60 protein-coding genes and 1 rRNA gene (1 of these 61 running past the window's edge) are annotated in these 81,607 nt (G+C 73.3%); 45 read left to right on the top strand and 16 right to left on the bottom strand.

The features are described 5' to 3' along the window. Both rrf and AB0P03_RS22240 read left to right on the top strand, forming a co-directional pair. A 5S ribosomal RNA gene (gene rrf / locus AB0P03_RS22245) occupies positions 1-87 on the top strand; the annotation flags it as partial. Between the two features lie 98 nt (positions 88-185). Continuing rightward, positions 186-1,031, top strand: a complete 846-nt coding sequence (locus AB0P03_RS22240) for a phosphatase PAP2 family protein (protein WP_363630373.1) — start codon at positions 186-188, stop codon at positions 1,029-1,031. On the opposite strand, the gene AB0P03_RS22235 is transcribed toward AB0P03_RS22240, so the two are convergent. Together AB0P03_RS22235 and AB0P03_RS22230 are read right to left on the bottom strand one after the other, a co-directional pair. Further along, positions 1,024-1,587: a GPR1/FUN34/YaaH family transporter gene (locus AB0P03_RS22235; RefSeq protein WP_363584619.1), complete on the bottom strand. Its 564-nt coding sequence runs from the start codon at positions 1,585-1,587 to the stop codon at positions 1,024-1,026. The two genes, AB0P03_RS22240 and AB0P03_RS22235, sit on opposite strands and share 8 nt — an antisense overlap. 304 nt (positions 1,588-1,891) lie before the next feature. Continuing rightward, on the bottom strand, positions 1,892-4,453 hold the full coding sequence (locus AB0P03_RS22230; RefSeq protein WP_363630371.1) for a SpoIIE family protein phosphatase: 2,562 nt from the start codon (positions 4,451-4,453) through the stop codon (positions 1,892-1,894). A 507-nt stretch (positions 4,454-4,960) separates the two neighbouring features. On the opposite strand from AB0P03_RS22230, the gene AB0P03_RS22225 reads away from it, so the two are divergent. From AB0P03_RS22225 to AB0P03_RS22185, 9 genes are all read left to right on the top strand, one after another. After that, complete coding sequence (locus AB0P03_RS22225) at positions 4,961-9,532, top strand: HAMP domain-containing protein (RefSeq protein ID WP_363584615.1); 4,572 nt, start codon at positions 4,961-4,963, stop codon at positions 9,530-9,532. A 294-nt stretch (positions 9,533-9,826) separates the two neighbouring features. After that, positions 9,827-10,465, top strand: a complete 639-nt coding sequence (locus AB0P03_RS22220) for a response regulator (RefSeq protein WP_063351395.1) — start codon at positions 9,827-9,829, stop codon at positions 10,463-10,465. A gap of 146 nt (positions 10,466-10,611) precedes the next feature. Then, on the top strand, positions 10,612-13,299 hold the full coding sequence (locus tag AB0P03_RS22215; RefSeq protein ID WP_363630369.1) for a DNA translocase FtsK: 2,688 nt from the start codon (positions 10,612-10,614) through the stop codon (positions 13,297-13,299). Between the two features lie 263 nt (positions 13,300-13,562). Beyond that, positions 13,563-14,426, top strand: a complete 864-nt coding sequence (locus tag AB0P03_RS22210; RefSeq protein ID WP_363584611.1) for a helix-turn-helix domain-containing protein — start codon at positions 13,563-13,565, stop codon at positions 14,424-14,426. A 117-nt stretch (positions 14,427-14,543) separates the two neighbouring features. Then, positions 14,544-16,037 (top strand): 30S ribosomal protein S12 methylthiotransferase RimO, encoded by a 1,494-nt coding sequence (rimO, locus tag AB0P03_RS22205; protein ID WP_363623162.1) that lies wholly within the window; start codon positions 14,544-14,546, stop codon positions 16,035-16,037. Next, on the top strand, positions 16,034-16,672 hold the full coding sequence (gene pgsA, locus AB0P03_RS22200) for a CDP-diacylglycerol--glycerol-3-phosphate 3-phosphatidyltransferase (RefSeq protein ID WP_363374405.1): 639 nt from the start codon (positions 16,034-16,036) through the stop codon (positions 16,670-16,672). Before rimO ends, pgsA begins: the two co-directional genes overlap by 4 nt. 17 nt (positions 16,673-16,689) lie before the next feature. Beyond that, a complete protein-coding gene (locus AB0P03_RS22195; protein WP_363630367.1) occupies positions 16,690-17,181 on the top strand; it encodes a CinA family protein in 492 nt (163 codons plus the stop codon). 381 nt (positions 17,182-17,562) lie between these two features. Beyond that, positions 17,563-17,931, top strand: a complete 369-nt coding sequence (locus AB0P03_RS22190) for a helix-turn-helix transcriptional regulator (protein ID WP_030290911.1) — start codon at positions 17,563-17,565, stop codon at positions 17,929-17,931. 55 nt (positions 17,932-17,986) lie between these two features. Beyond that, positions 17,987-18,271 carry a hypothetical protein gene (locus AB0P03_RS22185; protein ID WP_363630365.1) on the top strand — a complete coding sequence of 95 codons (285 nt, stop codon included), beginning with the start codon at positions 17,987-17,989 and terminating at the stop codon, positions 18,269-18,271. 77 nt (positions 18,272-18,348) lie between these two features. On the opposite strand, the gene AB0P03_RS22180 is transcribed toward AB0P03_RS22185, so the two are convergent. Beyond that, the gene (locus tag AB0P03_RS22180) at positions 18,349-23,100 is read right to left on the bottom strand and encodes an ATP-dependent helicase (RefSeq protein ID WP_363630363.1); all 4,752 of its coding nucleotides are present in this window, start codon (positions 23,098-23,100) and stop codon (positions 18,349-18,351) included. A gap of 172 nt (positions 23,101-23,272) precedes the next feature. Here AB0P03_RS22180 and AB0P03_RS22175 point away from each other — a divergent pair, with 172 nt between their 5' ends. The 7 genes from AB0P03_RS22175 to rny all read left to right on the top strand — a co-directional run bounded on the left by AB0P03_RS22175 (position 23,273) and on the right by rny (position 31,056). After that, on the top strand, positions 23,273-24,865 hold the full coding sequence (locus tag AB0P03_RS22175) for a S8 family serine peptidase (protein ID WP_363630362.1): 1,593 nt from the start codon (positions 23,273-23,275) through the stop codon (positions 24,863-24,865). A gap of 53 nt (positions 24,866-24,918) precedes the next feature. Then, positions 24,919-25,509: a GNAT family N-acetyltransferase gene (locus tag AB0P03_RS22170; RefSeq protein ID WP_363584599.1), complete on the top strand. Its 591-nt coding sequence runs from the start codon at positions 24,919-24,921 to the stop codon at positions 25,507-25,509. Then, positions 25,506-25,700 carry a DUF3046 domain-containing protein gene (locus AB0P03_RS22165; protein ID WP_363584597.1) on the top strand — a complete coding sequence of 65 codons (195 nt, stop codon included), beginning with the start codon at positions 25,506-25,508 and terminating at the stop codon, positions 25,698-25,700. Before AB0P03_RS22170 ends, AB0P03_RS22165 begins: the two co-directional genes overlap by 4 nt. Positions 25,701-25,907: 207 nt before the next feature. Continuing rightward, the gene (locus AB0P03_RS22160) at positions 25,908-27,041 is read left to right on the top strand and encodes an AI-2E family transporter (RefSeq protein ID WP_363584633.1); all 1,134 of its coding nucleotides are present in this window, start codon (positions 25,908-25,910) and stop codon (positions 27,039-27,041) included. A 177-nt stretch (positions 27,042-27,218) separates the two neighbouring features. Continuing rightward, complete coding sequence (gene recA, locus AB0P03_RS22155; RefSeq protein WP_363630360.1) at positions 27,219-28,337, top strand: recombinase RecA; 1,119 nt, start codon at positions 27,219-27,221, stop codon at positions 28,335-28,337. Positions 28,338-28,677: 340 nt separating this feature from the next. After that, on the top strand, positions 28,678-29,430 hold the full coding sequence (gene recX, locus AB0P03_RS22150) for a recombination regulator RecX (protein WP_363630383.1): 753 nt from the start codon (positions 28,678-28,680) through the stop codon (positions 29,428-29,430). A 156-nt stretch (positions 29,431-29,586) separates the two neighbouring features. Next, positions 29,587-31,056: a ribonuclease Y gene (gene rny / locus AB0P03_RS22145; RefSeq protein WP_363630359.1), complete on the top strand. Its 1,470-nt coding sequence runs from the start codon at positions 29,587-29,589 to the stop codon at positions 31,054-31,056. Positions 31,057-31,114: 58 nt separating this feature from the next. Here rny and AB0P03_RS22140 read toward each other — a convergent pair whose 3' ends face one another. The 5 genes from AB0P03_RS22140 to AB0P03_RS22120 form a co-directional block, all read right to left on the bottom strand. Continuing rightward, positions 31,115-32,863, bottom strand: a complete 1,749-nt coding sequence (locus tag AB0P03_RS22140; protein WP_363584591.1) for an FAD-dependent monooxygenase — start codon at positions 32,861-32,863, stop codon at positions 31,115-31,117. Between the two features lie 122 nt (positions 32,864-32,985). Further along, positions 32,986-33,837, bottom strand: coding sequence for an amino acid ABC transporter permease (locus AB0P03_RS22135; protein ID WP_363584589.1), 852 nt, complete (start codon positions 33,835-33,837; stop codon positions 32,986-32,988). Then, positions 33,834-34,484 carry an amino acid ABC transporter permease gene (locus AB0P03_RS22130; RefSeq protein ID WP_363623182.1) on the bottom strand — a complete coding sequence of 217 codons (651 nt, stop codon included), beginning with the start codon at positions 34,482-34,484 and terminating at the stop codon, positions 33,834-33,836. Before AB0P03_RS22130 ends, AB0P03_RS22135 begins: the two co-directional genes overlap by 4 nt. A 56-nt stretch (positions 34,485-34,540) precedes the next feature. Further along, on the bottom strand, positions 34,541-35,443 hold the full coding sequence (locus AB0P03_RS22125; protein WP_363623184.1) for a glutamate ABC transporter substrate-binding protein: 903 nt from the start codon (positions 35,441-35,443) through the stop codon (positions 34,541-34,543). A 120-nt stretch (positions 35,444-35,563) separates the two neighbouring features. Beyond that, positions 35,564-36,337 (bottom strand): amino acid ABC transporter ATP-binding protein, encoded by a 774-nt coding sequence (locus tag AB0P03_RS22120; protein WP_363584583.1) that lies wholly within the window; start codon positions 36,335-36,337, stop codon positions 35,564-35,566. 371 nt (positions 36,338-36,708) lie between these two features. Here AB0P03_RS22120 and AB0P03_RS22115 point away from each other — a divergent pair, with 371 nt between their 5' ends. Next, entirely contained in the window at positions 36,709-37,464 is a 756-nt protein-coding gene (locus AB0P03_RS22115; protein WP_350880177.1) for a response regulator transcription factor, read from the top strand. Between the two features lie 6 nt (positions 37,465-37,470). Beyond that, the gene (locus AB0P03_RS22110) at positions 37,471-38,904 is read left to right on the top strand and encodes a HAMP domain-containing sensor histidine kinase (protein ID WP_363630357.1); all 1,434 of its coding nucleotides are present in this window, start codon (positions 37,471-37,473) and stop codon (positions 38,902-38,904) included. Positions 38,905-39,006: 102 nt separating this feature from the next. On the opposite strand, the gene AB0P03_RS22105 is transcribed toward AB0P03_RS22110, so the two are convergent. Then, positions 39,007-40,026, bottom strand: coding sequence for a TAXI family TRAP transporter solute-binding subunit (locus tag AB0P03_RS22105; RefSeq protein WP_363584579.1), 1,020 nt, complete (start codon positions 40,024-40,026; stop codon positions 39,007-39,009). A gap of 85 nt (positions 40,027-40,111) precedes the next feature. Here AB0P03_RS22105 and miaB point away from each other — a divergent pair, with 85 nt between their 5' ends. Further along, positions 40,112-41,614, top strand: coding sequence for a tRNA (N6-isopentenyl adenosine(37)-C2)-methylthiotransferase MiaB (miaB, locus tag AB0P03_RS22100; protein ID WP_363584577.1), 1,503 nt, complete (start codon positions 40,112-40,114; stop codon positions 41,612-41,614). A gap of 117 nt (positions 41,615-41,731) precedes the next feature. Continuing rightward, positions 41,732-42,430 (top strand): class III extradiol dioxygenase subunit B-like domain-containing protein, encoded by a 699-nt coding sequence (locus tag AB0P03_RS22095; RefSeq protein ID WP_363630356.1) that lies wholly within the window; start codon positions 41,732-41,734, stop codon positions 42,428-42,430. A gap of 15 nt (positions 42,431-42,445) precedes the next feature. Here the strand turns inward: AB0P03_RS22095 and AB0P03_RS22090 are convergent, their stop codons facing one another. Beyond that, on the bottom strand, positions 42,446-42,709 hold the full coding sequence (locus AB0P03_RS22090; RefSeq protein WP_363584573.1) for an antitoxin: 264 nt from the start codon (positions 42,707-42,709) through the stop codon (positions 42,446-42,448). A 188-nt stretch (positions 42,710-42,897) separates the two neighbouring features. Between AB0P03_RS22090 and miaA the strand changes: the two genes are divergently transcribed. From miaA to hflX, 5 genes are all read left to right on the top strand, one after another. Further along, complete coding sequence (gene miaA / locus AB0P03_RS22085) at positions 42,898-43,863, top strand: tRNA (adenosine(37)-N6)-dimethylallyltransferase MiaA (protein WP_363584571.1); 966 nt, start codon at positions 42,898-42,900, stop codon at positions 43,861-43,863. Positions 43,864-44,089: 226 nt separating this feature from the next. Beyond that, entirely contained in the window at positions 44,090-44,590 is a 501-nt protein-coding gene (locus AB0P03_RS22080) for a hypothetical protein (protein ID WP_363374361.1), read from the top strand. 97 nt (positions 44,591-44,687) lie between these two features. Further along, positions 44,688-45,599, top strand: a complete 912-nt coding sequence (gene dapF, locus AB0P03_RS22075; RefSeq protein WP_363584569.1) for a diaminopimelate epimerase — start codon at positions 44,688-44,690, stop codon at positions 45,597-45,599. 197 nt (positions 45,600-45,796) lie between these two features. Further along, positions 45,797-48,136, top strand: coding sequence for an HD domain-containing protein (locus tag AB0P03_RS22070; RefSeq protein WP_363630354.1), 2,340 nt, complete (start codon positions 45,797-45,799; stop codon positions 48,134-48,136). 104 nt (positions 48,137-48,240) lie between these two features. Beyond that, on the top strand, positions 48,241-49,743 hold the full coding sequence (hflX, locus tag AB0P03_RS22065) for a GTPase HflX (protein ID WP_363584565.1): 1,503 nt from the start codon (positions 48,241-48,243) through the stop codon (positions 49,741-49,743). A gap of 149 nt (positions 49,744-49,892) precedes the next feature. On the opposite strand, the gene AB0P03_RS22060 is transcribed toward hflX, so the two are convergent. Both AB0P03_RS22060 and AB0P03_RS22055 read right to left on the bottom strand, forming a co-directional pair. After that, a complete protein-coding gene (locus AB0P03_RS22060; RefSeq protein WP_363584563.1) occupies positions 49,893-51,017 on the bottom strand; it encodes a hypothetical protein in 1,125 nt (374 codons plus the stop codon). Between the two features lie 67 nt (positions 51,018-51,084). Next, complete coding sequence (locus AB0P03_RS22055) at positions 51,085-52,257, bottom strand: hypothetical protein (RefSeq protein WP_363630352.1); 1,173 nt, start codon at positions 52,255-52,257, stop codon at positions 51,085-51,087. Between the two features lie 334 nt (positions 52,258-52,591). Between AB0P03_RS22055 and AB0P03_RS22050 the strand changes: the two genes are divergently transcribed. From AB0P03_RS22050 to AB0P03_RS22030, 5 genes are read left to right on the top strand one after another with little or no spacing between them, the layout of a single operon-like run. Continuing rightward, positions 52,592-54,388, top strand: a complete 1,797-nt coding sequence (locus AB0P03_RS22050; protein ID WP_363630351.1) for an IucA/IucC family protein — start codon at positions 52,592-52,594, stop codon at positions 54,386-54,388. After that, on the top strand, positions 54,385-54,954 hold the full coding sequence (locus tag AB0P03_RS22045) for a GNAT family N-acetyltransferase (protein ID WP_363630350.1): 570 nt from the start codon (positions 54,385-54,387) through the stop codon (positions 54,952-54,954). Before AB0P03_RS22050 ends, AB0P03_RS22045 begins: the two co-directional genes overlap by 4 nt. A 9-nt stretch (positions 54,955-54,963) precedes the next feature. After that, positions 54,964-56,403 carry a SidA/IucD/PvdA family monooxygenase gene (locus tag AB0P03_RS22040; RefSeq protein ID WP_363630348.1) on the top strand — a complete coding sequence of 480 codons (1,440 nt, stop codon included), beginning with the start codon at positions 54,964-54,966 and terminating at the stop codon, positions 56,401-56,403. A 7-nt stretch (positions 56,404-56,410) separates the two neighbouring features. Further along, the gene (locus AB0P03_RS22035) at positions 56,411-58,204 is read left to right on the top strand and encodes an IucA/IucC family siderophore biosynthesis protein (RefSeq protein ID WP_363630381.1); all 1,794 of its coding nucleotides are present in this window, start codon (positions 56,411-56,413) and stop codon (positions 58,202-58,204) included. Between the two features lie 12 nt (positions 58,205-58,216). Beyond that, complete coding sequence (locus AB0P03_RS22030) at positions 58,217-60,358, top strand: ATP-dependent DNA helicase (RefSeq protein WP_363630347.1); 2,142 nt, start codon at positions 58,217-58,219, stop codon at positions 60,356-60,358. Positions 60,359-60,488: 130 nt separating this feature from the next. Here AB0P03_RS22030 and lexA read toward each other — a convergent pair whose 3' ends face one another. Then, positions 60,489-61,370: a transcriptional repressor LexA gene (lexA, locus tag AB0P03_RS22025; RefSeq protein WP_363630345.1), complete on the bottom strand. Its 882-nt coding sequence runs from the start codon at positions 61,368-61,370 to the stop codon at positions 60,489-60,491. 356 nt (positions 61,371-61,726) lie between these two features. Between lexA and nrdR the strand changes: the two genes are divergently transcribed. The 9 genes from nrdR to AB0P03_RS21980 all read left to right on the top strand — a co-directional run bounded on the left by nrdR (position 61,727) and on the right by AB0P03_RS21980 (position 72,910). Next, complete coding sequence (nrdR, locus tag AB0P03_RS22020; protein WP_063349343.1) at positions 61,727-62,224, top strand: transcriptional regulator NrdR; 498 nt, start codon at positions 61,727-61,729, stop codon at positions 62,222-62,224. 203 nt (positions 62,225-62,427) lie between these two features. Next, on the top strand, positions 62,428-65,313 hold the full coding sequence (locus AB0P03_RS22015) for a vitamin B12-dependent ribonucleotide reductase (RefSeq protein ID WP_363584551.1): 2,886 nt from the start codon (positions 62,428-62,430) through the stop codon (positions 65,311-65,313). A 173-nt stretch (positions 65,314-65,486) separates the two neighbouring features. Next, positions 65,487-66,251: an NAD(P)H-binding protein gene (locus tag AB0P03_RS22010; RefSeq protein WP_363630344.1), complete on the top strand. Its 765-nt coding sequence runs from the start codon at positions 65,487-65,489 to the stop codon at positions 66,249-66,251. Between the two features lie 48 nt (positions 66,252-66,299). Continuing rightward, positions 66,300-66,536: an RNA polymerase subunit sigma-70 gene (locus AB0P03_RS22005; RefSeq protein ID WP_363584548.1), complete on the top strand. Its 237-nt coding sequence runs from the start codon at positions 66,300-66,302 to the stop codon at positions 66,534-66,536. A gap of 3 nt (positions 66,537-66,539) precedes the next feature. Further along, entirely contained in the window at positions 66,540-67,103 is a 564-nt protein-coding gene (locus tag AB0P03_RS22000) for a Clp protease N-terminal domain-containing protein (RefSeq protein ID WP_363584546.1), read from the top strand. A gap of 419 nt (positions 67,104-67,522) precedes the next feature. Continuing rightward, the gene (locus AB0P03_RS21995; protein WP_363630342.1) at positions 67,523-68,926 is read left to right on the top strand and encodes an ABC transporter substrate-binding protein; all 1,404 of its coding nucleotides are present in this window, start codon (positions 67,523-67,525) and stop codon (positions 68,924-68,926) included. A gap of 209 nt (positions 68,927-69,135) precedes the next feature. After that, complete coding sequence (locus AB0P03_RS21990; RefSeq protein ID WP_363630341.1) at positions 69,136-70,158, top strand: sugar ABC transporter permease; 1,023 nt, start codon at positions 69,136-69,138, stop codon at positions 70,156-70,158. Beyond that, the gene (locus AB0P03_RS21985) at positions 70,155-71,102 is read left to right on the top strand and encodes a carbohydrate ABC transporter permease (protein ID WP_350880131.1); all 948 of its coding nucleotides are present in this window, start codon (positions 70,155-70,157) and stop codon (positions 71,100-71,102) included. The genes AB0P03_RS21990 and AB0P03_RS21985 overlap by 4 nt, the downstream gene beginning before the upstream one ends. A 296-nt stretch (positions 71,103-71,398) precedes the next feature. Further along, on the top strand, positions 71,399-72,910 hold the full coding sequence (locus AB0P03_RS21980; RefSeq protein WP_363630339.1) for a DUF4173 domain-containing protein: 1,512 nt from the start codon (positions 71,399-71,401) through the stop codon (positions 72,908-72,910). A gap of 142 nt (positions 72,911-73,052) precedes the next feature. On the opposite strand, the gene AB0P03_RS21975 is transcribed toward AB0P03_RS21980, so the two are convergent. Beyond that, positions 73,053-74,594, bottom strand: a complete 1,542-nt coding sequence (locus AB0P03_RS21975) for an MFS transporter (RefSeq protein ID WP_363584627.1) — start codon at positions 74,592-74,594, stop codon at positions 73,053-73,055. 372 nt (positions 74,595-74,966) lie between these two features. Between AB0P03_RS21975 and AB0P03_RS21970 the strand changes: the two genes are divergently transcribed. The 3 genes from AB0P03_RS21970 (at position 74,967) to AB0P03_RS21960 (ending at position 77,119) form a co-directional block, all read left to right on the top strand. Continuing rightward, positions 74,967-75,518 (top strand): TetR/AcrR family transcriptional regulator, encoded by a 552-nt coding sequence (locus AB0P03_RS21970; protein ID WP_363584536.1) that lies wholly within the window; start codon positions 74,967-74,969, stop codon positions 75,516-75,518. A 125-nt stretch (positions 75,519-75,643) separates the two neighbouring features. After that, positions 75,644-76,342 carry a ribonuclease HII gene (locus AB0P03_RS21965; protein ID WP_363584534.1) on the top strand — a complete coding sequence of 233 codons (699 nt, stop codon included), beginning with the start codon at positions 75,644-75,646 and terminating at the stop codon, positions 76,340-76,342. A gap of 99 nt (positions 76,343-76,441) precedes the next feature. Further along, positions 76,442-77,119, top strand: a complete 678-nt coding sequence (locus AB0P03_RS21960) for a hypothetical protein (RefSeq protein WP_363584532.1) — start codon at positions 76,442-76,444, stop codon at positions 77,117-77,119. A gap of 255 nt (positions 77,120-77,374) precedes the next feature. On the opposite strand, the gene AB0P03_RS21955 is transcribed toward AB0P03_RS21960, so the two are convergent. Together AB0P03_RS21955 and AB0P03_RS21950 are read right to left on the bottom strand one after the other, a co-directional pair. Then, entirely contained in the window at positions 77,375-78,073 is a 699-nt protein-coding gene (locus AB0P03_RS21955) for a hypothetical protein (RefSeq protein ID WP_363630337.1), read from the bottom strand. A 359-nt stretch (positions 78,074-78,432) separates the two neighbouring features. After that, the gene (locus tag AB0P03_RS21950; RefSeq protein ID WP_363630335.1) at positions 78,433-80,628 is read right to left on the bottom strand and encodes a RecQ family ATP-dependent DNA helicase; all 2,196 of its coding nucleotides are present in this window, start codon (positions 80,626-80,628) and stop codon (positions 78,433-78,435) included. A gap of 228 nt (positions 80,629-80,856) precedes the next feature. Here AB0P03_RS21950 and AB0P03_RS21945 point away from each other — a divergent pair, with 228 nt between their 5' ends. Then, positions 80,857-81,607: the 5' end (the start) of a DUF4192 domain-containing protein gene (locus AB0P03_RS21945; protein ID WP_363630333.1), read on the top strand. 827 nt of this gene lie beyond the right edge of the window; only the first 751 of its 1,578 coding nucleotides appear in the window; it begins with the start codon at positions 80,857-80,859; its stop codon lies off the right edge, out of view.

Here is an 81,607-nt window from a genome sequence, read left to right as displayed (position 1 = left end):
GGTTACATTCCGAACCCGGAAGCTAAGCCTTTCAGCGCCGATGGTACTGCAGGGGGGACCCTGTGGGAGAGTAGGACGCCGCCGAACAATCATTCCGAAAAGACCCCCTCCCGTCCGGGAGGGGGTCTTTTTGCGTTAACCTCTGCCAACACACGAACCAGAGTTTGTCGGAGAGGCGCGATCCGTTGCAGAACCTGACCCTTACCTGGCAGTCCGCCGGGGGCGCCGCGGTCGCTCTCTACGGCGGGGCGTACGCCGCCGCCAGGGTCCGGAAGCCGTCCTTGTCGGCGCTGTTGCGGGAGGCCGGCACGCTGCTGGCACTGTTCGCGCTCTGGCAGCTGGTGGGTCACCTCTCGGTGATGAGCGGGGACCACGCGCTGGACCGGGCGGATTGGATCCACCGCACCGAGTCGGCGATCGGTCTACCGGACGAGGCGTCCTGGCAGGCGGCCGTCACGCCGTACCCGGTGCTGGTGAGGCTCGCGAACTACTACTACGCGGCGATGCACTTCGCGGTGATGCTGGCGGTGCTGCTCTGGGTGTTCGTGCGGCACCGGGAGCGGTACGCGTGGGTGCGGAACACGGTGGTGATCACCACGGCGGTCTGTCTGCTGGTGCAGTTCATCCCGGTGGCGCCGCCCCGGATGCTGCCGCAGCACGGGTTCGTCGACGTGGCCGCCGAGTACGGGCAGTCGGTGTACGGGGGCGCGGTGGGCGGTGTGGTGGTGGCCGACCAGCTGTCGGCGATGCCCTCGGTGCACGTCGCGTGGTGCGTGCTGGCGGCGGTCGCGGTGGTGCGGGTCTCGCGGAGCCCGCTGCGGTGGGCGATGGTGCTGCACCCGGTGCTGACCGTCGCGGTGGTCGTGGTGACCGCGAACCACTTCTGGGCGGACGGCATCGTCGCCGTCGTGATCCTGCTGTTCGCGTACGCCGCCCAGGCCCTGGTGGCACGTCGCCGGGGTCGGGCCTCCGTCGACACGGAGGCCCGACCCCGGCGTGCCGCGGCGGATCAGCCGCAGCGGGTCACTTGACGGGCAGGGCGATCCTGCCCCAGGAGCCGTTGCTGAGCGCGGAGGTGGCCCAGTACCAGGCGGTGAGCCCGGAGACGGCCGCGATCCAGCCGGCGAACTTGGCGAGGCCGCTGTAGCCGCCGAAGGCGGCGATGGCGTTCAGCAGCAGGGACAGCGTCAGCAGGCCGTAGACGGCGCGGCTGAACAGGCCCGCGCCCCAGCTGGCGGCGGTCAGGGTGAGGGCGAGCAGGGCCCAGAGCAGGAGGAACAGGCCGGCGGCGTTCTTGCCCGCCCCGCCGGCCGCCGACCAGGTCGCCCAGAAGGCGCCGAGGCTGGTGAAGGCCGTTCCGGTGAAGCCCTCGCCGCCGCGGAGCTGCCACAGGCCCGCGATGAAGAGGGTGACTCCGCCGACCAAGTGGGCGAGGTGTGCCGCGTCCCCGACCCCGGTGCCGCTCAGGACGCCGGTGGAGAGCAGGCCGTAGGCGAGCAGTGTGAGGCCGAGTGCGAGGTAGCCGAGGTTACCCGCGTCGGCTCCGGTGGAGCGGGCGTTCGTTGCCCCGGTAGCTTCGTTGCTCACCGGAGGCTCCTTTCACTTTGGGCGCGCGCAGGGCGCAGTCAACGCAGTGGTGTGGTCCGATGAGGTGGATGCGCGCGACCGCGCCGAGGGCGCACGGCTGGAGCGTGCGCGGGCTGCGGTCAGAAGTGATGGGCCGGCGGAAGAGCCGCCGGTCGTGTCCCCGCCGGGGGATTCCCCGGTGAGATCGGTGTACCCGGCCGTACTCGCTTGTACCCTTGTGAATATAACAATTTGTGACGATGTCAGTTGTGGAACGCTCAGGGCCGACCGGGACGCCGGGGGCTGACCGAGAGACGGCGTCGGCTCACGAGGTGCGCTGGGTCGGCACCCGCAGGGTCAGGATGGCCATGTCGTCGGACGGCGGTTCCGGGGCGAAGCGCTCGACGGCGCGCTGCACCCGCATCGCGACCGCCCCGGCGGTCAGGCCGGTACAGCCCGTGAGCACCTCGGCGAGGCCGTCGTCGCCCAGCATCCGGCTGCCCTCGCGGCGTTCGGTGACGCCGTCGGTGACGCACAGCAGGACCTCGCCGGGGGAGAGCACCAGGCGCTCGGCGGTGAGGTCGAGGTCCTCCATGACGCCGAGCAGCGGCTGCGGGGTGGCGGCCCGGTCGACCTGGCCGTCGGTGCGCAGCCGGAGCGGCAGCGGGTGGCCGGCGCAGACCAGGGACAGCTCGGTGCTGCCGTCCGGGCGGGGCGTCAGCTCGCCGTAGAGCAGGGTGAGGAAGCGGCTGCGCGAACCCTCGTCCAGGATGGCCGCGTTGAGGCGGCGGAGCACCTGCGGTGCGTCCAGGCCCTCGCGGGCGAGCAGGCGCAGCGAGTGCCGGGCGAGGCCGGTGACCGAGGCGGCCTCGGGGCCGGTGCCGCAGACATCGCCGATCGCGAAGCCGTAGGTGCCCTCGCGAATGGTGAACAGGTCGTAGAAGTCGCCGCCGACCTCGTTGCCCTCGCCGGCGGCCTGGTAGTAGACGTCGACCTCGACGCCCGGGATCTCGGGCAGGTCCGGCGGGAGCAGGCTGCGTTGCAGGGCCTGGCTGGTGGCGGTGCGCTCGGAGTAGAGGCGGGAGTTGTCGAGTGCGAGGGCGGCCCGGCGGGAGAGGTCCTCGGCGAGTTCGAGGATCTCCTGGCGGAACCGGACGCCGGCCGGGACGCCGAGCGCGAGCAGCCCGATGACCCGGTTGCGGGCGGTCAGCGGCAGGACGACGGTCTCGCCGAGTAGTCCGGCGAGTTCGGGGCTGTCGGTGAGGCCGCCGGCGGCGGCGGTCTCGGCGGGCGCCGACCAGAAGCGGACGCCGTGGGTCGGGCCGGCGTCGGGGGCCGGGGTCTTGTCGAGCAGGTCGCGCAGCGGGTCGATCCGGTCCTCGTCCTCGTGCAGGACGAAGGCGAGGCCGGCCGCGGCGCGGTGGTCGCCCTTGGTGTAGACGGCGCACCAGGAGGCGAGGGTGGGGACGGCCATCTGGGCCATCAGGGCGAGGGTCTGCTCGTGTTCGAGGGTGCCGGCGAGCAGGTCGGAGGCCTCGACGAGGAAGGACAGCGAGCCCCGGCGGAGTCGTTCGAGCTCGGTCAGCCGGGTGTTCTCGACGGCGAGGGCGACCCGGTCGGCGGCGAACTGCAGCCGCAGGGCGTCCTCGTTGTCGTAGCGGCCGGGCGCGGCGGTGGCGATGCCGAGCGAGCCGATCAGCCGGCCCTCGACCTTGAGCGGGACGGTGACCAGGGAACGCATGCCGCTGCCGGTGAGCAGGGGCAGGCCGGTCGGGCGGGCGGTGAGGTCCTCGTGGACGGAGGGCAGCCGGGCGGAGTCGTAGCGGCTGCCGGTGTCGACCGGGAAGCGGGTGTGCCGGCGGTGTCCGGAGGTGAAGCCGGTGGCGGCGCGGACCTCGAACTCGGTCTCGTCGTCGGTGGTCAGCAGCAGGTACGCGGCGTCGGCGTCGAGCAGGTCGCGGGCGCGTTCGACGGTGCGCTGGAGCAGGGTGTCGAGGTCGTCGGTGGCGACCGGGCCGGCCAGCAGGTCGAGTCGGGGGCCGGTCGGGTCGGAGCGCTCGCCGGGCAGGGCTCGGGCGGGGGAGCGGAGCACCGCGCGGTCGGGTTCGAGGACGAGCAGGCAGAGGGTGGAGGGGACGCCCTCGGTGTCGCGCACGCGGACCTGGACGCCGTACACCTCGACCTCGTGGCCGTCCGCGCGGCGGACGGCGTAGCCGCCCTCCCAGCGGGCCAGTCGCAGGGTGTCGGCGAGGCCGAGGCCGCGGCCGGCGGACTGCGGCCAGACGGCGAGGTCGGCCCAGGGGCGGCCGAGGACGGTGGTGGCGGGGTACTGGAAGAGCGCCTCGGCGTCCGGGTTCCAGGCGAGGACGCGGCCGTCCTCGTCGAGCTGGACGACGGCGACGTGCACCGGGCCGGGGCCGCTGGGCAGGTCGCTGCCGGGGGTCGCGGGGACGGCGTAGCGGGTGCCGGCCACGGGGGCGGGCAGGGCGAGCCGGAACCAGACGGTCTTGCGCCCGGCCGCGTACTCGACGCCCCAGCGCTCGGCGAGGGCGGAGCACATCAGCAGGCCGCGGCCGCCCTCGCCGTCGGGGTCGGCGTAGCGGTCGGAGGAGGTGACGGGGCCGTCGCCGAGGGAGGGCAGGCCGCGTTCGGGGTGGTGGTCGGTGACTTCGATCCGGACGGTGCCCTCCTCGCGCAGGCAGCACACCTCGGCGGCGGTGCCGGCGTGGACGACGGCGTTGGTGACCAGTTCGCTGACCAGGACGACGGCGTCGTCGACGACCTCGGGCAGACCCCAGCCGAGCAGCGCGTCCCGTACGAAGCCCCGGGCGGCGGCTGCGGACCGGCCGTCGGGGGCGAAGGTGGCGGCTGCGCGCGCGGTGACCACGTTGCCACTTCTCCTCTGCTGCTCTGGCCTTGACTGTCCGGGGCGTGGCGCCGACTCCCGGTGCGTGCCGCCGGGGTGGCGGCGCTGGGTCGGGTCATGGCCCGGTGCAGCGCTCCACCCTACTTTCCGCTTGGTTCCCCGTGGGGGCGGGGCGTTGAAACAGGCACCTGAGAGTGATTCTGCCCACCTGTTTCGGACGGTCGGCTACCAACCGGGCGCAACCGGCCGTATACCCGGCGCCGGTGCTGCCAGACTGGGGGGTCCGCGACGGCCGGTCGGAGCAGTACGGTCGATGCGGGTGCCGGTGTGCCGCGTGGGGCGCCGGTACGCAGCCCGACCGGGCCGGTGCCCCGGTGCGTGCCGTACCGGCACGGACGGTCACCGGAAAGTTCACGATGTGGGAGGGGCCCGTTGAGTTCGGCCACCAAGGACGCAACCGGTACGACGCCGCCCGTTCCGCGCGGTGGGCGGTCCGGGACCGCGCCGCGGAACGCGGCCGGCCGGCGAGTGAGCCACAACCGGGGGGCGGAGCCGGCCGAACTGCGGAAGCTGTTGGCCGCGCTGACCGCGATGCGGGACGGCAACTTCCGCCGCCGGCTGACGGTTCCGGGGGACGGGCCGCTGGCGGAGATCGCCGCGGTGTTCAACGAGGTCGCCGAGCGCAATCAGCACCTGACCGGAGAACTGGCCCGGGTGCGGCGGGCGGTGGGCCGCGAGGGCCGGCTGAACGAGCGGCTGGAGACCGGCGCGGGCGAGGGCGCCTGGATGGCGGCCGTCGACAACTGCAACGCGCTGATCGACGATCTGGCCCGTCCGATGGCCGAGGTGGGCCGGGTGCTCTCGTCGATCGCCGAGGGCGACCTGGACCAGAAGATGGAGCTGCGCTCGCTGCACAGCAACGGGGTGAGCCACCCGCTGCGCGGCGAGTACCTCAAGATCGGCCGGACCGTCAACGGGCTGGTGGACCAGCTCTCGGAGTTCACCGACGAGGTGACCCGGGTGGCCCGCGAGGTGGGTACCGAGGGCAAGCTGGGCGGCCAGGCCAAGGTCCGCAGTGTGTCCGGCAGTTGGAAGGACCTGGCGGATTCGGTCAACACCATGGCCGGCCGGCTGACCGCGCAGGTGCGCAACATCGCCCAGGTGACCACCGCGGTGGCCAAGGGCGACCTGTCCCGCAAGGTCACCGTCGAGGTGGCCGGCGAGATGCTGGAGCTGAAGAACACCGTCAACACGATGGTGGACCAGCTGAACGGGTTCGCCGCCCAGGTCACCGGGGTGGCCAGGGACGTGGGCACCGAGGGCCGGCTCGGCGGCCAGGCGCAGGTGCCGGGCGTGGCCGGGGTCTGGCGGGACCTGACCGACTCGGTGAACTTCATGGCCGACAACCTGACCGGCCAGGTGCGCAACATCGCCCAGGTGACCACGGCGGTGGCGCGCGGGGACCTCTCGCAGAAGATCGAGGTGGACGCGCGCGGCGAGATGCTGGAGCTGAAGAACACCATCAACACGATGGTCGACCAGCTCTCCGGCTTCGCCGAACAGGTGACCAGGGTGGCCCGCCAGGTGGGCACCGAGGGGCGGCTCGGTGGCCAGGCGCAGGTGCCCGGGGCGGCCGGGGTGTGGCGCGACCTGACCGACAACGTCAACTTCATGGCGAACAACCTCACCGATCAGGTGCGCAACATCGCGCAGGTGACGACCGCGGTCGCCAAGGGCGACCTGTCGCAGAAGATCCAGGTGGACGCGCGCGGGGAGATCCTGGAGCTGAAGAACACCATCAACACGATGGTGGACCAGCTGGGCGCCTTCGCCGACGAGGTCACCAGGGTGGCCCGGGACGTCGGCACCGAGGGCATCCTCGGCGGTCAGGCGAGCGTGCCCGGGGTGTCCGGGACGTGGAAGGACCTGACCAACAGCGTCAACCTGATGGCCAACAACCTGACCAGCCAGGTCCGCAACATCGCCGAGGTGACCACGGCGGTGGCGCGCGGCGACGTGTCGAAGAAGATCACCGTCGACGCCCGGGGCGAGATCCTGGAGCTGGTGACGACCGTCAACACCATGGTCGACCAGCTGTCGGCGTTCGCCGACGAGGTGACCCGGGTCGCCCGCGAGGTGGGCACCGAGGGGATCCTGGGCGGCCAGGCGCGGGTGCGCGGGGTGTCGGGGATCTGGAAGGACCTGACCGACAACGTCAACTTCATGGCCTCCAACCTGACCGGGCAGGTCCGCAACATCGCCGAGGTCGCCACCGCGGTGGCCCGCGGCGACCTGTCCAAGAAGATCACCATCGAGGCGCAGGGCGAGGTCGCCGCCCTCGCCGGGACCTTGAACACCATGGTCGACCAGCTCTCCTCCTTCGCGGTGGAGGTGACCAGGGTGGCCCGCGAGGTCGGCACCGACGGCACCCTGGGCGGTCAGGCGAGCGTGCCGGGCGTGGCCGGCATCTGGAAGGACCTGACCGACAACGTCAACCTGATGGCCAACAACCTCACCGGCCAGGTCCGCAACATCGCGCTGGTGATCACGGCGGTGGCCCGCGGCGACCTCTCGCAGAAGATCGACGTCGACGCGCGCGGCGAGATCCTCCAGCTCAAGACCAGCATCAACACCATGGTCGACCAGCTGTCGGCGTTCGCCGACGAGGTCACCCGGGTCGCCCGCGAGGTGGGCACCGACGGGCGGCTCGGCGGTCAGGCCCGGGTACCCGGCGTGGACGGCACCTGGCAGGACCTCACCGAATCGGTGAACGAACTGGCCAACAACCTGACCCGGCAGGTGCGCGCGATCGCCCAGGTCGCCACCGCCGTGACCAGGGGCGACCTGAGCCTGCGGATCGACGTGGACGCCGCGGGGGAGCTCGACGAGCTCAAGGACAACATCAACCAGATGATCGCCAACCTGCGCGAGACCACCCGCACCAACCAGGAGCAGGACTGGCTCAAGACCAACCTGGCGCGGATCTCCGGCCTGCTCCAGGGCCGCCGGGACCTGGAGGCCGTCGCCTCGCTGATCATGACCGAGCTGACCCCGGTGGTCTCCGCCCAGCACGGCGCCTTCTTCCTCGCCCAGCCGGCCGGCCGCACCGCCGAGCTGATCACCGAGGACGACGACGAGAACGACACCGTCCTGCGGCTGATCGGCAGTTACGGCTACCAGCGGCGCGCGATGCCGACCACCTTCCGGCCCGGCGAGTCGCTGATCGGGCAGGCCGCGGTGGAGAAGCGGGCGATCATCCTCAAGGAGGCGCCGCCCGGATACCTCAAGATCGCCTCCGGCCTCGGCGAGGCCTCGCCGGCCCACATCGTGGTGCTGCCGGTGCTGTTCGAGGGCCGGCTGCTGGGCGTGATCGAGCTGGCCACCTTCAGCTCCTTCACCACCGTCGCGCTGGACTTCCTCAACCAGATCGCCGACCTGATCGGCGTCACCGTCAACACCATCAGCGTCAACACCAAGACCGAGGGCCTGCTGCTGGAGTCCCAGCGGCTCACCGCCGAACTCTCGATGCGATCCGCCGAGTTGGAGGCGCGCCAGGAGGAACTGGAGCGCACCAACGAGGAGTTGCAGGAGAAGGCCGAGCAACTCGCCCAGCAGAACCGCGACATCGAGATCAAGAACAGCGAGATCGAGGAGGCCCGGCAGGTCCTGGAGGAGCGCGCCGAGCAGCTCGCCCTGGCCTCCCGGTACAAGAGCGAGTTCCTCGCCAACATGTCGCACGAGCTGCGCACCCCGCTCAACTCGCTGCTGATCCTGGCCAAGCTGCTCTCCGACAACAACGAGGGCAACCTCTCGCCCAAGCAGGTCGAGTTCGCCGACACCATCCACGGCGCCGGATCCGACCTGCTCCAGCTGATCAACGACATCCTCGACCTCTCCAAGGTCGAGGCCGGCAAGATGGACGTCCGCCCGGCCCGGATCGCCCTGGTCCAGCTGGTCGACTACGTCGAGGCCACCTTCCAGCCGGTCGCGCTGGACAAGAACCTGGACTTCGCCGTCCGGGTCTCGCCCGCCCTGCCGGTCACCCTGCACACCGACGAGCAGCGGCTCCAGCAGGTGCTGCGCAACCTGATCTCCAACGCCGTCAAGTTCACCGACGCCGGCGCGGTCGACTTCTCGATCTCCCCGGCCGGCGCGGAGGTCCCGCAGCACGTGCGCGAGCGGCTGCTGGAGTCCGGCTCGATCAAGGACCCGGACGACGAACTGATCGCCTTCGCGGTCTCCGACACCGGCATCGGCATCCCCGGCAACAAGCTGCGGGAGATCTTCGAGGCGTTCAAGCAGGCCGACGGCACCACCAGCCGCAAGTACGGCGGCACCGGGCTCGGCCTGTCGATCAGCCGCGAGATCGCGCGGCTGCTGGGCGGCGAGATCCACGCCGAGAGCGAGCTGGGCAAGGGCTCCACGTTCACGCTCTACCTGCCGCTGCGCACCGAGGCCCCGGACCCGACCCAGGTCGAGCGCCCGGTCGTGTCGAGCGTCCCGGCGCTGCGCGCCTCCGTCGGCGTGACCCCGATCGGGGTGCCCGTGCCGGTCGGCGAGAACCCGGCCGACCACTGGGCCCAGGAGGTCCGCGAGCTGGCCGAGGAGCGCCGCCGCGGCGCGGTGGAGCGCCGGCGCAGCGCCTCCCTGGAAGCCGCCGCCGGGACCCGCCCGGTGGAGCCCGCGCCGCCCCGCCCCAGCCGCAGCGACGTGCGTTTCGACGGCCAGCAGGTGCTGATCGTGGACGACGACGTCCGCAACGTGTTCGCCCTCACCAGCGTGCTGGAACAGCACGGCCTGACCGTCCTGTACGCCGAGAACGGGCGCGAGGGCATCGAGATGCTGGAGCAGCACGAGAACGTGGCGCTGGTCCTGATGGACATCATGATGCCGGAGATGGACGGCTACGCGACCACCGAGGCGATCCGCCGGATGCCCCAGTTCGCCGGCCTGCCGATCATCGCGCTGACCGCCAAGGCGATGAAGGGCGACCGCGAGAAGTCGCTGGAGGCGGGCGCCACCGACCACATCACCAAGCCGGTGGAGACCGACCACCTGCTGGCGGTGATGCGCGAGTGGCTGCGGGCGGACCGCGCGTAGCGCCAGGGGAGGGCGCGAACTCCGGGGCGGGCTCCGGAGTTCGCGCCGTCCGGTGGGCCGGTTTGCTGGCGGTCGGGCCCGGGAACCGGGTAGGGTCACCGATCGTTGCGAACAGTGACCGGACGGCGACACATTGCTGAGCGTGCGCCGGAGCACTGGGCGCGCGCCGCTCCGGATCGGGTCACGACGGAGCGATGTGCCGGGCGAGGGGGTGCGGCTAGCATGACCGGGGTAGCGGTGGGCAGTACGCGAGTGCCATCACCGGGCGGCAGGCAGGCGACAGGAGGGCGAGCCCTGATGCAGAAGGCGAAGATCCTCCTGGTCGACGACCGACCGGAGAACCTGCTGGCGCTGGAGGCGATCCTCTCCGCGCTGGACCAGACGCTGGTGCGCGCCGTCTCCGGCGAGGAGGCGCTCAAGGCGCTGCTCACCGACGACTTCGCGGTGATCCTGCTGGACGTCCAGATGCCCGGGATGGACGGCTTCGAGACGGCCGCCCACATCAAGCGCCGCGAGCGCACCCGGGACATCCCGATCATCTTCCTGACCGCGATCAACCACGGCCCGCACCACACCTTCCGCGGCTACGCGGCCGGCGCCGTGGACTACATCTCCAAGCCGTTCGACCCGTGGGTGCTGCGCGCCAAGGTCTCGGTCTTCGTCGACCTGTACGTGAAGAACTGCCAGCTGAAGGAGCAGGCCGCGCTGCTGCGGCTGCAACTGGAGGCGGGCGGCGGCGAGCCGCCCCTCGGCGGGGCGCTGCTGGGCGAGCTGTCCGCGCGGCTGGCGGCGGTCGAGGAGCAGGCGGAGGCGCTGGGCAAGCAGTTGGACGGCGTCGAGGACGCCGGGGTGGCGGCCACCGCGGCGCACCTGGAGCGCAAGCTGGCGGGGCTGCGCCGGGCCCTGGACGCGCTCCGGCCGGGAACCGCGTAACCGATCGTCGGGGTTCACTCCTGCGGGTGAATTTCCGACGCGGCCGGGTGAAACCGGGTCAGCGTGACGGTGTGTCTGCGACACGTCCCCGAGCCCCGGCTCGGGCACATGTGCACTGGTGGCCCACCCCGGTAGGCTGCTGACCCATGGCCACTCGTACGCCCGGAAGCGCGGCACGCAACCCGAGTCCGGGACCGTCCAAGAAGGCCGCGGCGAAGGCCCCGGGCAAGCCGCCCGCGAAGAAGGCGGCGGCCAAGAAGGCGGCCCCGGCGAAGAGGGCGGCGGCCAAACCGGCCCCGCCGTCCCCGCCGCCGCCCAAGCCGATACTCTTCCGGGCCGTCCGGGCCGTCTGGCTCGGCGTGGCGAACAGCATCGCCGCGATCTTCCGGGGCTTCGGCGACGGGGCCAAGAACCTCCACCCCGCCCACCGCAAGGACGGGCTGGGCCTGCTGCTGTTCGCACTCGCGCTGGTGACTGCCGCCGGCACCTGGTTCAGCCCGCAGGGCTGGCTGGGCGAGGCGGCCACCGCCGTGGTGTCCGGGCTGTTCGGGCGGCTCGACGTGCTGGTGCCGTTCCTGCTGGCCGGGATCGCGGTCCGGCTCTGGCGCCACCCGGAGCTGCCGGAGGCCAACGGCCGGATCATGATCGGCCTGAGCGCGCTGCTGGTCGGCGTCCTCGGCCTGGTGCACATCGGCTGCGGCGCGCCCATGATGGGCAGCGGCGCCTCGCGGATACGGGCGGCCGGCGGGATCATCGGCTGGGCCGTGTCCACCCCGATGATGGCCGCCGCCGGGCCGGCGCTGGCCGTGCCGCTGCTCCTGCTGCTGTCCTTCTTCGGCCTGCTGGTGGTCACCGCCACCCCGGTCAACCGCATCCCCGAGCGGCTGCGGTCGGCCGGCGTGCGGCTCGGCGTGGTGGAGCCCGGGCCGGAGGACGAGCTGCGCGAGGGGCGTACGCCGGAGCGCGACCTGTCCACCGAGCCGCCCGAGGACGCGGACCCCTCCGCGCTGCCGTTCACCGTGGGCAGCGAGGACCCGGGCGACGAGGTGGCCGCCCGCCGTCGGCGCCGCCGCCGCAAGCCGGCGGACGACGAGGACCAGCCCGATGCCGTCCGGGTGTCCCTGGACAAGGAGCCGCTGGACCCGTACGCCACCCGCGACCTCGCCGCCGGCGCCGCCGCCGACCTGGACGGGGCACTCGTCTACGGCGTGCCCGCCTCCTCGGCGGTGGCGAACATGATGCACCAGGTGCAGGACCGCACCGCCCCGCCGGAGGAGGCCGCCGTCCCGGCCGCCCGCAGCGCGGGCCCGGGCGCGCCCGAGGAGCACGGCCCGGCGCCGGTGCGGATGGAGCAGCTCCAGCTGGCCGGCGACGTCACCTACGCGCTGCCCCCGCTCGACCTGCTGGAGCGCGGCGGCCCGGCCAAGGCCCGCAGCGCCCTCAACGACGAGGTGGTGGCCCAGCTCAGCAGCACCTTCACCGAGTTCAAGGTGGACGCCAGGGTCACCGGTTTCACCCGGGGCCCGACGGTGACCCGCTACGAGGTCGAGCTCGGCCCGGCCGTCAAGGTGGAGCGGATCACCGCGCTCGCCAAGAACATCGCGTACGCGGTGGCCAGCGCCGACGTGCGGATCATCAGCCCGATCCCGGGCAAGTCCGCGGTCGGCATCGAGATCCCCAACCGGGACCGCGAGATGGTCAACCTCGGCGACCTGCTGCGCTCGCGCACGGCCGCCGAGGACACCCACCCGATGGTCGTCGGCATGGGCAAGGACGTCGAGGGCCAGACCGTGATGGCCAACCTCGCCAAGATGCCGCACATCCTGGTGGCCGGCGCGACCGGCGCGGGCAAGTCGTCCTGCATCAACTGCCTGATCACCTCGATCCTGGCCCGGGCCACCCCGGACGAGGTGCGGATGGTGCTGGTCGACCCCAAGCGGGTCGAACTGACCGCGTACGAGGGCATCCCGCACCTGATCACGCCGATCATCACCAACCCGAAGAAGGCCGCCGAGGCCCTCCAGTGGGTGGTCCGCGAGATGGACCTGCGCTACGACGACCTCGCGGCGTTCGGCTTCCGGCACGTGGACGACTTCAACGCGGCGGTGAAGGCCGGCACGGTCACCCCGCCGCCGGGCAGCGAGCGCGAGCTGACCCCGTACCCGTACCTGCTGGTGATCGTCGACGAGCTGGCCGACCTGATGATGGTGGCGCCGCGCGACGTCGAGGACTCGGTGGTCCGGATCACCCAGCTGGCCCGTGCGGCCGGCATCCACCTGGTGCTGGCCACCCAGCGGCCCTCGGTGGACGTGGTCACCGGTCTGATCAAGGCCAACGTGCCGTCCCGGCTGGCCTTCGCGACCTCCGCGATGGCCGACTCCCGGGTCATCCTGGACCAGCCCGGCGCGGAGAAGCTGATCGGCAAGGGCGACGCGCTGTTCCTGCCGATGGGCGCCGGCAAGCCGATCCGCCTCCAGGGCGCGTTCGTCACCGAGGCGGAGATCGCCGCGGTGGTGCAGCACTGCAAGGACCAGCTGACCGCCGTCTACCGGGACGACGTGACGGTCGGCGGCGGGGCCAAGAAGGAGATCGACGAGGAGATCGGCGACGACCTGGACCTGCTGATCCAGGCGGCCGAGTTGGTGGTCTCCACCCAGTTCGGCTCGACCTCGATGCTCCAGCGCAAGCTCCGGGTCGGCTTCGCCAAGGCGGGGCGGCTGATGGACCTGATGGAGTCGCGCGGGATCGTCGGGCCGAGCGAGGGTTCCAAGGCCCGCGACGTCCTGGTGAAGCCGGACGAGCTGGACGGGGTGCTGGTCGGCCTGCGCGGTTGACGACCCGCGCCCGCGGCGAGTGTTCACTCGTTCGGAGGAGGGTAGGCGCGTGCAGGGGAACCGAACGTCCGTACGCCGCGTCACAGGCCGGAAAGCGAACCCCCCGGGTTCCCCGTGCGGGCCCGCTGACGGCCGTTCAGCGGGGTGCCGGGCCCCCGTCGGGGCGGGCGCGCGCATTCGGGCCTGTTCCGCTTGAGAAACGATCCGCCCGCGCCCCTAGACTGTTCCCCAGCAGGTGGCCATCCGCTCGAAAGGCGTGCCCCGTGACCATCGGCAAGTCCCCCGACCGCGAGAACGCCCCGTCGTCCGTCGAGTCGACCGACGACGCGGTGCAGGCGGCCGATGCCCCGAGCATCGGCCGGGTGCTGTCCACCGCCCGGATCGAGGCCGGGCTCACGGTGGACCAGGTGAGTACGGCGACCCGGGTCCGGGTGCCGATCGTCCATGCCATCGAGGAGGACGACTTCGGCCGCTGCGGCGGCGACTTCTACGCCCGCGGGCACATCCGCGCGATCGCCCGCGAGGTCGGCGTCGACGGCGAGGCCCTGATCGCCCGGTACGACGCCGCGCACGGCGGCTCGCCCGCCTCCAAGCGGCCGACCCAGCTGATCGACAGCGGCCCGATCAAGGTGCCCGGCCGCGGCCGGCCGAACTGGGCGGCGGCCATGGTCGCCGCGATCGTCGTGGTGGTCGTCCTGATCGGCTTCAACCTGGTCAGCGGCAAGGACGGCCACACCGGCACCGGCTCCGCCAGCGCGCCGCTGCCCAGCGGCTCCGGCACCGGCTCGGTCGCCTCCGTGCCCTCGCCCACCGTGCAGCCGCCGGCGCCCGTGCCGAGTGCGGCCGCGATCGCCGCCGTCCCGGCCGACAAGGTCACCGTGAAGCTGGTCGCCGAGGGCAGCACCAGCTGGGTGTCCGCGGTGGACGGCAGCGGGAAGTCGCTGTTCCAGAACAACATCAGCGACGGCCAGGACCAGACCTTCACCGACGCCAAGCAGATCAAGCTGGTGCTCGGAAACGGCGGGGCCGTGCACGCGTACGTCAACGGCAAGGACCTCGGCCTCCTCGGCAAGGACGGCCAGGTGGTGCACGTCACGTACACCCCCGGCGATCCGCAGGCGGGCTGACCACAGGCCTGCGGAGGCCCTGGAGAGCGGCCCTGCGGCCTGGCGAAGATCTGGTAATCCGAGGCGCGCGGCCTCCGGGGCGAACGGCACCGGAGGCCGCGCGTTAATCTTGGCCCTATGCCTGAACGCCGTACTGTCGCCCTTGTCACGCTCGGATGTGCCCGCAACGAGGTGGACTCCGAGGAACTCGCCGGGCGACTGGAAGCCGACGGCTGGTTGCTCGTCGACGACGCCGCCGAAGCGGACGTCGCCGTCGTCAACACCTGCGGCTTCGTCGAGGCCGCCAAGAAGGACTCCGTGGACGCCCTGCTGGAGGCCAACGACCTCAAGGGGCACGGCCGCACCCAGGCCGTCGTCGCGGTCGGCTGCATGGCCGAGCGGTACGGCAAGGAGCTCGCCGACGCCCTGCCCGAGGCCGACGGCGTGCTCGGCTTCGACGACTACTCCGACATCTCCGACCGCCTCCAGACCATCCTCTCCGGCGGCCACCACGCCCCGCACCTCCCGCGCGACCGCCGCAAGCTGCTGCCGATCAGCCCGGCCGAGCGGCAGTCCGCCGCCGAGGCCGTCGCGCTGCCCGGCCACGGCGCCGCCGAGACCCCGGCAGAGCCGATCGCCGACCTGCCCGAGGGCCTCGCCCCGGCCTCCGGCCCGCGCACCCTGCGCAAGCGGCTCGACGACAACCCGGTCGCCTCGGTCAAGCTCGCCTCCGGTTGCGACCGGCGGTGCTCCTTCTGCGCCATCCCGGCGTTCCGCGGCTCCTTCATCTCCCGCCGCCCCTCCGACGTGCTGCACGAGGCCCAGTGGCTGGCCGAGCAGGGCGTGCGCGAGGTCGTCCTGGTGAGCGAGAACAACACCTCGTACGGCAAGGACCTCGGCGACATCCGGCTGCTGGAGACGCTGCTCGGCGAGATCTCCGCGATCGAGGGCGTCGAGCGGGTCCGGGTCTCCTACCTGCAGCCCGCCGAGATGCGCCCCGGGCTGATCGACGCGATGACCGGGACCACGGACGTGGTGCCCTACTTCGACCTGTCCTTCCAGCACTCGGCGCCCGCCGTGCTGCGCCGGATGCGCCGCTTCGGCTCCACCGACCAGTTCCTGGACCTGCTGAAGACCATCCGCGACCGGGCCCCGCAGGCCGGCGCCCGGTCCAACTTCATCGTCGGCTTCCCCGGCGAGACCGAGGCGGACTTCGCCGAGCTGGAGCGCTTCGTCACGCACGCCGGGCTGGACGCGATCGGCGTCTTCGGCTACTCCGACGAGGACGGCACCGAGGCCGCGACCTACGACGGCAAGCTGTCCGAGGACGTGATCGCCGACCGGCTGAACCGGCTCAGCCGGCTGGCCGAGGAGATGACCGCCCAGCGGGCCGAGCAGCGCGTCGGCACCGAGGTCGAGGTCCTGATCGAGTCCATCGAGGACGGCGTGGTCGAGGGCCGGGCCGCCCACCAGGCCCCCGAGACCGACGGCCTGACCACCCTCACCGGCGTCGAGGACCCGCAGATCGGCCAGTTCCACCGGGCCAAGGTGGTCGCCAGCGAGGGCGTCGACCTGATCGCCGAGGCGCTGGAGCCGGTCCGGGTCCGTCAGGCCCCGGGAGCCGGGGAATGACCAAGGGGCCCGGCGCCCCGGCCGCGGCCCATCCGGGCAGACCGCCGGCCGCGGTGCCGCCGGCGCCGGCTGTCTGGAACATCGCCAACATGCTCACGATGCTCCGGCTGCTGCTGGTGCCGGTCTTCGTGTCGCTGCTGTTCGCCGACGGCGGGCACGACCCCAAGTGGCGCTCGGTCGCCTGGGCGTCGTTCGCCATCGCGATGATCACCGACCTGTTCGACGGCGAGCTGGCCCGGCGCAAGGGCCTGGTCACCGACTTCGGGAAGATCGCCGACCCGATCGCCGACAAGGCGATCATGGGCTCGGCGCTGATCGGCCTCTCGCTGCTCGGCGACCTGCCCTGGTGGGTCACCGCGGTGATCCTGGCCCGCGAACTCGGCATCACCCTGATGCGTTTCTGGGTGATCCGCTACGGCGTCATCCCGGCCAGCCGGGGCGGCAAGATCAAGACGCTGACCCAGGGCATCGCGGTCGGCATGTACGTGCTGGAGCTGACCGGCTGGCTGGCCACCGCCCGGGCCGTGCTGATGGCCCTGGCGGTACTGCTGACCATCGGCACCGCGCTGGACTACGTCGGACAGGCGCTGCGCATGCGCCGCGAGGGACTGGCCGCGGAGCGCGCGGGCCGGTGAGTGACGGGGGAGACCGGGTGACGGACCACGAGCTGGCGGTACGGGCGCACGAGGCGCTGCGCGCCAGGGGCGGCACGCTGGCCGTCGCCGAGTCGCTGACCGGAGGGCTGCTCGCGGCCGCCCTGGTCGACGTCCCCGGGGCGTCCGCGACCTTCCGGGGCTCGGTCACGGCGTACGCCACCGAGCTGAAGGCCTCGGTGCTCGGCGTGGACGAGGGACTCCTGGCGGTGTACGGGCCGGTCCACCCGGTGGTGGCGGGGCAGATGGCCGAGGGCGTGCGTCGGCTGCTGGGGGCCACGTACGGGATCGCGACGACCGGGGTGGCCGGGCCGGACCCGCAGGACGGGCAGCCGGTGGGCACCGTACACCTGGCGGTCGCCGGTCCGGAGGGAACTCTGGTCAGTTCGCCCCGGCTGTCGGGCGGGCGTGCCAGAATCCGTCACGGGGCGGTGACCGCCGCTCTGGAGCTGTTCGTCGAGCGGCTACGGGCCGCTACGCCCACGACCTGAACCCCGCGGGGCCCGCACCCGGGCGTCCCGCAGCCCGTGTGGAGGCGCCGCGGAGGCGTGGTGGAGCCCCGATCGCGGCGATCTCCACCGAACCGCGATCTGCCGATCCGGTCCGCGGGCATGGCACAGCTGGAGGATCGTGTTACATCCAACGGCCTGGTTGGGCAGAAACCAGGTGGCGAACGAGTTGCGTGACGGTGGCCGGGCGGCCCACGGCGGGTACCACGAGGGGCCCGCGGACCCGGGAACGACACCGGAACGAGGAGGGGGACAGCCTTGCAGCCCAGAGTGAACACGACCAGGGTCCCCGCACGCGATGCGGGCAAGGCGGTACGGTGGGGTCGTGACATCTCGATCCGCAGTCCGAGGAGGGAGGCACCGATGATCCTGCTTCGTCGCCTACTGGGCGATGTACTGCGTCGGCAGCGCCAGCGCCAGGGCCGCACACTCCGCGAGGTGTCGGCGGCAGCCAGGGTTTCGCTCGGTTACCTCTCCGAGGTCGAGCGGGGACAGAAGGAGGCCTCCTCGGAGCTGCTCTCCGCCATCTGCGACGCGCTCGACGTCCGGATGTCCGAGGTCATGCGCGAGGTCAGCGACGAACTGTCGCTCGCCGAACTTGCGGCGATGGCCACCCTCTCCGAAGGTGATCTGCTGAGGCCGGTACTCGAACCGGTTCCGCTGCCCGCCCCCGGTGCCGACCGGGCGAACATGTCGCCCAAGGCCGCCGCGATGGACGTGGTCGCCGCCTGAACCCGGCCTCGACTCCCGGGCTCCTGGTGCCCGGGGCGAGCGAAGGAGGGCGGTCGTGCGGAGAGCCGCGACGGCGTGCACGGAGGCTCGAATACGGCTGCGGCGACTGATGCCGTGGCCGGCCCGCCGGGTCCTGGTGATCCTGACGGCAGGGCTGGTCTGGTGGCTGCCGGCGGTCCGGGGACAGTTGGCCGACGGCGCCGCGCTGGGGTTGCTCGCGGCCGGCGGCTGGGGACTCGGCCTGATCCCGGTCCACGCCGACCGGAACGCCACCGGGCCGGAGCGGCGCCCATCGGTGGCCGTGGCCCGGGTGGAGGCGCAACCGCCGACGGTCGGCTGAGCCACTCGAACGGGTGATACGAGCGAACGAAGGCCGCGGGGCACCGGATGCCCCGCGGCCTTCGGTGTCGGCGGACCTCAGGAGGACCGCAGGCGCAGGCCGCGCGGGGTGGCGTGGAAACCGGCCTCCTCCAGCGCGGCGCCCAGCGCCGAGCCGAGGGCAGGCTCGCCGTTCGCCCGCTCGACCGTGACGCTGCCGAGCGCACCCTCGCGGACCGCGGCCGCCAGCGCGCCCACCGCCAGCGCCCGGGTGGCGCCGTCCTCCGGCCAGGCCAGCAGTGACTTGCCGCCCCGCTCGACGTACAGCGCCAACTCGCCGTCCACCAGCACCACCAGGGCGCCCGCCTTGCGGCCCGGGCGGTGCGCCCGGGCCTCCTTGGCTCCGGGGGCCGTCGGCGGCTCCGGCCAGGGCAGCGCGGAGCCGTAGGCGTTCGCCGGATCGGCGGCGGCCAGCACCAGCACCTGCGGCGGCTCGGTGGCCGGGGCGGCCGGCCACTCGGCGGCCCGGGCCCGCTCCAGTCGTCCGTTGACCGAGCGCAGCCGGTCGGCCGCGCCCTCCATGGCGAACTGGGCGCCGCCCAGCCCCTCGACGAAGTAGCCCCGGCGGGCCCGGCCGCGCTCCTCCATCGCGGCGAGCACCCGGTACACCCCGGCGAAGCCGCCCGGCACCCGCTCGGCGGCCACCGCGCCCCGGGTGACCAGGCCGTGCCGGTCCAGCAGGCTCTGCGCCTGGGTGGTGGCCCGGACCGTCGGGTCGGTGGTGAAGGCGGGCAGCAGTGACCAGCGCCCGGCCACCGTCGGCGGGCCGCTGCGCAGCGCGCCGCCGACCCGGCCGAAGGCGCGGCCGGCGCCGCCGTAGCGGCCGCGCGGGGTCGCCCGGGGCGCGCGGTGGGCGGTGGCACCGGCCGTCCGGCCGGAGCCGAGCAGGGCGCGCAGCGGGGCGAGGGTGTCGTTGGTGACGTACCCGGCCCAGACGAGGTCCCAGAGCGCCTCGACGGCCTCCGGCTCCGGGGTCTCCTCCGGCAACTGCTGGACCAGCTGGCGGAAGAACAGGCCGTAGCCGCCGGCCAGTGCCGCCATCAGCGCGCTGTGCACGGGGGTGAGCGCGGGCGGGACGGGCTCGGGGCGCAGCAGGTGGGCGTGCTCGGCCAGGTGCAGGCTGAGCCAGCCGTCCTTGCCGGGCAGTGCGCCGGCCCCGCACCAGCCGATCTCGCCGGCCGCCGTCAACTCGTCCAGCAGGCCGGGGGAGTAGTCGGTGAGCCGGGCCGGGAGGATCAGCTTCTCCAGGGCGGAGGCGGGCAGGGCGGTGCCCTGGAGCTGTTCGACCACCCGGAGCAGGCCGTCCGGGCCGCGCAGTCGGTGGCCGGCCAGGTGCTGCCACTGCGGGAGGAACGCGGCCAGGGCGCGCGGTGGGACGGGTTCGACCTCCTGGCGCAGGGCGGCCAACGAGCGGCGGCGCAGCCGGCGCAGGACCTCGGCGTCGCACCACTCGGTGGTGGTGTGGTCGGGAGGGGTGGTGTGGAGCGCCTCCGGCGAAGGGTGTTGGCGGGCGACGGGTGGGCGGAACTGGCCCTGGACCAGTCGGCCGGCGGCGGTGAGCCGGTGCAGGGTGCCGGTGACGACGGCGGTGCCGAGGCCGAAGCGGGCGGCCGCCTCGGCGGCGGCGAACGGGCCGTGGGTGCGGGCGTGGCGGGCGAGCAGGTCTCCCAGCGGATCCTTGACCGGCTCGGTGAAGGCCTCGGGGACGCCGACCGGCAGCGGGGTGCCGAGCGCGTCGCGCAGCCGCCCGGCGTCCTCGACGGCGGACCAGCGCCGCTCGCCGGCGATCCGGACCTGGATCACCCGGCGGGCGGCCTCCAACTCCAGTGCCCAGAGCGGCTCGGCGCCGCGGGCCGCCAGCTCGGCCTCGGTGAGCGGGCCGAGCAGGCGCAGCGCGTCGGCGACGCCCTCGGCGTCCTTGATCCGGCGCTCGGGGGTGAGGCGCTGGAGCTCGGCCTCCAGCTCGGCGAGGACCTGCGGGTCGAGCAGTTCGCTCAGCTCGGCCTGGCCGAGGAGTTCGGACAGCAGCCGGGAGTCGAGCGAGAGGGCGGCGGCGCGGCGCTCGGCGAGCGGGGAGTCCCCCTCGTAGAGGAACTGGGCGACGTAGCCGAACAGGAGGGAGCGGGCGAAGGGCGAGGGCTCGGGGGTGGTGACCTCGACCAGGCGGACGGCGCGGGATTCGAGGTCGCCCATCAGCTCGACCAGGCCCGGCACGTCGAAGACGTCCTGGAGGCACTCGCGGACGGCCTCCAGGACGATCGGGAACGAGCCGTACTCGGAGGCGACTTCGAGCAGTTGGGCGGCGCGTTGGCGCTGCTGCCAGAGCGGGGTGCGGCGGCCGGGGCTGCGGCGCGGGAGCAGCAGGGCACGGCCGGCGCACTCGCGGAAGCGGGAGGCGAACAGGGCGGAGCCGCCGACCTGGTCGGTGACCAGCTGCTCGATCTCGGCGGCGTCGAACAGGGCGGCGTCGGCGCCGACCGGGGCCTCGTCCGAACCGGACCGCTCCGAGGGGCTGTTGAAATCGAAGTCGGTGGCGAGGAGGTCGGCGTCCGGCAGGCGCAGCACGATGCCGTCGTCGGCGTGCATGACCTGGGGGTCGAGGCCGTGCTTCTCGCGCAGCCGGGCGCCGAGCGCGAGCGCCCAGGGGGCGTGCACCTGGGCGCCGAAGGGGGAGTGGATGACGATCCGCCAGTCGCCGAGCTCGTCCCGGAAGCGCTCGACGACGATGGTGCGGTCGTCCGGGAGGTGGCCGGTGGCGGCGCGCTGCTGGGCGAGGTAGTCGAGCAGGTTGGCGGCGGCCCAGTCGTCCAGGCCGGCCCGGTGCAGCCGGGCGGTGGCGGCCTCGGGCGCCAGGGCGCCCAGCTCGCGGGTGAACGCGCCGAGGGCGCGGCCGAGTTCGAGTGGGCGGCCGAGGGTGTCGCCCTTCCAGAACGGGAGCCGGCCGGGCACGCCGGGGGCGGGGGTGACCAGCACCTTGTCGTGGGTGATCTCCTGGATCCGCCAGGAAGTGGTGCCGAGGGTGAACACGTCGCCGACGCGGGACTCGTAGACCATCTCCTCGTCGAGCTCTCCGACCCGGCCGCCGCCCTTCTTGCCCGTCTTCGAATCGGACCCGGTGGCGCCGGCGATGAAGACGCCGAACAGGCCGCGGTCGGGGATGGTGCCGCCGGAGGTGACGGCGAGCCGCTGGGCGCCGGGCCGGCCGGTCACGGTGCCGGCCACCCGGTCCCAGACCACCCGGGGGCGCAACTCGGCGAAGGCGTCCGAGGGGTAGCGGCCGGCCAACATGTCGAGCACGGCTTCGAAGGCGGACTGCGGGAGGGTGGCGAAGGGCGCGGCGCGGCGGACCACGGTGAGCAGGTCGTCCACCGGCCAGGCGTCCAGCGCCGTCATCGCGACCAGTTGCTGGGCGAGCACGTCCAGCGGGTTGCGCGGGACGCGCAGCGCTTCGATCCGGCCGGCCCGCATCCGCTCGGTGACCACGGCGGACTGCACCAGGTCCCCGCGGTACTTGGGGAAGAAGACGCCGGTGGAGACGGCGCCGACCTGGTGGCCGGCCCGGCCGACCCGTTGCAGGCCGGAGGCGACCGAGGGCGGGGACTCGACCTGGACGACCAGTTCGACGGCGCCCATGTCGATGCCCAGTTCCAGGCTGGAGGTGGCGACCACGGCGGGCAGCCGGCCAGCCTTCAACTCCTCCTCGACCAGCGCCCGCTGCTCCTTGGAGACCGAGCCGTGGTGGGCGCGCGCGATGACCGGCGGGGCGCCCTTGGCGACGCCGGACTCGGCCATCAGCTGGGCGGGGGAGTGCGCCTCGGGCAGCCGCTCACCGGTGGCCCGTTCGAGGGCGATCTCGTTCAGCCGGTTGCACAGGCGCTCGGCGAGGCGGCGGGAGTTGGCGAAGACGATGGTCGAGCGGTGCGCCTGGACCAGGTCGACGATCCGCTCCTCGACGTGCGGCCAGATCGACGCCTGCCGCTGCGGGTCGGCGTCGGAGGAGGCGCCGGTGGCCGGGGCCGCGGGCAGGTCGTCCAGGTCGGGGACGGGGACGACCACCGACAGGTCGAACTCCTTGGCGGCGGCGGGCTGGACGACGACGGCGCCGCGCTGCGGGCTGAGGTAGCGGGCCACCTCCTCGACCGGGCGGACGGTCGCGGACAGGCCGATCCGGCGGGCCGGGCGCTCCAGCAGTTCGTCCAGCCGCTCCAGGCTGAGCGCGAGGTGGGCGCCGCGCTTGGTGCCGGCGACGGCGTGCACCTCGTCGAGGATCACCGTGTCGACGCCGCGCAGCGCCTCCCGGGAGGCGGAGGTGAGCAGCAGGAACAGCGACTCGGGGGTGGTGATCAGGATGTCCGGCGGGTGGGTGGCGAAGCGGCGGCGGTCGGCGGCGGGGGTGTCGCCGGAGCGGGTGGCGACCTGGACCTCCGGCTCGGGCAGGCCGAGCCGGACGGCGGCCTGGCGCAGGCCGGTCAGCGGGGCGCGCAGGTTGCGCTCGACGTCCACCGCGAGGGCCTTGAGCGGCGACACGTACAGGACCCGGCAGCGGCGCTTGGGGTCCGCCGGGGGCGGGGTGCTGCTCAGCCGGTCCAGGGCGGAGAGGAAGGCGGCGAGCGTCTTGCCGGAGCCGGTGGGGGCGACCACCAGGACGTCGGTGTCCTGCCGGATGGCGCGCCAGGCCTCGGCCTGGGCGGTGGTGGGGGCGGAGAAGGCGCCGGTGAACCAGGCCCGGGTGGTCGGGGCGAATCCGGCCAGGGGGTCGTCGTTCGGCGGGGTCGGGTGCGGGGGCGCCATGCCCCCATGGTGCCGGGTGGCACCGACAACCGGGGTGGGGGAGCGGAGGCCGCACGGGTGTGGTGAGCCCGGGTGTAGTTAAAGGAGCAAAAAGGCAAATCCGCTCATATGGTGATGAATCAGGCCAGTGATCCACCCCCGACCCACCGGACCGACGAGCGGAGACCGTGCGATGGCGCAGGTGAACCCGTCCGGCAGTCCCGCCCGTGCCGCCCGCCGCCGCGTCCGCGGGCCCGCCCGGGCGCTGCTCGCGATGCTGCTCACCGCACTCGTGGTCGGCGGCGCCGTCCCGTACGTGTCCGGATCCGGCCGGCCCTACCTCAGCTACCTGGTGCTCGCCGGGCAGGAGGACGCCGCCGGGGCCGCCCTGGCCGGGGCCGAGAGCCGGGCGGCGGGCGGGCAGGTGGTCCAGGAGTACCCGCAGATCGGGGCCGTCCTGGCGTACGCCACCGGCGGCTTCGCGGGCACGCTGCGGGCCCGGCCCGGGATCGCCGCCGTCGGCACCACCCGGACCGAACCGGTGGTCGCCCCGCCCCGCCTGCTGGACGGCGCCGGGGACTTCGCCGCCGGTACCGACCGCGCCGACCGCAGCAGCACCGATCAGGCCCGTCGCGACAGCGATCACGCCCGTCGCAGCAGCACCGACAGCGCCCGTCGCGACAGCGCCGACCGGCAGGACGGCGGCACCGTCACGGTGCCAGACCCGGGCGAGGGCGACCCGTGGAACCTCGCCATGCTCGGCGGCGCCGGCGCCCGGGCCGGCGACGCCTCCACCGGGATCCGCGGTCCCGCCGGCGCGCCGACCGCCGACGCGCTGCACAAGGTGCTCGTCGCGGTGCTCGACTCCGGCGTCGACGACACCCACCCGGACCTGCGCGCCGCCGTCGACCCGAAGGCCTCCGTCTCCTGCGCCGACGGCCGGCCCGACGCCCGCTCCGGCTCCTGGCGGCCCGACCCCGGGGTCAGCGAGAGCGGCCACGGCACCCACGTCGCCGGGATCGTCGGCGCCACCCGGGACGGCCACGGCGTCACCGGGGTCGCGCCGGGCGTGCGGATCGCCGCCGTCCGGCTGCTCGGACCGCTCGGCCAGTACTACGCCGAGAACATCGTGTGCGGCATACTCTGGGCCGCCGACCACGGCGCCAAGGCGATCAACAACAGCTACTTCGCCGACCCGTGGAAGTACAACTGCCCGGAGGACCAGGACCAGGCCGCGCTGATCGCCGCCGTCGGCCGGGCCTCCGCCTACGCCCAGCGCAAGGGCGCCGTCGTGGTCGCCTCGGCGGGCAACGACGGGCAGGACCTCGGTGCCGCCCGGACGGACGAACGCAGCCCCAACGACCGGGTCTCCGGCCCGGCCCGCTCCCGCTACCTGGGCACCGAGTGCATCCGGCTGCCCGGCGAACTGCCCGGCGTCGTCACCGTCACCGCCGTCAACCGGGACGGCCGCCCGTCCGGCTACTCGAACTACGGCCGCGGCCGGGTCTCGCTGGCCGCCCCCGGCGGCGACCCGGACAGCGGGCCGCAGGGCGCGGTCGTCTCCGACTGGCCGGGCGGGCAGTACGCGGCACTGGCCGGCACCTCGATGGCGGCGGCGCACGTCACCGGCGTGGTCGCGGTGGCCGCCGCCCTGCACCCGGACTACGGCTCCGCCCCGCTCGCCGCCCTGCTCGCCGGCACCGCGGCGGCCGCCTGCCCGCCCGGGCCGTACGCCTGCGGGGCCCGGCAGTACTTCGGTGCCGGGCTGCTCGCGCTGCCGCGCTGAGGCGGGCGGAAAACCGGGTGACGCCGCCCGGGCCGGCGGGTGAGGATCGGGGCGTGACCGTCTTCCTCACCACCGAGCGGCTGGTGCTGCGCCGCTTCACCGCAGCGGACGTCGACCACCTGGTCGAACTGGACGGCGACCCGGAGGTGATGCGCCACCTCACCGGCGGGCGGCCGACCGCGCGGGAGCGGGTCGAGGGCGAACTGCTGCCGCTGTACCTCGCGCACCACCGGCGGTACGGCGACCTCGGCTGGTGGGCGGCCGAGGAGCGGGACGGCGGGGCCTTCCTGGGCTGGTTCGAGTTCCGGCCGACGCGGGACGGCGACCGCTCCGAGGTCGAGCTGGGGTACCGGCTGCGCCGGGCCGCCTGGGGGCTCGGGTACGCGACCGAGGGGGCGCGGGCGCTGGTCCGCCGCGGCTTCACCGAACTGGGCGTGCGGCGGGTGGTGGCGTACACGATGACGGTCAACGCGGGCTCGCGGCGGGTCATGGAGAAGACCGGGCTGTCGTTCGTCCGCACCTTCCACGAGGACTACCCGGAGGCGATCCCCGGCAGCGAGCACGGTGAGGTCGAGTACGCGCTGACGGCCGGGCAGTGGCGGGCCCGGAGCGGGGCCGCGCGGTCCGGGATACTGGAGCCATGAGGCTGACGGAGTTCTGGCGACGGATGCACGCGCACTTCGGGGAGGCGTACGCGGAGTCCTTCGCCTCCGACCACGTGATGAGCGAACTCGGCGGGCGGACGGTGCGGCAGGCGCTGGAGGCGGGCTGGGAGGCCAAGGACGTCTGGCGGGTGGTCTGCGAGACCCAGGGCGTCTCCGGCGTGCTGCGCTGACCACCGCCCGCCCGCGGGACCGACCCCGCCCCGGCGGGGTGCCCGGTGCTCGGGCGGTTCCGGGGGATGGGTGAGACTGTCGGAGTGACAAGCAGCGCAGAAGCACAGAATTCGGACAGGACGGCGCGGGTCGCTGACGAGGCTCCGGGCCCGCCGCCCGAACCGCGGCTGCCGGAGGGCGCGGCCGGCGGCCTCTGGGGTGGCGGGATGCCGCGCTGGCTGCCCCGGGCGATGGTGCTGGCCCTGGTGCTGGTCGGGCTGTTCCAGCTCGCCGACTGGGCCTTCCACCAGCTGATCGACCTCTTCGTGATGCTGCTGGTGGCCTTCTTCCTCTCGCTGGCGCTGGAGCCGGCCGTCGACCGGATGGCGGCGCGCGGGGTGCGTCGCGGGATCGGCACCTTCCTGGTGTTCGTCGCGGTGGGGATCGCGGTGATCGGGTTCCTCGCGGCGCTCGGCACGCTGCTGGTCGATCAGGTCGCGAAGATCGCCGGGGACCTGCCGCACCTGGTCGACAACCTGATCAACTGGGTGAACCGGACGTTCCATCAGGACCTGTCGCTGGGCGAGCTGCAGAAGAAGCTGCTCAAGGACTCCGGCGCGATCGAGAGCTACGCCCAGCAGGCCGCCGACAACGTCTGGGGCCTCTCCTCCACCGTGATCGGCGGGCTCTTCCAGGCCTTCACGGTCGGGCTGTTCACCTTCTACTTCACCGCCGAGGGCCCGCGGGTCCGCCGGACGGTCTGTTCGATGCTGCCGCCCGCCAAGCAGGGCGAGGTGCTGCGGGCCTGGGAGATCGCACTCGCCAAGACCGGCGGCTACCTGTACTCCCGGGCGCTGCTCGCGGTGGTCTCCGCGATCGGGCACTGGGTGATGTTCGCGCTGCTCGACCTGCCGTACGCGGCCGCGCTGGCGGTCTGGGTCGGCGTCATGTCGCAGTTCGTGCCGACCATCGGGACGTACCTGGCCGGCGCGCTGCCGGTGCTGGTGGCGCTCACCGTGCAGCCGGTGGACGCGCTCTGGGTGCTGATCTTCGTGGTGGTCTACCAGCAGGTCGAGAACTACCTGCTGCACCCGAGGATCACCGCGCGGACGGTGGACGTGCACCCGGCGGTCGCGTTCGGCGCGGTGATCGCGGGCGCGGCGCTGCTCGGCGCGGTGGGCGCGCTGATCGCCATCCCGGCGGCGGCCACCTTGCAGGGCTTCGTCGGGACGTACGTGCGGCGGTACGAGGTGGCCACCGACCCGCGGATCGACCGGGGCGAGCAGCGGCGGGCCCGGCGGGAGCTGCGCCGGGAGGCGGCGCGGCGGCTGCGGCGGATGGTCGGCGGCGACGGGAGGTGACCCGGCCGGCGGTGGCGGCACCGTTCGGACGTGCGAGGCTTGAATCGAACAGTTGTTCTCTATACTCTCCGGCGAGGAGTTTTCCACAGGCGGAGCCGGGTCGGGCTCGTTTGTCAGTGGGACGCGCTAGCGTCGAGGACGATGAAGCGCACAGCACAGAACCCGAGGGTGGAAGCCATGGCAGGTACGGACCGCGAGAAGGCCCTTGAGAACGCACTCGCTCAGATCGAGCGGCAGTTCGGCAAGGGCTCGGTGATGCGCCTGGGCGAGAAGGCCAACGAGCCGATCGACGTGATCCCCACCGGGTCCACCGCCCTGGACGTCGCCCTCGGTGTCGGCGGTATCCCGCGCGGCCGGGTGGTCGAGATCTACGGCCCCGAGTCCTCCGGCAAGACCACCCTGACCCTCCACCTGGCGGCCAACGCCCAGCGGGCCGGCGGCACGGTCGCCTTCGTCGACGCGGAGCACGCGCTCGATCCCGAGTACGCCAAGAAGCTCGGCGTGGACACCGACGCCCTGCTGGTCAGCCAGCCGGACACCGGTGAGCAGGCGCTGGAGATCACCGACATGCTGATCCGCTCCGGCGCGGTCGACCTGATCATCATCGACTCGGTCGCGGCGCTCGTCCCGCGTGCGGAGATCGAGGGCGAGATGGGTGACTCGCACGTCGGTCTGCAGGCCCGGCTGATGAGCCAGGCGCTGCGCAAGATCGCCGGTGCGCTGAACCAGTCGGGCACTACGGCGGTGTTCATCAACCAGCTGCGCGAGAAGATCGGCGTCATGTTCGGCTCGCCGGAGACCACGACCGGTGGCCGGGCGCTGAAGTTCTACGCCTCCGTCCGGCTGGACATCCGCCGGATCGAGACCCTGAAGGACGGCACCGAGGCGGTCGGCAACCGCACCCGCGTCAAGGTGGTCAAGAACAAGGTCGCCGCGCCGTTCAAGCAGGCCGAGTTCGACATCCTCTACGGCGTCGGCATCAGCCGCGAGGGCGGCCTGATCGACATGGGCGTCGAGCACGGCTTCATCCGCAAGTCCGGCGCCTGGTACACCTACGAGGGCGACCAGCTCGGCCAGGGCAAGGAGAACGCCCGCAACTTCCTGCGGGACAACCCGCAGCTCGCCGACGAGATCGAGCGGAAGATCAAGGGCAAGCTCGGCATCGGCCCGAAGACCGAGGAGCCGGCAGAGGGCGAGGCCGCGGCCGCTGCCGCCGACGGCGCCGCGAAGCCGATCACCGCGACCGCCGCCAAGACGGCCGCGGCGAAGAAGACGGCGGCGGCCGCCAAGGCCTGAACCGTTGACGCAGCACGACGCAGTGGGTGAGGGCGGACCGGCGGGTCCGAACGGCGACGACTACGGGCCGCCGGACTGGTTCGCCGCCGTGGCGGGGGAGCCGGAGCCGCCGTTCGAGGCGACGCCCCGGGCGCGGTCGCAGTCCCGGAAGGGGCGGCGGCGGGAGCGGTCCTCCGCCGCACAGTGGGCATCCGGTCCGGAGCCGGAGTTCGACCGGGCGCCGGCCCGGGCGGTGCGCGGCGCGGCGCCCGGGCCGGCTCCGGCGGAGCCGACGGTGGACGAGCTCGGGCTCGTCTCCGCCTCCGAACTGCCCACCGGCCGCCGCAGGCGGCGATCGGCACTGGCGGCCGAGGAGTTCGACGAGGCCGGCTCCGCGACGGCGGGCAGCGGCCGGGGCGAGGCCGGGGCGGTCGGTCACGGGGGTGTGACCGCCCCGGCCCCGCGCACCGGTGCCGGGGCGCGTCGTGGGCGGCGCACTGCGGCCGGGCGCTCCGCCGGGCACGCCTCGGACGAGGCGGGCGCTCCGGGTGACGAGCGAGACCCCTCCGCCCGTACCGGCCGAACCGCGCGGAAGCGGGCCGGGGCCGAGGAGACGGCCGATCCCGAGGGCCGTGCCCGCGACATCTGCCTGCGGCTGCTCACCGGCGCCGCCAAGAGCCGCAAACAGCTCGCCGACGCCCTGCGCAAGCGGGAGATCCCGGACGACGTCGCCGACGAGGTGCTCACCCGGCTCGAAGAGGTCGGGCTGATCGACGACGCGGCCTTCGCCGCGGCCTGGGTGGAGTCCCGGCACGCCGTCCGGGGGCTGTCCCGGCGGGCGCTGGCCCAGGAACTGCGCACCAAGGGCGTGACCGCGGACCTGGTCGAACAGGCCGTCGCCCAGCTCGACCACGACGACGAGACCGAGGCCGCCCGGGCGCTGGTGGACCGCAAGCTGCGGTCCACCCGGGGGCTGGACCCGCAGGTCCGGATACGGCGGCTGGTCGGCGTGCTGGCCCGGCGCGGCTACTCCGAGGGGCTGGCGTTCCGGGTGGTGCGGAGCGCGCTGGACGAGGAGGAGCCGGGCGAACCGTCGGGAACCGGGAGGGACTAGTGGCCGTCCGGTAGCTATTGCGTACGCTTCTTGGTCCAGTCCAGGTCGAGTCTTGACCGTTTCGTGACCCGCGCCTAGCCTCGCACTCAGTGCGGGGGCGCTTCCGGACGGCGGTCCACGCCGGGCGGCGGACAGCGGTGACGGGGAGTGGGCGGCATGAGGATCTCTGCGGGCACCGGATCGGACGCCTCCCTGCTGCTCCTCGCCGGGTCGGCCGGCGCCGTCCTGCTGCTCCTCGCCGTCCTGGTCGGGTTGCTGGCCAAGCGGCTCCGGGCCGCCCAGCGGCGCGCCGGCGTCGAGGCCGAGCGCGTTCGCGGCTGGGCCGAGCAGCAGACCTCCCGGCAGCGGGCCGAACTCGACCGGCGTGAGGAGCAGTTGGCCGAGGAGCTGCGCCGGGTCCGGACCAGGGAGGACGAACTCGCCGCGCGCTCCGCCGAGCTGGAGCGCGCCCGGGGCGAGGCCGAGGCGCTGGTGACCCGCCGGGTGGCGGTGCTGGAGCGGGCCGGCGGACTCTCCGCCGAGCAGGCCCGCGCCGAACTCCTGCGGGAGGCCGCGACCACGGCCCGGCGGGAGGCCGCGGTCACGGTCCGGGAGCTCGAGCGCGAGGCCAGGGAGGAGGGCGAGCGCCGGGCCCGGGGCATCCTCGCCGGGGCGATCCAGCGGCTGGCGACGGTGCAGACCGCCGAGACGGCGGTCACCGTCTTCCGGCTGCCGAGCGAGGACATGAAGGGCCGGATCATCGGCCGCGAAGGCCGCAACATCCGTGCCTTCGAGGCGGTCACCGGCGTCAACCTGATCATCGACGACACCCCCGCGACGGTGCAGCTCTCCTGCTTCGACCCGGTCCGCCGGGAGACCGCCCGGCTCACCCTGGAACAACTGGTCGAGGACGGCCGGATCCACCCGACCCGGATCGAGCACGTCCACGAGCGCAGCCGCGAGGAGGTCGAGCAGTGCTGCGTCCGGGCCGGTGAGGACGCCCTGCTGGACGCCCGGGTCGGCGGGATGCACCCCGAACTCGTCCGTACCCTGGGCAGTCTGCGCTACCGGGTCTCGTACGGGCAGAACGTGCTCGGGCACCTGCTGGAGTCCGCGCACCTGGCCGGGATGATGGCCGCCGAGCTCGGGGTGGCCCCGGAGCCGGTACGGCGGTCGGCACTGCTGCACGACATCGGCAAGGCGCTCACCCACGAGGTCGAGGGCAGCCACGCGGCGGTCGGCGCGGACTTCGCCCGCCGGCACGGGGAGTCCCCGGAGGTGGTGCACGCGATCGCCGCGCACCACGGCGAGGTGGAGCCGCGCACCGTGGAGGCCGTGCTCACGCAGGCCGCGGACGCCTGTTCGGGCGGGCGGCCCGGGGCGCGCAAGGAGTCGCTGGAGGTGTACGTGCGGCGGCTGGCGCGGCTGGAGGAGATCGCCCGCGCGCACGAGGGCGTGGCCGAGGTGTACGCGATGCAGGCGGGGCGCGAGGTACGGGTGATGGTGCGGCCGGAGGAGGTGGACGACCTCGGGGCGCAGCTGATCGCCCGCGAGGTCGCCCGGCAGGTCGCCGAGGAGCTGACCTATCCCGGCCAGATCCGGGTGACGGTGGTCCGGGAGAGCCGGGCCATCGCGGTGGCGAGTTAGGCCCTGCCCGGCCCTGCCAGGCCCTGTCCGGCGCACGCCCGGGGCGCGCGCCAGGGCCCTACGCGCGGGGTGAGTCCACCTGCCGGGGCGCCTGGCGGACGGCGGGCTCCGGCGCGGGGTCCTGGTCGGGCTCGGCTTCGGGTGCGCCGGCGAGCGGGGCCGGCCCGCCCCGGGCGCGGTCGGCGAGCGCCAGCAGGTCTTCGGCGGCGGCGCCCTGGGTGGCGCCGACCAGGTGCCCGTCCGGCCGGATCAGCAGCACGGTGTGCGGCCCGGCCTCCGGGTACTCCTCGGTGACCAGCACTTCGGCGGGCACCGGCAGCGCGGCGGCGACCTCGGCGAGCCGGGGCATCAGGCCGGCGCCCAGCCAGTGCTCGGCGGACCAGACGGCGGTGCCGGGGGCGACCAGCAGCAGCAGGAAGGTGACGCCGAGCCGGGCGTGCAGGTGGTCCGGGGTGCCGTCGGCGGCGAGCACCGGCAGGTCCGGGACGAGCACGCCGGGGGCGGTGGCCGGCAGCAGTTCGCTGAGCGAGGTGGTGCCGCGGGCGCCGCGCTGGACCGGCACCCGGCCGGGGACGCCCGAGGGCGCGGCCGGGTAGGCGGGCGCGCCGCCGAAGCGGCCGGTGCCGAGCTGTCCGTCGGCGAGCAGCGGTGCGTGCTTGCGGAAGCCGCCGACCAGCAGCGAGCGCCGGGTCTGCTGCCAGCCGCGCAGCGGGCGCAGCAGCGGCATGGACTGGTCGACGGCGCGCAGCCGGGCGCCGACCGCGCCGCGCCGTTCGGCCTCGTAGCCGTCCAGCAGGGAGCCTCCGGGTTGTGGGCCGCCGGAGTGGAGGTGCCAGGCGAGGGAGAGCCGCCAGGCGAGGTTGTCGGCGTCGCGCAGCCCGTCGGCCAGGTTCTGCATGCCGAGCGCGCCGTGCAGGTGGGCGGCGTCGCCGGCGAGGAAGCAGCGGCCGCTGCGGAACCGGGCGGCGAGGCGCTGCTGGGCGGTGTGGTCGGCGGCGGCGAGCAGGTCGAAGCGGGGGAGTTCGCCGCACCAGCCGGTGAGGGTGGCGGTGACCCGGGTGAGCAGGGTGTCGCCGGTGACGACGCCGGGCCAGGTGGCGTGCGGGTCGACGGTTTCGGTGGGCGCGGGCCGCCCGGGGGGCAGCCGCCAGTCGAGCCGCCAGACGCCGTCCGGCAGCGGGCGTGCGGAGGCCTCGCGGTCGCCGCGCCACGGGGGCTCGCGGTGCAGCCGGGCCTCGTGGAAGGGCAGGTCGACCCGGACGGTGGCGATGGCGTTGCGGTCGACGGCGGGGCGGCCGGGGAAGCGGATCTTCAGGAGCTTGCGGACGGCGGATCTGGCGCCGTCGCAGCCGACCAGGTGGCTGCCGCGCCACCAGGTGCTGGAGCCGTCCTGGGTGCCGTGGGTGCGGACGCTGACGCCGTCGCGGTCCTGTTCCAGTTCGACGACCCGGCTCAGCGGGACCAGCCGGACCAGCGGGGTGCCGGTGAGGGCGTCGCGCAGGCCGCGCTGGAGGCGGTGCTGGGGCAGGTGGAAGGCGGGGGAGTCGGTGAGGTCGATCCGCAGCACCTCCTGGCGGCGGCGCCAGACGGTGAAGGAGTCCCAGAGGGCGGAGTCCGAGACGGCCCGCGGGTAGCCGATCCGGGTGAGGAAGGCGGCGGTGTCGGCCCCGAGGACGACGCTGCGCGGGCCCTCGGGGCAGAGCCCGGAGCCCTCGTCCAGGACGATGGTCGGCACCTCGTGCCGGGCGAGGGCGAGGGCCAGGGCCAGACCGACCGGTCCGGCCCCGACCACGATCACCGGGTCCATGTGGTGACCTCCGGGCACGAACCGGCCGATGGGCCGGCGTCAGTTACCGCTGCCGCATATGCCGCGTGGATGCTCCCGGGAGGTGTCACGAAGAGCAATGCAACAGTTCACCTGCGTGTGCGTCAAGCAGCAGCTGAAGTGCGCCGGTTCGCGCCGCGACGGCCGCGCGCTTCGATCCACCGGGCGAGGGCGGTCAGCAGCAGGCACATGGCGATGTAGATCGGACCGATCACCAGCACCACGGGGATGTAGGGGAAGCCCGCGGCGTTGATCGGCTGGCTGGCGATCGCCTTGCCGACGAACAGCAGCTCGTGGAAGGTGATGACGAAGCCGAGCGAGGTGTCCTTCAGGGTGACGACCAGCTGGCCGATCATCGAGGGCAGCATCGAGCGGATCGCCTGCGGCACCAGGATGCCGGCCATCACCTGGGTCTTGCGCATGCCGAGGGCGTAGGCCGCCTCGGCCTGGCCGCGCGGGACGGCGTTGACGCCGCTGCGGATGATCTCGGCCTGCACCGAGCCGTTGTAGAGGGTGAGGCCGAGCACCAGCGCCCACATCGGCTCCTTCGCGAAGAACGCGTAGTAGAGCGCGACGATCAGGATCAGCAGTGGCATCGCCCGGAAGAACTGGACGAAGCCGACGGCCGCCCAGCGGACCGGCTTGTGGTCGGAGAGCTGCCCGGCGGCGAGCAGGCCGCCCAGGGCGAGCGAGAACAGTGCGGCCAGGCCGAAGGCCTCCAGGGTGGAGAGCAGGCCGTCCACGATGCGCTGCTGGACGGTGTTGTACTGGAACGCGTCCCACATCTGCGGGTCGAACTGGCCGTTGTCGGAGAGCGCGGCGAAGACGTACCAGAGTAGGGCGGCGACGCCGATCAGCGCCAGCACCCCGAACAGCCGGTACCGGGTGCGGGCCCGCGGGCCGGGGGCGTCGTAGAGGACGCTGGCCGTGGGGGTGCGGGTGAAGAGGTTGCTCATCGGGCCACCGCCAGTCGGGATTCCAGGACGCGGAACAGCGTGGCGACCGTGGCACTGATCACCAGGTAGGCGCAGGCCACCCAGAAGAAGATCCCGAAGATCGCGTAGCCGCGCTCGGAGAGGGTCTGCTGCACGCTGTACAGCTCGCTGACGCTGAACGCGCCGGCGATCGCCGAGTTCCTCGGCAGCGCGATGAACACGCTGCTCAGCGGGGCCAGGACGGTCCGGGTGGCCTGCGGCAGGATGACCAGGGTGAGGGTCTGGCCGAAGCTCATGCCGAGGCTGCGGGCCGCCTCGGCCTGGCCGAGCGGCACGGTGTTGATGCCCGAGCGGATCACCTCGCAGACGAACGAGGCGGTGTAGCCGCCGAGCGCCAGCACCGCGAAGGTGAGGTGGCCGAAGTGCACCCCGAGCGGCGGCAGGCCGAAGGTGACGGCGAAGAACAGCAGGGTCAGCGGGGTGTTGCGGAACAGCGTGACCCAGGCGGTGCCGAAGGCACGCAGGACCGGCACCGGGGAGACCCGGAAGGCCGCCAGCAGGGTGCCCAGCAGCAGGGCGAGCAGGGCGCTGAGCGCGCTCAGCTCGATCGTCTGCAGGAAGCCGTCGCGGAACAACGCGAAGTTGTCCTGCTCGAACAGGAACCCCATCCGGCGGCCCTCCTCTCATTCAGATGGTCAGGACGGATGGTCGGGCGTGGACCGGATCAGTAGCGTTCGAGGGCCGGCACGGCCGGCGCGGCGGAGCCGGACGCGCCCAGGGTCGCGTCGTAGGCCTTCTTCCAGTCGCCGTTGTCCTCGTGGGCCTTGAGCGCGTCGCTGATGGCGTTGCGCAGGACCGCGTCGTCCTTGTTGAGACCGACGCCGTAGTTCTCCTTGGTGAACGGCTTGCCGACCACCTTGAGCTTGGGGGCGTACTTGGAGGCGTAGCCCTTGAGGATCGCGTCGTCGGTGGTGACCGCGTCGACCTCGCCGGACAGCAGCTTCTCGACGCAGGCCGAGTAGGTGTCGAACTGCGTGATCTTCGGGTTGTACTGCTGGATGTTCTTGATCGAGGTGGAGCCGGTGGCGGTGCAGATGTTCTTGCCGCCGACGCTCTCCGGGCCGGTGATCGAGGTGTTGTCGGCCTTCACCAGGAAGTCCTGGCCGGCGATGTAGTACGGGCCGGCGAAGGAGACCGTCTTCTTGCGCTCGTCGTTGATGCTGTAGGTGCCGACGTAGAAGTCGATCTGGCCCTTGGCGATGGCCGGCTCGCGCTGCGAGGAGACCAGCGTCTGCCACTTGATCTGCTGCGGGCTGAAGCCGAGGTCGGCGGCGATCATCTTGGCGATCTCGATGTCGAAGCCGCTGCGGTCGCCGCTGGCGACGTCCTCGAAGCCCAGGAACGGCTGGTCGGCCTTGGCACCGATGATCAGCTGACCGCGCTTCTTCGCCTCGGCGAGGATCGCCGAGTCGATCTTGACGTCGGTCTTGACCGTGTAGGTGGGCAGCGCCGGGGCGTTGCCGCTGCTCGCGGCGGTGGCGCCGGGGGTGCCGTCCTTGCCACAGGCGGCGGTGGCGGTGAGCGCGACGGCACAGAGCGCGACGGCGAGGGTGCGACGAGTCCTCATGAGGGTTGTTCTCCTGGGAGCTGGGCCACGGCTAACCGGGCTCTGGCGTCTGGAAGGTGCGTGCGCGGGCAGGGCCGCCCGGCGTCCTTGCCGGCGGCGGTCCCGCGTGGTCTCGAAGCGTCAGTGGTGGAGGATCTTCGAGAGGAAGTCCTTGGCACGGTCGGAACGCGGCGCGGTGAAGAAGGCGTCCGGGGTGTTCTGCTCGACGATCCGGCCGTCGGCCATGAACAGCACGCGGTTGGCGGCGGAGCGGGCGAAACCCATCTCGTGGGTGACCACGACCATCGTCATGCCGTCGGCGGCCAGCTGGCGCATGACCTCCAGCACCTCGTTGACCATCTCCGGGTCGAGGGCCGAGGTGGGCTCGTCGAAGAGCATCACCTTGGGCTTCATCGCCAGCGCCCGGGCGATCGCCACGCGCTGCTGCTGGCCGCCGGAGAGCTGGGCGGGGAACTTGTCCGCCTGTGCGCCGACACCGACCCGCTCCAACAGTTCGCGGGCGGTCTTCTCGGCCTGCGCCCGGGCGATCCCGCGCACCTTGACCTGGCCGATGACGACGTTCTCCAGCACCGTCTTGTGCGCGAACAGGTTGAAGCTCTGGAACACCATGCCGACCTCGGCGCGCAGCCGGGCCAGCTCCTTGCCCTCGGCGGGCAGCGGGCGACCGTCGATGGTGATCGTGCCGGAGTCGATGGTCTCCAGCCGGTTGATCGTCCGGCAGAGCGTCGACTTGCCGGAGCCGGACGGCCCGATCAGGACCACGACCTCGCCCTGGACGATCTTCAGGTCGATGTCCTGGAGGACGTGCAGCGCTCCGTAGTGCTTGTTCACGCTGCTCAGCACGACCAGGGGGGCGGCTGCAGGGGTGGAGTCCTCGACCGGATTCTCGGCCATCGCGCCTGCTCCCTCGTGTCGGCCCGTGAAAGTCTGAACTCCCTTGGGCGGCAATGGTGGTACGAAATCCGGGAGCCGCGACCGGCGGAGCCGCAGCCCCCGGTGGGCCGACCATAGGAGTGATGACGACGTGCCGTCAGCCGATCTGAGCGGAACTTGAGGATCACGAAACGGCCACACGCTGCTCGCGGGCTGTTCGCCGGGTCGCCAACGGGGCATGTGAAAGCGGGCGTCCGCGCCGGCGCGCCCCGCCCCGTGGCAGCCGTCGGGCGACCGAGCCTGGCGCCGGGCCGCCCACTGGCTCATACTGCGCAGGACCGGGGCCCGACCGGGCGGTCCCGGTGATCAGGTGGGGGAAGGAGGAGAACAGGATGCGACTGCTGCTCGTCGAGGACGACGAACGCGTGGCCGCCGCGCTGGTCGCGGTACTGGGCCGGCACGGCTTCCAGGTCCGGCACGCCCGCAGCGGGCACGAGGCGCTGGACGCCCTGGTGCCGGACGGGAACGACCCGTACCGGGTGGTGCTGCTCGACCTCGGGCTGCCCGACCGCGACGGCTTCGAGGTGTGCAGCCGGATCAGGGCCGGCAGCGGCGTCCCGGTGATCATGGTCACCGCCCGCGCCGACATCCGCTCCCGGATCCACGGCCTCAACCTGGGCGCCGACGACTACGTCACCAAGCCCTACGACATGGGCGAGCTGCTCGCCCGCATCCACGCGGTGGCCCGCCGCGGCGCCGCCCCCGCCTCGGTGGCGGTGCCCGCGCCCGACGCCGTCCCGCAGCAGCGCGGCCCGCTGGAGTCCCGCGGCATCCGGATCGACCGGGAGCGCCGCCGGGTCAGCGTGGACGGCCGGGACGTGCCGCTCACCCGCAAGGAGTTCGACCTGCTCGCCCTGCTCGCCCAGAGCCCCGGCGTGGTCTACCGGCGCGAGCAGATCTTCAGCGAGGTCTGGCGCAGCGGCTGGGAGGGCAACGGGCGCACCCTGGAGGTGCACATCGGCTCGCTGCGCAACAAGCTCGCGCTGCCCGGCCTGGTCGAGGCCGTCCGCGGCGTCGGCTACCGCCTGATCCCGGAGTCCCCGGCGCCCGCCGCGGACCCGGCCCCGCCCGCCCCCGCGGAGCGCTGACCGCACGTGCGCACCCGCCTGCTCGGCATCCTGATCGCCCTCATGCTCTGCGTCCTGGCCGCCCTGGGGCTGCCGCTCGCGGCGGCGGTCGCGGCGGCCGAGCAGAGCAAGGTGGTCGTCGACCGGCTCGACGACGCCGCCCGCTTCGCCCAGGACCTGCCCACCTCCGGCCCCTCGGCGGTGGAGTCCGCGCTCAAGGGCGACCCGGAGCCCGCCCCCGGCGACGTCAGCCGCCGGCACGCGATCGACGCCGAGGTCCGCCGCTACCACGACCTGTACGGCGTGCGGCTGGGCATCTTCCAGCGCGACGGCGTGCCGATCGCCGCCGCCCCCGCCGACTGGCGGGTGCCCCCCGGGGGCTGGGGCGCGCAGGCCTTCCAGGAGGCGCTGGACGGGCGGCGCAGCCACAACCCGCCCCAGGTCTGGCCGTGGACCGACGACCGCACCCTGACCGTCGCCACCCCGGTGGTGCGCGACGGCGACGTGGTCGCGGTGGTGCTCAGCGAGTCCCCCACCGGGGCGCTGCGCACCCGGATCCTGCACAGCTGGCTGGTGATCGGCGCCGGCGAGGCCGCCGCGATGATCGTCGCGGTGCTGCTGGCCGGTCGGCTCACCGAGTGGGTGCTGCGCCCGGTCCGCACCCTCGACCGGGCCACCCACGACATCGCCACCGGCCGGATGGCCGCCCGGGTCGCGCCCGGCGGCGGCCCGCCCGAGCTGCAGCGGCTGGCCCGCTCGTTCAACGAGATGGCCGACCACGTGGTGCTCGCCATGGACCAGCAGAAGGCCTTCGTCGCGGACGCCTCGCACCAGCTGCGCAACCCGCTGGCGGCCCTGCTGCTGCGGGTCGAGGTGCTCGGCCTGGAACTGCCCGAGGGGCACGAGGAGGAGCTCGGCGGCGTCCGGGAGGAGGGCGTCCGGCTGGCCCGGGTGCTGGACGACCTGCTGGGCCTGGCCACCGCCGAGCACGCCCGCCCCGAACCCGAGCAGACCGATCTCGCCGCGCTCACCCTGGCCCGGGTCGACGCCTGGCGGCCGGTCGCCGAGCAGCGCGGGATCGAGCTGCGCTGGGAGGGCCCGGCGCTCGCCGTCGGCATGGCGGACCCGATCGGCTTCGGCTCCGCCCTGGACGCCGTGCTGGACAACGCGCTCAAGTTCGGCCCGGCCGGCAGCGGGGTGCGGCTGAGGGTCTCGGTGCGCCGGGACGAGGTCGCGGTGACCGTCACGGACGCCGGGCCCGGCCTCGCCGAGGACGAGCTGCCCCGCGCCGGGGACCGCTTCTGGCGCAGCCCGCGGCACCAGAACGTGGACGGCTCCGGGCTCGGCCTGTCGATCGCCCGCACCCTGCTGGCGGCGGGCGGCGGTTCGCTCGCCTTCGCCCCGGTCCAGCCGACCGGGCTCGCGGTGACGCTGGCGGTGCCGCGGCCGGAGAAGCGGTAGCCCGTACGGGCCCACGGCGCCCGTGCGGCGTCAGGGCTTCCGGGCTTCAGGGCTTCACCTTCAGGGCCTCACCTTCAGGGCTCCACCTTCAGGGCTCCACCTTCAGGGCTTCACCGAGCGGTAGTAGCGGGCCGCGCCCTCGTGCAGCGGGAGCGGGTCGGTGTAGACGGCGGTGCGCAGGTCGACCAGCTGGGCGGCGTGCACCTGAGCGCCGATCTGGTCGCGGCTGTCGATCACCGCCCGGGTCATGCCCTCGACCAGGCCCGGGTCCACGTCGTCCCGGGTGATCAGCAGGTTGGGCACGGCCACGGTGGAGACGGCGTCCTTGGGGTCGGCGTTCGGGTAGGTGCCCTTGGGCATGGTGGCCGCCCGGTAGGCGTCGGTGCCGCCGCCCTCCATCTTGTGGATGGCCCCGGCGAGGTCCCCCAGCGGCACGACCCGCATCCGCATGTGGTCGGACAGGTCGGTGAGGGCGCTGGTCGGCAGCCCGCCGGACCAGAAGAAGGCGTCGAGCTTGTTCTCCCGCAGCTGGTCGGCGGCGTCCCCGACGCCCGCCGACACCGGGACGATGTCGTGGTCCGGGTCCAGGCCGGCCGCGGCCAGCAGCCGCCTGGTCACCAGGTTCACCCCGGACTGCGGCAGGCCCACGCCGACCCGCAGCCCCTTGAGGTCGGCCGTGCGGTGCACCGTCGAGGAGGACGGGACGATCAGCTGGAGGTAGTCGTCGTACAGCCGTGCGATCGCCCGCAGCCGGTCCTTGCCCGGGCCCTGGTAGTCGGCGACGGCGTCGGCGGTGGCGATCGCGAAGTCGTCCTGGCCGCTGGTCACCCGGGCCAGGTTGTCGATCGAGCCCTCGGTGTTGTCCAGGGCCAGCCGCACCCCCGGCATGGCCTTGGCGACGTGGGCCTCCAGCAGCTGCCCGTACCGGTCGTAGACACCGCGCTGCACGCCGGTCGCGAAGCGCGTCTCGCCGCGCGGGTAGCCGGGCGAGCGGCCCGCCGACAGCCACCAGCCGCCCAGCCCCGCGACCAGCAGCACCAGCACCAGCACCGTCCGCCACAGCGGGCTGCGGGCCGCGGTGCGGACGGCGGCGCCGAGACGGGACGGGGTGGTGGGGGTCATGCAGGGATACTGCCAGGCGCTCCGCCGGAACGGGAGGGGAAACGGTGGGGGAAAAGCGCTTCGCGGCTGCCCGTACCCTGGTCTGGTGAGCGGTGAGAGCGGATTGAAGAGCTACAAGGTCGTCACGTACGGCTGCCAGATGAACGTCCACGACTCCGAGCGGCTGTCCGGCCTGCTGGAGGACGCGGGTTACGTCAAGGCCGGGCAGGACGGCGACCCGGACCTGGTCGTGTTCAACACCTGCGCGGTGCGGGAGAACGCCGACAACAAGCTGTACGGCAACCTCGGGCAGCTGGCGCCGGTCAAGAGCCGCCACAAGGGCATGCAGATCGCCGTCGGCGGCTGCCTCGCCCAGAAGGACCGCGACACCATCGTCCGCAAGGCCCCCTGGGTCGACGTGGTGTTCGGCACCCACAACATCGGCCACCTGCCGGCGCTGCTGGAGCGGGCCGCGGTCGAGCGCAAGGCCCAGGTCGAGATCCTGGAGTCGCTGGAGACCTTCCCCTCCACCCTGCCGACCCGCCGCGAGTCCGCGTACGCCGCGTGGGTCGCCATCTCCGTCGGCTGCAACAACACCTGCACCTTCTGCATCGTCCCCGCGCTGCGCGGCAAGGAGGAGGACCGCCGCCCCGGCGACGTCCTCGCCGAGATCGAGGCGCTGGTGGACGAGGGCGTCATCGAGGTGACCCTGCTCGGCCAGAACGTCAACGCCTACGGCTCCGACCTGGGCGACCGCGAGGCCTTCTCCAAGCTGCTGCGCGCCGCCGGCCAGATCGAGGGCCTGGAGCGGATCCGCTTCACCTCGCCGCACCCGCGCGACTTCACCGACGACGTGATCGCCGCGATGGCCGAGACGCCGAACGTGATGCACCAGCTGCACATGCCGCTGCAGTCCGGCTCCGACACCGTCCTCAAGGCGATGCGCCGCTCCTACCGCCAGGAGCGCTTCCTCGGGATCATCCGGAAGGTCCGCGAGGCGATGCCGGACGCGGCCATCTCCACCGACATCATCGTGGGCTTCCCCGGCGAGACCGAGGAGGACTTCGAGCAGACGATGCACACCGTCCGCGAGGCCCGCTTCACCAACGCCTTCACCTTCCAGTACTCCAAGCGCCCCGGCACCCCGGCCGCCGAGATGGCGGACCAGGTGCCGAAGGCCGTCGTGCAGGCCCGCTACGACCGGCTGATCGCCCTCCAGGAGGAGATCTCCTGGGAGGAGAACAAGAAGCAGGTCGGCCGCACCCTGGAGATCCTGGTCGCCGAGGGCGAGGGCAAGAAGGACGACAAGACCGACCGGCTCTCCGGCCGCGCCCCCGACAACCGGCTGGTGCACTTCACCAGGCCGACGGAGCCGGTGCGCCCGGGCGACCTGGTGACCGTCGAGATCACCTACGCCGCCCCGCACCACCTGCTCGCCGAGGGCCCGTCGCTCGCGGTGCGCCGCACCCGGGCCGGCGACGCCTGGGAGAAGCGCCAGGCCAAGCCCGCGGCCAAGCCGGCCGGGGTGATGCTCGGCCTGCCGGGCATCGGTGCCCCGGCCGCGCTGCCCCTGGCCGCTCCGGCGGGCGGGGCCTGCTGCGGCGACTGACGGCCCGCTCCTCGAACGGGGCCCGCTCCTCGAACGGCGGCCCGCTCCTCCACCGGCGGCCCGGCGGGACTTCGAGTCCGGCCGGGCCGCCGTCGCCGTTTGGCTAGAGTGATCCGCATGCTGGTAGCCGCCGCCGTGTGCCCCTGTCCGCCGCTGCTCGTCCCCGAGGTCGCCGCCGGGGCGGCCGCCGAACTGGACCCGCTGCGGGCCGCCTGCGACGAGGCCCTCGCGGCGCTGGTCGCGGCCGGACCGCAGCTGGTCGTGGTGGTCGGCGCCGGCCCGGAGGCCGAGGTGTGGACCGAGGGCGGGGCCGGCTCCTTCCACCGCTACGGGGTGTCGCTGGTCGCCAAGCTGCCCGGCGGCCGGGTCGAGGGGCCGGAGCTGGCGCCCTCGCTGACGGTCGGCGCCTGGCTGCTGGAGCGCGCCGGGGTGACGCTGCCGACGCACGCCTGCGCGGTGCCCGCCGACGCGCCCGCCGACCGGATGCTCGGGCTCGGCCAGGGCCTGGCCCAGCTGGCCGACCGGGTCGGCCTGCTGGTGGTGGGCGACGGCAGCGCCTGCCGCTCGGTGAAGGCGCCCGGCTACCTGGACGAGCGCGCCGAGGGCTTCGACGCCGCCCTGGCCGCCGCGCTGGGCTCAGCCGACCTGCCCGCGCTCGCCGCTTTGGACGCCGGGCTGGCCGCCGAGCTCAAGGCCGAGGGCCGGGCGCCCTGGCAGGTGCTGGCCGGCGCCGCGGAGGGCGCCGGCCTCACCGCGCGGCTCGGCTACCAGGACGCCCCGTACGGGGTCGGCTACGTCGTGGCGTCCTGGAGCTGATCGGAGCGCGGGGCGTCAGGCCCGCGGCGCCTGGCCGTTGCCGCCGGCCGGCCCCTCCTCGCCCGGCTTCGGCTTGTGGGCGAAGTCGTCCACCGCGCCCTTGGCCTTGCTGGCGCCGTGCTCGATCTTCTCGCTGTACTTGCCCTTGGTCGCCTTGTCGATCGCGCCGCCGGCCTTGTCCACCGCGTGCTCGATCTGCTCGCTGTGCTTGCCGGCGAGCTCACTGGCCTTGCCCTTGAGCTCTTCGGCCTTGCCCTTGAGGTTGTCCATCAGACCCATGGCGATCTCACCCTTTCGTCCCTGTCTCCTGCCCAACGTCCGTCACCGCCGAACCGTTCGCAAACCGGCTCAACTGCGGAAACGGCGGAGATGGCCGGAGACGGCTGGACACAGTCACATCGTCGCGCAGTCGGGGCCGACGGGCAGCCCGGTCACCGGTGCGGCGGCGGTTTTGCGAGACTGGAGCGGTGAGCAGCTCCCGTACCGACCAGTCCCGCGCCGCCCAGCCCCGAGTGGTCTGCATCGTCGGCGCGACCGCCGCCGGCAAGTCCGACCTGGCCGTCGCCATCGCCCGCAGCCTCGGCGGCGAGGTGATCAACACCGACTCGATGCAGCTGTACCGGGGCATGGACATCGGCACCGCCAAGCTCACCCCCGCCGAGCGCGGCGGCGTGCCGCACCACCTGCTGGACGTCTGGGACGTCACCGAGGCCGCCAGCGTCGCCGAGTACCAGCGGCTGGCCCGGGCCGAGATCGACCGGCTGCTCGCGGCCGGGCGCACGCCCGTCCTGGTCGGCGGCTCCGGGCTGTACGTCCGGGCGGCGATCGACGAGATGGAGTTCCCCGGCACCGACCCGGCGGTCCGGGCCCGGCTGGAGGCCGAGCTGGAGGAGGCCGGCCCGCTCGCGCTGCACCGGCGGCTGGCCGAGCTGGACCCGGCGGCCGCGGAGGCGATCCTGACCGGCAACGGGCGGCGGATCGTCCGCGCGCTGGAGGTCATCGAGATCACCGGGCAGCCGTTCACCGCGAACCTGCCCGGCAACACCGCCGTCTACGACGCGGTGCAGATCGGGGTCGCGGTGCCGCGCCCCGAACTGGACGAGCGGATCACGCTGAGGGTCGACCTGATGTGGCGGGCCGGACTGCTGGACGAGGTGCGCGCGCTGGAGCGGGTCGGGCTGCGGGAGGGGCGGACGGCCTCCCGGGCGCTCGGCTACCAGCAGGTGCTGGACCACTTCGCCGGCGAGTGCACCGAGGACGAGGCACGGGCGGAGACCGTCCGGGCCACCAAGCGCTTCGCCCGCCGTCAGGAGTCCTGGTTCCGCCGCGACGGCCGGATCAACTGGCTGTCCCGGCCGGCCGGCACCGACCCCGTCGAGCTGCTGGAACGCTCCCTGGAGCTGATCGACCGTCAGGAGCGTCCGGCCGGGTAGGCGGGTTCCGGCCAATCCGGCGGTGCACCTGCGCGCGCAGGTGGCCGTGCAGGACGAACCGGCGGTCACGGCCCGATCACGTGATGGCCACGGATCACCCGTCGACGCCGGTCAGGCCCGGAACGCCCGTCTGGACATGCCATCATCGAAGGCGTAGGGGTCGGCCGCGCGGGCCGACCGTGCCCGACCGCGAGTCCGCTCGTGTCGAACTGTCAGGGGAGGCCGCGTGTCGACGGGTACCGGCCCCGAACCCGGCCAGAGCGGGAGTGTCACCGCACCGGCCGACGAGTCGACGATGGGTGACCTCCCCGTGCTGACCGGCCTGGAGGCGCCCACCTCCTACGCGGTCGCACTGCCGGCCCTGGACACCCGCACCCCGGCGGGCGCGGTGCACGAGCGGGAGATCCGACCGCTGCGCCGGCTCCGCTGGTGGCAGACCCTGCCGATCGCCCTGCTGGGCATCCTCGGCTCGCTGATGTTCGCCTTCCCGCTCGCCTTCGGCTCGGCCGGCGCGCGCGCCACCATGGTCGGCATGCTCGGGCTGCTGCTCACCGCCGCCTCGGTCGGCTGGGGGGCGATGGCCGCCCGGCACGCCGGGTACAAGTGGCCGGGCCTGCCGCGCCGCGGCTCCGGGCAGCGGGCCGGCTGGAAGGCGATCGCGCTCTACACCCTGATCGCGCTGGTGGCCTGTGCGCTGGCCGTCTGGCGGGTCGCCTACCTGCGCTGATCCGTGGGCTGCCGGTGTCGCCCCCCTGCTGCCCCGCGCCGATCCACCGGTCGGACCGCCCGGGTGGCCGGTGCGCCCGTTCAGTACCATCGGGAGGGTGAGCGCATCCTCCCCGCAGCCGGTCGGCGTCCCCTTCTTCAAGGGGCACGGCACCCAGAACGACTTCGTCATCGTCCCGGACCCGGACGGCGCGCTGGAGATCGGCCCCGCGGCCGTCGCCGCGCTGTGCGACCGGCGGGCCGGCATCGGCGGGGACGGGCTGCTGCGCGTGGTGCGCTCCGCCGCCGAGCCGGCCGCCGCGGACCAGGCCGACCGGGCCGAGTGGTTCATGGACTACCGCAACTCCGACGGCAGCATCGCCGAGATGTGCGGCAACGGCGTGCGGGTCTTCGCCCGCTACCTGGTCGAGGCCGGCCTGGCCGAGCCCGGCGAGTTCGCGGTCGCCACCCGCGCCGGGGTGCGGACGGTGCGGGTCGCCGAGGACGCCGGGGACGGGACGCCCGGCGAGGTCACCGTCGACATGGGCCGGGCCCGGCTGCCCGGGCCGGACGGCGTCGAGGTCGCGGTCGGCGCGCGGCGCTGGCCCGCGCTGAACGTCAACATGGGCAATCCGCACGCGGTGGCCTTCGTGGACAGCCTCGACCACGCCGGGGACCTGCTGTCCGCGCCGCTGACCAGCCCCGAAGGGGCCTACCCGGAAGGCGTGAACGTCGAGTTCGTGGTGGACCGCGGGCCGCGGCACGTCGCCATGCGGGTGTACGAGCGCGGCTCCGGCGAGACCCGCTCCTGCGGGACCGGCACCTGCGCCGTCGCGGTGGCCGCCATCCGCCGGGACGGCGTCGACCCGGCGGTCACCGGCGAGCCGGCCACCTACACCGTGGACGTGCCGGGCGGCCGACTGGTCATCACCGAGCACCCGGACGGCCGGATCGAGAAGACCGGCCCGGCGGTCATCGTGGCCGCCGGCGAGATCGACGCCCGCTGGTGGGCCGAACTGGGGCGGGTCTGACACGCCTGGGGCGCGGCTCGGACAGCTGACGGCCCGGTTTGCCCATTTCGCGCGGCGGTGAATCCGCCCGTTCGAGTGACGCGTGTCGCGGACGGGAAGCAAGGCATCGCGGAACGTGCTCTGCTCGGTAGCATGGACCACCGGGAAGGCGCCCCTCGGCGGGGTGGCGGCCGGTGATCGCTGCCGGAGGTGCGCCGATGACCATCGAAGCCGGGCAGTCCCTGACGGGGCAGCCGACGTCCGCACGGCAAGCCGGGGCCAGGCGGCCCTTGGGGGAGCTCGGCCGGGCCGCGCTCGGCCGGGCCGGGCGGGCCGCCCTGCTGGCCACCGGCCGGCCGCCCGTCCCGGACGCCCTCGAACCGCTCGTCCGAGTCCACCGCGAGCATCATCCGCAGGCCGACCTCGGCCTGCTCGCCCGGGCCTACCGGCTCGCCGAGGCCAGCCACCGGGGCCAGAAGCGCAAGAGCGGCGGGCCGTACATCACCCACCCGCTCGCCGTCACCATGATCCTGGCCCAACTCGGCGCCGGGACAACCACCTTGGTCGCCTCGCTGCTCCACGACACCGTCGAGGACACCGAATTGACGCTCAATCAGGTGAGTGCCGGCTTCGGGCCCGAAGTCGCCTACCTGGTCGACGGGGTGACGAAACTGGAGAAGGTCGACTTCGGCGCCGCCGCCGAGGCCGAGACCTTCCGCAAGATGCTGGTCGCCACCGGCGACGACGTCCGGGTGATGGTGATCAAGCTCGCCGACCGGCTGCACAACATGCGCACCATCCGGCACATGAAACCGGCCAGCCAGGTGCGGATCGCCAAGGTCACCCGGGACGTGCTGATCCCGCTGGCCGAACGGCTCGGCATCCAGGTGCTCAAGGCGGAGCTGGAGGACATCGTCTTCGCCACCCTGCACCCCGAGGAGCACGCCCGCACCCGGGCCCTGATGGCCGGTCACGAGGGCGAGCCGGACACCCTGCTGGCCCCCTTCGCCCGGCTGCTGGCCCGCCAGCTGTCCGAGACCGGGGTGGCCGCCGAGGTCACCGTCCGGCCCCGGCACTGCGTGTCGCTGCACCGGGTGCTGCTCAAGCGGGCCGCCGCGCCCGGCCCGGACGGGCGGCCGCAGGGGCCGCAGCCCGCCGACTTCGGGCGGCTGCTGGTGGTCGTCGAGGAGAACGCCGACTGCTACGCCGTGCTCGGCGAGCTGCACACCTGCTGGACGCCGCTGCCCGGCGAGTTCAAGGACTTCGTCGCCGCCCCCAAGTTCAACCTCTACCAGTCGCTGCACACCGCCGTGGCGCTCAGCGGCGGCACGGTCGTCGAGGTGCTGGTGCGCACCCGGCGGATGCACGAGGTCGCCGAGACCGGGGTGGTCGCGCTCGGCGACCCGGAGCCGGCCGGCGCCGTCCAGGACGCCGACGAACTCGACCGCACCGACCCGGCCCGGCCCGGCTGGCTCAGCCGGCTGCTGGAGTGGCAGCAGGAGACGCCCGACCCGGACGCCTTCTGGTCCGCGCTCACCGCCGACCTGGCCGGCGACCGCGAGATCACCGTCGTGACGGAGAGCGGCGAAACGCTTCAGCTGAGGGCCGGCGCCACCTGCGTGGACGCCGCCTACCTGCTCGGCGAGGAGACCGGCCACCGGTGTATCGGAGCCCGGGTCAACGGCCGGCTCACCGCGCTCTCCACCGTCTTGCAGGACGGCGACCTGCTCGCCGTGCTCACCGAGGCCGTGCCCACCGGAACCGTGCTCACCGAGGACGGGCCGCGCCCCGCCGAACCCTCCGGGCCCGCGCCCGAGTGGCTCGCGCACGCCCGGACCCCGGCCGCCCGGCTGGCCATCGAACGCTGGCTCGCCGACCACCCGGCCCGGCTCCCGGCGGTGCGCACCGGCCCCTCCAGCGGCCAACCCGTCCCGCCCGCGCACCGCACCACCGAGCGCCGACCGGCCCCGGTCGCGGTGGCCGGCCGGCCCGGGGCGCCGGTCCGGCTGGCCCGCTGCTGCACGCCCGTGCCGCCGGACGAGGTGGCCGGCTACCCGATCCGCGGCGGAGCCGTCGCCGTGCACCGCACCGGCTGCCCGGCCGGGGAGCGGATGCGCGCGGCCGGGCGCGCCGAGCTGGAGGTCCGCTGGCGGCCGGAGGGCAACCCGGCGGCCGGCCACCGGGCCACCCTGCGGGCCGAGGCGCTCAACCGGCCCCGGCTGCTCGCCGACCTCACCGCGGCCATCTCCGCCGAGGACGTCGGCATCGTCTCGGCCGAGGTCGAACCGCCGCAGGAGCTGCGGGTCCGGCACACCTACACCGTCGAACTGCCCGAGCCGGCCGCGCTGCCCGCGCTGATGCGGGCGATGCTCAAGGTCTCCGGGGTGTACGACGTCAGCCGGCCGCAGGCCCCGGACACCGGCGGGGCCCGCCACTCCGGGGAAAATGGGGATGACCGGTCCGCGCCGGGCGTGGGACCATCATGGGGAATTCACGGCCGGTCCACGGCGTTCTCAGGGCACAGGAGCCCCGATGGCACCCGAGGACCTGAGGGGTAGCTCACCTCGCCCGGCGGTAACCGGGGCGGCAGCTGGGCAGACTCCGGGTGGGACCGCACAGGGCGGTCCCCACAGGCCATCCGCACCAGCGACCAAAGGACAGAATGACCTCCACGTCCGACACCCGCGACCACGCCGACGCCCCGCGCCGCCTGAACGGTCTGCGGGCGGAAGCCCTCATGGACGAGGACCTCGCGGCCATCGACGAGGACCGCGGCCACCACTACGACGGCGACCAGTACGACCGCAGCGAGCGTGCCGCCCTGCGCCGCGTCGCCGGCCTCTCCACCGAACTCGAAGACGTCACCGAGGTCGAGTACCGCCAGCTCCGCCTGGAGCGCGTGGTGCTCGTCGGCGTCTGGACGGACGGCACCCTGGAGGAGGCGGAGAACTCGATGGCCGAGCTCGCCGCCCTCGCCGAGACGGCCGGCTCCCAGGTGCTGGACGGCGTGATCCAGCGCCGCGACAAGCCCGACGCGGCCACCTACATCGGCTCCGGCAAGGCGAAGGAACTGCGCGACATCGTGGCGGCCACCGGCGCCGACACCGTGGTCTGCGACGGTGAGCTCACCCCCGGCCAGCTGATCCACCTGGAGGACGTGGTCAAGGTCAAGGTCGTCGACCGGACGGCCCTGATCCTGGACATCTTCGCCCAGCACGCCAAGTCCCGGGAGGGCAAGGCGCAGGTCTCGCTCGCGCAGATGCAGTACATGCTGCCGCGCCTGCGCGGCTGGGGTCAGTCGCTGTCCCGGCAGATGGGTGGTGGCGGCTCCGCCTCGTCCGGCGGCGGCATGGCGACCCGTGGTCCCGGTGAGACCAAGATCGAGACCGACCGGCGCCGGATCCGCGAGAAGATGGCGAAGCTCCGCCGCGAGATCGCCGAGATGAAGAAGGGCCGCGACACCAAGCGCCAGGAGCGCAAGCGCCACCAGGTGCCGTCGGTGGCCATCGCCGGGTACACCAACGCCGGCAAGTCGTCCCTGCTCAACCGGCTCACCGGGGCGGGCGTCCTGGTGGAGAACTCCCTGTTCGCCACCCTGGACCCGACCGTCCGCCGGGCCCAGACCCCGAGCGGGCGGCTCTACACCCTGGCCGACACCGTCGGCTTCGTCCGGCACCTGCCGCACCACCTGGTCGAGGCCTTCCGCTCGACCATGGAGGAGGTCGCCGACGCGGACCTCATCCTGCACGTGGTCGACGGCTCGCACCCCGAGCCGGAGACGCAGCTGGCCGCCGTCCGCGAGGTCATCGTCTCGGTCGACGCGCAGAACGTGCCGGAGATCGTGGTGATCAACAAGGCGGACGCCGCCGACCCGCACGTGCTGCAGCGCCTGCTGCTCCGCGAGCCGCACGCCATCGTGGTGTCGGCCCGCAGCGGCGAGGGCATCGAGGAGCTGCTGAAGCTCATCGACGACGAGCTGCCGCGCCCGGCGATCGAGGTGCGGGCCCTGGTGCCCTACACCCAGGGCGGGCTGGTCTCCCGGGTGCACGCCGAGGGCGAGCTGCTCGGCACCGAGCACACCGGCGAGGGCACGCTGCTGCACGCCAAGGTGCCGGCCGAGCTGGCCGCCGAGCTGGAGCGCTACGCGGTGGCGCTGCAGGTCTGAGGCGACGGGCCGACGAAGGGCCCCCGGACGCGACCGTGATGCCGTTGGGCATCGCGCGAGCGTGCGGGGGCCCTTCGCGTGCGCGAGCGTGCGGGGCCGTGCGGGGGCTCGTCCGGGCGTCCGGGCGTCCGAGCGTGCGGGCGTGCGGGCTACTTCACGTTCTTGGCGAAGTAGTCGAAGGCCTGCTTCGCCTGGTCCTGGAGCGAGGGGCCGGCCAGGTACCCGGGCGGGTTGCGGCTGCCGATCGCGGTGACGCTGATCAGGTTGGGCTTGCCGTCCTTGGTGATGAACCAGCCGCCGCCGCTGGAGCCGCCGGTCACGGTGCAGCCGGTGACGTACATCGGCGGGCGGCTCCGGTCGGGGGAGAGCCTGGCCGGCGGGACCGGGGACTCGCAGCGGGAGAGCTCCAGGCCGTCGGACGGCCGATCGGTCGGGTAGCCGTACGCGGTCGCCGAGCCGATCTGCTCGCGCGGGGCGTTGAACCAGACCGGGACCGAGCCGCCGACCGCCTCCTCCAGCGACGCGCCGGAGCCGCCCTCGCCGCGCACCCGGATGATCCCGTAGTCGTACTGGTGGTGGGCGCCGACGCCGTCCTCCCCGAGCCAGGTCGGCGACACCAGCGCGCGCACCGCCACCCACCGGCCGTACGGCGCGGCCTGCTGCTCGGTGAGCGGTTTGCCGCGGGCCGCCTGGCCGTCCCGGTTGAAACCGGGCACGAAGGTGATGTTCCGCAGCCAGCCGCCACCCTTGCCGTCGTGCAGGCAGTGCGCGGCGGTGTAGACGAGGTTGCTGCGGCCCGGGTTGGCCGGGTCGGAGACCACCGTCGCGGAGCAGACCGCGTCGCCCTGGGGCGTGGTGACGAAGAGCCGGCCGACCACGGCGGTGGCCGGGCCGTATGGGTGCGGCTGCGGCGTGGCCGCGACGGCCGCGGGCGGGGCGTCCGGCCGGCCGCCGTCCGGTGCGGCGGTGAGCGGGTACTCCGGGGTGGGCCGGCCCTTGGCGGCGGCCATCCGGGTGGTCGACCAGAAGCCCGGGGCCACCTCGTTGGCGAAGCCGCTGCCGGAGACGAACCGGGCCCAGTCCTCCACCTTCCAGCCCGTCAGGTCGCCCAGGCTGGTGGGCGCCGAGGTGGGGAGGGCGGGCGGTGGCGCGGCCGCCGCGGCGCCGGAGTCGTCCGGCCCGCAGGCGGTCGCGGCGAGCGCGAGCACGGCGAGCACCGCGGCGCCGGTCGGTCCGGATCGGCGCCGCGGTCCGCGGCCGGTGTGCTTCGGCATGCTGCATCGTCCCCCGGGGGCGGCCTCCGCCGCCCGTACGGCTTGGTCCGGTCCGACCGGAAAGGGCCTACGGCTTCTTGGAGATCCAGTCCAGCGCCTGCTTGGCGACCGTCTCCAGGTACGGGCCGCTCAGCGAGGTGTGGTCCTCGGTGCCGATGGACGTGTTGCTGACCAGGGCGGTCTTCCCGTCCGGCATGGTGGCGAACCAGCCGCCGCCGCTGGATCCCTGGGTCATGTTGCAGCCGATGGTGAGCATCGACGGGCGCTTGGCGTCGAACGACAGCCGGGTCGGCTTGCCGCCGTCGCACCTGTACAGCTCCTGGCCGTCGAACGGCTTGTAGAGCGGGTAGCCGACCGCCGCGACGGACACCTTGTCGCGCGGGGCGTCGAACCAGACCGGGACGGCCGAACCGACCGTCTCCTCCAGCGACTTGCCGGAGTCGTTCTGGTTGTGCACCCGCATGACGGCGAAGTCGTACTGGTTCGCGGCGTCACCGGTGCCGCCGCCCTCGACCATCCACTGCGGCGAGGTGGTGACCAGGTCGGCCCACCAGGTGCCCAGCGGGGCCAGTTCGGACAGCGGGGCCTTCTTGCCGCCGCTGGAGGCGCCCGAGTTGTTGTAGGCGGGAACGAAGACCAGGTCCTTGAAGAAGTCGCCGCCCTTGCCCGCGTGCACGCAGTGGCCGGCCGTCCAGACCAGATTGCTCCTGCCCGGGTGCTGCGGGTCGGTGATCACCGTCGCCGAGCAGTTGCCCCGGCCGCCCTGGGCACTGAAGAACACCTTCCCGGACGGCTGCTTGGTGTACGGGCGGGGCACCGGCACGGCCTTGACCACCGGCGGGTCCGGGTCCGTCACGCCGTTGTCGGCGGCCGGCTTGGCGGTGGGCGGGGCCGGATCGGCGGGCTTGGAGTCGCCCATCTTGTCCGGGTTCCAGAAGTCCTTCACCACCGGGTTGTTGAAGACGTGCTTGGACGCCCACGAGTCCCAGTCCTCGAACTTCCACTTCTTCAGGTCGTCCCAGGACTTCGGCAGGCCCTCCAGCAGACTGGTCGGGATGCCCGACGGGAGGGTGATCCCGCCGATCACGCCGCCCCCCGGGGCGGCGGTGCTGGACGCGGGCGGCGGCGCGGCGCTGCCGCCCCCGTCGCCCGCCGGGCCGTCCGGCCCGCAGGCGCTCGCCGCGAGCAGCGTCCCCGTGACGAGGGCGACGGCCATGGCTGACCGGTGGATCGATGGCATGTGTGCGCTTCCCCCTGTGCTCGATCGGGCTGTCGTGCGGCGACTCGCCGCTGTGGAGTCTTCCACCGGTCACCAGGACGGCGGCGGCCACCCCCCGGGTTGCGGCCCCGACCGGAGGTCACCGATCCGTGACGTGGCCGCCGACGGTCCGTCGGCCCAGCAGGGCCCCGCGCGCCGGACGCGGACAATCCCCGATCTTCACCCGGACGAGTGAGTCAACCTTGTGATCACCCGTCAGGGATAGGTAACCCTTACCTGACGCGACGGTGCGAGCGCCCGCCGATCCTCTCCACCACCCGTGCGTCCGCACCCCCACGCGCCCCAAGGAGCAGCCTTGAGCACCGCCCTCACCGGAGCCCCGCCCGCCCCGCTGCTGCCCGCGGACCGGCCGGCCGAGCCCGATCCGCTGCTGCACCCGGACCCCGCCGTCGCCGCCGAACAGGCCGCACTGGAAGCCCTGCTGCGCTGCTGGACGCGCGAGACCGGCGCCCGCCCCGGCCCCGACGGCCGGCTTCGGATCGCCGTCCTCGGCGGCGCCGCCCGGCTCTCCGCCCCCGTCCGCTACTGGTCGCCCGGCGGCTGGCACCGGTTCGGCCCCGCCGTCCTCTCCGCCGGGGAGGGCACCGCCGACGCCCCCGTGGACGCCGTCACCACCGCCGCGCTGCTCGCCGCCGCGGCCGCCGACCGCCCCGACCCCGGGCAGGTCGCCGACCTCGCCGCCCGGGTCGCCGACTCGGTCGTCCGCACCGCCGACATCCTCGCCCACCGCCGCACCGCCGCCCCCGCCGGCGGCCCGGAACGCTCGCACTTCCTCGCCGCCGAACAGTCCCTGCTGCTCGGCCACCCGCTGCACCCCACCCCGAAGAGCCGCGACGGCCTCGGCCCGGCCCAGAGCGCCGCCTACTCGCCCGAACTGCACGGCTCCTTCCAACTCCACTGGTACGCGGTCCACCGTGACCTGCTCGCCGCCGGCTCCGCCCTCACCGAGAGCGCCGACCGGATCACCGCGGACCTGCTCGGGGACCATGCCGCCCTGCCGCCCGGCACCGCCGCCCTGCCGCTGCACCCCTGGCAGGCCCGCGAACTCGCCCACCGCCCGGCCGTCGCCGCCCTGCTCGCCGACGGGCTGCTGCACGACCTCGGCCCGGCCGGCGAACCCTGGCACCCCACCTCCTCGGTGCGCACCGTCTACCGCCCCGGCACCCCCTGGATGCTCAAGCTCTCGCTCGGCCTGCGGATCACCAACTCCCGCCGGGAGAACCTGCGCAAGGAACTCCACCGCGGCCTGGAGGTGCACCGGCTGCTGGAGAGCGGCCTGGCCGCCGAATGGCACCGCGCCCACCCCGGCTTCGACATCGTCCGCGACCCGGCCTGGATCGGCGTCGACCACCCCGCCCTCGGCGACCCGGGCGGCCTGGACACCGTGCTGCGCGCCCAGCCCTTCGCCCCCGCCGACCGCGCGCTGTGCGTCGCTGGGCTGGTCGCCGAACAGCCGCTCGGCACCGGCGACACCGTGCCGTCCCGGCTCGGCGACACCCTGCGGGCGCTCGCCGTCCGCTGCGGCCGTCCGCTGCGGACCGTCGCCGCCGAATGGTTCCTGCGCTACCTGGACGCCGTCGTGCTGCCCGTCCTCTGGCTGGACGGCACGGCCGGCATCGCCCTGGAGGCGCACCAGCAGAACAGCCTCGTCCTGCTCGACGCCGACGGCTGGCCCAGCGGCGGCCGCTACCGCGACAACCAGGGCTACTACTACCGGGAGAGCGCCGCCGACCGGCTCACCGCGCGGCTGCCCGGGCTCGGCGAGCACAGCGACACCTTCCTGCCCGACGAGGTGATCGACCACCACTTCGCCTACTACCTCGGCATCAACCACGTCCTCGGCCTGGTCGGTGCCTTCGGCAGCCAGGGGCTCGCCGACGAGACCGTGCTGCTGGCCGGGCTGCGCCGCTTCCTGGCCGGCCCGCGGGCCGCCGCCACCGGCTCGGCGCTGCCCGGGCTGCTGCTCGACGCGCCCACCCTGCCGTGCAAGGCCAACCTGCTCACCCGGATCAACGGCCTGGACGAACTGGTCGGCCCGGTCGCCACCCAGTCCGTCTACGTGGACATCCCCAACCCGCTGGCGGGCGCATGAGCCTGCTCGACGACCCGCCGGGATGGGGCGCGATCCCCACCCCGGCCGGCGAGTTCCGGCTCAGCCCGGTCCGGCTGCCCGCCGACCTGGACCTGCTCGCCGGGTGGATGAACGACCCCGAGATCGCCGCGTTCTGGCAGCTCGCCGGGCCGCCCGACGCCACCGAACGGCACCTCCGGGTCCAACTCGACGGCGACGGCCGCAGCGTGCCCTGCCTCGGCCTGCTCGACGGCGCCCCGACGAGCTACTGGGAGGTCTACCGCGCCGACCTCGACCCGCTCGCCCGGCACTACCCGGCCCGGCCGCACGACACCGGCGTCCACCTCCTGCTCGGCCCCGCCGAGAGCCGCGGCCGGGGCCTCGGCGCCGTCCTGCTGGCCGCCCTCGCCGAGCGGATCCTGCGGCAACGGCCCCGCTGCGAACGGGTCGTCGCCGAACCGGACGTCCGCAACCGGCGCTCCGTCCGGGCCTTCGAACGGGCCGGATTCCGGCTGGACACCGAACTCGACCTGCCCGACAAGCGCGCCGCCCTGATGGTCCGTGCCCGCGTCCCCTTCGTCGCCTAGGACACCCCCGTGGACACCCCAGCACCCCAGCCGCCGTACGACCTGCTCGGCGTCGGCATCGGCCCCTTCAACCTCTCGCTCGCCGCGCTCGCCGCGCCCGTCCCCGGCCTGCGCACGCTCTTCTGCGACCAGCGCCCGGAGTTCCGCTGGCACCCCGGCATGCTGGTGGACGGGGCCCGGATGCAGGTGCCGTTCCTCGCCGACCTGGTCTCCCTCGTCGACCCGACCAACCCGTGGTCCTTCCTCAACTACCTGCGCGACCAGGACCGGCTCTTCCCGTTCTACTTCGCCGAGCGCTTCCAACTGCCCCGCCGCGAGTACGACCACTACTGCCGGTGGGCCGCCGAACGGCTCGCCAACTGCCACTTCGGCACCGAGGTCACCGCCCTGCACTGGGAAGCCCCGCACTTCCGGGCCGAGCTGACCGACACCGCGACCGGGCGGCGGACCGAGGTGCACGCCCGCAACCTCGCCCTCGGCGTCGGCACCCGGCCCGTCCTGCCCGAGGCCTTCACCGCCCTCGACGGTCACCCGCGCGCCTTCCACTCCGCCGACTACCTGGACCGCCGCGGCGACCTCGTCGGCGTCCGGGACATCACCGTGGTCGGCAGCGGGCAGTCCGGCGCCGAGGTCTTCCTCGACCTGCTCCGCCGCCACGACGGCGACGGCGTCCGGCTGCGCTGGCTCACCCGGACCAGGGCGCTCGCGCCGATGGAGTACTCCAAGCTCGGCCTGGAGCACTTCACCCCCGACTACACCCGCTACTTCCACAGCCTGCCCGAACCCGTCCGGGACACCCTGGTCGCCGCCCAGTGGCAACTCCACAAGGCCGCCAGCGCCGAAACCCTCGCCGAGATCCACGACCACCTCTACGAACGCACCATCGGCCGCCCGATCGACACCGCCCCGGTCGACATCACCCCCGGCACCGCCGTCACCGAAGCCCGCCCCGGCCCCTGCGGCGGCCTCGAACTGCACTGCCGGCACGGCGACTCCGGCGCCGAACACGTCCTGCGCACCGACGCCGTGGTGCTCGCCACCGGCTACCGGGCCGCCCGGCCGGCCGCGCTCGAACCGCTCGCCCGGCTGATCGACTGGGACCGGGGCGGGCGCTACCGGATCGACCTCGACCACCGGGTCGCCACCCGGCCCGAACTCACCGGCGGCCTCTACGTCCAGAACGCCGAACTGCACACCCACGGCGTCGGCGCCCCCGACCTGGGACTCGGCGCCCACCGGGCCGCCGTGATCCTCAACGCCGTCACCGGCCGGACCGTCCACCGGCTGCCCGCCCGCACCGCCTGGACCGGCTTCGCGCCGCCCGGGACCGCCCCCGCCGCGGGCGCTGCCGCCGCTGCCGCCGCTGCCGCCGAGGGCACCCCCACCGAGAGCACCCCCACCGTCCCCCGTCCCCAGGAGCTGACCCGTGCCGCAACCGTCGGCCGCTGAACCGCCGTTGTACCTGCCCCCGCACCTGACCGCCGGGCACTGGCGGCGGGCCGGGCGCGCCCTGCTGGCCAAGATGCTCGGCGAGTTCGCCTACGAGGAACTGCTCACGCCCGTCCGCGCCGCCGCCGACGGCGAGTACCTGCTCTGGCTGCCCGAGGCCGAGTACCGCTTCACCGCCCGCCGCGGCGCGTACGGAAGCTGGCGGGTCGACCCGGAGTCGGTCCGCTGCTCAGACCCGGACGGCCTCGACCCGCTGCGCTTCCTCCCGCACGCCCGGCACGCCCTCGGCCTGCGCGGCGAGACCACCGGCCACCTGATCCGCGAACTCACCGCCACCCTGACCGCCGACGCGCACCAGCTCGCCACCGCGCTCACCGCCGCCGAACTCGCCGACCTCGACCACCCCGCCCTGGAGGGCCGCCAGGACGGCCACCCCTGGATCGTCCCCAACAAGGGCCGGATCGGCTTCTCCGCCACCGACGCCGCCCGCTGGGCCCCGGAGGCCCGCACCCCGCGCCCGCTGCCCTGGATCGCCGTCCACCGCCGGCTCGCCGAGTACCGCGGCGTGCCCGGCCTGGAGCGGCCCGAGCAGCTGTACGCCCGCGAACTCGACGACCCGGACGCGCTGCGCGCCGCCCTCGGCCCGGCCGCCGACGACTACCTGCTGCTGCCCGTCCACCCCTGGCAGTGGGACGAGACGATCGTCCCGCTGTTCGCACCCTGGATCGCCTCCGGCGAGATCGTCCCGCTGCCCTCCGACGGCGACCCACGGCTGCCCCAGCAGTCCATCCGCTCCTTCTTCAACACCGCCCACCCCGAGCGCTGCACCGTCAAACTGCCGCTGTCCGTCCTCAACACCCTGGTCTGGCGCGGCCTGCCCACCGAACGCACCCTCGCCGCGCCCGCCGTCACCGCCTGGATCCACGGTCTGCGCGACGCCGACCCGTACCTGCGCGACGAGTGCCGGGTGATCCTGCTCGGCGAGATCGCCTCCGTCACCGTCGACCACCCGCTCTACCGAGAGCTGCCCGAGGCGCCCTACCAGTACAAGGAACTCCTCGGCGCGATCTGGCGCGAACCCCTCGGCCCCTTCCTGGCCGGCGGCGAACGCGCCCGCACCCTGGCCGCCCTGCTGCAGACCGGCTCCGACGGCCGGGCGCTCGCCGCCGAACTGATCGCCCGCTCCGGGCTCACTCCCGCCGCCTGGACCGGCCGGCTGTTCGGCGCGGTGCTGCCGCCGCTGCTGCACTTCCTCTACCGGTACGGGCTGGTCTTCTCCCCGCACGGCGAGAACGCCATCGTCGTCTTCGACGAGCACGACGCGCCGACCAGGCTCGCGGTCAAGGACTTCGTCGACGACGTCAACCTCAGCGACCAGGACCTGCCCGAACTGCGCGACCTGCCCGCCGAGGTCGACGACGTCCTGCTGCGGGACGGCCCGCAGGGGCTCTGCCAGTTCCTCCACTCCGGGCTGTTCATCGGCGTCCTGCGCTACCTCGCCCCGCTGCTGGAGGCGCAGACCGGGCTGCCCGAGGCCGAGTTCTGGGCCCTGCTGCGGGCCGAGATCCGCCGCTACCAGGACCGCTTCCCCGGCCTGGGCGAGCGCTTCGAGCTGTTCGACCTGTTCCGGCCGCGGATCGACCGGCTCTGCCTCAACCGCAACCGGCTGCTGCTCGACGGCTACCAGGACCGCCCGCACCGCCCGCACGCCGCCCGGTACGGGACCGTCCCCAACGCCCTGGTGACCCTGGAGGCGGATCTTCCCGGGCGACGGAGCCGGATTGTCACCCCCGCCCCGTAGGCTGGGAGGGTCATGACGAACGACTCCGAAACCCAGCTCCCCGGCGAGACCGAGCTCCCTGGCGAGGACGGCGGCGCCGCCGCCGACGTCGAGGAAGCCGTCGCCGTCCCGCGCTCCCGCATCCCCGACCTGCTGCACGCCGCGGTGGCGGCCGTCGGCGGCGTCGAGCGCCCCGGTCAGGTCCGGATGGCCGAGGCCGTCGCCGACGCCGTCGACAACGCCGAGCACCTGCTCGTCCAGGCCGGCACCGGCACCGGGAAGTCCCTCGCCTACCTGGTGCCCGCGCTCGCCCACGGGGACCGCGTGGTGGTCGCCACCGCCACCCTGGCGCTGCAACGCCAGCTCGTCGAAAGGGACTTGCCGCGCACGGTCGAGGCGCTGCACCCGGTGCTGCGCCGCCGCCCGCTGTTCGCGATGCTCAAGGGCCGCTCCAACTACCTGTGCCTGCACCGGGCCAACGAGGGCACCCCGAGCGACGAGGGCGAGGGCCTGTTCGACGCGGCCGAGGCGCTCGGCGGGCCCGCCAGCAAGCTCGGGCAGGACGTGCTGCGGTTGCGCGAGTGGGCCGACGAGACCGACACCGGGGACCGGGACGACCTCAGCCCCGGCGTCTCCGACAAGGCCTGGGCCCAGCTGGCGGTCACCTCCAAGGAGTGCCTGGGCGCCACCCGCTGCGCGTACGGGCAGGAGTGCTTCGCCGAGAAGGCCCGGGAGCGGGCCAAGCTGGCCGACGTCGTGGTCACCAACCACGCGATGCTCGCGATCGACGCGATCGAGGGCGCGCCGGTGCTGCCCGAGCACGGGCTGCTGATCGTCGACGAGGCGCACGAGCTGGTCAACCGGGTCACCGGCGCGGCCACCGCCGAACTGACCGTCGGCGCGGTCAACCGGGCGGTCAAGCGCGCCGCCCGGCTCGCCAACGAGAAGGCCGTGGACGCCTTGCAGGCCGCCGCCGAGAACTACCACGGCCTGATGGAGACCGCCCAGCCCGGCCGGGTCGAGGAACTGCCCGAGTACCTGGCGTACGCGGTCACCTCGATCCGGGACGCCGCCCGCCAGGTGATCAGCTCGCTCGGCGAGACCCGCGACAAGGGGCTCAGCGACGAGGACGCCGTCCGCAAGCAGGCGATGGCCTCCGCCGAGTCGCTGCACGAGACCGCCGAGCGGCTGCTGGAGGACTCCGAGTACGACGTGGTCTGGATCGAGCGCAGCGACCGCTTCGGCATGGGCACCGGCTCGCTGCGGGTCGCGCCGCTCAGCGTCTCCGGGCTGCTGCGCGAGGGCCTCTACAAGGAGCGCTCGGTGGTGCTCACCTCGGCCACCCTCAAGCTCGGCGGGGACTTCAACGGCGTCGCCGCCTCCGTCGGCCTGCCCTCGGACTCCCGGCTGCCGGACCAGCGCACCCCCGGGGACAATCCTTCGGCCGGTTCCGGGTTCGGCGAGGACGCGGTGCCGCACTGGCGCGGCATCGACGTCGGCTCGCCGTTCAAGTACCCCAAGCAGGGCATCCTGTACGTCGCCCGGCACCTCGCAGATCCCGGCCGCGATCCCGAACGGCCGGACATGCTGGACGAGTTGGCGGAGCTGATCGGCGCGGCCGGCGGGCGCACGCTGGGCCTGTTCTCCTCGATGCGCGGCGCCCAGACGGCCGCCGAGGCGCTGCGGGAACGGCTGGACAACCGGATCCTGCTCCAGGGGGAGGACACCCTGGGCGAGTTGATCCGGGAGTTCGCCTCGGACGCGTCCACCTGCCTGTTCGGCACGCTCTCGCTCTGGCAGGGCGTGGACGTGCCCGGCTCGGCCTGCCAGCTGGTCGTGATGGACCGCATCCCGTTCCCCCGACCGGACGACCCGCTGATGAGCGCCCGCCAGAAGGACGTCGAACAGCGTGGCGGGAACGGCTTCATGGCCGTCGCGGCGACGCACGCGGCGCTGCTGATGGCGCAGGGCGCCGGCCGGCTGGTGCGCGCGGCCGAGGACCGGGGCGTGGTCGCGGTGCTCGACCCGCGGGTGGAGACCAAGCGGTACGGGAGCTTCTTCCGCTCCTCGATGCCGGAGTTCTGGTACACCACGGACCGCAACCAGGTGCGCCGCTCGCTGGCGGCGATCGACGCCTCGGCGCCGCCGGTCAAGCCGGTGGTGAAGCGGGGCTGAGCGGTGCGGTGATCCGGGGTTCCGGGCCCCGCCCCGGGGCCGAGGCGGGGCCCGGAAGCCCCGGGAGACGCCGGAGGGGCTCCCCGCGACCGCGCGGTGGAGCCCCTTCCCGCTGGGTGCGCGCGAGGCGTCAGAGGCGGCGCAGGACCGCGACGACCTTGCCCAGGATGGTGGCGTTGTCGCCGTTGATCGGCTCGTACGCCGGGTTGTGCGGCATCAGCCAGATCCGGCCGTCCTCGCGCTTGAGCCGCTTGACCGTGGCCTCGCCGTCGATCATCGCGGCCACGATGTCTCCGTTCTCGGCGACCGGCTGGCGGCGCACGGTGACCCAGTCGCCGTCGCAGATGGCCGCCTCGATCATCGAGTCGCCGCGCACGGTGAGCGCGAACAGCTCGCCCTCGCCGACCAGCTGGCGGGGCAGCGGGAAGACGTCCTCGACCGTCTGCTCGGCCAGGATCGGGCCGCCGGCGGCGATCCGGCCGACCAGCGGCACGTACGAGGTGGACGGCCGGCCGGCCGTCTCGGCGGTGTTCGGGCGGGCCACCTCGACGCCGCGGACCTCGTAGGCGCGCGGGCGGTGCGGGTCGCGGCGCAGGAAGCCCTTGCGCTCCAGGGCCATCAGCTGGTGGGCGACCGAGGAGGTGCTGGACAGGCCGACGGCCTGGCCGATCTCGCGCATGGACGGCGGGTAGCCGCGGCGCTGGACGGAGTCCCGGATGACCTCGATCACGCGGCGCTGGCGCTCGGTGAGACCGGCCTCGTCGGTGCGGATGCCGGGGGGGCGGCCGGGCAGCGCGCGGGTGGGCGCCTGGTGGGCGTCGTCGAGCGCGGTGGAGTGTTCGATCGGCTGGTCGGGAACGCGGCCCGTACTGGAAAGGGCCGGGCCGGAGAGGCGCTGGTCTTCGCTACGGTCCATGCTGATGTCCACGCTCTGCTGATTCGTGGTGCGCTGCCCCACCTTGAACTGGGAGTGTTCCTGCACCGGGATGGTGTTGCTTTCGATGGTGTTCACGGCGGCCCCTCTCGACGGCTGTCCTCTCCCCTTTTCCAGCCCAACGCCCCTCCTATCGAAAGGTTGCGCCAAACACACGTTCGAGTGAATTATTCGAGAGTTGGCTGACTCGATCAAGGCTTTGCTGTACATCGAGGTTGTGCATCGAGTAAATGTTCGAGCGGATCTCGACTTCGGCAGTCTAATCGGTGCCGACACGCCAGGGGTGTCGCTTCCCCCGGAGACCTACATCTAGTGGCTACAGTCCTCTCCGTGCCCAGTACTAGTGGTTACGGCGCATGATCAGCTTGCCGAGGCCGGGGTCGCATCGCATAGACTCAACAGGTCCGCACGTCCTGCCAGGGAGGGATCCTCAGGTGCACTGCCCCTTCTGCCGGCACTCTGACAGCCGTGTTGTCGACAGCCGGACCAATGAGGACGGCAGCTCGATCCGCCGTCGTCGGCAGTGCCCGGACTGCGGCCGCCGCTTCACCACCGTGGAGACGGCCGCGCTGATGGTCATCAAGCGCAGCGGGGTCACCGAACCCTTCTCCCGGGAGAAGGTCATCACCGGCGTCCGCAAGGCCTGTCAGGGCCGCCCGGTCACCGAGGACGCCCTCGCCCAGCTCGGCCAGCGGGTCGAGGAGTGCGTGCGCGCCACCGGCAACGCCGAGCTGACCACCCACGACGTCGGGCTGGCCATACTCGGCCCGCTCAAGGAGCTCGACGTGGTCGCCTTCCTGCGCTTCGCCAGCGTGTACCAGGCGTACGACGGACTGGAAGACTTCGAGGCCGCCATCGCGGAACTCCGCGCCGAACGGCCCGTCCCCGAGGCGGACGGCACCTGCGTGCCCGTCGCCGCCGCCGCGCCCTAGGAGGCGCCGGCACCCGGCCCCCTGGCGGGCCTTGCTGCACCACGGGTCCCACGGGGCCCACGCATGCCCGAAAAAAGGGCACAGAACACAACAAACCGTGCGCAAGCAGGCGAGGTCTCCGCCTGCCCGCACACCGGAAGAACGAACCAGCGGTGCCCGGACTTTTCGGGGCACCTCGGGCGTTTGCCCAGGAGGAGGAAGAAGTGACAGACACCACGAGCGGTTCCGCACGCGGGTCGAAGTCCGACAAGACCACGGCCAAGGGCGGCGGCAAGGCGCCCAAGGGCGGTCTGCGGATCGGGCGCATCTACACCACTCCTGGCGTGCACCCGTACGACGAGGTGCGCTGGGAGCGCCGCGACGTCGTCATGACCAACTGGCGCGACGGGTCCATCAACTTCGAGCAGCGCGGCGTCGAGTTCCCCGACTTCTGGTCGGTCAACGCCGTCAACATCGTCACGTCCAAGTACTTCCGCGGCGCCGTCGGCACTCCCCAGCGCGAGTGGAGCCTCAAGCAGATCATCGACCGCGTGGTGCTCACCTACCGCGCCGCCGGCGAGAAGCACGGCTACTTCGCCACCAAGGACGACGCCGAGATCTTCGAGCACGAGCTGACGCACGCCCTCCTCCACCAGGTGTTCAGCTTCAACTCGCCGGTCTGGTTCAACGTCGGCACCAAGCAGCCCCAGCAGGTCAGCGCCTGCTTCATCCTGTCCGTCGACGACTCCATGGAGTCGATCCTCGACTGGTACAAGGAAGAGGGCATGATCTTCAAGGGCGGCTCCGGCGCCGGCCTCAACCTCTCCCGCATCCGCTCCTCGAAGGAACTGCTGTCCTCCGGCGGCAACGCCTCCGGCCCGGTCTCCTTCATGCGCGGCGCCGACGCCTCCGCCGGCACCATCAAGTCCGGCGGCGCCACCCGCCGCGCGGCGAAGATGGTCGTGCTCGACGTCGACCACCCCGACGTCGAGGCCTTCATCGAGACCAAGGTGAAGGAGGAGGAGAAGATCCGCGCCCTGCGCGACGCCGGCTTCGACATGGACCTCGGTGGCGACGACATCACCTCCGTCCAGTACCAGAACGCCAACAACTCCGTCCGCGTCTCCGACGAATTCATGACCGCCGTCGAGAACGGCACCGAATTCGGCCTGCGCGCCCGGATGACCGGCGAGGTCATTGAGACCGTCGACGCCAAGAAGCTGTTCCGCAAGATGGCCGAGGCCGCCTGGGCCTGCGCCGACCCCGGAATCCAGTACGACTCCACCATCAACCACTGGCACACCTGCCCGGAGTCCGGCCGCATCAACGCGTCCAACCCCTGCTCCGAGTACATGCACCTGGACAACTCCAGCTGCAACCTCGCCTCGCTGAACCTGATGAAGTTCCTGCGCGATGACGACTCCTTCGACGCGGAGACCTTCGCCAAGGTCGTCGAGCTGGTCATCACCGCGATGGACATCTCCATCTGCTTCGCCGACTTCCCCACCGAGAAGATCGGCGAGACCACCCGCGCCTACCGCCAGCTCGGCGTCGGTTACGCCAACCTCGGCGCCCTGCTGATGGCCACCGGCCACGCCTACGACAGCGAGGGCGGCCGCGCCCTGGCCGGCGCCATCACCTCGCTGATGACCGGCACCGCCTACCGCCGCGGCGCCGAACTCGCCGGCGTCGTCGGCCCGTACGACGGCTACGCCCGCAACGCCGCCCCGCACCAGCTGGTCATGAAGCAGCACGCGGACGCCTCGCTCGCCGCCGTCTCGCTCGACGACCTGGACGCCCCGGTCTGGGCCGTGGCCAACGACACCTGGCAGGACGTCCTGCGGATCGGCGCGCAGAACGGTTTCCGCAACGCCCAGGCCTCGGTGCTCGCCCCCACCGGCACCATCGGCCTGATGATGGACTGCGACACCACCGGCGTCGAGCCGGACCTGGCGCTCGTCAAGTTCAAGAAGCTCGTCGGCGGCGGCTCGATGCAGATCGTCAACGGCACCGTGCCGCGCGCCCTCAAGCGCCTCGGCTACCAGGACGAGCAGATCGAGGCGGTCGTCGCCCACATCGCCGAGCACGGCAACGTGGTGGACGCCCCGGGCCTCAAGGCCGAGCACTACGAGGTCTTCGACTGCGCGATGGGCGAGCGGGTCATCTCGGCCATGGGCCACGTCCGGATGATGGCCGCGATCCAGCCGTGGATCTCCGGCGCGATCTCCAAGACCGTGAACATGCCCGAGTCCGCCACCGTCGAGGAGATCGAGGAGATCTACTTCGAGGCGTGGAAGATGGGCGTCAAGGCGCTCGCCATCTACCGCGACAACTGCAAGGTCGGCCAGCCGCTCTCGGCGAAGAAGAAGGACTCCGAGCCCAAGCTCGAGGTGGCCGCCCCGGCCGCCGCGGTCGAGAAGGTCGTCGAGTACCGCCCGGTCCGCAAGCGCCTGCCCAAGGGCCGCCCGGGCATCACCACCTCCTTCACGGTCGGTGGCGCCGAGGGCTACATGACCGCCAACTCCTACCCGGACGACGGCCTCGGCGAGGTCTTCCTCAAGATGTCCAAGCAGGGCTCGACCCTCGCGGGCATGATGGACGCCTTCTCCATCGCCGTCTCGGTCGGCCTGCAGTACGGCGTGCCGCTGGAGACCTACGTCTCGAAGTTCACCAACATGCGCTTCGAGCCGGCCGGTCTGACCGACGACCCGGACGTGCGGATGGCGCAGTCGATCGTCGACTACATCTTCCGTCGCCTGGCGCTCGACTTCCTGCCGTTCGAGACCCGTTCGGCGCTCGGCATCCACTCCGTCGAGGAGCGCCAGCGCCACCTGGACACGGGCTCCTACGAGCCGCTGGAGGCCGAGGAGCTCGACACCGAGTCGCTCGCCCAGTCGGCGCCGGTGGTCGCCACCCCGGCCCCCGCCGTCGAGGCGCCCAAGGCCCCCAAGGCCTCCCCGGCACAGGCCCACAACTCCACGGAGCTGATCGAGATCCAGCTCGGCCTCAACGCCGACGCCCCGCTCTGCTTCTCCTGCGGAACCAAGATGCGCCGCGCCGGCAGCTGCTACCTCTGCGAGGGCTGCGGCTCCACCAGCGGCTGCAGCTGACAGCCGGTACCGACCCCGCACGGGTGAGCCACCGCTGAGGCGGGGCGAGGACTTCACGTCCTCGCCCCGCCTCTTCTCGTTTGTCCGGGCACTTCGCGGACGCCGATGTCACGGATGGGGGCGGTGGGCGGTCGGTAGGGGTGACGGCGTTCGGCGGGAGGAGTGGTGTGGTGATGGGGACGGTGCTGGTGACCGGGGCGACGGGGGTTCTGGGACGGGAGGTGGTGCGGCTGCTGGTCGCGCGCGGGGTGGCGGTGCGGGGGTTGAGCCGGCGGGTGCGGAGCGGGGGCGCGGGGGTCGAGTGGGTGGTCGGGGACCTGGTGACCGGGGAGGGGGTCGCCGGGGCGGTGGCAGGGGTCGAGGTGGTGGTGGACTGCGCGACCACGGTGGGGCGGAAGGATGTGGCCGCGGTCCGGACGCTGGTGGCGGAGGCCGGGAGGGCGGGGGTGCGGCACCTGCTGTACGTGTCGATCGTCGGGGTCGACCGGGTGCCGATCCCGTACTACCGGGCGAAGCTCGCCTGTGAGCGGGTGGTGCGGGAGTCGGGGCTGGGGTGGACGGTGCTGCGGGCGACGCAGTTCCACGACCTGTTGCTGAGGATCTTCGACGTGTCGGCGCGGCTGCCGGTGTTCCCGGTGCCGGGCGGGGCGTGGGTCCAGCCGGTGGACGTGCGGGAGGTGGACGTGCGGGTGGCGGAGCTGGTGCGGGAGGGGCCGGCCGGGTACGCGCCGGAGGTGGGCGGGCCGCGGGTGCGGCCGTACCGGGAGCTGGCCGAGGCCTACCTGCGGGCGTCGGGTCGGCGGCGGGTGCTGCTGCCGGTGCGGGTGCCGGGGGCCTCGGGGCGGGCGCTGCGGGCGGGCGGGAACCTCACCCCGGAGCGGAAGGTGGGCCGGGGGACCTTCGAGGAGGTGCTGGCGGAGCGGTTCGGCGACCACTGATGTCAACCAGGGTTGACATCGCCGCAACTGTCAACCACAGTTGACGCCATGAGTGAGAGCGGAGAACTCGCGGCCGCGGCGAGCAGCCGTGACCCCGCGGTCGGGCTCCGGGCGGTCCGCGCGCTGCGCGACCTGGCGGACCGCCTGGAAGGCCTGCAGGTGGGCAACGCCCGGTCGCGGGGCTGGTCCTGGCAGGACATCGCGGTTTGCCTCGGGGTCACCAGGCAGGCGGTGCACAAGAAGTACGCCCGGCGCGGGCCCGGCAAGGACCAGGACGGAGGCTGAACGATGTTCGAGCGTTTCACCGACCCGGCACGGCAGGTGGTGGCTGCGGCCCAGCAGGAGGCCGGGGAGCTGCGGCACGACCGCATCGGGACGGAGCACCTGCTGCTGGCGATCCTGGCCCGGCCGGACGACCCGGCCGCCGGCGTCCTGATCGGGCTGGGGCTGGACCACGGGGCCGCCCGGCGGGCAGTGGTCCGGCTGCTCGGGCCGGGGGACGACACGCAGGCGCTGGCCTCGATCGGAGTGGACCTGGACGCCGTTCGGGCCGCGGTCGAATCGGCCTTCGGTGAGGGTGCGCTGGACGCGCCGGCCGAGGAGGAGCCGAAGCGGCGGGGCTGGTTCAGGTTGGATTCGAGGGCGGGCCGGAGTCCGTTCAGTGCCCGGGCGAAGAAGGCGCTGGAGCTGTCGCTGCGCGAATCGCTGCGGCTCAAGTCCGGTCAGATCGCGGTCGGGCACCTGCTGCTGGGGGTCCTCCGGGAGGGGGACGGCTTCGGCGCCCGGGTGATCGTCGATCACGGACTGGATCCGCAGGCCGTCCGGCGGGCTGTCGAGGGGGTGCTGGCGTGAACCGGCGGGTTCGGCGGCGCGCGGGCCGGACGGCCGCCCGGCCGGGGGCGACCGGGCGCGTCTGAGCTACCCGTACGGCGAGCACGGCTGCCCCTTCCCGGCTCAGGAGGCCGCCGAGGTGATCGCCACTACGGCGATCGAGGTGCTGCCGGTCCGGCTGTACTGACAGTCAGTCAAGATGCTTGGCCCCGTCCGGGTTTCCGGGCGGGGCCGTCGTGCTGTCGAGCGGGGGCGGAGCTCTCGGTCGGGGTGTCGACGGATGAAGGTCGACGTGGACCTTGGCGGCGGCTGGCGGCTGCGTTAACGTCATCGGATCGGTTCGTCCGTCGCCCGCTCGCGATCTCTGCACGCCCGTCTCCGGTACAGCGCGATGTTGTTCAGCCCACCGTCGGCAGCACGCCCTGGCGAGGAGGACCGCATTGACCCTCAACCCGACCGCGCCGTCCAGGAGTTCCGGTCATCGCGGTTCCGGCCGCCGCTTGGCCGTCGTACCCGCCCTGCTCGCGGCGCTGGCCCTGACCGCGGCCTGTTCCAACAGCTCCGGCGGTTCGGGCGGCGGGGGTGACGCGGCGGTCCCGTCGCTGTCCGGCGACTGTGCCAAGTACCAGCCGTACGCCGGGCATTCGGGCACCACGGTGACGATGTTCGCCTCGATCCTCAGTCCGGAGTCGGACAACCTGGAGAAGTCCTGGGCCGAGTTCGCCAAGTGCACCGGCATCAAGATCAGTTACGAGGGCTCGAACGACTTCGAGTCCCAGCTGCCGGTCCGGGTGGCCGGCGGCAACGCCCCGGACTTCGCGATCATCCCGCAGCCGGGCCTGCTGGCGCAGATGGTGAAGAGCGGCAAGGTGGTCAAGCCACCCGCCCAGACGGTCACCAACGAGGACCGGTGGAGTCCGATCTGGAAGACCTACGGCTCGGTCAACGGCACCTTCTACGCGGCGCCGATGAGCGCCAACATGAAGTCGCTGGTCTGGTACTCGCCGAAGGCCTTCAAGGCGGGCGGCTACGAGGTGCCGAAGACCTGGGCGGACCTGATGGCGCTCAGCGACCGGATCGCCAAGTCCGGTGGCGCCAAGCCCTGGTGCGGCGGCATCGCCTCGGGCACGGCCACCGGCTGGCCGGCCACCGACTGGCTGGAGGAGGTGGTGCTCGGCACGTACGGCGGTGACGTGTACGACCAGTGGGTCGGCCACCAGGTGAAGTTCTCCGACGAGAAGATCACCACGGCGATGAAGACCGTCGCCGGCTGGATGCAGAACCCGGCCTGGGCCAACGGCGGTTACGGCGACGTCAAGTCGATCGCCACCACCACCTTCCAGGACGCGGGCGCGCCGGTCCTCACCGGCAAGTGCGCCATGCTCCAGCAGGCGTCGTTCTACGAGGCGCAGTGGCCCAAGGGCACCAAGGTCGGCCCGGACGGCGACGTGTTCGCCTTCCACCTGCCCGCGGTGAACCCGGCGATCCCCAACCCGGTCGAGGGCGGCGGCGAGTTCCTGGCCGCCTTCTCCGGCCGGCCCGAGGTGCAGGCGGTGCAGAACTACCTGTCCAGCTCGGACTGGGCGAGCAGCCGGGTGAAGACCGCGACGGGCTGGGTCTCGGCCAACCAGGGCGTGGACAAGAGCCTGTACACCGACCCGATCGACCGGCTGTCGGCGGACGCGCTGACCGACCCGGCGGCGACCTTCCGCTTCGACGGCTCCGACCTGATGCCGGCCGCCATCGGTTCCGGGCAGGAGTGGAAGTCGCTGACCGCCTGGTTCGCCGAGGGGCAGTCGATCCAGAAGACCGCCGCCGACATCGACGCCGCCTGGCCGCAGTAGCCGCCCGCCCGTACGAGGCGCACGCCCCCAGTGGGCGCCTGGCCGTGGTGGGTACTCGGCCGCAGTGGGCGCCTGGCCGTGGTGGGCGCCGAGCCGGACTCGTGCCGGGCCCGGCCGGGCGCCGTTCAGGACCACCTGTCGAGGGCGGTGCGGGGCCACCCACCCGCACCGCCCGCCCCTTCCCACCAGAACAGGAGGGACGCACCGTCATGTCCGTACCTGGAACCCCTTCACCGGCCACCGCGCTCGCCACCGGCTCCTGGGGTGACGCGGCGGTCAAGTTCGGCAACAGCCTCGGCGCCGTCGCGGGCTTCCTCGGCATCCTGCTGCTGGTCTTCTTCGCCGCGGGCCGGGCCCGGGGCCGACTCTCCCGCCCGCTGTCGGTGGTGGTGTTCCTCGGCCCGGCCGCGGTGCTGCTGCTGGTGGGACTGGTCGTGCCGCTGATCCGCACGGTCTATCTGAGCCTGCAGAACGCCGACGGCAGCGGGTTCGTCGGCGGCGAGAACTTCGGCTGGGCGTTCACCACCGACTCGGTGCAGAAGGTGCTGGTCAACACGCTGCTCTGGCTGGTGGTCGCGCCGTTGGCGGCGACCGGCCTGGGCCTGGTGCTGGCGCTGCTGGTGGACCGGATGCGCGGCCAGGCGGTGTACAAGTCGCTGATCTTCATGCCGATGGCGATCTCGCTGGTCGGCGCCTCGATCATCTTCAAGTTCGTCTACGAGTCGCGCGGACCGGGCCAGTCGCAGATCGGCCTGCTGAGCCAACTCGCCATCGCGGTGGGCTGGGACGACCCGCCGAACTGGATGCTCTCGCAGCCGCTGAACACCTTCCTGCTGATGGCGGTGATGGTCTGGGTGCAGACGGGCTTCGCGCTGGTGGTGCTGTCGGCGGCGATCAAGGCGATCCCCGACGAGGTCACCGAGGCGGCCCGGCTGGACGGCGCGCAGGGGGTGCGGCTGTTCTGGTACGTCACGGTGCCGATGATCCGCACCACGGTGGTGGTGGTGCTGACCACCATCATGATCATCACGCTGAAGGCCTTCGACATCGTCCGCACCATGACCGGCGGCAACTTCGGCACCCAGGTGCTGGCCAACGAGATGTACTCGCAGTCCTTCGTGCAGTTCGACACCGGGCGGGGCAGTGCCCTCGCGGTGATCCTCTTCCTCGCCGTGCTGCCGTTGGTGGCCTACAACATCGTCCAGCTGCGGAAGGAGCGTGGGGTCCGATGAGCGCACCGCACGACAGGCCGGCCCGTGCGATGAGCGCGCCGCACGGCAGCCCGGTCCGGAAGGCCTTCAGCAGCCCGCTGGCCTCGGTCTTCGTGATCGCGGTGACCGTCCTGTGGACGATCCCGACGGTGGGCCTGCTGGTGACCTCGCTGCGCCCCAAGCAGGACGTGACGGCGAACGGCTGGTGGAACGCCTTCCTCCACCCGGACCTGGGCCTGGGCAACTACCACACGGTGCTGTTCGAGGGCGGCTCCGGCGTCTCCACCGGGCTGATGCCGTTCCTGGTGAACTCGCTGGCGATCAGCGTCCCGGCCACCCTGTTCCCGCTGGTGCTGGCGGCGATGGCGGCGTACGGGCTGGCCTGGGTGCGGTTCCGGGGGAGCGACACGGTGTTCTTCGGGGTGTTCGCGCTCCAGGTGGTGCCGATCCAGATGGCGCTGATCCCGCTGCTGCGGCTCTTCTCCGGCGGCGCGCACCTGGGTTCGCTGACGTTGATCCCGGCGGTGGACCTGAAGGGCAGCTACGCGCCGGTGTGGCTGGCGCACACCATGTTCGCGCTGCCGCTGGCGGTGTTCCTGCTGCACAACTTCATCGCCCAGCTGCCGCGGGACCTGATGGAGGCGGCGGTGGTGGACGGGGCCTCGCACTTCAAGATCTTCCGTTCGATCGTGCTGCCGCTGTGCACCCCGGCGCTGGCCTCGTTCGCGATCTTCCAGTTCCTGTGGGTCTGGAACGACCTGCTGGTCGCGCTGACCTTCGCGGGCGGCACGCCGGAGGTGGCGCCGATGACGGTCCGGCTGGCGCAGCTGTCCGGGTCCTTCGGCGGGCGGTGGGAGCTGCTGACGGCCGGGGCGTTCCTGTCGATCATCGTCCCGCTGATCGTCTTCTTTAGCTTGCAGCGGTACTTCGTCCGGGGCTTGCTGGCGGGGTCGGTGAAGGGGTAACCGAGGGGTGGTGGAGGGGCCGCGGGAGGGCTGCGGGAGCGGTGGCGGGAAGGCGGGCCAAGAGTTCTGAACTTGTTCAGAACTGAGTTTTGAACCTGTTCAGAATGGTCTACAGTCGGCTGCAGCCGCGGCGCCGAGCGCGCCCGACGGCGGACTGCCCCAAGGGCGGCTTCCGCATGCCCGCCGACCACCGAGGGGGACTCATGTCCGGCCCGTCCACGCCCGCCCCGGCCGACCTGCCACCCGAGCCCGGACCCGCGACGCCGCCCAGCCCCCATTGGGGGTCCGGCGTAACCGTGCCGCCGCACCACGGGTGGCTGCGTCCGAGCGACCCCGAGCGCAGGGCGGCCGCCACGCCCCGGGTCCTCCTCCTGGCGCTGCTCACCGGCCTGCTGACGGCCTGGCTGCTGTTCGACGGGGTGGGCGTCAACCTGCTGATCTGCGCCGGGGCCACCGCTGCCGCGGCCGGTCTCGCCGCCCGGTCGGCGGGCCGCCGGATCCGGCCCTGGACGGTGGTGTGGAGCCTGCTCGCCGTCGCCCTGCTCGCCGTCCCGGCGCTCTGGGAGGCGGGCTGGCCGGTGACGCTGTCCATCGGGTGCGCGCTCGGCCTGGCCTCGCTCGCGCTGCACGGCGGCCGCCGCTGGGCGGGCGTCCTGCTCCCCCTGCCCGCCGTCCTCTGGCAGCTGCCGCCCGGCGCGCTCTGGCTGAGGGACGGGCTGCGCGGCCGGAGCCTGCCCCACCGGGGCCGGATCGTCCCGGTGCTCAAGGCGCTCGCGGTCGCCGCCGTCCTGCTGACCGTCTTCGGCCTGCTGTTCGCCGGTGCGGACGCCGCCATGGCGGACCTGCTGGGCAGCCTCAGCCCCAGCCTCGACCTCGGCGGGCTCCCGCTGCGCGCGGTGCTGTTCGCACTGGGGGCGTTCACCGCCCTGGGCTTCGCCCACATCGCGGCCGGGCCCCGCCGCTGGGACCGTACGGTCGTCCGGCCGGGCCGGGCCCGCCGCCGGCTGGAGTGGGCGCTGCCGCTGGTCGCGCTCAACCTGATGTTCGGCGCCTTCGCGGTGATCCAGGCCCTGGTGGTGCTCGGTGGCGCCGACGCCGTCCTGCGCAACACCGGGATGAGCCGCTCCGAGTACGCCCGGCAGGGCTTCTGGCAGCTGAGCGTGATCACCGCGCTCACCCTGGTCGTGGTGGCGGTCGCCAAGCGCTGGGCCCCGCGCAGCACGCCCGCCGACCGCCGGGTGGCGCGGATCCTGCTCGGCGCGCTCTGCGTGCTCGCCCTGGTCGTGGTCGCCTCGGCGCTCGGCCGGATGTGGTTCTACGTCGACGCCTCCGGACTGACCAGGCTGCGGCTCTGGGTGCTGGTGGTCGAGGGCTGGCTCGGCGCCGTCCTGCTGCTGCTGATCACCGCCGGGCTGACCCGCTCGGCGGGCTGGCTGCCCCGCGTCGTCGTCCTCAGCGGCATGCTCACGGCGGCGGTGTACGGGCTGATGGGCCCGGACGCGATCATCGCCGAGCAGAACGTCGCCCGCTTCGAGCGGACCTCCCGGATCGACCTGCGCAACGTCCGCGACCTCTCGCCGGACGCCGCCCCCGCCCTGGACCGGCTCCCCGCCGCCCAGCGGACCTGCGCGTTGCAGTTGATCCGCGCCGGGCTGGAGAACCACCCCGGACAGCCCTGGTACGCGACCAGCGCCTCCGCCGCCCGGGCCCGGGAGATCCTGGCGCAACGGCCGCTGGTGGACCAGCTGGAGGAGGGGCGCACCTCCTGCGAGCGGGCCGGGATGAGGTACCAGGACCTCTGGCCCTGACGCCTGCGCCTGTCTCGGGGGGCGTGCGTTTGGGGCGGGGCTGGTGTGCGGCCGGGAAACGCGGCCGGGAAACGCGGCCGGGCCGGCCGGGAGCGTGCTGCTCCCGGTCGGCCCGGTGTGGTGCGGTGCGGCCTGGTCGGGCTCAGTGCATCGCGACGCCGGAGGCCCCGCTCGGCAGGTCGCTGGCCTTGGCCTTGATCACGAAGACCGAGACCACCAGCGCCAGCCCGGCGAGTACGGCGCCCACGATGAAGCCGTGCGAAATCCCCTGGGTGAGGACCGAGTTGGCGGCGTCGGTGCCCTTCGGGAACTCGTGGTGCTGCTGGAGGTAGGCCAGCTGGTCCGGAGTGGCCGACTGGAGGAACTTCGGCTGCTGGAGCTTGCCCTCGGCGGTGGCGTAGTGCGCGAAGACCGTGGTCAGGATCGACAGGCCGAGCGAACCGCCGATCTGCTGCATGGAGTTCAGCAGGCCGGATGCGGCACCGGTCTCCTGGCCGGGGACGCCCGCGACCGCGAGCAGCATCACCGGGACGAAGATCAGGCCCATGCCGAAGCCGAAGATGACCGTGGGGCCGAGCACCCCGTCCAGGTAGCCGCTGTCCTTGCTCATCTGGGTCAGCCAGGTGAGGCCGACGGTGACCAGCAGGGCGCCGCCCGCCATGAACGGCTTCGGGCCGTACTTGGCCTGGAGGCTGGAGGCGAGCTGCGCGGCGATGATGATCGACACGCTGATCGGGAGGAAGGACACGCCGGCCTTCAGCGGGCTGTAGCCGAGCGGGCCCTGCACGAAGAGCGTGATGTAGAAGAAGATGCCGAACATGGCCGCGGCCAGGCAGAGCATCATCACCAGGCCGCCGGTGCGGTTGCGGTTGGCGAGCAGGTGCAGCGGGGTGATCGGCTGGTCGGTGCGGTTCTCGATCACGACGAACGCGGCGAGCAGCAGCACACCGCCCGCGAAGGAACCGAGCGTGATGCTGTCCGACCAGCCGTCCGAGGCGGCCCGGATGAACCCGTAGACCAGGCCGACCAGGCCGAGCGTCGAGGTGAGTGCGCCCGGCAGGTCGAAGCGGCCCGCGTGGCGCTCGGACTCGGCGATGTAGCGCGGTGCGGCGAGCGCGATCAGCGCGGCGATCGGCACGTTGACGAAGAAGACCCAGCGCCAGTCCAGGTACTCGGTGAGCAGACCGCCGGCCAGCAGGCCGATCGCGGCACCGGATCCGGCCACCGCCGAGAAGACGCCGAACGCCTTGTTGCGTTCCGGCCCTTCCTCGAAGTTGGTGGCGATCAGGGCGAATGCCGTCGGTGAGCAGATCGCGCCGCCGATGCCCTGGAGCGCGCGGGCGGCCAGCAGCATCCCGCCGTCCTGGGCGAATCCGCCCAGCAGGGAGGCGAAGCCGAACAGCAGGGTCCCGAAGATGAACACCCGGCGGCGGCCGAGGATGTCGCCCGCGCGCCCGCCGAGCAGCAGCAGCCCGCCGAAGGTCAGCGTGTAGGCGTTGATGACCCACGACAGGTTGGTGGTCGAGAAGTTCAGTGCGTCCCTGATCTGCGGCAACGCGATGTTCACGATGGTGGCGTCGAGCACCACCATCAACTGCGTGGCCGCGATGACGGTCAGGGTGATGCCCTTGCCCCGGCCCCGACTGCTCTGTGGTGGTGAGTTCTTGCTGATCGTGTCGGAGATAGCCACGATTGTGCCCCCTGCTGGCTATGTGCCTGGCTGCGTGCTTCGTACGCTGCGGACCGACTGGTCCGGCGTGAGCCCACGGTCTGGCGCGGGCTAGGAAGGAACGGGATCGTTCACTAATGTGGACGATATCCTGGGCCTGATTGTGAACGCAAGCGTTCCCTAAGGATGGTGGCGATGGATCGGTTGGTGCGGCGTCTGACGGCGGACCGGGCGACCGGTCGGGCGGGCGCCCGACCGCTTGCGGCGGCGGACGCGCCCCCGTCACCCGCGGCGCGACCGGGGGCGATGCCCGAGCCGGCGGCTCACTGCCCGATGCGGGTCGCCCGCGAGGCCCTCACGCGGCCGGTGCGGCGCCGGGGGAAGGAGTTGGAGAACGCGATCTTCGAGGCCACGATCGACCAGCTCACCTCCGGCGGATACGCGCGGCTGACGATGGAAGGCGTCGCCGGCGCGGCGCGGACCGGGAAGGCCGCGCTCTACCGGCGCTGGGCGTCCAAGGACGAACTGGTCATCGACGCCCTGGACGCCACTCTCCCACGCCCCTACGACACCCCCGACCTCGGGTCCGCGGATCTCGAATTGCGGCAGCTCATCGAGGTGTTCATGGGCGCGATGAACTCCCCGACGGGCGCCGCGATCCAGACGCTGATGGGCGAGATCGACCATGAACGGGCCGAGGTGTTCAAGGACTTCATCGGCCAGCGGGTGATCGAGCCGACCAAGGAGACCATCCTGGCGATCCTGCGCCGCGGCGCCGACCGCGGCGACGTCCGGCCCGGCGCGGCCACCGCGCTGGTCGCGGACGTCGTCCCGGCGATGCTGCTCTACCAGGTGAAGATCTGCGGCCGGGAGAACACGGGGCCGGACTTCGGGGCCCGGCTGCTGGACGAGGTGCTGTACCCGCTGATCCGCGCCTGAGTGCGGCCGCTGCTGCGGCTCCGCGGGCGGGGCTGTCGGCAGCCGGCCCGGGCGGCTGAGCGGCGGGGCTTAGGCTGGATGCTGCCCAGCTGAACGGGCTGCCCCTCCGCCGAACGGAACTCGCATTGCCCATCGTCCCGCCGACGCACTCCGTCGAGCGCTCGCTCCGCCGGGCCGGCGCCAAGATCGTCGTCGGCCTGGACGAGGTCGGGCGCGGCGCCTGGGCCGGCCCGGTCACCGTGGGCGCGGCCGTCACCGGCCTGCGCAAGGCTCCGGAGGGGCTGACCGACTCCAAGCTGCTCACCGAACTGCGCCGCCGTGCGCTCGCCCCGGTCCTCGCCGACTGGGTCACCGCCTACGCGCTCGGCCATGCCTCGCCGCAGGAGTGCGACGAACTCGGCATGACGGCGGCGCTGCGGCTGGCCGCCGTCCGCGCGTTGGAGGCGCTGCCGGTCGAGCCCGACGCGGTGATCCTGGACGGCAAGCACGACTACCTGGGCGGCCCCTGGCGGGTGCGCACGGTGATCAAGGGTGACCAGTCCTGCATCTGCGTCTCCGCCGCCTCGGTGCTCGCCAAGGTCCACCGCGACGGGCTGATGGCCGAACTCGGCGAGGAATGCCCGGAATACGGCTTCGCGGACAACGCCGGCTACCCGTCCCCGGTGCACCGCGCCGCGCTGGAGGAGTTCGGCCCCACCGGGCATCACCGGCTCTCCTGGGCATACCTGGACGCGCTGCCGAAGTGGCGGCACCTGAAGCGCGTCCGGGACGTCGCGGGTGCGGTCGAAGGCTCCGCCGACGAACAGTTGACGCTCGGTTTCTGACGGTCCGTCTGGAATTGCCTGGGTGGGGCGGTGGGTGTGCGGTGCCCAATGGGTGGGGTGCGCGTGCGTGTTCGAGCGGCATTTGATAGATATCCGGGTATGCCTGTCTTCCCCGAGGAGTCGGAGATTCACGAGAGCCTCCCGGGCCCCGGCGTTCCCTTCCCCCGCGAGTCGGACGCACAAGCCCTCCGCGCGCCTGCCAACGGCGGCGCTTCTTCCACCGCACCCACCACCGTCGCCGCCGTTCCGGTGCCCGGCCCCCGTCCGGCACCGCCGCGCCCGGCACCCCCGCGCGCCGACCGTTCCGGTTCGCCACGACTGATCCCCAAGCCCTCGCCGGCGCAGCGCCGTTCGGGCGGCGCCGAACCGCAGGTCGAGATCCAGCGCGTCGCCGCCACCCCGGCGCGGGCGCTGGAACGCGCGGACGCCGCGGTCGACCGACTGCTGGACGCCGGCCGCGACCCGGGCGACATCCTGGTGCTGACGGTCGGCGAGGCGCACCCGTGGCAGCAGCACGAACTCTCCTTCGGTGAGGAGCGCTACTGGGCGCAGCTCGCCGAGGGCGGCGACGTGTTCTACGCGGACGTCGCGCTGACCCGCCCGGTGCACCGGGAGGTGGTCGTCCTGGTGGTCAACGGCGGGACGGCCGTCCGGGCCGCCGAGGCCCACGCCAAGGCGCTCGGCCACACGACCGCGCTGCTCGTGGTCTGCGGTGACGCCGGCCCGGTCGCCACCGGGGCGGCCGGAACCGCGCCCGGCCGTTCGATCGGCGCCTGACCACGACGGAGCCACCCCGGGCCCGGCGCCGTACGGTGCCGGGCCCGGGTCCGTCGTGCCCCGGTGGCGGCGAGGGCGTACGGTCCGGGGCGCGGGCCGACCCGTGGCTGGTCTCGCGCCCGTGCCTGGTCTCGCGCCCGTGCCTGGTCCTGGTGTCGGCTGTCGGGCCTTGGGGTCGGCTCCGGCCGTGGCATCGTCTGCGATCGTGGCGTCGCCCGTGGCCGCGGCCCGTGGGTGTCGGCGGGACCAGTGGGGTCAGCAGGTGCCGGTGCGCCGGGCTGGCTGGACGGCGGCGACCCGCGCCGGGGGCCACGGGTGCTCGGACTGCCGGGTGTGCTGGGCCCGTTCGGCCGCCTGGTGCCGGGCACGCTGGCCGCGCGGGGCGTCCAGCGCCGAGCGCGGCGGCAGCTCCGTGACGGTGTGCACCACCCCGTCCGCCCACGAGCCCGCGTGCGGATCGCGTCCGCTCCGGCCGTCCCCGAGGACGTGCCAGCCCGCCGGGGTGAGCCCGATGTACGAGCCGCAGCGCAGGCCGTGCAGGACGGCCGCGTCCCGCAGCGCCCACATCCAGGCGCCGTCCTGTTCGGTCCAGCCGGGTGCGCCCTCGCGGCAGCGCAACAGCACGGCCGTGCGGGTCGGTTCGGCCAGCCGCAGGTCGTGCGGGGTGATCTGGCGCAGGTGCGTGAGCACGGCGTTGCGGTGCTGCCAGCCGTCGGTGTCGTGTGGCCAGGGCGTGAACGAGGCCGAGGCGGACACGTGGTGCAGCGCGTTGAGGACGGCGATCACGACCGTGCCCGGCTGGGGCAGGTGGCGCTGGTGCAGTTCCACCACGAACTCGCGCGGGTCGCGCAGCAACGGGATCCCCGAGGCGGTCCAGGTCTCCAGGTCCAGCAGCCGTCTGGGCGCCGAACTCCGGGCGAGGGGATGCTGACCTCGGCCGATACCGTTGATCACGATCCTCCTTCCTGACCCACTGGCACGCGGGTACGTGGGTACGCCGAAGGCCGGGTCCAGCGGACAGGGTTTCGGGTACGCGCCAATTCTCGCGGTATCCGGGGTGGAGCGGCAACGATGAAACGATGAACGCCACCCGAAAGCCCACGTTCCGCCGGATATGTTCCACCGTGTTCCGAGCGTCGTTCGGGCGGGGTTGGACCTTGATCCAGACCGTGTGCGGGGTCCGGTGAACCGCTATCGGCACGGTGACCACTCCTTTCCCCGCTCCGGCGTCCCGCGTGTTCGCGAGTGGGCTGCCTTCTCCCTTCGTTAGGCCATTCGAGTGATGGGTGGAGTGGCGGCCCGCTGCCGCCCGGTCACCCCTGCACGGCCAGCACCAGGGGCAACACCGCGCTCGCCCCGGCACGGCGCAGCAGCCTGGCGGCCACGGTGACCGTCCAGCCCGAGTCGACGAGGTCGTCCACCAGCAGTACCGGCCCGCCGGCCTCGGCCACCGCCTGCGCCACCTCCGGCGGCAGCGTCAGCGCGCCGGCCAGCGAGTGCAGTCGCTGGGCGCTGTTGCTGCGCGCGCCGTGCGGGGGCCGACCGTCGGCGTACTCGATCCGGCCGAGCAGCGGCAGCCGGCCGATCTCGGCGATCCGCGCACCGAGGCTGCCCACCAGCTGGGGGCGGGTCGAGGAGGCCATGACCACCACGCCGACCGGCCGCTCCAACCGGGCGCCGTCCGCCGTCGCGGGCCCGGCCCAGCCGCCGGGGCCGCGGGCCCAGTCGGCGAGCACCGCGACCAGGGCGTCCACGGCCTCTCCGGGGACCGGTACGTCCGGGGCCTGGTCGGCCAGCAGGGTGCGCAGCCGGTTGCCCCAGCCGATGTCGGACAGCCGGCCGAGCGCCCGCCCGTTCTCGGCCTGCTCGCCCGCCGGGATCCGGCCCTTGAGGGGCACGCCGAGGGAGTCCATCCCGGTGGGCCAGAGCCGGCGAGGCTCGAAGCTGATGCCCGGGCGGCCGAGGGCGGCCCGGGCCGCGTCCAGCGCCTCGGCGGAGACCTCGGTGGTGTGCAGCGGCCCCGCGCAGTTGTCGCACCGGCCGCACGGACGGGCCTGCTCGTCGTCCAGCTGGCGGCGCAGGAACTCCATCCGGCAGCCGGTGGTCGCCGCGTACTCGCGCATCGCCCGCTGTTCGGCCTCGCGGGAGGCCGCGACCTTGGCGTACCGGGCGGTGTCGTACGCCCAGCTCTGCCCGGTGGCCGTCCAGCCGCCCTTGACCCGGCGGACGGCGCCGTCCACGTCGAGCACCTTGAGCATGGTCTCCAGCCGGGTGCGGCGCAGGTCCACCCGGGGCTCCAGCGCGGCGGTGGACAGCGGGCGGCCGGCCTCGGCCAGTGCGTCGATGGTGCGGCGCACCTGTTCCTCCGGCGGGAAGGCCAGCGAGGCGAAGTAGCGCCAGATCGCCTCGTCCTCGCGCCCGGGCAGCAGCAGCACCTCGGCCCGGTCGACGCCGCGCCCGGCCCGGCCGACCTGCTGGTAGTAGGCGATCGGCGAGCTGGGCGAGCCCAGGTGCACCACGAAGCCCAGGTCGGGCTTGTCGAAGCCCATGCCCAGCGCGGAGGTGGCGACCAGCGCCTTGACCCGGTTGGCCAGCAGGTCGGCCTCGGCGGTGCGGCGCTCGGCGTCCTCGGTGCGGCCGGAGTATGAGGCCACCGGGAAGCCCCGCTCGCGGAGGAAGGCCGTCACCTCCTCGGTGGCGGCCACCGTCAGGGTGTAGACGATGCCCGAGCCCGGCAGCCGGTCGAGGTGGTCGGCGAGCCAGGCCAGCCGGTGCGCCGGGTCGGGCAGGGGCAGCACGCCCAGGGTGAGGCTCTCCCGGTCGAGGGGTCCGCGCAGCACCAGGGCGTGCTCGTCGGTGCTGCCGGTGCCGAGCTGCTCGGCGACGTCCGCGGTGACCCGGGCGTTGGCGGTGGCGGTGGTGGCCAGCACCGGGACGCCGGGCGGGAGCTCGGCGAGCATCGTGCGCAGCCGGCGGTAGTCGGGGCGGAAGTCGTGGCCCCAGTCCGAGATGCAGTGGGCCTCGTCGACCACGAGCAGGCCGGTGGAGGCGGCGAGCTTGGGCAGCACCTGGTCGCGGAAGTCGGGGTTGTTCAGCCGCTCGGGGCTGACCAGCAGGACGTCGACCTTCCCGGCGGAGACCTCGGCCTGGATCTCGTCCCACTCGTCGGTGTTGGCCGAGTTGATGGTCCGGGCGTGGATGCCGGCCCGGGCCGCCGACTCGACCTGGTTGCGCATCAGGGCGAGCAGCGGGGAGACGATCACCGTCGGCCCGGCGCCCCGGGCCCGGAGCAGGGCGGTGGAGATGAAGTAGACCGCGGACTTCCCCCAGCCGGTGCGCTGCACGACCAGGGCGCGGCGGTGGTCGACCACGAGGGCCTCGATGGCCGTCCACTGGTCCTCGCGCAGGGCGGCACCGGGCCCGGCGAGCTCGCGCAGGACGGCCTCGGCCCGCGCCCGGACCTCGGCGCGGTCGGCGGTGGCGGTGGTGTGGTTCTCGGACTGCTGCATGGCGTCCATGTAACCCCGAGCCGCTGACATGGGGCGAATGCCGGGGCTGCGGAGAGGTGGAGGCCGGATGTATTTCATCAGCTCCTCAGCTGAACGGCCGCCGACTAATCACCCGGGGGAGTGGGCGCGGTGTGCTCCGAATGAGGGAAGCGGAAAACGAGGGCGGGGTTATCCACAGGAAAAGAGAAAAATCCGGTGTGTCTCTCGGATTGCGTCACGCTTCCGGTCATGAACGCCGCGAACAACCGGAGCGTCATGAACAACGGGAGCGTCATGAACAACGAGCGCGTCACCCTGACCCTCGGCCCGTCCTCCGGCCACCGGCCGGTCACCATGCGCGGCCCGGCCGACATGGCCGAGCTGCTGCCCTACCTCCTGGGGTTCTACCCCGACGACAGCATCGTCGCGGTCGGCCTCCAGGGCCCCGACCTGCACCAGGGCGGAGTGATCCGGGCGGACGTCCCGGAGTCGCCCGAGCAGTGGCCGGCTGCGGCGGAGGAGACGGCCGCCCTGCTGGTCGCCCTCTCCGAGAGGCACGGCGAGCGGCCGGTCCAAGTGCTCCTCTACCTCTGCCAGGATCGGACCACGGCGCACGCCCCTCCGGTGGTGGACGGCCTGCGGCCGCTGGCGGGCGACCTCCGCGCGGCCTTCGGGCGCAGGGGGGTGGCCGTCAAAGAGTCGCTCTGCGTCTCGGACGGCCGCTGGTGGTCCTTCCTCTGTCGCCGCGCCGGGTGCTGCGATCCGGCGGGCAACCCGATCCGCCGTGCCCCCGGCCCGGGCCCGGCGGCCGCCGCCGCGGCGTTCGCCGGCCTCGCGCCGCGTGGCAGCCGGAAGGCGATCATCGGCGGGCTGGCTCCGATCGGCCCGCCGGGGGCGGACGCCCAGCGCGCGGCGCTCGCCCGGGCCGAGGCCGCTGAGGCCGCCAACGGCGCTGACGGCGCTGGGGGCTCCGGGGGCGCGTCCGTCCAGGAGCAGGGTG

Source organism: Kitasatospora sp. NPDC088779, assembly GCF_040685395.1.
Classification (GTDB): domain Bacteria; phylum Actinomycetota; class Actinomycetes; order Streptomycetales; family Streptomycetaceae; genus Kitasatospora.
The sequence above is the reverse complement of the archived record's forward strand: the minus strand, read 5'-3'. Positions and strand labels throughout refer to the sequence as shown.

Coding starts and splice junctions, on each gene's coding strand:
- AB0P03_RS22215 (WP_363630369.1), top strand. CDS start 10,612: ATGGCCACTCGTACGCCCGGAAGCGCGGCACGCAACCCGAGTCCGGGA.
- rimO (WP_363623162.1), top strand. CDS start 14,544: ATGCCTGAACGCCGTACTGTCGCCCTTGTCACGCTCGGATGTGCCCGC.
- pgsA (WP_363374405.1), top strand. CDS start 16,034: ATGACCAAGGGGCCCGGCGCCCCGGCCGCGGCCCATCCGGGCAGACCG.
- AB0P03_RS22190 (WP_030290911.1), top strand. CDS start 17,563: ATGATCCTGCTTCGTCGCCTACTGGGCGATGTACTGCGTCGGCAGCGC.
- AB0P03_RS22180 (WP_363630363.1), bottom strand. CDS start 23,100: ATGGCGCCCCCGCACCCGACCCCGCCGAACGACGACCCCCTGGCCGGA.
- AB0P03_RS22175 (WP_363630362.1), top strand. CDS start 23,273: ATGGCGCAGGTGAACCCGTCCGGCAGTCCCGCCCGTGCCGCCCGCCGC.
- AB0P03_RS22165 (WP_363584597.1), top strand. CDS start 25,506: ATGAGGCTGACGGAGTTCTGGCGACGGATGCACGCGCACTTCGGGGAG.
- AB0P03_RS22160 (WP_363584633.1), top strand. CDS start 25,908: ATGCCGCGCTGGCTGCCCCGGGCGATGGTGCTGGCCCTGGTGCTGGTC.
- recA (WP_363630360.1), top strand. CDS start 27,219: ATGGCAGGTACGGACCGCGAGAAGGCCCTTGAGAACGCACTCGCTCAG.
- rny (WP_363630359.1), top strand. CDS start 29,587: ATGAGGATCTCTGCGGGCACCGGATCGGACGCCTCCCTGCTGCTCCTC.
- AB0P03_RS22140 (WP_363584591.1), bottom strand. CDS start 32,863: ATGGACCCGGTGATCGTGGTCGGGGCCGGACCGGTCGGTCTGGCCCTG.
- AB0P03_RS22135 (WP_363584589.1), bottom strand. CDS start 33,837: ATGAGCAACCTCTTCACCCGCACCCCCACGGCCAGCGTCCTCTACGAC.
- AB0P03_RS22130 (WP_363623182.1), bottom strand. CDS start 34,484: ATGGGGTTCCTGTTCGAGCAGGACAACTTCGCGTTGTTCCGCGACGGC.
- AB0P03_RS22125 (WP_363623184.1), bottom strand. CDS start 35,443: ATGAGGACTCGTCGCACCCTCGCCGTCGCGCTCTGTGCCGTCGCGCTC.
- AB0P03_RS22120 (WP_363584583.1), bottom strand. CDS start 36,337: ATGGCCGAGAATCCGGTCGAGGACTCCACCCCTGCAGCCGCCCCCCTG.
- AB0P03_RS22115 (WP_350880177.1), top strand. CDS start 36,709: ATGCGACTGCTGCTCGTCGAGGACGACGAACGCGTGGCCGCCGCGCTG.
- AB0P03_RS22105 (WP_363584579.1), bottom strand. CDS start 40,026: ATGACCCCCACCACCCCGTCCCGTCTCGGCGCCGCCGTCCGCACCGCG.
- AB0P03_RS22095 (WP_363630356.1), top strand. CDS start 41,732: ATGCTGGTAGCCGCCGCCGTGTGCCCCTGTCCGCCGCTGCTCGTCCCC.
- AB0P03_RS22090 (WP_363584573.1), bottom strand. CDS start 42,709: ATGGGTCTGATGGACAACCTCAAGGGCAAGGCCGAAGAGCTCAAGGGC.
- AB0P03_RS22070 (WP_363630354.1), top strand. CDS start 45,797: ATGACCATCGAAGCCGGGCAGTCCCTGACGGGGCAGCCGACGTCCGCA.
- hflX (WP_363584565.1), top strand. CDS start 48,241: ATGACCTCCACGTCCGACACCCGCGACCACGCCGACGCCCCGCGCCGC.
- AB0P03_RS22060 (WP_363584563.1), bottom strand. CDS start 51,017: ATGCCGAAGCACACCGGCCGCGGACCGCGGCGCCGATCCGGACCGACC.
- AB0P03_RS22055 (WP_363630352.1), bottom strand. CDS start 52,257: ATGCCATCGATCCACCGGTCAGCCATGGCCGTCGCCCTCGTCACGGGG.
- AB0P03_RS22045 (WP_363630350.1), top strand. CDS start 54,385: ATGAGCCTGCTCGACGACCCGCCGGGATGGGGCGCGATCCCCACCCCG.
- AB0P03_RS22030 (WP_363630347.1), top strand. CDS start 58,217: ATGACGAACGACTCCGAAACCCAGCTCCCCGGCGAGACCGAGCTCCCT.
- AB0P03_RS22010 (WP_363630344.1), top strand. CDS start 65,487: ATGGGGACGGTGCTGGTGACCGGGGCGACGGGGGTTCTGGGACGGGAG.
- AB0P03_RS22005 (WP_363584548.1), top strand. CDS start 66,300: ATGAGTGAGAGCGGAGAACTCGCGGCCGCGGCGAGCAGCCGTGACCCC.
- AB0P03_RS22000 (WP_363584546.1), top strand. CDS start 66,540: ATGTTCGAGCGTTTCACCGACCCGGCACGGCAGGTGGTGGCTGCGGCC.
- AB0P03_RS21990 (WP_363630341.1), top strand. CDS start 69,136: ATGTCCGTACCTGGAACCCCTTCACCGGCCACCGCGCTCGCCACCGGC.
- AB0P03_RS21985 (WP_350880131.1), top strand. CDS start 70,155: ATGAGCGCACCGCACGACAGGCCGGCCCGTGCGATGAGCGCGCCGCAC.
- AB0P03_RS21960 (WP_363584532.1), top strand. CDS start 76,442: ATGCCTGTCTTCCCCGAGGAGTCGGAGATTCACGAGAGCCTCCCGGGC.
- AB0P03_RS21950 (WP_363630335.1), bottom strand. CDS start 80,628: ATGCAGCAGTCCGAGAACCACACCACCGCCACCGCCGACCGCGCCGAG.